The 112,511-nt window shown below is 59.1% G+C and carries 117 protein-coding genes, 1 tRNA gene, 6 pseudogenes and 1 riboswitch (2 of these 125 running past the window's edge); of the genes and pseudogenes, 78 read left to right on the top strand and 46 right to left on the bottom strand.

The features are described from left to right. The 17 genes from murA to tatC form a co-directional block, all read left to right on the top strand. A protein-coding gene (murA, locus tag PCO31110_RS21135; RefSeq protein WP_150691308.1) for a UDP-N-acetylglucosamine 1-carboxyvinyltransferase crosses the window boundary here: on the top strand, positions 1-929 show its 3' portion. 412 nt of this gene lie to the left of the window's left edge; 929 of the gene's 1,341 nt are visible here — the last part of the coding sequence; its start codon lies off the left edge, out of view; it ends in the stop codon at positions 927-929. Further along, positions 926-1,606, top strand: coding sequence for an ATP phosphoribosyltransferase (hisG, locus tag PCO31110_RS21130; RefSeq protein ID WP_010808174.1), 681 nt, complete (start codon positions 926-928; stop codon positions 1,604-1,606). The genes murA and hisG overlap by 4 nt, the downstream gene beginning before the upstream one ends. Further along, on the top strand, positions 1,603-2,925 hold the full coding sequence (gene hisD, locus PCO31110_RS21125) for a histidinol dehydrogenase (RefSeq protein WP_150691307.1): 1,323 nt from the start codon (positions 1,603-1,605) through the stop codon (positions 2,923-2,925). Before hisG ends, hisD begins: the two co-directional genes overlap by 4 nt. Positions 2,926-3,004: 79 nt before the next feature. Continuing rightward, positions 3,005-3,481 carry a hypothetical protein gene (locus tag PCO31110_RS21120; RefSeq protein ID WP_150691306.1) on the top strand — a complete coding sequence of 159 codons (477 nt, stop codon included), beginning with the start codon at positions 3,005-3,007 and terminating at the stop codon, positions 3,479-3,481. Positions 3,482-3,523: 42 nt separating this feature from the next. Next, positions 3,524-4,588, top strand: a complete 1,065-nt coding sequence (gene hisC / locus PCO31110_RS21115) for a histidinol-phosphate transaminase (RefSeq protein ID WP_150691305.1) — start codon at positions 3,524-3,526, stop codon at positions 4,586-4,588. Between the two features lie 27 nt (positions 4,589-4,615). Next, positions 4,616-5,203, top strand: coding sequence for an imidazoleglycerol-phosphate dehydratase HisB (gene hisB / locus PCO31110_RS21110; RefSeq protein ID WP_010808178.1), 588 nt, complete (start codon positions 4,616-4,618; stop codon positions 5,201-5,203). A gap of 110 nt (positions 5,204-5,313) precedes the next feature. Beyond that, positions 5,314-5,940 (top strand): MarC family protein, encoded by a 627-nt coding sequence (locus PCO31110_RS21105; protein WP_010808179.1) that lies wholly within the window; start codon positions 5,314-5,316, stop codon positions 5,938-5,940. Continuing rightward, on the top strand, positions 5,937-6,575 hold the full coding sequence (gene hisH, locus PCO31110_RS21100; RefSeq protein WP_010808180.1) for an imidazole glycerol phosphate synthase subunit HisH: 639 nt from the start codon (positions 5,937-5,939) through the stop codon (positions 6,573-6,575). Before PCO31110_RS21105 ends, hisH begins: the two co-directional genes overlap by 4 nt. A 193-nt stretch (positions 6,576-6,768) precedes the next feature. Continuing rightward, entirely contained in the window at positions 6,769-7,518 is a 750-nt protein-coding gene (gene hisA, locus PCO31110_RS21095; protein ID WP_010808181.1) for a 1-(5-phosphoribosyl)-5-[(5-phosphoribosylamino)methylideneamino]imidazole-4-carboxamide isomerase, read from the top strand. 38 nt (positions 7,519-7,556) lie between these two features. Further along, positions 7,557-8,330: an imidazole glycerol phosphate synthase subunit HisF gene (hisF, locus tag PCO31110_RS21090; protein ID WP_010808182.1), complete on the top strand. Its 774-nt coding sequence runs from the start codon at positions 7,557-7,559 to the stop codon at positions 8,328-8,330. Positions 8,331-8,347: 17 nt separating this feature from the next. After that, positions 8,348-8,746: a phosphoribosyl-AMP cyclohydrolase gene (gene hisI / locus PCO31110_RS21085; RefSeq protein ID WP_010808183.1), complete on the top strand. Its 399-nt coding sequence runs from the start codon at positions 8,348-8,350 to the stop codon at positions 8,744-8,746. A 5-nt stretch (positions 8,747-8,751) separates the two neighbouring features. Then, entirely contained in the window at positions 8,752-9,108 is a 357-nt protein-coding gene (locus PCO31110_RS21080; RefSeq protein WP_010808184.1) for a phosphoribosyl-ATP diphosphatase, read from the top strand. Positions 9,109-9,175: 67 nt separating this feature from the next. Continuing rightward, the gene (locus PCO31110_RS21075) at positions 9,176-9,595 is read left to right on the top strand and encodes a DUF4870 family protein (RefSeq protein WP_246189924.1); all 420 of its coding nucleotides are present in this window, start codon (positions 9,176-9,178) and stop codon (positions 9,593-9,595) included. Between the two features lie 54 nt (positions 9,596-9,649). Continuing rightward, entirely contained in the window at positions 9,650-10,024 is a 375-nt protein-coding gene (locus PCO31110_RS21070; protein WP_010808186.1) for a histidine triad nucleotide-binding protein, read from the top strand. Positions 10,025-10,271: 247 nt separating this feature from the next. Beyond that, positions 10,272-10,520, top strand: a complete 249-nt coding sequence (gene tatA, locus PCO31110_RS21065; protein ID WP_010808187.1) for a Sec-independent protein translocase subunit TatA — start codon at positions 10,272-10,274, stop codon at positions 10,518-10,520. A 12-nt stretch (positions 10,521-10,532) separates the two neighbouring features. After that, positions 10,533-11,075: a Sec-independent protein translocase protein TatB gene (gene tatB / locus PCO31110_RS21060; RefSeq protein WP_010808188.1), complete on the top strand. Its 543-nt coding sequence runs from the start codon at positions 10,533-10,535 to the stop codon at positions 11,073-11,075. 68 nt (positions 11,076-11,143) lie between these two features. Further along, complete coding sequence (gene tatC / locus PCO31110_RS21055; RefSeq protein ID WP_010808189.1) at positions 11,144-11,935, top strand: twin-arginine translocase subunit TatC; 792 nt, start codon at positions 11,144-11,146, stop codon at positions 11,933-11,935. A gap of 211 nt (positions 11,936-12,146) precedes the next feature. On the opposite strand, the gene PCO31110_RS21050 is transcribed toward tatC, so the two are convergent. Then, positions 12,147-13,364, bottom strand: coding sequence for a Do family serine endopeptidase (locus tag PCO31110_RS21050; RefSeq protein ID WP_010808190.1), 1,218 nt, complete (start codon positions 13,362-13,364; stop codon positions 12,147-12,149). Positions 13,365-13,382: 18 nt separating this feature from the next. On the opposite strand from PCO31110_RS21050, the gene PCO31110_RS21045 reads away from it, so the two are divergent. Next, the gene (locus PCO31110_RS21045; RefSeq protein ID WP_010808191.1) at positions 13,383-14,132 is read left to right on the top strand and encodes a Nif3-like dinuclear metal center hexameric protein; all 750 of its coding nucleotides are present in this window, start codon (positions 13,383-13,385) and stop codon (positions 14,130-14,132) included. A 46-nt stretch (positions 14,133-14,178) separates the two neighbouring features. Here the strand turns inward: PCO31110_RS21045 and mscL are convergent, their stop codons facing one another. Further along, complete coding sequence (gene mscL, locus PCO31110_RS21040) at positions 14,179-14,625, bottom strand: large conductance mechanosensitive channel protein MscL (protein ID WP_010808192.1); 447 nt, start codon at positions 14,623-14,625, stop codon at positions 14,179-14,181. 417 nt (positions 14,626-15,042) lie between these two features. Between mscL and petA the strand changes: the two genes are divergently transcribed. From petA to PCO31110_RS21005, 7 genes are all read left to right on the top strand, one after another. Beyond that, positions 15,043-15,657 (top strand): ubiquinol-cytochrome c reductase iron-sulfur subunit, encoded by a 615-nt coding sequence (petA, locus tag PCO31110_RS21035; RefSeq protein WP_150586477.1) that lies wholly within the window; start codon positions 15,043-15,045, stop codon positions 15,655-15,657. Between the two features lie 2 nt (positions 15,658-15,659). After that, entirely contained in the window at positions 15,660-17,045 is a 1,386-nt protein-coding gene (locus PCO31110_RS21030; RefSeq protein ID WP_150691304.1) for a cytochrome b, read from the top strand. 31 nt (positions 17,046-17,076) lie between these two features. Next, positions 17,077-17,796 (top strand): cytochrome c1, encoded by a 720-nt coding sequence (locus PCO31110_RS21025; protein WP_010808195.1) that lies wholly within the window; start codon positions 17,077-17,079, stop codon positions 17,794-17,796. 83 nt (positions 17,797-17,879) lie between these two features. Further along, positions 17,880-18,491 carry a glutathione S-transferase N-terminal domain-containing protein gene (locus PCO31110_RS21020; protein WP_010808196.1) on the top strand — a complete coding sequence of 204 codons (612 nt, stop codon included), beginning with the start codon at positions 17,880-17,882 and terminating at the stop codon, positions 18,489-18,491. Positions 18,492-18,567: 76 nt separating this feature from the next. Beyond that, the gene (locus PCO31110_RS21015; RefSeq protein ID WP_010808197.1) at positions 18,568-19,026 is read left to right on the top strand and encodes a ClpXP protease specificity-enhancing factor; all 459 of its coding nucleotides are present in this window, start codon (positions 18,568-18,570) and stop codon (positions 19,024-19,026) included. A gap of 124 nt (positions 19,027-19,150) precedes the next feature. After that, a tRNA-Thr gene (locus tag PCO31110_RS21010) sits at positions 19,151-19,226 on the top strand. 426 nt (positions 19,227-19,652) lie between these two features. Beyond that, positions 19,653-20,180: a DUF1819 family protein gene (locus PCO31110_RS21005; RefSeq protein WP_082164685.1), complete on the top strand. Its 528-nt coding sequence runs from the start codon at positions 19,653-19,655 to the stop codon at positions 20,178-20,180. On the opposite strand, the gene PCO31110_RS25920 is transcribed toward PCO31110_RS21005, so the two are convergent. Continuing rightward, positions 20,108-20,383: a hypothetical protein gene (locus tag PCO31110_RS25920; protein ID WP_231606077.1), complete on the bottom strand. Its 276-nt coding sequence runs from the start codon at positions 20,381-20,383 to the stop codon at positions 20,108-20,110. The genes PCO31110_RS21005 and PCO31110_RS25920 overlap by 73 nt on opposite strands. On the opposite strand from PCO31110_RS25920, the gene PCO31110_RS26120 reads away from it, so the two are divergent. The 5 genes from PCO31110_RS26120 (at position 20,294) to PCO31110_RS25780 (ending at position 25,411) form a co-directional block, all read left to right on the top strand. After that, the gene (locus PCO31110_RS26120) at positions 20,294-20,779 is read left to right on the top strand and encodes a hypothetical protein (protein ID WP_231606079.1); all 486 of its coding nucleotides are present in this window, start codon (positions 20,294-20,296) and stop codon (positions 20,777-20,779) included. The two genes, PCO31110_RS25920 and PCO31110_RS26120, sit on opposite strands and share 90 nt — an antisense overlap. 414 nt (positions 20,780-21,193) lie before the next feature. Next, positions 21,194-22,126 carry a hypothetical protein gene (locus PCO31110_RS20995; RefSeq protein WP_048628203.1) on the top strand — a complete coding sequence of 311 codons (933 nt, stop codon included), beginning with the start codon at positions 21,194-21,196 and terminating at the stop codon, positions 22,124-22,126. A gap of 74 nt (positions 22,127-22,200) precedes the next feature. Next, a complete protein-coding gene (istA, locus tag PCO31110_RS20985; RefSeq protein ID WP_048628202.1) occupies positions 22,201-23,217 on the top strand; it encodes an IS21 family transposase in 1,017 nt (338 codons plus the stop codon). After that, on the top strand, positions 23,214-23,999 hold the full coding sequence (gene istB, locus PCO31110_RS20980) for an IS21-like element helper ATPase IstB (RefSeq protein WP_048628201.1): 786 nt from the start codon (positions 23,214-23,216) through the stop codon (positions 23,997-23,999). Before istA ends, istB begins: the two co-directional genes overlap by 4 nt. Positions 24,000-24,637: 638 nt before the next feature. Continuing rightward, positions 24,638-25,411, top strand: a complete 774-nt coding sequence (locus PCO31110_RS25780) for a helix-turn-helix transcriptional regulator (RefSeq protein WP_072632746.1) — start codon at positions 24,638-24,640, stop codon at positions 25,409-25,411. A 50-nt stretch (positions 25,412-25,461) separates the two neighbouring features. Here PCO31110_RS25780 and PCO31110_RS20965 read toward each other — a convergent pair whose 3' ends face one another. Continuing rightward, complete coding sequence (locus tag PCO31110_RS20965) at positions 25,462-25,809, bottom strand: H-NS histone family protein (RefSeq protein WP_231606074.1); 348 nt, start codon at positions 25,807-25,809, stop codon at positions 25,462-25,464. A 105-nt stretch (positions 25,810-25,914) separates the two neighbouring features. Continuing rightward, on the bottom strand, positions 25,915-26,856 hold the full coding sequence (locus PCO31110_RS20960) for a hypothetical protein (RefSeq protein WP_058375279.1): 942 nt from the start codon (positions 26,854-26,856) through the stop codon (positions 25,915-25,917). 822 nt (positions 26,857-27,678) lie between these two features. On the opposite strand from PCO31110_RS20960, the gene PCO31110_RS20955 reads away from it, so the two are divergent. After that, the gene (locus PCO31110_RS20955) at positions 27,679-28,842 is read left to right on the top strand and encodes an inovirus-type Gp2 protein (protein WP_082164683.1); all 1,164 of its coding nucleotides are present in this window, start codon (positions 27,679-27,681) and stop codon (positions 28,840-28,842) included. Between the two features lie 304 nt (positions 28,843-29,146). Then, positions 29,147-29,956, top strand: a complete 810-nt coding sequence (locus PCO31110_RS20950; protein WP_048628259.1) for a peptide arginase family protein — start codon at positions 29,147-29,149, stop codon at positions 29,954-29,956. Between the two features lie 245 nt (positions 29,957-30,201). Here the strand turns inward: PCO31110_RS20950 and PCO31110_RS26115 are convergent. Next, positions 30,202-30,387, bottom strand: a pseudogene (locus PCO31110_RS26115) (topoisomerase DNA-binding C4 zinc finger domain-containing protein); the annotation flags it as partial. Positions 30,388-30,541: 154 nt separating this feature from the next. Here PCO31110_RS26115 and PCO31110_RS20940 point away from each other — a divergent pair. From PCO31110_RS20940 to PCO31110_RS20910, 7 genes are all read left to right on the top strand, one after another. Then, on the top strand, positions 30,542-31,294 hold the full coding sequence (locus PCO31110_RS20940) for a hypothetical protein (RefSeq protein WP_048628198.1): 753 nt from the start codon (positions 30,542-30,544) through the stop codon (positions 31,292-31,294). Positions 31,295-31,510: 216 nt separating this feature from the next. Then, the gene (locus PCO31110_RS20935; RefSeq protein WP_048628197.1) at positions 31,511-31,879 is read left to right on the top strand and encodes a hypothetical protein; all 369 of its coding nucleotides are present in this window, start codon (positions 31,511-31,513) and stop codon (positions 31,877-31,879) included. A gap of 262 nt (positions 31,880-32,141) precedes the next feature. After that, the gene (locus tag PCO31110_RS20930; RefSeq protein ID WP_150691303.1) at positions 32,142-33,140 is read left to right on the top strand and encodes a hypothetical protein; all 999 of its coding nucleotides are present in this window, start codon (positions 32,142-32,144) and stop codon (positions 33,138-33,140) included. Between the two features lie 178 nt (positions 33,141-33,318). Further along, a complete protein-coding gene (locus tag PCO31110_RS20925) occupies positions 33,319-34,062 on the top strand; it encodes a hypothetical protein (protein WP_048628195.1) in 744 nt (247 codons plus the stop codon). 99 nt (positions 34,063-34,161) lie between these two features. Continuing rightward, complete coding sequence (locus PCO31110_RS20920) at positions 34,162-34,356, top strand: YqaE/Pmp3 family membrane protein (RefSeq protein WP_048628194.1); 195 nt, start codon at positions 34,162-34,164, stop codon at positions 34,354-34,356. Positions 34,357-34,397: 41 nt separating this feature from the next. Continuing rightward, positions 34,398-34,772 carry a hypothetical protein gene (locus PCO31110_RS20915; RefSeq protein WP_048628193.1) on the top strand — a complete coding sequence of 125 codons (375 nt, stop codon included), beginning with the start codon at positions 34,398-34,400 and terminating at the stop codon, positions 34,770-34,772. A 285-nt stretch (positions 34,773-35,057) separates the two neighbouring features. Beyond that, positions 35,058-35,390: a hypothetical protein gene (locus PCO31110_RS20910; protein ID WP_048628192.1), complete on the top strand. Its 333-nt coding sequence runs from the start codon at positions 35,058-35,060 to the stop codon at positions 35,388-35,390. A 202-nt stretch (positions 35,391-35,592) separates the two neighbouring features. Here the strand turns inward: PCO31110_RS20910 and PCO31110_RS20905 are convergent, their stop codons facing one another. After that, positions 35,593-36,648: a hypothetical protein gene (locus tag PCO31110_RS20905; RefSeq protein ID WP_048628191.1), complete on the bottom strand. Its 1,056-nt coding sequence runs from the start codon at positions 36,646-36,648 to the stop codon at positions 35,593-35,595. Positions 36,649-36,798: 150 nt separating this feature from the next. Between PCO31110_RS20905 and PCO31110_RS20900 the strand changes: the two genes are divergently transcribed. Beyond that, the gene (locus PCO31110_RS20900; protein ID WP_048628190.1) at positions 36,799-37,320 is read left to right on the top strand and encodes a hypothetical protein; all 522 of its coding nucleotides are present in this window, start codon (positions 36,799-36,801) and stop codon (positions 37,318-37,320) included. Positions 37,321-37,503: 183 nt separating this feature from the next. Here PCO31110_RS20900 and PCO31110_RS20895 read toward each other — a convergent pair whose 3' ends face one another. Together PCO31110_RS20895 and PCO31110_RS20890 are read right to left on the bottom strand one after the other, a co-directional pair. Next, positions 37,504-37,860 (bottom strand): hypothetical protein, encoded by a 357-nt coding sequence (locus PCO31110_RS20895; protein WP_048628189.1) that lies wholly within the window; start codon positions 37,858-37,860, stop codon positions 37,504-37,506. Between the two features lie 57 nt (positions 37,861-37,917). After that, a complete protein-coding gene (locus PCO31110_RS20890; protein ID WP_048628188.1) occupies positions 37,918-38,469 on the bottom strand; it encodes a DUF4339 domain-containing protein in 552 nt (183 codons plus the stop codon). A gap of 181 nt (positions 38,470-38,650) precedes the next feature. On the opposite strand from PCO31110_RS20890, the gene PCO31110_RS20885 reads away from it, so the two are divergent. Continuing rightward, positions 38,651-38,995 (top strand): helix-turn-helix transcriptional regulator, encoded by a 345-nt coding sequence (locus PCO31110_RS20885; RefSeq protein ID WP_048628258.1) that lies wholly within the window; start codon positions 38,651-38,653, stop codon positions 38,993-38,995. On the opposite strand, the gene PCO31110_RS20880 is transcribed toward PCO31110_RS20885, so the two are convergent. From PCO31110_RS20880 to PCO31110_RS20820, 13 genes and pseudogenes are all read right to left on the bottom strand, one after another. Beyond that, positions 38,973-39,611 carry a hypothetical protein gene (locus PCO31110_RS20880; protein ID WP_048628187.1) on the bottom strand — a complete coding sequence of 213 codons (639 nt, stop codon included), beginning with the start codon at positions 39,609-39,611 and terminating at the stop codon, positions 38,973-38,975. The two genes, PCO31110_RS20885 and PCO31110_RS20880, sit on opposite strands and share 23 nt — an antisense overlap. Positions 39,612-39,613: 2 nt before the next feature. Beyond that, positions 39,614-39,910: a hypothetical protein gene (locus tag PCO31110_RS20875; RefSeq protein ID WP_048628186.1), complete on the bottom strand. Its 297-nt coding sequence runs from the start codon at positions 39,908-39,910 to the stop codon at positions 39,614-39,616. 118 nt (positions 39,911-40,028) lie between these two features. Beyond that, on the bottom strand, positions 40,029-40,835 hold the full coding sequence (locus PCO31110_RS20870) for a DUF4942 domain-containing protein (RefSeq protein WP_048628185.1): 807 nt from the start codon (positions 40,833-40,835) through the stop codon (positions 40,029-40,031). Positions 40,836-40,901: 66 nt separating this feature from the next. Next, positions 40,902-41,900 carry a hypothetical protein gene (locus tag PCO31110_RS20865; protein ID WP_048628184.1) on the bottom strand — a complete coding sequence of 333 codons (999 nt, stop codon included), beginning with the start codon at positions 41,898-41,900 and terminating at the stop codon, positions 40,902-40,904. After that, a complete protein-coding gene (locus tag PCO31110_RS20860; RefSeq protein ID WP_048628183.1) occupies positions 41,897-42,823 on the bottom strand; it encodes a recombination directionality factor in 927 nt (308 codons plus the stop codon). Before PCO31110_RS20860 ends, PCO31110_RS20865 begins: the two co-directional genes overlap by 4 nt. A gap of 93 nt (positions 42,824-42,916) precedes the next feature. Further along, complete coding sequence (locus PCO31110_RS20855; RefSeq protein WP_048628182.1) at positions 42,917-43,912, bottom strand: YqaJ viral recombinase family nuclease; 996 nt, start codon at positions 43,910-43,912, stop codon at positions 42,917-42,919. Between the two features lie 83 nt (positions 43,913-43,995). Beyond that, positions 43,996-44,964, bottom strand: a complete 969-nt coding sequence (locus tag PCO31110_RS20850; protein ID WP_048628181.1) for a DUF932 domain-containing protein — start codon at positions 44,962-44,964, stop codon at positions 43,996-43,998. A 298-nt stretch (positions 44,965-45,262) separates the two neighbouring features. Next, positions 45,263-45,868: a hypothetical protein gene (locus PCO31110_RS26110; RefSeq protein ID WP_231606073.1), complete on the bottom strand. Its 606-nt coding sequence runs from the start codon at positions 45,866-45,868 to the stop codon at positions 45,263-45,265. 380 nt (positions 45,869-46,248) lie between these two features. After that, entirely contained in the window at positions 46,249-46,440 is a 192-nt protein-coding gene (locus tag PCO31110_RS20840; protein WP_048628180.1) for a hypothetical protein, read from the bottom strand. A gap of 15 nt (positions 46,441-46,455) precedes the next feature. After that, positions 46,456-47,056: pseudogene (gene arsH, locus PCO31110_RS20835) on the bottom strand (arsenical resistance protein ArsH); the annotation flags it as partial. Positions 47,057-47,151: 95 nt separating this feature from the next. Beyond that, complete coding sequence (locus tag PCO31110_RS20830; protein WP_058375280.1) at positions 47,152-48,636, bottom strand: caspase family protein; 1,485 nt, start codon at positions 48,634-48,636, stop codon at positions 47,152-47,154. Positions 48,637-48,670: 34 nt separating this feature from the next. Continuing rightward, the gene (locus PCO31110_RS20825) at positions 48,671-50,467 is read right to left on the bottom strand and encodes a SulP family inorganic anion transporter (protein WP_167370710.1); all 1,797 of its coding nucleotides are present in this window, start codon (positions 50,465-50,467) and stop codon (positions 48,671-48,673) included. Beyond that, positions 50,464-50,838: a hypothetical protein gene (locus tag PCO31110_RS20820; protein ID WP_058375281.1), complete on the bottom strand. Its 375-nt coding sequence runs from the start codon at positions 50,836-50,838 to the stop codon at positions 50,464-50,466. Before PCO31110_RS20820 ends, PCO31110_RS20825 begins: the two co-directional genes overlap by 4 nt. 214 nt (positions 50,839-51,052) lie before the next feature. On the opposite strand from PCO31110_RS20820, the gene PCO31110_RS20815 reads away from it, so the two are divergent. From PCO31110_RS20815 to PCO31110_RS20775, 9 genes are all read left to right on the top strand, one after another. Further along, on the top strand, positions 51,053-51,949 hold the full coding sequence (locus PCO31110_RS20815) for a hypothetical protein (protein WP_048628176.1): 897 nt from the start codon (positions 51,053-51,055) through the stop codon (positions 51,947-51,949). A 2-nt stretch (positions 51,950-51,951) separates the two neighbouring features. After that, entirely contained in the window at positions 51,952-53,520 is a 1,569-nt protein-coding gene (locus PCO31110_RS20810; protein ID WP_048628175.1) for a hypothetical protein, read from the top strand. Further along, on the top strand, positions 53,495-54,427 hold the full coding sequence (locus tag PCO31110_RS20805; protein ID WP_048628174.1) for a glycerophosphodiester phosphodiesterase: 933 nt from the start codon (positions 53,495-53,497) through the stop codon (positions 54,425-54,427). Before PCO31110_RS20810 ends, PCO31110_RS20805 begins: the two co-directional genes overlap by 26 nt. 143 nt (positions 54,428-54,570) lie before the next feature. Next, a complete protein-coding gene (locus tag PCO31110_RS20800) occupies positions 54,571-55,005 on the top strand; it encodes a T3SS (YopN, CesT) and YbjN peptide-binding chaperone 1 (RefSeq protein WP_048628173.1) in 435 nt (144 codons plus the stop codon). 62 nt (positions 55,006-55,067) lie between these two features. Further along, entirely contained in the window at positions 55,068-55,832 is a 765-nt protein-coding gene (locus tag PCO31110_RS20795; RefSeq protein WP_048628172.1) for an RNA polymerase sigma factor, read from the top strand. Then, a complete protein-coding gene (locus PCO31110_RS20790) occupies positions 55,829-56,476 on the top strand; it encodes a hypothetical protein (RefSeq protein WP_048628171.1) in 648 nt (215 codons plus the stop codon). Before PCO31110_RS20795 ends, PCO31110_RS20790 begins: the two co-directional genes overlap by 4 nt. A gap of 274 nt (positions 56,477-56,750) precedes the next feature. Then, on the top strand, positions 56,751-57,527 hold the full coding sequence (locus tag PCO31110_RS20785) for a hypothetical protein (protein WP_048628170.1): 777 nt from the start codon (positions 56,751-56,753) through the stop codon (positions 57,525-57,527). A 90-nt stretch (positions 57,528-57,617) separates the two neighbouring features. After that, positions 57,618-58,406, top strand: coding sequence for a DUF4852 domain-containing protein (locus tag PCO31110_RS20780; protein WP_048628169.1), 789 nt, complete (start codon positions 57,618-57,620; stop codon positions 58,404-58,406). 155 nt (positions 58,407-58,561) lie between these two features. After that, positions 58,562-59,188: a class I SAM-dependent methyltransferase gene (locus tag PCO31110_RS20775; protein ID WP_167370711.1), complete on the top strand. Its 627-nt coding sequence runs from the start codon at positions 58,562-58,564 to the stop codon at positions 59,186-59,188. Positions 59,189-59,217: 29 nt separating this feature from the next. Here PCO31110_RS20775 and PCO31110_RS20770 read toward each other — a convergent pair whose 3' ends face one another. Beyond that, entirely contained in the window at positions 59,218-59,766 is a 549-nt protein-coding gene (locus tag PCO31110_RS20770; RefSeq protein ID WP_150691302.1) for a hypothetical protein, read from the bottom strand. Positions 59,767-59,872: 106 nt separating this feature from the next. Between PCO31110_RS20770 and PCO31110_RS20765 the strand changes: the two genes are divergently transcribed. The 7 genes and pseudogenes from PCO31110_RS20765 to PCO31110_RS25775 all read left to right on the top strand — a co-directional run. Next, positions 59,873-61,006, top strand: a complete 1,134-nt coding sequence (locus PCO31110_RS20765; RefSeq protein ID WP_048628166.1) for a TauD/TfdA family dioxygenase — start codon at positions 59,873-59,875, stop codon at positions 61,004-61,006. A gap of 23 nt (positions 61,007-61,029) precedes the next feature. Continuing rightward, positions 61,030-62,136, top strand: coding sequence for an aminotransferase class I/II-fold pyridoxal phosphate-dependent enzyme (locus tag PCO31110_RS20760; protein ID WP_048628165.1), 1,107 nt, complete (start codon positions 61,030-61,032; stop codon positions 62,134-62,136). Between the two features lie 74 nt (positions 62,137-62,210). After that, a complete protein-coding gene (locus PCO31110_RS20755; RefSeq protein ID WP_072632750.1) occupies positions 62,211-63,395 on the top strand; it encodes a hydroxymethylglutaryl-CoA lyase-like TIM-barrel protein in 1,185 nt (394 codons plus the stop codon). Then, complete coding sequence (locus tag PCO31110_RS20750; protein ID WP_048628163.1) at positions 63,392-64,153, top strand: nucleotidyltransferase family protein; 762 nt, start codon at positions 63,392-63,394, stop codon at positions 64,151-64,153. The genes PCO31110_RS20755 and PCO31110_RS20750 overlap by 4 nt, the downstream gene beginning before the upstream one ends. Then, a complete protein-coding gene (locus tag PCO31110_RS20745) occupies positions 64,150-65,034 on the top strand; it encodes a glycosyltransferase (protein WP_048628162.1) in 885 nt (294 codons plus the stop codon). The genes PCO31110_RS20750 and PCO31110_RS20745 overlap by 4 nt, the downstream gene beginning before the upstream one ends. A 15-nt stretch (positions 65,035-65,049) precedes the next feature. Next, a complete protein-coding gene (locus tag PCO31110_RS20740; RefSeq protein ID WP_053086327.1) occupies positions 65,050-65,838 on the top strand; it encodes a 2OG-Fe(II) oxygenase in 789 nt (262 codons plus the stop codon). A 7-nt stretch (positions 65,839-65,845) separates the two neighbouring features. Beyond that, positions 65,846-66,007, top strand: a pseudogene (locus PCO31110_RS25775) (IS3 family transposase); the annotation flags it as partial. Here the strand turns inward: PCO31110_RS25775 and PCO31110_RS20735 are convergent. Next, positions 66,002-66,645: pseudogene (locus PCO31110_RS20735) on the bottom strand (tyrosine-type recombinase/integrase); the annotation flags it as partial. The pseudogenes PCO31110_RS25775 and PCO31110_RS20735 sit on opposite strands and share 6 nt — an antisense overlap. Before the next feature lie 245 nt (positions 66,646-66,890). Here PCO31110_RS20735 and PCO31110_RS20730 point away from each other — a divergent pair. After that, positions 66,891-67,999, top strand: a protein-coding gene (locus PCO31110_RS20730) for an IS3 family transposase (protein ID WP_150691301.1) whose coding sequence is annotated in 2 segments (ribosomal slippage) — positions 66,891-67,140 and positions 67,140-67,999 — 1,110 coding nt in all. Because the reading frame shifts where the segments join, the coding sequence is not laid out codon by codon here. Positions 68,000-68,351: 352 nt separating this feature from the next. On the opposite strand, the gene PCO31110_RS20725 is transcribed toward PCO31110_RS20730, so the two are convergent. Further along, positions 68,352-69,101 carry an alpha/beta hydrolase gene (locus PCO31110_RS20725; protein ID WP_246189923.1) on the bottom strand — a complete coding sequence of 250 codons (750 nt, stop codon included), beginning with the start codon at positions 69,099-69,101 and terminating at the stop codon, positions 68,352-68,354. A 975-nt stretch (positions 69,102-70,076) separates the two neighbouring features. Here PCO31110_RS20725 and PCO31110_RS20720 point away from each other — a divergent pair. Then, entirely contained in the window at positions 70,077-71,201 is a 1,125-nt protein-coding gene (locus PCO31110_RS20720; RefSeq protein WP_048628159.1) for a porin, read from the top strand. A 178-nt stretch (positions 71,202-71,379) separates the two neighbouring features. Here PCO31110_RS20720 and PCO31110_RS20715 read toward each other — a convergent pair whose 3' ends face one another. Continuing rightward, positions 71,380-72,306, bottom strand: coding sequence for a LysR family transcriptional regulator (locus PCO31110_RS20715; protein ID WP_048628158.1), 927 nt, complete (start codon positions 72,304-72,306; stop codon positions 71,380-71,382). A 114-nt stretch (positions 72,307-72,420) separates the two neighbouring features. Between PCO31110_RS20715 and PCO31110_RS20710 the strand changes: the two genes are divergently transcribed. From PCO31110_RS20710 to PCO31110_RS20690, 5 genes are all read left to right on the top strand, one after another. After that, positions 72,421-73,707, top strand: a complete 1,287-nt coding sequence (locus PCO31110_RS20710) for an aromatic ring-hydroxylating oxygenase subunit alpha (protein WP_048628157.1) — start codon at positions 72,421-72,423, stop codon at positions 73,705-73,707. Continuing rightward, complete coding sequence (locus PCO31110_RS20705) at positions 73,704-74,201, top strand: aromatic-ring-hydroxylating dioxygenase subunit beta (protein WP_048628156.1); 498 nt, start codon at positions 73,704-73,706, stop codon at positions 74,199-74,201. Before PCO31110_RS20710 ends, PCO31110_RS20705 begins: the two co-directional genes overlap by 4 nt. A gap of 83 nt (positions 74,202-74,284) precedes the next feature. Further along, positions 74,285-74,848 carry a nuclear transport factor 2 family protein gene (locus tag PCO31110_RS20700; protein WP_048628155.1) on the top strand — a complete coding sequence of 188 codons (564 nt, stop codon included), beginning with the start codon at positions 74,285-74,287 and terminating at the stop codon, positions 74,846-74,848. 92 nt (positions 74,849-74,940) lie between these two features. Further along, the gene (locus PCO31110_RS20695; RefSeq protein WP_048628154.1) at positions 74,941-75,921 is read left to right on the top strand and encodes a PDR/VanB family oxidoreductase; all 981 of its coding nucleotides are present in this window, start codon (positions 74,941-74,943) and stop codon (positions 75,919-75,921) included. A 63-nt stretch (positions 75,922-75,984) separates the two neighbouring features. Further along, the gene (locus tag PCO31110_RS20690; RefSeq protein WP_048628153.1) at positions 75,985-76,497 is read left to right on the top strand and encodes a nuclear transport factor 2 family protein; all 513 of its coding nucleotides are present in this window, start codon (positions 75,985-75,987) and stop codon (positions 76,495-76,497) included. A 29-nt stretch (positions 76,498-76,526) separates the two neighbouring features. On the opposite strand, the gene PCO31110_RS20685 is transcribed toward PCO31110_RS20690, so the two are convergent. Next, positions 76,527-77,447, bottom strand: a complete 921-nt coding sequence (locus tag PCO31110_RS20685) for a LysR family transcriptional regulator (RefSeq protein ID WP_048628152.1) — start codon at positions 77,445-77,447, stop codon at positions 76,527-76,529. Positions 77,448-77,979: 532 nt separating this feature from the next. On the opposite strand from PCO31110_RS20685, the gene PCO31110_RS20680 reads away from it, so the two are divergent. The 3 genes from PCO31110_RS20680 to PCO31110_RS20670 all read left to right on the top strand — a co-directional run bounded on the left by PCO31110_RS20680 (position 77,980) and on the right by PCO31110_RS20670 (position 81,711). Further along, positions 77,980-79,152 (top strand): amidase, encoded by a 1,173-nt coding sequence (locus tag PCO31110_RS20680; protein ID WP_048628151.1) that lies wholly within the window; start codon positions 77,980-77,982, stop codon positions 79,150-79,152. A 129-nt stretch (positions 79,153-79,281) separates the two neighbouring features. Next, positions 79,282-80,622, top strand: coding sequence for an MFS transporter (locus PCO31110_RS20675; RefSeq protein WP_082164679.1), 1,341 nt, complete (start codon positions 79,282-79,284; stop codon positions 80,620-80,622). Between the two features lie 156 nt (positions 80,623-80,778). After that, entirely contained in the window at positions 80,779-81,711 is a 933-nt protein-coding gene (locus tag PCO31110_RS20670) for a LysR family transcriptional regulator (protein WP_048628150.1), read from the top strand. A gap of 70 nt (positions 81,712-81,781) precedes the next feature. On the opposite strand, the gene PCO31110_RS20665 is transcribed toward PCO31110_RS20670, so the two are convergent. Continuing rightward, on the bottom strand, positions 81,782-82,495 hold the full coding sequence (locus tag PCO31110_RS20665; RefSeq protein WP_048628149.1) for an EthD family reductase: 714 nt from the start codon (positions 82,493-82,495) through the stop codon (positions 81,782-81,784). 44 nt (positions 82,496-82,539) lie between these two features. Further along, a complete protein-coding gene (locus PCO31110_RS20660) occupies positions 82,540-83,049 on the bottom strand; it encodes a flavin reductase (RefSeq protein WP_048628254.1) in 510 nt (169 codons plus the stop codon). Positions 83,050-83,347: 298 nt separating this feature from the next. Here PCO31110_RS20660 and PCO31110_RS20655 point away from each other — a divergent pair, with 298 nt between their 5' ends. From PCO31110_RS20655 to PCO31110_RS26185, 7 genes are all read left to right on the top strand, one after another. Continuing rightward, positions 83,348-84,502 (top strand): acyl-CoA dehydrogenase family protein, encoded by a 1,155-nt coding sequence (locus PCO31110_RS20655; RefSeq protein ID WP_231606076.1) that lies wholly within the window; start codon positions 83,348-83,350, stop codon positions 84,500-84,502. 79 nt (positions 84,503-84,581) lie between these two features. Beyond that, a complete protein-coding gene (locus tag PCO31110_RS20650; protein ID WP_048628253.1) occupies positions 84,582-84,773 on the top strand; it encodes a tautomerase family protein in 192 nt (63 codons plus the stop codon). Positions 84,774-84,813: 40 nt separating this feature from the next. Further along, positions 84,814-85,056 carry a tautomerase family protein gene (locus PCO31110_RS20645; protein ID WP_306439172.1) on the top strand — a complete coding sequence of 81 codons (243 nt, stop codon included), beginning with the start codon at positions 84,814-84,816 and terminating at the stop codon, positions 85,054-85,056. Positions 85,057-85,144: 88 nt separating this feature from the next. Next, on the top strand, positions 85,145-86,071 hold the full coding sequence (locus PCO31110_RS20640) for a catechol 2,3-dioxygenase (protein ID WP_048628147.1): 927 nt from the start codon (positions 85,145-85,147) through the stop codon (positions 86,069-86,071). 585 nt (positions 86,072-86,656) lie between these two features. Then, positions 86,657-90,631: a filamentous hemagglutinin family protein gene (locus tag PCO31110_RS26105; RefSeq protein ID WP_048628146.1), complete on the top strand. Its 3,975-nt coding sequence runs from the start codon at positions 86,657-86,659 to the stop codon at positions 90,629-90,631. 57 nt (positions 90,632-90,688) lie between these two features. Beyond that, complete coding sequence (locus PCO31110_RS20630) at positions 90,689-91,936, top strand: ThiF family adenylyltransferase (RefSeq protein WP_231606071.1); 1,248 nt, start codon at positions 90,689-90,691, stop codon at positions 91,934-91,936. Further along, positions 91,933-92,298: a ubiquitination-like system serine protease family protein gene (locus PCO31110_RS26185; RefSeq protein WP_072632752.1), complete on the top strand. Its 366-nt coding sequence runs from the start codon at positions 91,933-91,935 to the stop codon at positions 92,296-92,298. The genes PCO31110_RS20630 and PCO31110_RS26185 overlap by 4 nt, the downstream gene beginning before the upstream one ends. Here the strand turns inward: PCO31110_RS26185 and PCO31110_RS20620 are convergent. Next, positions 92,290-93,488 (bottom strand): IS3 family transposase gene (locus PCO31110_RS20620; protein WP_167370756.1). Its coding sequence is split into 2 segments (ribosomal slippage): positions 92,290-93,173 and positions 93,173-93,488, totalling 1,200 coding nucleotides; the frame shifts between segments, so codons are not numbered across the junction. The genes PCO31110_RS26185 and PCO31110_RS20620 overlap by 9 nt on opposite strands. A gap of 265 nt (positions 93,489-93,753) precedes the next feature. Here PCO31110_RS20620 and PCO31110_RS20615 point away from each other — a divergent pair. Then, positions 93,754-93,927 (top strand): annotated as a pseudogene (locus tag PCO31110_RS20615) (integrase); the annotation flags it as partial. 147 nt (positions 93,928-94,074) lie between these two features. On the opposite strand, the gene PCO31110_RS20610 reads toward PCO31110_RS20615, so the two are convergent. Beyond that, complete coding sequence (locus PCO31110_RS20610) at positions 94,075-94,302, bottom strand: helix-turn-helix domain-containing protein (RefSeq protein ID WP_231606070.1); 228 nt, start codon at positions 94,300-94,302, stop codon at positions 94,075-94,077. A gap of 24 nt (positions 94,303-94,326) precedes the next feature. Here PCO31110_RS20610 and PCO31110_RS26180 point away from each other — a divergent pair. After that, positions 94,327-94,458: pseudogene (locus tag PCO31110_RS26180) on the top strand (ShlB/FhaC/HecB family hemolysin secretion/activation protein); the annotation flags it as partial. A 333-nt stretch (positions 94,459-94,791) separates the two neighbouring features. On the opposite strand, the gene PCO31110_RS20600 reads toward PCO31110_RS26180, so the two are convergent. The 8 genes from PCO31110_RS20600 to PCO31110_RS20565 form a co-directional block, all read right to left on the bottom strand. After that, positions 94,792-96,165 carry a tyrosine-type recombinase/integrase gene (locus tag PCO31110_RS20600; RefSeq protein WP_048628144.1) on the bottom strand — a complete coding sequence of 458 codons (1,374 nt, stop codon included), beginning with the start codon at positions 96,163-96,165 and terminating at the stop codon, positions 94,792-94,794. A 338-nt stretch (positions 96,166-96,503) separates the two neighbouring features. Then, positions 96,504-96,761: a hypothetical protein gene (locus PCO31110_RS26095; RefSeq protein WP_246189922.1), complete on the bottom strand. Its 258-nt coding sequence runs from the start codon at positions 96,759-96,761 to the stop codon at positions 96,504-96,506. 333 nt (positions 96,762-97,094) lie between these two features. Beyond that, positions 97,095-97,502 carry an excisionase family DNA-binding protein gene (locus tag PCO31110_RS20590; RefSeq protein WP_150691344.1) on the bottom strand — a complete coding sequence of 136 codons (408 nt, stop codon included), beginning with the start codon at positions 97,500-97,502 and terminating at the stop codon, positions 97,095-97,097. Positions 97,503-97,939: 437 nt separating this feature from the next. Further along, on the bottom strand, positions 97,940-98,647 hold the full coding sequence (locus PCO31110_RS20585; RefSeq protein WP_150691300.1) for a phospholipase D family protein: 708 nt from the start codon (positions 98,645-98,647) through the stop codon (positions 97,940-97,942). 351 nt (positions 98,648-98,998) lie between these two features. After that, the gene (locus PCO31110_RS20580; RefSeq protein ID WP_150691299.1) at positions 98,999-99,307 is read right to left on the bottom strand and encodes a hypothetical protein; all 309 of its coding nucleotides are present in this window, start codon (positions 99,305-99,307) and stop codon (positions 98,999-99,001) included. Positions 99,308-99,725: 418 nt separating this feature from the next. Next, positions 99,726-100,175, bottom strand: coding sequence for a tyrosine-type recombinase/integrase (locus PCO31110_RS20575; RefSeq protein ID WP_150691298.1), 450 nt, complete (start codon positions 100,173-100,175; stop codon positions 99,726-99,728). 74 nt (positions 100,176-100,249) lie between these two features. Next, entirely contained in the window at positions 100,250-101,455 is a 1,206-nt protein-coding gene (locus PCO31110_RS20570; protein WP_150691297.1) for a D-amino acid dehydrogenase, read from the bottom strand. Positions 101,456-101,612: 157 nt separating this feature from the next. After that, a riboswitch (glycine riboswitch) is annotated at positions 101,613-101,703 on the bottom strand. Between the two features lie 55 nt (positions 101,704-101,758). Then, on the bottom strand, positions 101,759-102,931 hold the full coding sequence (locus PCO31110_RS20565; protein WP_150691296.1) for a M20 family metallopeptidase: 1,173 nt from the start codon (positions 102,929-102,931) through the stop codon (positions 101,759-101,761). 168 nt (positions 102,932-103,099) lie between these two features. On the opposite strand from PCO31110_RS20565, the gene PCO31110_RS20560 reads away from it, so the two are divergent. Next, positions 103,100-104,455 (top strand): aminotransferase class I/II-fold pyridoxal phosphate-dependent enzyme, encoded by a 1,356-nt coding sequence (locus tag PCO31110_RS20560; protein WP_150691295.1) that lies wholly within the window; start codon positions 103,100-103,102, stop codon positions 104,453-104,455. A gap of 40 nt (positions 104,456-104,495) precedes the next feature. Here PCO31110_RS20560 and PCO31110_RS20555 read toward each other — a convergent pair whose 3' ends face one another. The 4 genes from PCO31110_RS20555 to PCO31110_RS25765 all read right to left on the bottom strand — a co-directional run bounded on the left by PCO31110_RS20555 (position 104,496) and on the right by PCO31110_RS25765 (position 107,885). Beyond that, entirely contained in the window at positions 104,496-106,358 is a 1,863-nt protein-coding gene (locus tag PCO31110_RS20555) for a solute symporter family protein (protein WP_246189921.1), read from the bottom strand. Positions 106,359-106,396: 38 nt separating this feature from the next. Continuing rightward, complete coding sequence (locus tag PCO31110_RS20550; protein WP_174979684.1) at positions 106,397-106,726, bottom strand: DUF485 domain-containing protein; 330 nt, start codon at positions 106,724-106,726, stop codon at positions 106,397-106,399. A 251-nt stretch (positions 106,727-106,977) separates the two neighbouring features. Next, positions 106,978-107,688: a DJ-1/PfpI family protein gene (locus PCO31110_RS20545; protein WP_150691292.1), complete on the bottom strand. Its 711-nt coding sequence runs from the start codon at positions 107,686-107,688 to the stop codon at positions 106,978-106,980. A gap of 53 nt (positions 107,689-107,741) precedes the next feature. Continuing rightward, positions 107,742-107,885: a hypothetical protein gene (locus PCO31110_RS25765; protein ID WP_174979682.1), complete on the bottom strand. Its 144-nt coding sequence runs from the start codon at positions 107,883-107,885 to the stop codon at positions 107,742-107,744. A gap of 71 nt (positions 107,886-107,956) precedes the next feature. Here PCO31110_RS25765 and PCO31110_RS20540 point away from each other — a divergent pair, with 71 nt between their 5' ends. Further along, positions 107,957-108,715, top strand: coding sequence for an SDR family oxidoreductase (locus PCO31110_RS20540; protein ID WP_281350640.1), 759 nt, complete (start codon positions 107,957-107,959; stop codon positions 108,713-108,715). Between the two features lie 36 nt (positions 108,716-108,751). Here the strand turns inward: PCO31110_RS20540 and PCO31110_RS20535 are convergent, their stop codons facing one another. The 3 genes from PCO31110_RS20535 to mhpA form a co-directional block, all read right to left on the bottom strand. Continuing rightward, positions 108,752-109,999, bottom strand: coding sequence for an MFS transporter (locus PCO31110_RS20535; protein WP_150691291.1), 1,248 nt, complete (start codon positions 109,997-109,999; stop codon positions 108,752-108,754). 33 nt (positions 110,000-110,032) lie between these two features. Beyond that, positions 110,033-111,133, bottom strand: a complete 1,101-nt coding sequence (locus PCO31110_RS20530; protein WP_150691290.1) for a porin — start codon at positions 111,131-111,133, stop codon at positions 110,033-110,035. Positions 111,134-111,225: 92 nt separating this feature from the next. Next, positions 111,226-112,511 carry the 3' portion of a bifunctional 3-(3-hydroxy-phenyl)propionate/3-hydroxycinnamic acid hydroxylase MhpA gene (gene mhpA, locus PCO31110_RS20525; protein ID WP_246189920.1) on the bottom strand. 418 nt of this gene lie beyond the right edge of the window, so 1,286 of the gene's 1,704 nt are visible here — the last part of the coding sequence; its start codon lies beyond the right edge, outside the window; its stop codon occupies positions 111,226-111,228.

Below are 112,511 nucleotides of genomic sequence, written 5' to 3'. Positions count from 1 at the left end.
GATGCGCCATCGGGGCGCGACCGGTCGATCAGCACATCAAGGGCCTGCAGAAGATGGGCGCCGAGATCACGCTGACGCACGGCGACATCGTGGCCAAGGCGGCACGCCTGCGTGGCGAGACGCTCGTGACCGACATGATCACCGTGACGGGCACCGAAAACCTGCTCATGGCGGCAACGCTCGCCGACGGCGTGACCGTGCTGGCCAACGCCGCCCGCGAGCCGGAAGTGACCGATCTGGCCCACCTGCTGGTGAAGATGGGGGCGAAGATCGAGGGCATCGGCACCGATCGTCTGGTGGTGACCGGCGTGGCGCGCTTGCATGGTGCAACGCACGATGTCGTACCCGACCGGATCGAAGCCGGCACGTTTCTGTGCGCGGCCGTGGCGACGCGTGGCGATATCACGCTGCGTCGCGTGCTGCCGTCCACGCTCGACGCTGTGATCGGGAAGTTGCGCGAAACCGGCGCCAACGTGAGCGCCGGTGCGGATTGGCTGCGCGCGACGATGGACCGGCGCGCGCGTGCGGTGAGTTTCCGTACGTCGGAATATCCGGCGTTCCCGACCGACATGCAAGCCCAGTTCATGGCGCTGAACTGCATTGCCGAGGGGGGCTCGCAGGTCGTCGAAACGATCTTCGAGAACCGCTTCATGCATGTGCAGGAATTGATGCGTTTGGGCGCGAATATCGGCATCGACGGCAACACGGCGCGGATTTCCGGCGTGGATCGCCTGTCGGGTGCGCATGTCATGGCGACCGATTTGCGCGCTTCCGCCAGCCTGATCGTCGCGGGTCTGACGGCCGACGGCCGCACGCTCGTCGACCGTATTCATCACCTCGATCGAGGCTATTATCGTATCGAGGCAAAGTTGTGCGCCGTGGGCGCCCGAATCCGGCGTGTCGAAGCACGCCAGGGAGAGATTGCATGAGTTCCGCCAAGCCGGCCCAGCCGCTCGCTCAGCCGCTGACGCTGGCGCTTTCCAAAGGCCGTATCTTTACGGAGACGCTGCCGTTGCTGGCCGCTGCCGGTATCGAAGTCACGGAAGACCCGGAGACCTCGCGCAAGCTGATTCTGCCGACGACGGACCCGAACCTGCGCGTGATCATCGTGCGCGCGACCGACGTGCCGACCTATGTGCAATATGGTGCCGCCGACTTCGGCGTGGCCGGCAAGGACGTGCTCATCGAACACGGCGGCGGCGGTCTGTACCAGCCAATCGATTTGAACATTGCGCGCTGCCGCATGTCTGTGGCTGTACCGAAGGGCTTCGATTACGCGAATGCTGTACGTCAGGGTGCGCGCCTGCGGGTGGCGACCAAGTACGTGCAGACCGCGCGCGAGCACTTCGCGGCCAAGGGCGTGCACGTCGACCTGATCAAGCTGTATGGCTCGATGGAATTGGGTCCGCTCGTGGGACTGGCCGACGCGATCGTCGATCTGGTGAGCACCGGCGGTACGCTGCGGGCCAACAATCTGGTGGAGGTGGAAGAGATCATGGACATCTCGTCCCGCCTCGTGATCAACCAGGCTGCGCTCAAGTTGAAACGCGAGTCGTTGCAGCCTATTCTGGATGCCTTCGAGCAGGCGTCCCGGCAAACAGCATGAAACTCGATATTCGCAAACTCGATTCCTCCGCTGAAGGCTTCGCGAAGCAGCTTCGCGACGTTCTGGCGTTCGAGGCGAGCGAAGACGCCGCCATCGACCGCGCGGCCGCCGAAATTCTTGCCGACGTGAAGACGCGCGGCGATGCGGCCGTTATCGAATACACCAACAAGTTCGACCGTCTGAGCGCAGGTGGCATGACGGCGCTCGAACTGCCCGCCGAAGCGCTGGCTGCAGCGCTCGAGAGCCTCGAGCCGAAGCGCCGTGCCGCGCTCGAAGCGGCGGCCGCCCGCGTGCGCGCCTATCACGAGAAGCAACGCATCGAATGCGGCACCCATAGCTGGCAGTACACCGAGTCGGACGGCACGGTGCTGGGCCAGAAGGTCACCCCGCTCGACCGCGTGGGCATCTATGTGCCGGGCGGCAAGGCGGCGTATCCGTCGTCCGTGCTGATGAACGCGATTCCGGCGCGTGTGGCCGGCGTGAAGGACATCATCATGGTGGTGCCCACGCCGGACGGCGTGCAGAACCCGCTGGTGCTCGCTGCCGCGCACATCGCCGGTGTGGACCGTGTGTTCACCATCGGTGGCGCGCAGGCCGTTGCGGCGCTGGCGTATGGCACCGAAACGGTGCCTGCTGTCGACAAGATCGTCGGCCCGGGCAACGCCTTCGTGGCCGCGGCCAAGCGTCGGGTGTTCGGCACTGTCGGCATCGACATGATCGCCGGGCCGTCCGAAATTCTTGTCATCTGCGATGGTTCGACGGACCCCGACTGGGTTGCCATGGACCTGTTCTCGCAGGCCGAGCACGACGAACTCGCACAGTCGATTCTGCTGTGCCCGGATGCCCAGTACCTCGCACGCGTGCACGCCTCGATGGAGCGGCAGATCGACGAGATGCCGCGTCGCGACGTGATCGCCGCGTCGCTGCAAGGCCGTGGCGCGCTGGTCAAGGTGCGCGATATGGCCGAAGCCTGCGACATCGCCAACGTGATCGCGCCGGAGCACCTTGAAATTTCGGCCGAGATGCCGCAACAGTGGGGCGAGAAGATCCGTCACGCCGGTGCGATCTTCCTCGGCAAGTTCACGAGCGAGAGCCTGGGCGATTACTGCGCTGGTCCCAACCACGTGCTGCCGACGTCGCGCACCGCGCGTTTTTCGTCGCCGCTGGGCGTGTACGACTTCATCAAGCGTTCGAGTCTCATCGAAGTGAGCGAGGGGGGGGCCCGCATGCTCGGCGAGATTGCCGCCGAACTGGCGTACGGCGAAGGCCTGCAAGCGCACGCGCGCAGCGCCGAATACCGTTTGCATCGCGAGTCCTGACATGCGCGACGACGCCCTGCGGCCCGCGTACTGTCAAACGACGCCGGCCGCCGCCTGGCGTCGGGCCCGCGCAATTCCTGTGTCTCCGTCGTTTTCGCTGCCAGCCCGCGTTGCGCGGGCTGCGCTGCGGGCTGCCGCCGTGCTGGCTCTCGGTGTCACGGCCAGCGCCGCTGTTCATGCCGCCGGCAATAGCTGTCAGCACGCGACGTTCGACGGCGAGTCCGCCGAGCGTTTGACGGTATGCGTGCGTCGTCAGGCATTCGACAACGACGTCTACATATTGCGGCTCAACGGCAAGACTGCCCTGCGCGGCACGGACGACGAAGTCGCCCATGGGGTGTTCGGGCGCGTTGGCAACCGCCTTGTGGCCATGCGCTGCGAGGCCGAAGCGTCGCCCGCACGCGTGAGCCCGGCCGTGGCGCAGGCGCTGTCCTGGCAGACCGGCATGCGCGTGCAGCGCATTACCGACGCGCTCGGCAGCGTGGAGACCGGCCGCCGGTGCACCGTCAAGATCGACGGTGCCGATGCCGGACGGCTGACCTTCGCGTTCAACTGATTCGCGTTACACGACCTTCATACACGATCCTCATTCTTCGCCATGTCCGTCGACCAAGTGATCCGCCCCGACGTGCTCGCCATGAGCACCTACCCCGTCCCCGATGCCAGCGGCTTCCTCAAGCTCGACGCGATGGAGAACCCGTATGGTCTGCCGGACGCACTGCGCAGCGAACTGGGTCATCGTCTGGCCGACGTGGCGCTCAACCGCTACCCGGCGCCGCGTCCGCAGGCGCTGCTCGACAAGCTCGCACGCGCGATGGGCGTGCCGGCCGGGGCGCGGCTGTTGCTGGGCAACGGGTCGGACGAGATCATCAGCATGATCGCCATGGCCACGGCGCGTCCGGGCGCTGCCGTGATCACCCCGATGCCGGGCTTCGTCATGTACGAGATGTCCTCGCGCTTTGCGGGCATCGAGTTCGTTGGCGTGCCGTTGCGTCCCGACTTCTCGCTCGATATGCCGGCGATGCGCAACGCCATCGCGGCGCATCCAGGCGCGGTGGTCTATCTGGCGTACCCGAACAACCCCACGGGCAACCTGTTCGCCGACGACGACATCGAAGCACTCATACGCGCCGCCGGCCGGGGGCTGGTGGTGATCGACGAGGCGTACCAGCCGTTTGCCCGGAAAACTTGGATGCCGCGCCTGCCGGAGTTTGCGAATCTGCTGGTCATGCGCACCGTCTCCAAGCTCGGTCTGGCGGGTATCCGGTTGGGCTACGTGGCGGGCAGTGCGGACTGGCTGGACCAGCTCGACAAGGTGCGCCCGCCGTACAACGTGAATGTGCTCACCCAGGCGTGTGCCGAATTCATGCTCGATCACCTCGACGTGCTCGACGCGCAGGCGGCCGAATTGCGGGCCGAACGCACGCGGCTGGCTGCGGCGGTGGCGGCGCTGCCAGGTACGACGGTGTTCCCGAGCGACGCGAATTTCCTGCTCGTTCGCGTGCCGGATGTGGACAAAACGCACGCCGGCATGCTCGCACACAAGGTGTTGATCAAAAACGTGGGTAAAATGCACGCATTGCTGGCCAATTGTCTGAGATTGACGGTCGGCACCCCCACGGAGAATGCGGCAATGGTTCAAGCCCTGGCTGCATCGCTCTAACAAGCTATACGACGAGAACTCACCATCATGCGCATTGCGGAAGTCGTTCGCGATACCAGCGAAACGCAAATACGCGTCAAGATCGATCTGGACGGCACCGGCCGGAAGACGCTCGATACCGGCGTGCCGTTTCTGGACCACATGCTCGACCAGATTGCGCGCCACGGCCTTATCGACATGGAAGTCGAAGCTCGCGGCGATACCTTCATCGACGATCACCACACGGTGGAAGACGTCGGTATCACGCTGGGTATGGCCGTCGCCAAGGCCATCGGCGACCGGAAGGGCATCGTGCGCTATGGCCATAGCTATGTGCCGCTCGACGAAGCGCTTTCGCGCGTGGTGATCGACTTCTCGGGCCGTCCCGGTCTCGAATTCCACGTGCCGTTCACGCGCGCGCGTGTCGGTAATTTCGACGTCGACCTGACCATCGAGTTTTTCCGCGGTTTCGTGAATCACGCGGGCGTCACGCTCCATATCGACAACCTGCGCGGTATCAACGCCCACCACCAATGCGAAACGGTGTTCAAGGCGTTCGGCCGCGCGCTGCGCATGGCGGTCGAGATCGATCCGCGTGCGGCGGGTGTCGTGCCGTCTACGAAGGGAAGCCTGTAACGCGAGACCCCGGCGCTGCCTGCCGGATAGGATAGCCCGCCGGTCTGTCAGGCCGGTGGCCCCCGACGACGCATCATCGACCGGCCGGACGCCGGCGCCGTGTGCCCCCTATGACGCTCGACGCCTTCAAGTTCTTCATCTCGCTGCTGGCCCTGATCAACCCGCTCGGGGCGATTCCGCTGTTCATCAGCCTGACGTCCACGCAGACGCGCGAAGAGAAACGCCATACGATCGACATTGCGGCGATTGCCGTGGCGTTGGTGGTCGCAGGTTCGGGACTGTTCGGCGAAGCCATCATTCGCTTCTTCGGCATCTCGATTGCGTCGCTTGAAGTTGGCGGCGGCGTCATCATGTTGCTTATGGCCGTGAACATGATCAACGCGCAGACGGGCAACACGCGGGCGACGGCCGAAGAGCGTCACGAAGCGGAGGAACGGCCGAATATTGCCGTGGTGCCGCTCGCGATCCCGCTGCTCACCGGTCCGGGCACGATCAGTACCGTGATCGTTTACTCGGGCCGTGCGCACGGCTGGGCGCAGATTCTGGCGCTCGTGGCGATCGGGGTGGGCGTAGGCGCGGTGTGCTGGGTGGCGCTGCGCAGCGCCGGGCGCATCGAAGGCTGGCTTGGGCGCACGGGCATCAACATCGGCACGCGTCTGATGGGGTTGATCCTCTCGGCGCTGGCCGTGGAATTCATTATCGATGGTTTGAAAATACTGCTGCCGAGTTTGAGATGAACAAGATTGCGATTGTCGACTATGGAATGGGCAACCTGCGCTCGGTTTATCAGGCGCTGCGTGCGGCCGCGCCGGAGGCCGACGTGAGCATCAGCAGCGACGCCTCCGAAATTCGCGCCGCCGACCGCGTGGTGCTGCCGGGGCAGGGGGCCATGCGTGACTGCATGGGCTGTCTGAACGAGTCGGGCCTGCGCGAAGCCGTTGTCGAAGCCGCTGCCACCAAGCCGATGTTCGGCGTGTGCGTGGGCGAGCAGATGCTGTTCGACGTGTCGGACGAAGGCAACACGCCTGCACTCGGCCTGCTGCCGGGCCGCGTGGTGCGCTTCGACCTCGAAGGCCAGTTGCAGGATGACGGTTCGCGTTTCAAGGTGCCGCAGATGGGCTGGAATCGCGTGCATCAGACGCACGGCCACCCGATCTGGGCCGGTGTGCCCGACGACTGCTATTTCTACTTCGTGCACAGCTACTACGTTGTGCCCGCCAAGCCCGAACTGACGGTCGGCGAAACGGTCTATGGTGTGCCCTTTACCTGTGCAGTGGCCCAAGATAATATCTTCGCCACCCAGTTCCACCCGGAAAAGAGCGCCCAGGCCGGCCTTGCCCTTTATCGCAATTTTGCGCAGTGGAAGCCCTGAGCGTGAACCGAGTGGCACGTGGGCGCCCCGATTCCTCTCGGAGCGCGTGCGCCGTCACGGCTTATACTGTGTGTCATGTTGACGAATCCGATCCCGATGTGCCGGTGCCCGGCAAGGCAGGGATCGGTTTTGTGTTGTCCGCGTAATTTGCGAATTTCTTTTACTTCCCACTAGCGACGTTTCACGATTGCCTATGCTGCTCATTCCGGCCATCGACCTTAAAGACGGTCAATGTGTTCGCCTCAAACAGGGCGACATGGATCAAGCCACCGTATTCTCGGAGGACCCCGCTGCCATGGCTCGACATTGGGTCGAGCAAGGCGCACGCCGCCTCCATCTGGTGGACTTGAATGGTGCATTCGTCGGCAAGCCGCGCAATGAAGCGGCCATCCGCGCCATCATTCAGGAGGTCGGCGCCGATATTCCCGTGCAATTGGGCGGCGGCATTCGTGACCTGAATACCATCGAGCGTTATCTCGACGATGGTCTGTCGTACGTCATCATCGGGACGGCTGCGGTCAAGAACCCTGGCTTCCTGAAGGACGCATGCACCGCATTCGGCGGACATATCATCGTCGGCCTCGATGCCAAGGACGGCAAAGTCGCCACCGACGGCTGGAGCAAGCTCACCGGCCACGAAGTCGTGGATCTGGCGCGCAAGTTCGAGGATTACGGCGTAGAGTCGATCATCTACACCGACATCGGCCGCGACGGCATGCTCCAGGGTATCAATATCGATGCGACGGTACGTCTGGCGCAGGCGGTGACCGTACCGGTGATCGCCAGCGGCGGCCTGTCGAATCTGGGCGATATCGATGCGCTGTGCCAGGTCGAGCACGAGGGTGTCGAAGGCGTTATCTGCGGCCGCGCGATCTACTCGGGCGACCTGAATTTCTCGACGGCGCAAACGCGCGCCGATGAGCTTTCCGGAGGAGCGGCATAAGCGAGCCCACGGCTGCGGCCGCCTCGCCTGCCATCATCATGGCTCTCGCTAAACGCATCATCCCGTGTCTGGACGTGACGGCCGGCCGTGTGGTCAAGGGCGTCAACTTCGTTGAACTTCGCGACGCGGGCGACCCCGTCGAGATCGCCCGCCGCTACGACGAGCAGGGTGCCGACGAACTGACGTTCCTCGACATCACGGCGACCTCCGACGGGCGCGATCTCATCCTGCCGATCATCGAAGCGGTGGCCGCGCAGGTCTTCATTCCGCTGACCGTGGGCGGCGGCGTGCGCGAGGTGGCCGACGTGCGCCGCCTTCTCAACGCCGGTGCGGACAAGGTCAGCATGAACTCGTCGGCGGTGGCCAATCCGCAACTGGTGGCCGACGCGTCTGCCAAGTACGGCTCGCAGTGCATTGTCGTGGCGATCGACGCCAAGCGTGTCTCGGCCGACGGCGAAACGCCGCGCTGGGAGGTTTTCACGCACGGCGGCCGTAAGGGAACCGGGCTGGACGCAGTCGCCTGGGCGAAGCGGGTCGAAGCGCTCGGCGCGGGCGAGATTCTGCTCACCAGCATGGATCGCGACGGCACGAAGAGCGGCTTTGATCTGGCGCTCACGCGCGCCGTGTCGGACGCCGTGAGCATTCCCGTGATCGCCTCGGGAGGCGTGGGATCGCTGGCCGATCTGGCCAACGGCGTGACCGAAGGTCATGCCGATGCCGTGCTCGCCGCAAGCATTTTCCACTATGGCGAGCACACCGTCGGCGAAGCCAAGCACTTCATGGCCGACAAGGGCATTTCGGTGCGGCTCTGAACGGGAATCGACGGATCATGACGCAAGACTGGCTGGACAAGGTAAGTTGGGACGCGCAGGGCCTCGTGCCCGTCATCGCGCAGGAAGTCGGCAGCAACGACGTGCTGATGTTTGCCTGGATGAACCGTGAGGCGCTCGCGCGCACGGTGCAGACAGGTGAAGCCGTCTACTACTCGCGTTCGCGCAAACGCCTGTGGCACAAGGGCGAGGAGTCGGGCCACGTGCAGAAAGTGCATGAGATTCGACTGGATTGCGACGAAGACGTGGTGCTGATCAAGGTCGAGCAGATCGACGGCATTGCCTGCCATACCGGCCGTCATTCCTGCTTTTTCCAGAAGTTCGAGGGCAGTGTCGACGATGGCCGCTGGGCCACGGTCGAGCCGGTGCTCAAAGACCCCCACAAGATCTACAAGTGACCGCCATGAACGATACGCTCGAGCGTGTTGCCGAAGTGATCGCCTCGCGCAAGGGCGGCGATCCCGACAAGTCGTACGTCGCCCGTCTGTTCCACAAGGGCGACGACGCCATCTGCAAGAAGATCGGCGAAGAAGCCACGGAAGTGGTGCTCGCGGCGAAGGACATTCGCATCGGCGGGGCTGACAATCTGCGCCAGAAACTCGTCAACGAGACGGCCGATCTGTGGTTTCACTGCATGGTGCTGCTGGCGCATCACGACCTGAGCCCGAATGAAGTGCTCGCCGAACTGGCGCGCCGCGAAGGATTGTCGGGGCTCGTCGAGAAGGCGCAGCGCAGCACGCGCGGCGAACACGCGGACTGACTTCCCCTTTGGCCGTCATGTCCGGCATGACTCACATGGCGGGCAGGCTCACGCGAGGAGACGCCTCATGAACGATCCGCAGACCGGTACGACCGGCTCACCCGGCAGCACGGACCACCCGTACGTCGTCAACACACCCAGCGCACCGAGCGCCGAGCAGGAGCGGGCGTTGCGCAAGCTCACGCACGTGCTCTACGCACTCTATGCGCTGTTCTGGCTCACGGGTGGTGTGACCGCGATCGTGGCGATCATCATCAACTACATCAAGCGCGACGACGTGGTCGGCACGCTCTACGCCTCGCATTTCACCTGGCAGATTCGCACCTTCTGGTGGTCAGTGGCCTGGGGCGTGCTTGGCGTGGCGCTCGCCGTGGTGATGGTCGGCTTTGCGATTCTCTGGGTGCTTGGCATCTGGACGCTGTACCGAATCGTCAAGGGCTGGCTCTATCTGAACGACAACAAGCCCATGTACGCTGCGCGCGCCTGAACCGCTTCGGGCCGCGCTTTGCTCCATTCGAGAATCCGTGAGGAAGACACACGCATGACGCAAGATAACTGTATCTTCTGCAAGATTATTGCCGGGCAGATCCCGAGCGCGCAGGTCTATGCCGACGACGATGTCGTGGTGTTCAAGGACATCAATCCGGCGGCCGACCTGCACTTGTTGATGGTGCCGCGCAAGCACATTGCCACGCTGCAGGATTGCAAGCCCGAAGATCAGGCGCTGCTGGGCAAGATGATGATGCTTGCGCCGAAGCTCGCTGCCGAACAGGGGTACCGGTTCGACGGCGATGCATCGAACATTGAAGGCAACGGTTTCCGGGTCGTGATGAACACCGGGCCGGGGGGCGGGCAAGAGGTTTATCATCTCCACATGCACATTCTGGCCGGACCGCGGCCGTGGAAGCGCATGTAAGTGGTGGTGGCGGCATTTTGCGACGATTTGCTGCGTTGAATTGTTAATTTGTGCAATGTTCCCGCATCGGGAAAGGTTTCACGAAACATTTATTTCTACCCGGCGCCCGGCCCGGTTACGATGCAGGACGTCACACGCGATGTGCCACAATGGGGCATGTTGCTGCGGGCACCGGGGCAAACACAGAGCACCCCGACAAGACCTCGCCGCGAGGCGGCAGGGGTGGGAAAACGCAAGGAGAGTGGTCATGGGTTCGTTGAGTATTTGGCACTGGCTGATCGTGCTGGTGATCGTAATGATGGTTTTCGGCACCAAGAAGCTGCGTAACATGGGCAGCGATCTGGGCGGTGCGGTAAAGGGCTTCAAGGACGGCATGAAGGAGGGCGAAGGTGGGGCTCCGGCTGCCAAGGACGACCCGGCTGCTGCCAAGGAACTGCGCGATTCGACCACCATCGACGTGCAGGCCAAGGACGCGAGCAACCATAAGCAAGGCTAAGCCGGCGTCGACATGATCGATCTCGGCCTTTCCAAACTGATGTTGATCGGCGTTGTCGCGCTGGTCGTGATCGGTCCCGAGCGCCTGCCGAAAGTGGCTCGCACGGCGGGCGCGCTCTTCGGCCGCGCACAGCGCTATATCAACGATGTGAAGGCAGAAGTGAGCCGCGAGATGGAACTCGATGAGCTGCGCAATATGCGCACGCAGTTCGAGGACGCGGCCCGCAGCGCCCAGAACACTGTTCAGAAGCAACTGCACGAGCAGGAAACGTCGCTCAACGACGCTTGGGCGAGTGCCACGGGGACATCGACCGGCGAAATCGCCGGCGGCGGCACGGATGCAGCGACCGGGTATTCCGACAGCTATCTTGCCGAACCGGTGGTGACATCGGGTATCCGCACGTCGACCAAGCGCCGCAACTGGCGCGTGCGCCGGGCTGCCACGCCGATGTGGTTCAAGCAGGCCAGCACCACGCGTACGCGGGTGCAGTCAGGAGCCGCGCGTGTGGCGCGTCATACGCCGGCCAAGCTGCGTCGGCCCGTCAAGTTCTTCTGAGGCGCTTGCGCACTGAACTTCCCGCCATCTGGCACTGTGCTGCCGGCTTTATTCCTGGATAAGTCGACGTGAGCGACGACAAGCAAATCCCCGACGGGGGTACCGAAGAGACTTTCATCTCGCATCTGATCGAGTTGCGAAATCGCATCATTCGCGCGGGTACGGCGGTGATCGTGGTGTTCCTCTCGCTGGTCTACTGGGCACCGGACATCTTCCGTCTGCTTTCTCGCCCGCTGATGCAATCGCTGCCCGCCGGCGGCAAGATGATCGTCACCGACATCACCGGCTCGTTCTTCGTGCCGATGAAGGTCACGATGATGGTCGCGTTCGTCGTTGCACTACCCGTCGTGCTATATCAGGCGTGGGCGTTCGTGGCGCCGGGGCTGTATCAGCACGAGAAGAAGCTGGTCATGCCGCTGGTGGTCAGCAGCTACACACTGTTTCTGCTCGGCATGGCGTTTGCCTACTTTCTGGTGTTCCCGACCGTATTCCACTTCATGGCGCATTACAACGCGCCATTGGGCGCGGAGATGAACACGGATATCGACAATTACCTGAGTTTTGTCCTCACGATGTTCATGTGCTTCGGGGTGACCTTCGAAGTGCCTGTGGTCGTGGTGGTGCTTGCACGCATGGGCGTGGTGAGCATCGAGAAGCTCAAACAGATCCGTCCGTACGTGGTGGTGGGTGCTTTTGTGCTGGCCGCCGTCGTCACGCCGCCGGACGTCCTTTCGCAACTGATGCTGGCCATTCCGCTCATCATCCTCTACGAACTGGGTCTGATCGCCGCGCGGCTCTTCGTCAAGCAGGGGCGGCCGGAAGGCGAAGGCAGCGAAGGGAACGGGCAGGCGGCGCCCTGACGCCATTGAACTGCCGCGGGGCATCGCCCCCCGCGCACGCACGCAAGTACACGGAAGCACGGGCCTGGCCCGTGCTTTTTTTGTTGGTGATGGGGGGATGACGGCGACAGCGCGATAGCGATTGGGGGGCAAGCCCATGTCCGTCGCACAAATGAAAACGGCCGCGCCGAAGCGCAGCCGTTTCGTCCTTCCAGAGGGGTGCCCGACGGACTCAGTCGGCGCTGTTGTCGTCGCTGCCGTCGTCTTCTTCCTGGGCCGGTCGCTTGGGCGGCGGCGGGCGCATGCCGATGGTCGCCGTGAGATCCAGCTCCTTCTTCTTGCGCGTGACGTGCAGCTTGGCCTGCGTGCCCGGCTTGATCTGGGCGATGACGTTGAGCAGTTCGGTCGTGTCGCGAATCGACTCGCCATTCACCTTGGTCAGGATGTCGCCCGGCTGAATGCCTGCCTTATCGGCCGGTCCGCCCTGCACAACTCCGGCGATGATGACGCCCGAATCCTGCTGCAGGCCAAACGACTCGGCGATATCCGAGGTGATGTCCTGCGGCTCGACCCCAACCCAGCCGCGCGTGACCGCGCCGGTGGTGATGATGCTCTCGAGCACCGAGCGGGCCGTCGACACGGGAATCGCGAAGCCGATGCCCATATTGCCGCCGCTGCGCGAGTAGATCGCCGTGTTGATGCCAAGCAGGTTGCCGTTCGCGTCGACCAGTGCGCCGCCCGAGTTGCCCGGGTTGATGGCGGCATCCGTCTGAATGAAGTTCTCGAACGTGCTGATATCGAGGTGATTGCGGCCCAGCGCGCTGATGATGCCCATCGTGACGGTCTGACCGACACCGAACGGGTTGCCGATGGCGAGCACCACATCGCCCACCCGCACCTGATCCATGCGGCCGAGCGTGATGGCGGGCAGATTGTCGAGTGTGATCTTGAGCACGGCCAGATCGGTCTCGGGGTCGCTGCCGACCAGCTTGGCGCGGGCCTTGCGGCCATCGGCGAGGGCAACCTCGATCTCGTCGGCGCCGTCCACCACATGATGATTCGTGAGAATATAGCCTTCGCTGCTCACAATCACGCCAGAACCGAGGCTCGACACGGGGTCTTGCCGCATCGTGCCGCCCCCGTCGCCGAAGAAATAACGGAACAGCGGATCGTCGAGGCGCGGATCGCGGTTCTGCTTTTGTTCCTTGCTGGAAAAAATGCTGACGACCGCGGGCATGGCCTTTTGTGCACCATCGGCATACGAGCCGGTAGCCGGCTTCTCCGACAGACTGGGCGCAACCTCTTGCAAGGCGATGATCGGATTCGCCAGTTGCTTGCCGAACGAACCCTGGCGTTGCAGCCACTGAGGCTTGAGAGTGGCAATGATGAAGAGCAACGCAAGCAGCACGGTGACCGCTTGCGCGAACAGTAGCCAGAAGCGTCTGAGCATGAAAGAGCGGAACCTTATATGAATCGTGTTGAACTCGAATTGTATCTGAACGATACCCTGCAAATCGCGCAATTTCGCGATTACTGCCCGAATGGCCTACAGGTGGAAGGGCGCAGCGACATCCGGAAAATCGCCAGTGGCGTGACCGCGAGCCTGGCCTTTCTCGAGGCCGCCCGCGACTGGGGCGCCGATGCCGTTCTCGTTCACCACGGATATTTCTGGAAGAACGAAGATGCCCGGATTACCGGGATGAAGCGCCGTCGTCTGGGTGTGTTGATCGACCATGACATCAACCTGTTCGCCTACCACCTGCCGCTCGACGCGCATCCCGAGTTGGGGAATAACGCACAACTGGGAAAATTGTTGGGTTTTACCGACGATGGCGGGCGTTTCGGTCCGGATCAACTCGGTTGGCTCGGCGCCCCGGCGCAGCCGACAACACTGACGGCGCTTGCGGCGCACGTCGAGGCCCGGCTGGGGCGCGTGCCCCTGATGCTGGGCGATCCGAGCCGGGAGGTGCGCCGCGTGGCGTGGTGCACCGGCGGGGCGCAGGGCTTCTTCGAGGCGGCGATCTCGGCCGGGGCCGATGTTTATATCAGCGGCGAAGTGTCGGAGCCGACGCAGCATCTCGCGCTCGAAAGCGGGGTGGGATACCTGGCGGCGGGGCATCATGCGACGGAACGCGGCGGCGCGAAGGCCGTTGGCGAGCACATCGCGGCGCGCTTCGGGCTCGAGCATCGATTCTTCGATATGCCGAATCCGGCCTGACCTGAATAAGCGCCGGTAGGGGCGGCACGTTGCCGCCCGCGCGATATTACCCGTTCTGCTTCTTGAGGCTGTCGCGGATTTCGCGCAGCAGAACGATGTCTTCCGGGGTGGGGGCGGGGGCTGCCGGGGCTTCCGGAGCCGGGCGCTTGAGCCGGTTGATCTGTTTGACCATCAGAAAGATGATGAAGGCCAGAATCAGGAAGTTGAGGGCGACGGTGATGAAGTTGCCGTAACCGAAGACGGCCACACCGGCTTTGGTCAGGTCGGCGTAGGACGTCGGATTGCCCTTGAAGTCCGGTGGAATGCTGCCGAGCAGGATGAACTTGCTCGAGAAGTCGAGACCGCCGAAGATCGCGCCGACAATCGGCATGATCAGGTCTTTGACGATCGAATCGACGATCTTGCCGAAGGCCCCACCGATAATCACACCGACGGCCAGATCGATTACGTTGCCTTTGACGGCAAATTCCTTGAATTCCGACATGAAGCTCATGCCATTCCTCCGCTGTTTTGATGAGTGGCCGGGCGGAACCTCGCTGCGCCAGCCCTCACGAATTGGCATTGATTGACCGGTAATTCCATGCAGGCCGCAAGGCAGCGGCATCGGCAACGTCGAATAAATGTCACGCGATCGCCACAGGCCGCGCACGATGTCACCGGGACGAGACAGGGAAAATGATGACTAAATGTCGTGCACGCGTCAACGAAAGCGGCGATCATAGCGATTCTCGTGCAGCATCCCAGAAGCGAAACCCCGGGTGAGCGTTAGCCACCCGCAGGGTACGTTAATCCTTTGAAAATACGCGAAAACCACTAGGAGACTGGGGCGTTTTGCCGTTGTTTCAGGCATTTACGCTCGCGTATGATTTCAGGTTGACGGAAATACCAATTCAACCGTGTGGGGCTTGTGATGAGTGACAATCAAGAAAAGGCCGTCGACAGTAGCCGCCGGAATCTGTTGATTGCAACGTCCGTAGCTGGAGGCGTGGGCGGCGTTGCAACACTGGTTCCTTTCGTCAGTTCTCTCGAACCCTCGGAGCGCGCCAAGGCAGGTGGGGCGCCGGTCGAGGCCGATATCAGCAATCTCAAGCCCGGTGAGAAGATGACCGTGGCGTGGCGGGGTCTGCCAGTGTGGATCGTGCGCCGCACACCGGAAGAGATGGCTTCGCTGTCCAAAGTGACGGCAGAGCTGGCTGATCCGGACTCCAAGGAAACGTTTTCCTACCCAATGCCCGACTATTGCAAGAACGCGTTCCGCGCGCGTGCCGAGCATAAGGATCTGCTCGTGGTCGTCGGCATCTGTACCCATCTCGGTTGTATCCCTTCCGGTCCCTATCAGGCGGATACCAACGCCGCACTGGGCCACGATCCGGGCTTCCTGTGCCCGTGCCATGGTTCCACCTACGATATGTCGGGCCGTGTCTTCAAGAACAAGCCGGCGCCCAAGAATCTCGACGTTCCTCGTTTCATGTTCGTGAACGACACCAAGCTCGTGATCGGTAAAGACGAAAAAGGAGAAGCGTAATCATGGCCGCCGACAAACAGGTCGACACGACGGGCTTGCTGGGCTGGATCGATCGCCGGTTTCCGCTCAGCCAGCTCTGGAAGGAGCACGCGTCCGAGTATTACGCGCCCAAGAATTTCAACTTCTGGTATTTCTTCGGATCGCTGGCCATGCTGGTGCTGGTGATTCAGATCCTCACCGGTATTTTCCTGGTGATGAATTACAAGCCCGACGCCAACCTCGCGTTCGCGTCGGTCGAGTACATCATGCGCGAAGTGCCGTGGGGCTGGCTCATTCGCTATATGCACTCGACGGGTGCCTCGATGTTCTTCGTCGTGGTGTATCTGCACATGTTCCGCGGGCTTTTGTATGGCTCGTATCGCAAGCCGCGCGAACTGGTATGGGTGTTCGGCTGCCTGATCTTCCTGTGCCTGATGGCCGAAGCGTTCATGGGCTATCTGCTTCCCTGGGGGCAGATGTCGTATTGGGGCGCGCAGGTGATCGTGAATCTGTTCTCGGCGATCCCGTTCATCGGTCCGGATCTGTCGCTGTGGATTCGCGGCGATTACGTCGTGTCGGACGCCACGCTGAACCGCTTCTTCGCGTTCCACGTGATCGCCGTCCCGCTGGTGCTTATCGGTCTGATCGTTGCGCACATCATTGCGCTGCATGAAGTCGGGTCGAACAACCCGGACGGCATCGAGATCAAGGACAAGAAGGACGCTAACGGCCGGCCGCTCGACGGCATTCCGTTCCATCCGTATTACACGGTGCACGACATCATGGGCGTGGGCGTGTTCCTGACGGTGTTCTCGGCGATCGTGTTTTTTGCGCCGACGATGGGGGGTTACTTCCTGGAAGCGAACAACTTCATCCCGTCCGATCCGCTGAAGACGCCTCCGCACATCGCACCGGTGTGGTATTTCACGCCGTTCTACTCGATGTTGCGCGCCACGACCGATGATTTCAAGCACGTGCTCATGGCGCTGGCGGTGATCGTCACAGCCATCTGGTGGGTGAAGGGGAAGGCGGCGGCGACCACGAAGGTTGCGGCATCTGGCGGCGTGGTGCTGCTGCTGTTGGCGATGTATCTGATCGAAGCCAAGTTCTGGGGTGTGGTCGTGATGGGGGGCGCGGTGGTGACGCTGTTCTTCCTGCCGTGGCTGGACCATAGCCCTGTGAAGTCGATTCGGTATCGTCCGGGATTCCACAAAGTGCTGTTGGGTATTCTCGTCGTCGTTTTTGCTGTGTTGGGGTATCTGGGAATCCAGGAACCGACGCCTGTGAAGACCGCGATCTCGCAGGTCGGTGCGCTGTACTACTTCGGGTTCTTCTGGTTGATGCCGCTCTGGAGCAAACGGGGCACGTTCAAACCGGTGCCGGAGCGCGTGACCTTCGCGGCGCACTGAGCGTACGCAAACGACGACTAGGGATATCAAGATGAGAAAACTGTTGCTTATCCTGGCGCTCCTGAGTGGTTTCACGGCGCCGGCTTTTGCTGAAGAGGGTGTGGCGCTCGACACGGCGCCTAACCGGATCGACGATCTCGCCTCGCTGCAGCGCGGCGCGAAGCTGTTCGTGAACTACTGTCTGAACTGCCACTCGGCGGCGTCGATGCGGTATTCGCGCCTGAAAGATCTGGGGTTGTCGGACACGGAGATCAAGAACAATCTGCTCTTCACGACGGACAAGATTGGCGAGACGATGACCGTGGCCATGCGCACGGCCGATGCCAAGGAGTGGTTCGGTTCGGCGCCGCCGGATCTGTCGGTTGAGGCGCGGGCGCGGGGGACGGACTGGCTCTACACCTACTTGCGTACGTTCTATCGAGACGATGCCCGGCCGACGGGGTGGAACAATTTGGCGTTTCCGAATGTGGGCATGCCGAACCCGTTCTGGCAGTTGCAGGGACAGCGCGGCTTGAAGCGTGTAGAGGGCGCGGAGCATGGTCCGGCGCAGTACGTGCAGATCACGCAAGGGACGATGAAACCGGTGGAATTCGATTCTGCCGTGGCTGATCTGGTATCTTATCTGGATTGGATGTCAGAACCGGTGCAACGCACGCGCCGGCAGTTGGGTGTCTGGGTTTTGTTGTTCTTGGGACTCTTTACGGTACTTGCCTGGCGCCTGAATGCGGCCTATTGGAAGGACGTGAAGTAAAATAACGTCTGTACGACGGGGCCAGGGTTTGGGAAGCGTCGATTTCCCGCCCCGGCCCCGTTGGTTTTTAAGGAAGACGCGCTATGATGGTTTTGTACTCGGGCACTACGTGCCCCTTCTCCCAGCGTTGCCGGCTGGTTCTGTTCGAAAAAGGCATGGATTTTGAAATCCGTGACGTCGACCTGTTCAACAAGCCGGAAGACATTGCGGTGATGAACCCGTACGGTCAGGTGCCGATTCTTGTCGAACGTGACCTGATTCTGTACGAATCGAACATCATCAATGAGTACATTGACGAGCGATTCCCGCATCCGCAGTTGATGCCGGCTGATCCGGTGCAGCGTGCGCGTGCGCGCTTGTTCTTGTTCAATTTCGAGAAAGAGCTGTTTGTGCATGTCAGCTCGCTTGAAAACGAAAAGGGCAAAGCGGCTGAGAAGACGCACGAGAAGGCGCGAGGCGCGATTCGCGACCGTTTGACGCAGCTTGCGCCGATTTTCGTGAAGAACAAGTACATGCTGGGTGAGGAGTTCTCGATGCTCGACGTGGCGATCGCGCCGCTGTTGTGGCGTCTGGATCACTACGGCATTGAATTGTCGAAGAATGCTGCGCCGTTGATGAAGTATGCCGAGCGGATTTTCAGCCGTCCGGCGTACATTGAAGCGCTGACGCCGTCTGAAAAGGTCATGCGTCGCTAATGCGTTGAATTGCCTGCTGGCGAAGCTGGCTTACCGAGGGTGGTGAGCGGGTTTCGCGGCGGGGTGAGTTGGTTATATGCCTGAAACGTCTACCAAGCCTTATCTACTGCGCGCGCTGTACGAGTGGTGTACCGACAACGGATACACACCGTATTTGGCCGTGCATGTCGATGCCAAGACGCGAGTTCCGCGCGAGTTTGTGAAAGATGGCGAGATTGTGCTGAACATCAGTTTCGACGCCACGAGCGGATTGCAGATGGGCAACGACTGGATTGAATTCAGCGCTCGCTTCGGGGGTATCTCACAGAAGGTGGAAGTGCAGGTACCGAACGTGCTGGCGATTTATGCCCGTGAGAATGGTCAGGGGATGGCATTCCCGGTCGACAAGCAGGCGTCTGCGGACGAGGGTACGGAGTTGGAAGCCGTGCCATCGGTGCAGGCGCCGGGCGATGACGATCCGGAGCCACCGCGACCGGATGGCAATGCGCCGGCGGGTGGTAACGCCGGCCGCGCTCGCCTGAAGGTGGTGAAGTAATACGCGATAGCGGGGGGAGTGGGGAGGTGCCTCCGAGCATTCCCCCAATTGCCCGCGTCCGCGGACGATTTTTCACCGTCAGGTAGCCGCAGTGACCGATGAATCGGTTACAATACGCGACTTCGCCGGCTTAGCTCATCTGGTAGAGCAGTTGATTTGTAATCATCAGGTGGCGGGTTCGAGTCCTGCAGCCGGCACCAATAAAATCAAGGGGTTACAAGATTTTTCTTGTAACCCCTTGTTCATTTCTGGCGGCCATGTAACCAGCGTGTAACCGGATTCAGTCAATCCCGGTGTACGTTGCTTCGGTTACACGGCATCCCGGAAGGGCGCCGACCACTGCAACTGAGAGGCGCGTGCCGAACGGGCTGCCGCCGACATCGACGCCAGGGTAATCCTCGCTGGTCATCGGCAAGCCGGTTGCCGGATTGATAGGGTATGTCATAGCGCCCTCCATGCTGAGCGGTTGGGAAACGCCTCGCGGTCATCGAAGAGGCGTGTGAAACTCAGTCCTCGTCAGTCATCAGAATCGTGATAACGGGTTTGGCCGAGCTGTACGCGATAATGGCGACTTTGAAGTGATGGGCGCTGCGCGCTCAGCGAATCACGGGCGATGAAGAAAGTTGATGGAACAGCGTGATCAAAATGGGAACTTGCGACCATTTGCGAAGGCTGCGGTCTGGGCACGACAACCCACGTCATCCGGGGGATTGTTGGGGAGATGTGCGGTGGGCCTGTATAACGCCGAAATCTCCGCAGGTTCACTGATGATTCCTGAGAGCCGGCGGATCGCGCCCCTTTTGCTTTCGCGACCCAGCGACGAACTGTGGGAGTCGGCCCTGAACGACGAGAATTTATTGCAGAAGAAGCCAGCCACGGCTAAGCGTCAGGCACGCCTAATCCGTCGTCGCCTCGAAACCTTGGACGAAGAGGGCGTTCGACTTGTGGTCGAAGGCGACGGCGAGCTTTGCCGACAGATTTTGCTGTCGGCGGCGATTCGTCATAGCCGGCTGCTGGGCGACTTTATGCGCGATGTTTACGCGATGGATCTGCGACGCCTGGAAAAGAATCTGAATCATCGTCAATGGGACGGTTTCCTTGCTGAATGTGAGCACCGCGACGACGCCGTTTTCAAGGCGCTAGGCGTCGAGTGAGCAGAATTTAACCCACTATCTCCCGCATCTGTGGTTGTCAGAAGCACCGGCCGAATCAGCGATTCGTGAACGTGGAGACGGCGAATTCGAAGAGGCGGGTCCCGGAAGTCCCCTTGGTGAAGAATGATGATCTTGTCCCGCTGGCGTGTCTGGGCGGTGTACAGCATTTCACGCGTCAAGTTGCGGCAGGGGTTTGGAACCACAACGAAGGTTTTGCCGAACGCACTTCCCTGCGTCTTATGCACGGTCAGCGCATAGGCCAGTTCAAGCGGTGGCGTACTCTCCTGCGAATCGAATTCCCACGGCTTGTACTTGTAGGAAATCTCGGGCTGCGAGGCCAACTCAACTTCGACTTCGTGAGGCGCTCAATTTCTCCCCCTGGTCCTGCGGTGCCCGGTGACAATGCCGATGTCGCCGTTGGCAACACAGGCATCATCCTTTTCCGGATAGGTCTCGCGCCCGCTCTTGTTGATGACGGTGATAGCTTTGTCACCGTAGATGATTCCCTCTGGGCCGGCAGGGCTTGGGATCTTCTTGTCCGGCTTTCGCACGTTCCGTCGGTTGATACCGGCGCTGGGCTTGAGTATCGGACAGGTTAAACCGGGCCAACAGCATCAACAGTCCCCGCCGCTCGGGCAGCAGCCTCTCCCACTTCTTACGGAGGGTGAACTGCGAGGCCGGGGTCGGGAATTACCCTATCGAACGGCATTACATTCGCAACGTGCAAACCGAAAGCATTTCTCAGGTATCTTGTCGATTGCTCGGGCTCTGCAAAAAGGCCAAAATGGCCACCCACGGGCATACGAGATGCCACTCGCAGCAGCCCAAGCGATCTGCCAACGCCACGCCAAGCGACAACACGCTGAGACTACGCTATGCCCGCACGAGCCGCTGAGACTAAGACCGCGAGAGCTAAAACTGCAAGCCCTGCCGCGAAGACCATCAAGCCGTTGAAGCCGAAGAAGGCGATTAAGACGACTCCGACTAAAAAAACCGTCAAGCCGAAGAAGCCCATGAAGACGGCGACCACCGTCAAGAGTAAGAGCGAAAGCCTGTTGGGCAAGCTCGTGCGAACGGGTCTCTCACGCACCAAAGCCGCAGCGCGCGCCGAGGCCGTCGGCCGTGCACCGAAGGAAGATCCGGCGCCCAAGCGCCGCACACTCGGCGATACCGAGGCCGCCAAACTCCGGCACAAAGAGGCCGAGGCGAGTCGCGACGAGCTCCCCTCGCCGACGAAAGCGCAGCTCCTCGACTTCCAGCTCGATTTTCTTATCGACGCGAACCTCCTGCTCTACACTGAAAACCCGGTGACCTTCGCCACCGCGCGATCCACCCGGCCGGACCCCGAGGAGCGTCTCGCGGGTTTTCTTGAACGCACATTCGGCACGCGCAAACCCGACGCGATGATTGCTCGATTCGTGCCGCTGTCCGATTTCGGCGGTAACACCATGATGAAGCGCCTGCATCAGGAGAACGCTGGGCCCGACGTAAACGCGGTGATCGACCGGGCGCGAGCACGCGCCGATGAGCGGGTGGACCAAGCGCGTGAGTCGCTGCGGGCGAAGCATAAGCAACGGTTGGTAAACCAGCGGGCGGAGCAGAAGGCGGAGCAGGCACGGCTCGTGCGAAACCTTTCCGAGTATCCCGCTCGCTGGCTTGGGGACTTGGCGGTCCAGTTCGATGATCTTAATAGCGCCGCCGGTGGGCAGGTCATCAAAGACCCGCGGGTGGTGCAGCGGCTGTTTGACATCGCGCGGCGCGCGGAAGAACAGGGTACCGTAAACGGCGACGACGAGGCGGCTACGCCCGTAGAATTTGTCGTCGGCGAAGTAATTGAAGCTTACAACGCGTTGGCTTTACACGAGCGACGTCAACGTGAGGTGGACAGGAGGCGTATCCAGGAACTCGAAGAGCAACTCGCAAGGCTTCAAGAACCTGGGTGTTAGCGCCGATGTAAAACTGACCCACCCGCCGAAGTGAATCTGACCCACCTGGGAGAGGATGGCGGCTTTTGCCGCCGATGCTGACTCAGGAGCAAGCAGTGGAAATCAAGGTATTGGCAAGGCGCGGAGCGCCGGTGCGGGAGATAGCGAGGCAGATGGGTGTCTCGCGGAACACGGTCCGACGATATCTGCGCGACCAGAAGGCTAGCCGGTATAAGGGGCGAGAGCCTCGGCCAACCAAACTGGACCCGTTCAAGGCGTACCTGCTTGGGCGAATCGAGGCGGCGCGGCCGCACTGGATTCCGGCAACGGTGTTGCTGCGCGAGTTGCGGGAAGAAGGCTACGACGGCGGTATCAGCCAACTCAAGGTGTTCCTCGCGCCATACAGGGACGCGGAGCCGGAACCGGTCGTGCGCTTCGAGACGCCGCCAGGCCGACAGATGCAAGCCGACTTCACCACGATCCGACGCGGCAGGTCGCCGTTGCTGGCGCTGGTCGCCACGCTGGGCTACAGCCGGGCGACGTACGTGCGTTTCACGAGCGGCGAGGATGCCACGACGTTGTGCCAGTGTCTGCGAGAAGCCTTCGTCTACTTCGGCGGCACGCCCGAGCATGTGCTGTTCGATAACGCCAAGTCGGTCATCGTCGAACGCGATGCTTACGGCGACGGTCATCATCGCTGGAACGGCGAGATGTTGGCGCTGGCGGAAACGTATGGATTTACGCCGAAGGTATTCAGGCCGTACCGTGCCAAGACCAAGGGCAAGGTCGAGCGCTTCAACCGGTATCTGAAGCAGAGCTTCGTGGTGCCGCTGGCGGCGACGCTCAAGCAATCTGGCCTGAAGCTGGATGTCGAGGCGGCTAACGGCCATATTGGCCGCTGGCTGGCCGAGGTGGCGAATGTCCGGGTGCATGCCACGACGAAAGAGAAACCGTCGGTTCGACTGCCGTTAGAGCAAGCGGCACTGCTGCCGTTGCCGGTGTCGACCTCGATTACAGCACCGGTACCGACGCGGCTTAAGCGAGTGCTGCCGAGCGAAAGCCTGCAGCATCCGCTGTCGGTCTACGACGCCTTGCTGGAGGTGGCAGCATGAATCTCCAGCATGAACGCATTGCAGGGCTGTGTGACGAACTGAAACTGGACCGCATCGGGAACGACTGGAGCGTGCTGGCCCAGAACGCTGCCAACGCTGATGCCAGTCACGCCGACTTCCTCGAACAGCTACTGCTGACCGAACGGGATGCCCGAGAGGAACGCAAGCGCCAGACGCTGACCAAGATGGCCTCCCTGCCGGGCATCAAGACGCTGGAGCAATACGACTTTGGCTTCGCCAGCGGCGCACCGCGAGCCCAAATCCAGGAGCTGGCCGGGCTGGCGTTTATCGAACGGGCCGAGAATGTCGTGCTGCTCGGGCCATCTGGCGTGGGCAAAACGCACATCGCCTGCGCCCTGGCGTATCGGGCGACACAGGCAGGAATCAAGACGCGCTTCACGACCGCCGCCGACTTGATGATGCAGTTGGCCACAGCCCGGCAGCAGAACCGGCTGCGGGAGTTTTTTAACCGCGCCGTGGTTGGCCCAAAGCTGCTGGTTATCGATGAAATCGGCTACCTGCCGTTTGGACGCGAGGAAGCCAATCTGCTTTTTAACGTGGTGGCCAAGCGATACGAGCGCGGAGCCATCGTGCTGACGAGCAACCTGCCATTTACGCAGTGGGCCACGGCATTTGCCGACGACCAGACGCTGACTGCGGCGATGCTCGACCGGCTGCTGCATCACGCGCACATCGTGCAGATTGCAGGCGAAAGCTATCGGCTGAAGGACAAACGGAAAGCTGGACAAACTACACGCGCAGGCGCGAAAGCCGCCGCGTGACACGGAGCCTGGGTGGGTCAGATTTACTTCGGCGATACGCCGGAAGGTGGGTCAGATTTAAACCGGCGTTGACACCTGGGCGAGCCGCCGGCTGAACTGTGCACGTTCAATATGTCGCACCCTTACGCGACATCGATACCTGATCAGTACGAGGTCGGGTCCGCCCACTGATTGTCGAGCGGCTAGAATCGACCGACGGGATCGTATCAGGAAGATTAAGATGCGTTCCCGCAAACCGATCTTTCCGATGCCGATTCTTGGGCGCCGCCACGTTACAGGCATATGTGTCAATTCGTCCGTCGTAAAAAAGTAACGTCACCTCATAGCAACGCGACCAACCGGAAACTACTGATACAGAAGCGAAATTTGCGTGTTACCCACGGATCAACAAGTTTCCATCTCGGGCATGGCGCCAAAGGCTCTCGAGTGCGCCTACGGTCAGCGTCGCTCCGTGGTCGGCAAGGGTAATGTAGTTCAGGCGGTCGTTGACCAAATGGCTCATAAGCTCTTCGCGATTGCTCAGATGCACTGTCGGCAACGTCCACTTGATCTACTTCGGATGTGGCACGACAAAATCGAGGCTTGTATGCTTGAGCAAGTGGACTTAGTTGTTCGCGAGGACTCCCAAGGAACGAGTCGTGACAAACAAAAAGACGCCGCAGGAACTGATTGAATTCAGCGTGCAACTGCATGCGCAACTCCGCTGCTATCTGGACATGCCGGCGTGGACGCCGGTGATGGGTGCCATGCTTTTGGCTGGGCTCCGACCGGAAGTTGAAGCTGGCTGCACCGAGATCCCGACTGACGGTTGGGTGGGATTGGAAGGGATTGAGCTTGATCGCGGGACGAACGGCCGTTTCATTGAGGCGCGTCGAATTTTGCGGGAATGGAACGATTGGTGCGAGGAGGAGGGGCAAGCACCCGCGATGCTACCTCCAATCGATTTCATTGCTTGGTGTGTCGATTACGAGATCAAGGAACGATTCGCAGTGTTCAGCTCGTTCCCTTGGATCGATGCCTTCAAAGGTGTAGTGGGCTATCCCGGTGAGAACGTTCATGTGCCATTCGAAGTTGCCCTATACGCAGCGAAAACGGCGCAGCCTCTCAATGAGATCCTTAGTCGGTTAGATGCCATGGACCGACGTGCGCTTGACGCGAGCCGATTGCTATCAGCCGCCTCTGCCCCTATTACTGCAGCGATCCCGATTTCTCCCTCCAATCCTCTTCGCCAGTTTCTAACAACAGAAGAGTTTGCCGCTGCGCTTGGCATTGCACCTCAAACCATTCGCAAAGGCTACTCGACTGATGGGCACTATTGCGACGTTAGGCCGACGAAGCTGCCAAATCGAAGACTCGCGTGGCCGACTGATGCGGTGGACCGCATTTTGCAGGCTTCGCGCGGAAATAAATAGCCAGCCAATCGCTCTCGAGCAACTTGGCTGGCTGAAGTCGACTTGATCCGTCAAGCAACGAGAAAATCGTCTTTCGCCGTTCCTTTCTCCTTAAGCCATTTGGGCGCTCTGCCACGCCCACTCCACGTTTCGCCAGTATTGGGATTTCGATATTTTGGCTCTTTTACCGTGGTGGCGGATTTTCCGGAAAAAGTTAGCCGACTGGCGGTAAATCCCAACTCTGCCGGGGTGATGCCATATTTGGCAATTGCCGCCCTCATGCTAGAAATCGCCTCTGCTTTCTCACGATTCCGTATTTGGGCCGCTTGCTGTTGAAGCTGCTCAATCTTGGCTTGAATTTCCTCGTATGTCTCCACTGTTTGCCTCTGTTCAAAGTAAGGGAGGGAAAATCGTTGCAATACGATCCTTATTGCTAGGAAATGTAGACAGCAGCTTGATCTCGAGTTGTGATGTACATTTTCGACCCTATTTTACTATCGAGCACTCAGATGTGACGTATTGAGTTAGCTTGACTCTATGGGATGCTGGAGGGAAATATTCGATGTCATACGGATGTCTGAAATTCCTTGTTTGGTGGCCAGTTCAATCAGTCGCTCTAGTGTCTCAGTACGGGATATGCCAAGCTGCTTGGCGAGCTTGTCGAGGTCTGCCATTGTTGTATCGGAAAGGACGAAGTTTCTTTGGCGAACTTTATTTTTCTCCAATTTCTCTCGATACTTTCGTTGACTCCAAAGCTTCCGGATGTGATCGACGTGGCTCTTTTTTTCGTGGTCAGAGATCCGGAGGGAATCGAAAAAACACTTCAGTCCCACTCCTCCCTTTTGCCTCCATGTGTCTGCGTCGCCCCAGCGAAAAAATGGCATTGCTGGTGCCAGTCGCGACTCTAATGCTTTCCAGGAAAATGCATGTCGCTCCTCGTCGATGTCATCAGAAAACCAATCGAGATAAGAAGTGCTTCGCAGATGCCCTGCCCATAATTGTTGCTGTTGCTTGATGTAGTGCAGCTTGTCCGCGATGGGCTGCATAACAAGATCAACTAGGCAAATGTAGTAATCGCGACTACTAAATCTTGCCCTGGCATCACCGATTTCAAACTTCAATGCCGAGTGGAGGGCGTTGATCAACCAATAGAGCTGACGAGCATTATCCGTGATCCAATCGAAGTCTGCGTCCTGAGTGAAGCAGCGACCCGCACGGAGCATCGGAATTATGACTTTGTTTTTTTTCAATAGCTGCCCGAGTTCAGCTTTTATGTCTCCTGCGGTTATTGTGCTGTCTGGACTCGGGGGCATGCCGACGGAATCTGGCATTGGCCAAAGCGCAGTGGGTGTGAAGTAGGGGAAGTACTTTAGCCGCAGCCACAACCATCTCTCTTCTCTCGCGGATACGTTACTCCCCCAGAGCTTTGAAATGTCTCCATGCGGGTCGGAATATTGAATAACCATAGTTTGTCGGTTCACCGTGATGCGAAGCTATTTTCAAGAAGATACCGTAGAGTACACCAAGAAAGAATCCGGACGCATTCAAGAAGACATCAAGAAGATCTCTAGATGTATCGTAGACTGTATTTCAACCAAACATGCCCTGTACTCAAGGCACTACAGCTTGTGAGGTATCAGAAGCCTGGTTGATTTGCCTGTGGTATGAAGGCCAGGAAAGGGGGCAGTGAAGTAACCAGACGCATGCTTCAGAGCGTTCGATCGCGAGTATTCTCGCGCTGGTGGATAACCAACTCAACTGACGATGATCTGAGCAACATTGCGGTGATGCCCCGAGGTCGGGATAACTCGAGATTGTGTTCGCGGCTAGCCCTTTGGGGTATTGCTTCCCCGGGGATTGAGATGTGGCTCTATCGGGATAATTCCGTAATCCCGATAGAGTTGGAAACCCCAGTGTTTCCTTGGATCATAATCAAAGAATGCCAGATAGCGTTGGGCATTTGTCTCTCTGCGCTTCTCTGCCTCCTATATTAAGATTGTCTTGAGTATTGTCTAGTAGTATTCATCATCAATCTCTCCCCTGTAGACTCACCTCCACTCCTTAGCGAAGGTGCATCGCACTCGCATCCCTATCGGCCATCAGTAGACGGACTGCTCGGTCTACTGTCGTGGTATTAAACTGGCATCTGCCAATGCCATCGGATCATCAGCCTCCACCAGTTGCGCAGCACGTAGTCCCGATACCTACGAAGAGGAGCCGTACTCCTCTTGTCGCTGATAAAAATTTATCTGGTTCATCTATCGAATGTCCTAACACGGAGATCTGAAATGTTCCAGAACACAACGCCCTTCAATCCGCCCGAGTCCAGTCCCTTCACGCAATGGGATGACCGGCAGGTAGCATCACCATCGCGGTACTGGGAGGTCGGTGAGTACGCTAAGGTACTCAATCAGCTTGATAGTTTCCTCGCAGGTGTGTTGCGCACCACCCAAGTGCCCTTTGATATCCGGATTCAATGGGGACGAGAAGTCGCTGTACGTAACCCTGTAGGTGTCTATGGCTACCGGAGCCTGGTTGGATTCCTTCCGTCATGTGCACGGTGGATGGACCTGTACCGGCCTGGCTATCACTACAGCGCCGATCTGCAACTGTTTTTTGATTGTTTCCGACAACACCCATTTGCTGGAGTATTCAGCAATGGTGTTCTCGCTAGCCCATGCGATCAAGTGTACGTTGCGAAGCTCTACAACGACTTCGTGGGTTGCCTACGGATTGAAGCAATTCGGCGTGGTGTCAAGAAGAGGTTGTGTGATTGGCGAGCCAATCTAAAAGACCAGGAGCAGGCTATTCGACGCTATGTCGCAAAACTACAAGCAGCGTATCCTTCTCTTCACCAGATTCGGTGTGACTTACACTACACGGACTACGCGATGAGTGACGCCGATACCCGATTGCGCACTAGCTGGGCGCTCTCGAACGGGAATTGGTTGGAACTTGCCTCGAATGTCCCGTCGGGACACGGACGACCGGAAACTGCCGCTCGCTTCGACCCTGCTATTGCCATGGCAGATCGAGATCGGTTCTTCGATAACCAGCGGGGAGCGGATAACGATCTATTCGAGCCCATGGTCGGTTATATCTGCAAAATGGAGCAAGGCGGGATACACAGGGCGAATCATTTCCACTGCGTATTTTTCTTTGACGCGACTCGTGTGACCCAAGCGCAGGTGGAAGGCTTCAAATGCCGTATTGAGGATCGTTGGCGGAAAGTCACTCGTGGGCATGGCCTGACGTTCGACTGCCACGAGGGATCTCGCCGCGCAGAGCTTGAAGCTCAGGGGCGATGGGTTCTTAATGGGCTCAATAGAGCCAATCCAGCGGAAGCTTCGAAGTTCGTCGAGTATCTGGTCTGTTATTTGACCAAGGACAAAATGCAAATGTTACGTATCAAACCGGCCGAAAAAGCTTGTACGTTGACGATGGGGCATTGAGGTCGCAATCAGGCGAGCGTGAGCGACATAACTAACCCCAAGGATCTTGTGCTGCACCCCGCCCGCTGCATGCTGAGCCGGACGATTCACCGCCCGGTTACCTTCAGCAGGCCATCACGCCTGCCACTGGGCATGTTGAGCACAGCGGTGGATAAGGCTTTGGCGAGCACGGGGCAGGCCTCGATTGCACGGAGGCGCGCGAGGCTCTTGCGCTTGATGTGCCGTCCCCCAACGGGGGTAAGGGCCATGCCATCCCGCGCCTCGTTGTATGCTGGTACCCTCTCGCAACAAGGGCATCACCAGCATGGCTCACCAGAAGCACATCATCGGTGGCAAGGACGTGTACGTCGTCAAGCATCACCACCACGTCCTCGGCGGCTGGGCGGAAGTTCGGCGCCGCCAGGAACAGGCCGGGGTCGGCGCCCCGGCGCTGCTCACGCTCGATCACCACACGGACACGCGATCGCCGTTCGACAACCACTGCTACTGGACGGTGCACCCGGGCCCGGGGATGGTCCAAAATCGGAACACCGTGGCGATCGACGCGATGGCGGGCGGCCTGCTCAGGAACCTCACTTGGACGACCAAGGCCAGCGTGAACCGGGCCATCGTCAACCTCAAGCACGACGAGCACATCCGGACCGCGATCGCGGCGGACATCCTGTCCCGCGCGTTTGTGATTAACACGGACGGCTCGAACCGTGCAGACCCGGTGGGGCACGTCTACGAGACGTACTCGGGGTGTGCCGCGATCGCATGCCCGAAGGCCATCCACGACGACCAGTGCGAGCGCTTGCGCGCCGATCAGGCGCTCGAATCGTGGCACCTGAACCACGAAATCGCCGAACTCGACGCCAAGGCTCGGGCCAACGGGGAGCCCGGCGTTGGCGAGGCGCCCTACGTCCTGGACATCGACTTGGACTATTTCCACACTGAGAAAGCCATCGCCCCGAATGATTCGGCAACCTTTTACCAACTCGTGCAAAACGCGCTTGCGATCACCGTCGCGACCGAACCCGCGTGCGTGCGGAATCTCCGGCTTCCGGGATCGAAGATCACCGCGAAATCACTGCTGGCGAATATGCTGCGACTGATTAAGATCGCACTGACCTGAGCGACAACGTTGTTCCAAGCGCGTAACCATCGGGAAGCGCTGCAGGGACCTCGCCATTCCCTGGCCGCAGTGGTTGTGCGTGACAACGGACCGTCGGGTCGCCGTCCCAACGGAATGCCCACAGCAGGGCATCCGAAGGGGCGCGAAGGGGGCTCAGCGACGCGGCGTTTGGTCTGACTCACCGTTGTCCCGGAAGTATTTGCTGGCGCCAACGCGTTTCCACGCTTCCTGGGGTTGTACCTGCAGACAGGAAAGTTGGAGCAGGAATGAAACTCTCCGTAGGGGCCGGAGCGCAAGACCAGAATCCCTCGTCTGCACGATGGGCATTCTTCTTCCTCAATGACCTGTCCGTCGGCGTCCGTGATCGACACTTCGCCGTTCTGTTCTAGTTCCCGCAAGAAGAAGGAACACTGTCCACGTGTCGTAAACATGGCCACGCTACGGCGAGCCCTGGTGAGGGCCACGTAGAAAAGACGCCGCTCCCCAACATACGAAAATTCCACAGGAGAACCGCAGGGAATAAACTTGACACAGGCCGACGCTCTAGGCATTAATTCTTGCAAACCTAAATATCCGCGACAACAAATGCTAGCAACAGCGAAACAGCACTTCGACGAGGATATGCAGCGCGCTGCGGATCTTCTTATCCACGCAGCGACGTTGCCAGCCAGCCGATTGCGAGACGACATACTACGCGGTGTGTGGATGATGGCGGTGGGCGCTTGCGACGCATACTTCTCCGATGCATACGCCGACCTGATTGCTCGCACGCTTCGAGCGAAGGATCTACAACCCGCGGTGAACCTCCCAGATAGATTGAATAACCTCAAGGTGCCCGCGATAGCGGTGATCAGAGATGCAGGCGGCTGGCGGTGGCGCATGGCCGCCCGCGAGCTAATTGAGGACGAGAACGTATTGTCCCTCAACAAGATCAAGCAACTCTTCAACCACTTTTTCCGTAAAACACACAAGATTCTGACCCAGACAACTATCGAGAGTTGGATTTTGCACACGCAGGCCAAAACTCGCCTGTTCGGAATCACGAAGACGGCGTATCGGGCTCTCAACGCGACAGATAAGGCCAAAGCGCGGGGCGACGCTTTGGATCAGTTCGAGAATTGCTTCGAGGAAATATTCCAGCGTCGCCACGACTGCATTCACAATTGTGACCGTCCCAAGATAGCCCTGCAGCCCATTACAGACAGCGTCGCCGGAAAGCGCGTCCAGGACATCACCTTCCTCGTGGAAAGGTGTCACGACGCCTTTCTTGCAGAGTTCCCCGAATACCTTAGGATGCTTGGCTTCAGCGGCGTGACCCGGAACCGCGTGGGAGCCTAGCTTGGGCGGTTGCGTTGCCGATGCGAAATAAAATTTGACGCGATGGCGAGCGACCTGCACTCACGAATATCTTGCGCAGCCCGAAAAAACAGGCCGCACCACGTAAAGAAGGGAGAAAATGCGACGCGGCGGCGACTGGTGAGCCTGAAGTGATGGAGTGTGAAAGCGTGCTCGTAAAAATCGGTGACTCGTCAAGTCGTCTGGGCGGAGATTGCCATGAACGACGAAAATGAGTTCGCGCATCTTATGGAGATGGAACTCAAACATGGGGAGTCTGGCCAATGCGCGATCCTGCTGCACTTGTCAGATTTTTCCAGGTTTGAAGACCGTCAATTCTCCGAACTTCTCGTGCTCACTGCGGTGCAAAACAGATGGCCGGATCATCACAATAAGTGGCCATCCGTGCAGTACCAGCACCGAGCGAATGCCATGTTCGCCAAGATTAAAATGCATCGCATCCATCATCCCAAGAGAACCGACGATGAGAGGAAAACCGGGGCAAGAAATTCAAAACTAGACCCGATGTTGTGGAGCGCGGTGCTGGTGGATAGGATGGACGAACTGCTTCCGAGCGTATCCGCGTGAACGCGGCTGCATGAGCTGCAGGAGGATGAAAATGTATGCACGTCGTGATCTTCGATCTCTTCGGCACCTTGGTTGAGATCAAGGAGCAGCGCTACCCATATCGCAAATTGCTCCGCTGGATACAGCGAAGCGGCGCGTTATGCAGAAGATCACCCATTTACAAACTCCGGTGGAAATTTCAGTGATTTTTGCATTTACCGGTAGAAATTACACGGGCGCTATACTGCGCTGAAAGTCGGGTATGAACCCACGGGGGCTAGACATGAACGACCTATTTGCTGGACGTCGTGTGAAGTGTCTTTGGGCGATCGTGGCGGGAGCATTGCTAATCACGGGATGTGATAGCCGTTCGGTGTCCGGGGTCTATGTGTCGCATACCGACAATCAAGCTGCGCTACTTCAAATCACCGAGACCCCCGATCACCGCTTCACCGGCACACTCCGCCACACCACGCTCAACAATGACGGGACACTGTCATCTGGAGACGCCAATGTGTCCGGCTCGGTTGATGGGGGCAGCATTACACTTACCGTTTTGGCCGCGATCCTGCCCATCGGCAAGAATTTCAGTGGTGCAGTGACGCGCGATGGGATTGACCTGAACTTTGCTAACGGTAATCAAACCGCCGTCCAGCATTTCGCTAGGGGGCGCCCTTCCGATTTCGAATCGGCAGTTGCCCAGCTTAATCAAATCGGGCAACCGATCGTGGCTGCACGCCGACACGGTCAGCAGGTCGATCAACTAAACCGCCAAGTTGGCGTTCTCGCGAGCGATATCAATAGATTTGTAGCCAGTGCCGATCAGCATATCAAGCGCCTATCCAAGGCCAAGGCCTACTATGAGCGTGCTGTGATAGTGGAACAGGCGAAGCTCACTCAGGCACAGCGTCTCAAGGCATCCGGCAATAGTATTGCGCAAGGTCAGGCTGCGATGATTGTTGCTCAGATGGGCGGTGATAAGTCTCAGCTATCCATGGCCGATGACGGTCTCGATCGTACCCACAACGACGCGATCTCGACGGAGAATTCTCTCAACGCTCGGATCTCAGCGTGGCGCGGGACCTGTTTGGATGGGGGCGCAGTAAAAAGGGGAGACGCTATCCCTGACATGGGGCCGTGCAAGGCGCTATCTCAAGCTGTCGCGTCGTACAACGCCACCGTCCCTGTGCTGCACGATGCGTTTTCGACGGCCCAAAATGCGCGCACGCAATCCAATGCGAGGTTGGCCCTCATCTGGAGATCTGCTGACCAGATGGAGTAGCGGGCTCGATCGCTCTGAAAACTATCAATTCGAGCTCCCGGTAGCATCGTTGATTCGAAGAAAGGCAAATATACGGCGTAGGGGAGCGTGCTATCTAGTGAGAATGTCGCGAACGTTTGTGAGACTAAAACGTGTAGTTCGAATGGCGATCCGTAAACTCTACTTATTATGACTAACTATGCCTGAGTTGAACGGGACTGCATCGGTCGCAGATGCGATTGCATTGACAATGCGGTCTTACTTCTCGATTAATCATCTTGCGACTGCGGCTCACCAAGCTCAGGTCGCAGCCCGCATTGAAGCCGCATACGGCGGCTTCAATGCGGGGGAGGCGGTCGAACACAAGGGGGCCGTTTCGGGTTCGATTTTCATGAGTGTCGCGGGAGTGGAGGCGTCCATTAACGAGTTTTTCTCGGACTGCGCGGACGCTCATATGTATCACCTCGTCGGCCTAGAAGAGCAAGCCGTGGATCGATTGGCGAGAGGCTGGAATGCAACTTCAATTGTTGAAAAGGCGAGCATATTGGAAAAGTTTCAGTTTGCGTGCCTGTTGGCTGATAAGGCACCACTAGATCTCGGCACTCCGGCTGCGCAGGATCTGGCGATTGGTATCGATATTCGTAACGCGTTGATGCACTACAAGCCTCAGTCCGTTGATCTCCCGTTGGACGGAACATCTGTGACGGTGGTGGGGAGCTGGAAATCCATTGAGCGGAAGCTCAAGGGGCGTCCGAAATTGACGCCAAATCCGTTCGCGTCGGAAGCGCAACCGGAATTCCCGTATCGAGTGCTCGGATACGAGTGTGCCAAGAGGACTCTCAGCGGTGCTCTATCATTTCTCGAACTTTTTGCTAGCCATCTTGGCCTGACAAGACCACCATTTCAGAACATCTGTTCGGAGTTGCGGGCAGGTCGGAAGTGACCTTTGTGCGGGGTTCCCGTCCGAATCTGCAGCATTATCATCGGCGCAAAGCGCCTCACACCGACCCGAGGCCGGAACACTAATCGTAAGAGGAATTACATGCGTCTGCTGCTTGCGTTGATTCTGCCGTGGCTTCAATTTTTCACTATCGGGCGCCCCTTTGCCGGGATCGTCTGCCTGCTTCTACAACTTACGATCATCGGCTGGATTCCGGCCGCGATCTGGTCTGTGTATGCGCTGAGCCAGTACAAGACCGACAAGAAAATCGAGCGCGCCTTGGCTAACCGCAGGTAGCGAGAAAACGCTGACCGACACTTCATCTGGAGGGCTTCGGAATGTCTATTCTTAAGAGGATATTCGGTAGTGGGATGGAGAATCCTAGGACTCTGGCTGCGCTGAAGCGCAGAGCAAAGGAGGGGGCAAGAATCACGTTGTTGGCGACCCAACTGAAAGGGAGTGACATGCCACTTCCAGATGAGCTGCAGGGAGTTGAGCGCGTGATTACCCGCGTATTTCCCGATCGAGTGTTGTTCAATCCGAACGGACCGGGTGGCGAGCAAAGGGCGGATTTCCGATGGCCGTCAGAGCCGCGCGACGGCTTTGCCGGCATGATCATAGACCCCAACGGTGTGTTTGTCGGATTTGTGGACGATAGCACGTTCATCGTGGATACGATAATCAGCTACAGCATTTATCGAATCGATGACTGAACTTGGGAAATTAGTTTGACGCGTTAAGAGATTGATTTACCACTTTCAGCGGGTACGTTCGAAATGAGCTGAATTGCATACGCGCCCGTTCCGCTAGGGAGCGGTAGACGGATGAGCATTACACCTCGGGACAAAACAGGATTTTCCGGCCTTGTTTGATACGGAGCCCTAACACACGGAGCGTGGGGCGCCGGATTTTTCTCGGAGTGAAATACGCCCGGCCAATTTTTGCCGGGTACGGGGCGTACCGAGTCTTCCTGCTCAAGAAAACCTAACGGAAGAATTATGACTGGAACCATGGGCGAAAATGATGACGGAATTGAAACTTCGATTCTCTATTCCATCATCGGTGAGATGGAGCGAGTCTGGGGCAGCCTTGGCTTGGACGGAACATCCGAGGAGTACGCGTGGTTGAACGCGACCTACCAAATCACGGAAGAAGAAGACGTTAAATGGCAGATGGTTCTCGAGTATTTTGTGACTCATGACCTTCCCGAGGACGATGAGAAGGATCCGGAGGCTATGGCGTTTCTCAACGACTATGATGCGGTGGATTCATTCTTGACAGAGCTTCTTCGGAAGTATCGAAGCAGCGGTAAGGTCTATCCTCGAGCGTAACGTTCGGTACTGGGACGTATTCGACGCGCCAATCGCATCGATTCCTGCATGTTGGCCCAACTTGGGAGTTCAAAGAGCGTAGGCGATGGTAGCTATACTGCGTATAGACTCGAATGCGAGGGAATTCGGCATTGCCACAAGTCGGGCAATGAAGGCCATTCGAGCGATTGCATTTGCTCAACTTGTGGTCGTGACGGTTCTCCTACGCGGCATCGTTCCACGAGGTGAGAATGCTCTTCTCCAATCGCTCGATCTCTTCCTCAATCTGGGAGTTATCAACCTTCGCCCCCTCGAGCATGCTCGTTAGTACGCGTCTTGATCGCGCCGAATTCCTCCCCTTTAGAAGCTCATTTAGGCGCTCACGCTTGTCAGCGTAAAACGGGAAATCGTAGTCTACGGCAGAGGCAGACAAGAAAGGTTGGCCGGAATCCAGAATCAATGCGCGAGGAACGCATAGTTTTGCAATATATGCGGCCGCCGCATCATCAGTGACGAAGATCGGGTGCTGCGATACCCCGTCCACGGGTAGCGTCGGAAGATAGTTTTGGACCATCCAGCAATGCCAGATATCCCATGCCGCTCCCCACGCTGCATCAAGCGGGGTTTTTCCCTTGCGAAGACTCAGAAGTTTGTTTGCGTCACTGGCTCCACCAAAGAGTGCGAGTGCGGCCTGTGAAATCAGTGCGATGTGGCAGTTCATCGATTCGCACCAGTCGAAGAACGCAATGAAGTTCTTGACCGCCCTATCCTTCAGAAAACCGTGCGATCGAATTTCGAATATCTTTAGAAAGCAGCAGTATGCATAGCGCAGTAAGGGTCGTACCTCCGATATGGATGTGTCGTCCAACGTCAACGTGTCGAGAATTTTGGTTTGTGCGCTGCGCCCCATCGCCAACGACTCTTCAGTTTGCGCGAGCGCGCGTGCGACGTTTGAGGTGATGCTCAATAATTTGTCCGTGTCGAGCAGATCGCTTTCGCGTGATGATGCCAGTTCCAAGCATCCAAAATACGGAACAACATCCACATTGACTAGCTCGACTGCCAGGAGAAACTGACGGAATGTCGACTCCTTGTCAGGGTCCTTCTGGCCTCGCGAATAATTTGACAAATTGAGGCAAATGTTCGCGTCTAAGACTAGCGCTGTGACGACACCCTGCCGGGCGTTAGCGCGAATGAGGTCTGGGGACGGGAAGTTACATTCACCAGCGCGGTCAAAATAGGACAATGGTCTTGCTATGAACGGGGCCATGTTTGCCATATTTCTATGCAATTTGGTATGACGCAATCAGGATGCGTCGACTATGTGTACGACAGCTCGCACGGTAGATAGCGGGTACCCTAGGCGTAGTCGAGTATATATATCAGGATAGTATATGTTGGTTTCCAAACGAATTGATCAGATGCAGCAATGACGATACAGAAGACATCCAAACGAGGCGAGTTCAACGCGAATTGGCCAGTGCCTGATGATTATCTGATGGAGCTCGGCCGCATGGTGAGCGTCTGGGGGTCTCTAGAATCAACAATCGCAATGGCAATCGCCAAGTTGGCCGGCTATGACTCCCCTCTGGATTTGCGTGCATTGACGATGGTGGCACATAGCAATTTTCAGCAGCGTGTGGACATTGTGAGCGCTTTGTGTGTGCAGCTCGTAAACGATTTTTCTCACTTGCGTACGTATGAGGGGGTCGTCAAAAAGATCAGGGCAGCGCAGTCGGCGCGCAACAAGTATGCCCACAATGCGTTAACGGTGAATGACGACGGTCAGGTGACCATCTCGTACATGTCGGCACGCGGCGTGCTTAAGACATCGGTGGAGCTCGTACGTCTCGCGGACATTAAGGAGGCCACTGCCAAGGTCCATGAGGCGAGTGTTGCTCTATACGCCTTAGTCACAAACTCGGATCTCAAGCCGATGTGGGAGCGTTGACGCTCTTCGGACTGAATCAGTCGTCGCTGGGCGGATTCTTGCTTGCGGGGGGGGGGGGATTTGACGGGGACTGCCACAGTACATTTGCGCTGCGTGATGCTCGGGCAGCATCCCCGAGTTAAAGAAAAAACAGATATGTTGCATAGAGGGGGCGTGCCAATTGGCACGCCCCCTCTATGTATGTCAATTACAGTTGCGTTGATCCTGGAAATCAAAGTCGCTCAACTTAGCCCACCCGACAATACGCCCGGCGTTCTGATTCGGATTCGGCTTATCGTAGTCCGGCACCGTCACAAGTTGGACGTAACCACCAGGCGCCTGCGCCTTGATGGTGAACGCTTCCAGCGAAGTGAGCGCGCGTTTGTTTGCGCTGGTGTTCGGTGCGTCGGCGAGACTGATTTGCGATTTCATGACAAGCCGGCCTCCCGCGCCGGCCTTTGTCTTGGGAAACACGCACTGTCCGATGTGATTCGCTGCAAATACAGTCGCCGAGCAGGCAAGGCCGATGGCGATAGCCATAATTGCGGTGATCTTCTTCATGGTTTTCCTTGGGATGATGGGGCAAGAAATGTACCGATTCGTCTTTTATTGAGGCGGTTAGATAAGTCCAACGAGCATGAACGTTGCGATCCAAACCCAGAAGTACGCTTTAGGCTGGCGCAGAGAGGCGGCCCGTTTCCACAAGTACACGGGCACGATGAAAGCAAACTTGCCGAAAGCCGACGTATTGACGCCTGCCCGCTTGAGTTGCCGGTCGTCCAGTAAGCTCAAACCGATGTTGACCAACAGCGTGATGTACCAGTACTGGTTTGACCGCAACGCTGCGGTAGCCGCTGCACTGGCCATGTAGTCGGGGACAATAGCAGCGGCGAAGATCGCCTCAAGAAGTACCCCGATGATTGGAGCGAAGGCGAGAATCCACACAATTGTGTGGCCAATGCGCGTCGCGGGAAGCACTGGTGGTGCGCTCGCTTGGCGCAAATGCACAGCGAGATCAGTCTCCGCGAGTGGTGTCCAGTCTGCCAGGCCTTGCGACCAGACAAGCGTATTCCCGTCGATAGTGCGGTTCTGAATCAACTCCCCGACCTCGGCGGCGCTGATGGCGCCGATGCGCCGGCCATCCTTTTCGTAATGCCATGAATCCGTCATGAAGCCATTTTCTCCCTAAGTGATTGTCGTGTTTACTCTGCAAAGATGGGCGTACATCAACTCGTCAAATGCCAATCGCGTCATGGCGGGTTGACGCACCAAAGGATCAGAATATATTTGTAGTATATAGTCATCATTAATTGATGTGTTTACAGCGTCGTTAATCAGTCATCAGACGGGCATCCTGCCGTTCATGACTGCCAAACGCCAAGAAGCCACTGCCGCTCGCCAACCGGCCCCTATTTCGCTTGCTTTGGGCAAACGGATCAAGCAATGTCGGCACGAAGCGGAGAAATCTCAGGAAACCCTGGCGTTCGAGGCGCACGTAGATCGCACGTATATCTCTGCGATCGAACGTGGCGTGGCAAACCCGTCGATTGAGACGATCGCCAACATTTGCCATGTGTTGGGTGTGACGCTTGCCGAGCTATTCGAGCCGCTTGCCAAGGTGTCTTTGGCACCGACGGGGACACGCCGGGCGAATGCGGCCACCCCGCCAGAAATCAAGCGTCAACGTTTGCGCTGACGACATTGCGGATCGACACGCCGCAAAGCAATTTGACGCCTCTCGAGGTCGACGGTGACTGATACCGAAATTGCGTGTCGTTGTGTCGGGCCAGACGTGCATTGAACCCGGCAAGTCCGGGTTCATTTCCCGCCGGATCAATCAGCAGCAGTGCTTGCGTATCGAAAACCCGACTGCTCTGGCGTCCTTCGATGCCGACCACCAGCGCGGCGCGCCATTTCACTAGGTGCCGTTGCTGCCAACCAATGATGACTGGCCAGCCCGCATCGAGCTCGCGTTGCACAAAGCGAAGCAGGTCTTGTCCCGAGGCCGTGCACGTCGAAGGTCGTACCCCGAGATTCAACTCCGCAATAAAGCTAGCGAGTTCGGGCAAAGTCATCCCGTTCAGGTAGTGCGGCCACGCGTCATCCCAAAAGTTCTGTTCTGGCCCACAGCCGTGATACGGTAGATAGACTGGATCGGTCAGCTTGCCAAGGAGTGCCAATGCCATGGCAACGCAGTGCAGCGTACTGCCGCCGTCCCAGTGCCCCTGACGGCTGAACAGCGGGTTACCTGTTGTGGAGACGACCGGCTGCTGTCCGAGGCGGAGTGCTGGATGGAATTTCCGAATCAGCATGGTCAATATTCTTCGGGCAGCAGGATCGTAGTCGTCGACCGATCAGCGTCGGTGACGATCCATACCTTCAGCTCGCCGCCCAGTGGATAGCAGGACAGCACACGTCGTCCTGAGACGACGGATAGGTCGTTTTGCTCCCGATCGGCTTCCGGTAGATCCCCCCAATCACCGCAAGCATGCCGGTTGACCAAAGCGTAGATCGAGGCTCCGGCCGATTGGATAGCATCGACGGCAGCGGGCGTTGCCAACAAGCGACCGAGCGGCAGGCGAGCTCGCCGAATGGGCAAAGTGGAATTCATCAAAGTTCTCCTAGATAGAGACGAATTGGGACGTGCCGTGGCCTCCGAGCGAATCGGGTGCACAGTTGAATGGCATCGATGGGAAATGGCAGACGCAGGACGCGTCCGTAGACGACGATTAGCGCGCTTCGGAGGCGAGCGCGTTGGGGTAATGCTTGGCGAGAATCTTGTTCATCGCGTCGGCTAGGTCGGGGCGGGAAAACGTCAGGTGCCCGTTACCGTTCTTGAACCAGCGTAAGTGGAAGTAGGCGTGCACGGTCTCGCTCTCACGCTTTTGCTGGGCGCCCGAGACGAGCCCGTATATGCCATGTCGATGATCTGGTTCGGGCTGGCCGTCCAGCACGCAGAATGCCCGAATCAGGTCGTCGAGTTCGTCGGTGACGCGGTGATTCAGACTACCTTGGGACAGCAGGTGCTTGACGATGATCCGCTTGCCGAACCGGAACGGTTGATTAGCGCGGTAGTCCCACGATAGTCTGCGAAAGCACTGAATTACGCCACGCTCGAACATGTCACCCCGTGCACCATAGAGTTGGGTGAATGTGGCCTCAATGTTGGCGGCGGTAAGCTCTGGCACGTCACCCTCTGCGATCTGCCGGCTCCACTGCTCGCGCGCTTTTGCGTCCATGAACGTGCGCATGCCAGACTCTGACAGCAAGTAATTCCAGCCGTGAGCGTCGATGAGACGAACCATGGCGGTTTGGGCTTCGTCGCGCTTGGCATAGTCCCCCGTCACGCTGGGCCGACCTCGGCATCCGTAACTTTCGTCGAGGACAAGTCGGGGAAATCGGAGATGCGCTGAGCTGGCTAGCTGTTGAGCTTCGCAGAGCAGGTCGAGTGCGGCGTGGATGCGCTCGACGATGGCGGTGCGCTGGTTGGTGAGGTTGGCGATGCTGATGCTTTTGACGAGGTCGGTGGTGTCCATGTTTCATGGTGAGGGATGGGAACTAGAGTGAAAAGAGGGCATAGTCGCCGGGGAAAGCCCCGGCAGCTATGCCGTAGTGTTACGGACAGCCGCCGAGCGCATTTGAACTATTTGGCGACGCAAGGCGATAGCCCGTGCCTGCGAGCAACCGAGGTGACGGCGAATGTCAGCGACGGTGGGGCGTAACCGTCCGGCAGCAATGTCCTGAGCGAGTTGCGCGGCGTCGTGATCGATGGCCTCAGGCGTCTGTGACGCTATCGAGAACGGCGTGACGGACTGGTTTGGCATGGCGTGGCCGTCACAGTCACCGTCGGCGTCATCGTGACTCTCCCTGACTTCATGAGCGACTGTGGGCGCGACCGCCTCGACATAGGGTTTGCACCTCGGGTGAAGTGCGACGCTCCAGAGCAGGCACGCGACGCCTTCTAGGACTGAGGCAAATGCCAGTCCGGTCAGCAGGTCGACGCGGGCTCCCGCCGTGCCGAGTAACGTCGCGAGTCGCGCAGTCACGGGATCAGCCATCCTTGCGTCGTGCCGGGTCATCGCTCGGTCGTCCAAGTCCTGCGCACGACGGATGTCACTGACCTCCGCGTTCAACGCCTCGAGCCTGGCGGTCAGCGTGACGCGACGGGCCTCTAGCGTCGGGCACTTGCCAGAACACGACTGAGCATTGGCCGTCGCCAGTCGTGCCGAGACTTCGGCCCGCTCTCGCATGACGACGGTAAGGCTGCGGCCGGTGATTTCAGCCAGGACGACGGGCGCAGCTTCGGCACGTCGCTGTGCGGCATGCTGCGCAGCGAACAGGAAGAAATAGGCGTGACTGTTGATTGCGGTGAGCATGCATGCGCCCCACAGCAGATAGCCGGCTAGCCGGACTCGCCTGGGAACCCCTCGCACGAGTGCGGGTAGTAAGTGAGCGCTGAGTACCAGGACGACACCGAGCGTGACCCATACGACCCGCTCGGCGCGCGTGCCGCCACGTTGCTCGCTGGCGATCACCGAGATACCGATGGCAGTGGACGTTGCCGCGACGGCGAGCCACAAGGCGGGACGATCCCGGGTCATGCTGCCATGTCTCCCTGTTTGGTATCCAGCAATGCCGCCTGTCGATCCAGCCGATCCTTGAGACGAGAGGGCCCGGTGGGGTTTAGCGCTCCGCTATTGCCATTCGGTACATCGTCGCGGGACTGCGCCGGGTAGAACTCCTCGGTCACGGCGGCACTGTCCTCGATGGACTCTTCGAAGGCACCGTTGCGGAATCCGGTATGCGCCGCGGCGTCGAGTGCCGTCTGATCGAACCCAACCGCCTTTCGCCGAGTATCCAGCTCGGTTGCTGTGGTGATGGCTTGCTCCAGCGTACTGCCACTGCGCACGCCGATGTCCACGTAATAGATTGCCGATCCGTAGCTTTGTGTGGTCGACTTGCCCCGTAGCTTCAATTCCAGCGGCAGACACGCGAGCCGATTGCCTGATACGGCGCTGAAGTAATACAGGCGTGCGGCAAGCGTGCGAATCGAGTTGTACGAGGTGGTCCGAAAAATGAACGAGCCCATCTCGTCCTCGTCACCAATGAGCACATTGAGTCGCCCATACGGCTTGCAGGCACCGCCCTGGCTAAAAGAGCATCCGTCGGGAGACGGACACGGTAACTCCGTAACACCTGCTTCGCCGGCGCGGCGGCATGTCTCGCCATTGCCGACGCACGTGGGGCGGCCCGACTCGCGGTCGAAGCACGCATACTCGGCACGAAGATTCAGGTCCGGATCATTGAACAGGAACTGGACAGGAATTGCCCGCAGCTTGCCGGTATTGGCTTTGCGTAGGGATTCGTTAAGCGGGTGCAGCATCCAGCCGTCGCGCTGCTGAATCTGGGTGGTCAGAGTAAATTGATCGTCCTTCTCGGGAAGGCGCTTGCCGTTCTTTTCGACGACACGACCGATGGAGATCCGCCCGATGACGGGCGGCGTAATCGCAAGACCTTTGAGCATCAGGAACTCCTGGTGGAGATTTGAGAAATGAAAACGGGATGGGGAATACGATGGGTGCGCCGCACAGGAATACAGACGGAGAAAATCTGAGACCTAGACTTGGACAAGAAACCGGCGAGAACCGGGTTTCGTGATGGCGTACCGTGCAGCGAGTTCTGGCTGATCGGCTAGCAATCGTTTGAGGTCGATGCCAGTGCCGTCTTTGCTGCGTTTGTAGGAAACAGAACCGGTCTCGAACTGTGCCCGGTCGGCTTCCCCCATGGCCTGAGTGAGCGTCTGTTTCAACTGCGCTTCGACCGCCTCGCGGGATTCGATCTGGGCACGTACCGAAACGAGATCGGCGAACGTCGAGGACAATGCGCGGTCGTCGGTGAAGTCCACGGTGCCGCCAGTGCCCGGATAAAGACAGCGCAACGCCCGGTCGGCCGACTCGGAGCCGTCGGCTGGCGGGGGCGTGTCAGTCTGGATGTAGCGCCAGAACGCCGCTTCGAGTTCGATCAGTCGGGCAATCAGCGCGTCATCGCGAACAATTCGGTGGACTTCGAGCTTCTGCCCGCACAGCAGTACCGCCACATCGGCTGCCGGTTTGCCAGTGACGGCGAGCTGATGCTGGACCTGGATCTGTACGTATTCCGGTACACCCTCGCGCCAGAGGCGCGCACCGAACTCGCCCGCCGTTTTGCATTCCAAAATCGAGACTTCCGGCGCACCGATGACCTCACGGTCGATATTGGCGAGCATCCAGGGAATGGTGGGATGGCGCAGCACCGCGTTGATCCGCCTCACGCGCCGCCCGGTCTGCTTCGTATAGGACGCCGCGACAACCGGCTCGAGCAGTGTTCCCCAATACACCGGATCGGTGGTGTCATCGGGATCAGGCTTGGGCAGATCAGCATCTCGGCCCCTCTTGATCATCCACAGTTCCAGCGGACTCATGTAGGGACTCAGGCCCACGGCGGCCGCGGCATCCGATCCGCCGATACCTGTTTTTCTCACCGACAGCCAATCCTCACGGGACAGGGATACAGTGTCGACCAGCCGCAGGGCGGCATGGTGCCGTTCACGTATGACCGGTTCGGGGTGTGGCATGGCAACCTCCTAATATAAGAAAGCCCGGCGGGCAAGATCCCGGCCGGGCGCTATGACGACATGACGGTGTGGTGAACAGCGATTCACGCCACCAGTTTCATGGCTTCGTCCCAGGCCTTCTGCTTGAGCGCCGCACCTGCACCGAACCAGGCGGCATCGCGTCGGTGGTCATCGCTGCGCGCACGTCGGTGGTGGTCAACGTGTTCCGTGATGGCATTGACCAGGCCCCATGCGGTGCCGGCCGACGAGGCCAGCGTCGCCCCCTTGCCGCGACCGGCATACAGCTGCTCAACTGCCTTGACGGCGCGCTCGTTGACCGCAATGGCATCGCGTTCGGTTGCAGTACTCGCCGAATAGGTCAGCACACGTCGGAAGAAGGCTTCTGCAGTGGTCTCGGTGACTTTGCGTTCCGCCAATGCCTTGGTACGGACCATGAACGCATCCCACGAGGAGACGGCAATGCCGAGTTGGCGCTTGACGGCTTGCGCGTCGAATTGCGAGCGGTGTGGGACCTTGACGGCACTGACGTTGTTATCCAGCGCGATCGCCAGCGTGTTGTTGCACACGACGCGAACCGAGGTGAATTGCGCCGTCGTGGCGAGCGTGCCGTCGCAGGCGGTGGCGAGCAGTAGATAGCCTTTGATCTCGTCTCGGCCCTTGAGCATGCCACTCTGACCTGTGCGGGCTAGCGCCCACAGCTTGCGGCCTTCTTTGAGGACGCCTGCCGTTTCGAGCTCGAAGCCGCCGACTTCGGTCAGATCCTTGTAAAAGTCCAGGATTTCAGCGGGTTGAACGACTTGGTACCGAGAGGACACCACGGACAGCGGGGCCTTGGTGTCGGAGCGGTAGAGGACCTTCTGGTCGGGAAATGCGTGGATGGAGCCGAGATCGCCGTTGCTGGAGGCGACAAATCGCACGTCGGCTTCTTCGATACGCCAGTCCATACCGGCGGCTTTGGCCCAAACGTCGAGCGGTTGTTTCGGGGCGAGGCGACTGCCCAGACCGTGCCACGGCGTGGCGCCGACGTAGGCCATGGATTGAACGAGATGCATGGATTTCTCCTGTTAGAGATAGACAAAGGCAGATAACGGCATATGACCCGGCGCAAGCCGGGTGTTATGACGGATATGGAAAGGGAATGCGGGAGACGAGCACCGAAGCGGGCTCAACAGGCAGGAACTGAGGTCGGAACAGCAATGGCAGTATTAGCTCGCCGGACAGACCCTCTCAATGCTGGTGGTACGTCGTGGGAGGTGACTGAGAAGCGCGGACCAGAGTGCTCCGGCAAGGAAGGCGATGGCGAACGCCATCAGATATTCGAACGGGGACGGTTGGATCATTGATGCTCTGTCAAACCGAAGCGCTGAATGTGTGCCCGCAGGCCACACAGCGATGGTTGTCGAGAACGTTCTCGTCAATGACTTCCCCCATGGCGGCACCCGCAGCGCAGCCCGCCGCACTGGCAGCGAGTCCGGCGAGAATTGCTCCAGCTAAGCCTCCGAACACGGAGCCGATGGGGCCCGCGATGAGTCCCACCGTTGCGCCGACTTCTGCGCCCGATAGTGTCATGGCGACACCACTCGTGGCCCCAGCGACAGCGCCAATGGTGCTGCCCGCCTTACGCGCCTGATTGCGCTTTTCAACGTGGTCGGATCCGCACCGAGGGCATAACGGATGGTTGTGGGGCGAAGGGGGATCGGGGGCTTCCTGAAACGTAGAGGCTTCGGCATCACTGCCGCTGTCACTCCGCTCCTTGTGAATTGCCGAGTACGTGTAATAGCCCGGGTCGCCACCCAGGATTTTTTCGTCTATAACCTCGGCGTCGAGTGTTTGCGCCGTGAGTTCGAGTCGAAGGGGGTGGTAGTGTCTGCGCACTTGCGCAGAGATAAACCAGGTGGCGAGGCACATCATGACGACGCAGAAAAACAGTGCCGGGTAGAGAAAATTCGCGATCACATATCCTCCAAAGGCTGCCTTCGGGCGGGATTGCGCGAAGGGAGCGACCGCACAATCACGGGCTCAAGTGGGTGATATGTGATTCAAAAAATATGGAATCGTGAATGGGACCGCGACTTCAATTATTTCGACGTTCTTTCGGCAAAAGCAGTCGGTCACCATAACCAAAGTACGCGGCCAAAACTGCGTGCCAAACGCACGGGTACGCGGTTTTTGTTCGGTGAACCCGAGTAGAAAAAGTACCTCGCCAGCGTGTTACAGTTTCAGTCATCCGGCCGGCCCATCATCCTAGGATGTGTGAGCGTGAGAATCGAATATCTGCCTCTATGGGCGTCCGGGGGATATCGCTGCGCTGACTCGATCGGTCTTACCTTGACGCCTTAGGCGGCCAATCCGAACACCAGCAGGCCGAGTGGCAGTGCCGCATTTGTCGAGGCACGGCCCCAGCCTTGGGATTGCTCCATCGGGGCGACGAAAAGCGAAAACGCGCAGTAGACGGCGCCCCAGGCAACGAGCTGGGCCATGGCGAGCGCCCAGGTGAATGCGTTCCCGTCAGGCACGCGATCAGACATGGGACGTGACATCGGTCAGATGCTGCCCTGATTCACGCGCTTCATCAGGGCCTCGGTACTTTCCTGGCGCTCGCTGTAGCGGTCGACGAGATAGGGTCTGATATCGCGCGTGATCAATGTGAACTTCACCAGCTCTTCCAGCACGTCCACCACTCGATCGAAATAGGCCGACCGCCTTATGCGGCCGGCCTCGTCGGACTCCTGGAATGCCTTGGTCACCGACGACTGATTCGGGATGGTCAGCATCCGCACCCAGCGCCTTAGCACAGGCATCTCATTGACGGCATTGAACGACTGTGAGCCGTCGCTGACCTGCATGACGACGAGTGTCTTGCCCTGCGTCGGCCGACAACGGAATCCAGTCGATCTGCGATTTCATGATGCCGGTCATCGCGCCGTGACGCTCCGGCGAGCACCAGACCATGTCCTCCGACCACTGCACCAACTCGCGCAGCTCGGCCGCCTACGGGGGGGCGTCATCGGGCAGCGGCAGGCCGCTGGGGTTGAACGTGCGCACCTCGGCGCCCATCGCGGTGAGCAGCCGGGTGGCTTCTTCGCTCATCAGGCGGCTCAACGAGCGCTCGCGCGACGAGCCGTAGAACATAAGGATGCGTGGCGGGTTTCAACGGCAAGCGAGCACCCCTACACCCAGCGCTAACACGCTGAACATAGAAACGGATGGCATTTGTAATTCGTTTTTAATGGGACGCTTCAATGGCCGTATTGCCGCTGCGTCTGTTGCTGTTGGCGGCGAAGCGAGTCGATCATGATCGATGCAGCATCGGCCCAGTTTTGCATGCCGTTTGCGCCGCCCTGACCGCGTGTTGCACGCACTTGCGCCAGATCGAGGCGCGCGCGCGTGTAGTCTTGCGACGCCGCACGCGCCAGCCACTTCTCGCTCTCGGCATAGTCACGTTGTGCGAGCTTGCCTTCGAAGTAGATCTCGCCGAGCAGCGTCTGCGCAATCGGATAGCCGGTGCTCGCCGCGCGCTTGTAGAAGTTGATGGCGGAGTTGCCGTCGCGCGGTATGCCGTGGCCGTTCTCGTAGATCATGCCGAGCGTGGTGAGCGCTGCCGCGTCATTGCCGCGCTTCAGCAGCGCGGCAATGTCGTTGCGGTCGGCGCGCTGCGCGGCCTGCGTGATACGTAATTCGGCGTCGTCCCAGGCGTTGGCGCGCTGTGTCTGCGGTGTCTCCTGAGTTTGCTGCGGTGGTGCCGCCGGTTGCGCATTCGCGTTCTCGCGAACCTTCGCCAACTGATCGACCAGATACGGTGGCACGTGGGCGACGGAGCCCATGCTGCCCGGCGGGGCGACGGGAGCGACGGGGGCGGTGCCGCGTGTTGCACCGCCGCGTGTCGCATCGGCGGACTTGCCCGCAGGCACGTTGGACGCGACAAGGTACTGTGCGCCAAGCGGCACGTCGCCGATCAGGCCGCTCGAAATCCACGGGCGCTGCTGTCCGCCCGTGAGCTCCGCCACCTGCTGCTGCACGAGGTCAAGCGTGTGCTTGATCGTGGCGCCGGGCGTCTTCATGTTCATCGCCAGGTAGTAGGCGAATGGACTGTTGTCGGCAGCGCTGCCGAAGTTGCGCATGGAATCGTAAGCGCGTGCCTGATCTGCCGTAGAGAAGGCAATCAATTCGCCTTGTCCCACTTTTTCGGGCTTGAGTCCCGGACCGGCATTGCCGCGCGAGGGAACGCGGCAGGCGTCGATCACCGCGATGAACGACGTGGGAGCCGACGGCATGACCTTGCTGCGCACATAGCCCAGCCGAAGAGCGCGTTCGAGCAGAATGGGGCGAGTCATCGCGCGAATGGGTACCCCGGCATGCACAGGCACGAGGAAGTTGTCGCCCCCCGACTCGAAGCCGTGACCCGCGAAGTAGAAGAGTGACACCTGCGCCCCCTTGGACGCCTGCGCCAGCCAGGCCACTGCGGTCTTGAATTCTTCCTGCGATACATCGATCGTCACGCGCGTTTCGAAGCCGAGCTGGCGCAGCGTATCGCCAATGAGCTTGACGTCGTTCGCCGGGGCGACGAGGCGGTCGGCACCGTCGTAGCTGCTGTTGCCCACGACGAGCGCAACCTTGCGCGCGGGCTGAGGTGCCGGGGCGGCCTGGCTCAGGGGCGGCGCGAAGCAAGACGCGGCCAGCAGGACAAGGGTCAGGCCGCGCCGCAGCAAGGAGGTCATGGACATGGTGACTGGAATGCGTTCGATTGGGATAACGCCGTCAGGGCGTGAGCGGCTGCGGGGCGGCAAGCCCATCGGCCACCGCGGGCGCCCCGGGCCGCGGCACGACGATCAGACGCGAGGGGCCTACGAAGTGCGGTAGTGCCTGCGTCATCGGATGCGCCGGCGCAAATGGAAGCGAGGGACGCGATATTGCGTCGCGCTCCGCCGGGATCCGGAATCGCACATCCGCATGACGTGCAGTGCAGAACTGGGCGAACTGGGCGAGTGCTCGGCATGCCGTGAGGTCCGTGCGGACGACGTCCGTGAGGTCGAGTACAACGGGCAGCGGCGGCAGCGCGCTCAGCGCCACCCCCGGGTGATCGCGCTCGCGTGCCGCGTTGGCCTTGTCCACCTGCGCGAGCAGGGGTTCGACGACGGCGCTGTCGACGTTGTAGGCGAGCAGGGCGCCGCCGAGCTTGGCGACGAGGCCGTTGTCATGTTCGTCGCTCGTGGCCACCGTAATGGTCAGGCGACGCGGCGCGGGCCAGGCGACGAGAGTACCGAAAACGGCGCCCACGCCAAAGCCGACCAGCGGCTGGCCCGACGCGAGCGTGGCGACAAGTTCGAGCGTGAACAGCCACATCGCGGCGCCGAACAACCGGCGTGGCCGCGCGTCGGAGAAGGCGTGACGCGTGATGGTGCGCGCGCCCTCGTCGATCATGTCGAGCGACATCACGATCACGACCACGGCGACCGCGAGCTTCGGCAGCATGGCCACGAGTCCGACACCGGCCGTGAGCGCGACACAGACGAGTACCGCGTGCATGACGGCGGTCCAACGCGTTTGCGCGCCGCTGGTAATCGCCATGTTTGAGCGCGTGACCGAACCGACGTTGGGCAGCAGGGCGAGCGTGCCGAGCAACGTGTTTACCGCACCGAACGCGAGCAGGTCGCGGTCGACGGTCCCGCGTCGCAGCGTGAGCGACTCGATGGACGAGACCGCAATCACGGTGTCGAGGGACGACACGAAGCCGATCACGAGGCCGTAACCGATCGTCAGGGCCAGCGCATGCGGGCTCACGCCGTGCAGCAGGTCGAGCCACACGTCGGTGTCGACGGGGCGCCATGCCGCGAAATCGAGCCCGGCCACGCCGATCAGACGACAGGCAGGCGAGGGCGCCGGCAGCACGCGCAGCGCCAGATAGTACGTGCCGGCCGCGACCAGCATGGCGATGAACAACGACAGACCTGCGGGCAGCGTGAGCCTGCGTCCTGTGCGTGCCATACGCTGCGCGAACGCACGCCACGCGAAATGGCTAGCAATGCCGAGTCCGGCAATCGCCAGCGTGACGACGCCCCAGTCGAGCGTACAGCGCACGAGGAAGTTGACCTGATCGGCCACGGCCAGCCCGGCCACGCCGAAGATCAGACCGGAGAGCACCGGCGCGGGCACCTTGCGCACATACGACCCGCCGTGACGCAGGCCGATGATCATCTGCATCAGCCCGGAGATCAGCACCGCCACCCCGGCCAGCGCGAGGATCGGTCGCATGCCCTGGGCTGCCATCGCCGGATCGGCTACCAGTGCACCTACCAAATTCGATAGGAAGAGTGTCGACGCGACGCGCGGACCCGATACCATCGGTCGCGTGCCGGCACCCAGCGCGGCAAGGGCGATGCCGATCACGGCCGTCAGGATACCGAGCAAAATGCCGAACGCGGCCGCTTGAGGACCGGGCAACGGTGACGTGGCCTGAGCGCCGAGGGCGATGTATTCGGTGGTGCAGCCGAGCGTGACGACCAGCGCGGCAAGTGCCTCCAGACCCCAACGCACCCGGGGTCGCGGCGCGCTCATGCGCGGCATTGCGGGTTGGCAGCCACACGGGCAACGCCGTTGGCGCGCGAGGTGGCTTGCAGAGCGTCGTCGAGCGGCAGCGCAGGGAAGTGCAACTGCCACGCGCCGTTTTCGTTGGGCCCGTAGGTGACCACGGCGCCGTATTGCGTCAGGAACTCGTTGAGGTTGGCGAGCGAAGCCTGCGGGCCGAACCAGGCCTGGACTTCACCGCAGATGCCGTCGCTGGCACCGCGCCGGGCGGCTTCGCTGTGGCTGCCACTCAATGTCGCGACCGCGTGACCGAGACCGAGGGTGAGGCCGGCGAGTGCCAGCAGCAGGGCAAGCACGAAAGCGGTCTTGCTGTTGATCCAGTCGGCAATCGTATCGAACACGTTCACTCTCCCCAAGCAGCGCGGCAGTGGCGCGCATGGCGTGAGAGCACGGTTGGCGCCTTGTTTTGAGTGCGCCGAGCATAGCAGAGAATGCGAGGCCGAAAAATACCGTTGCGTGCACAACACGGGCGGAGCGCCCAGTCCGTCTCGTCATCGTTTTGGTAGTTTCGATGTGAGAGAATCAGGCGCCAGATTCAGACATCAAACAACAAGAATGACACGAATTGAACACGGGAAGCGCGGTGCGGGCTGGGGTGCCCGCACGGCAATGCGGCGCGCAGGACTGCTGAGCGCCATGGTCATGACTTTCGCGCTCGGCGGTTGTGCCGTGACGAAGAACAGTCAGGGCAACACGGTCTACGGCATCGATCAGGCGAGCCTTTTCGGCACGGTGGTCGACACGTTCAAGCTGGCCGACGGCTCGGAAGGCAATCTGCGCCGCAGCAACGGTCAGTACTCACTCAAGCTCGAACGCTATATGCGCGTACTGCCGTTGCAAAACGCGATCACCGCACGCGTGGTGCGCAGCGAAGTGGTCGGCGACCGCTCCGTTGTGGTGGTTGAAACGCAGGAGCGCAACTGCCCGTTCAAGTATGTGCTGTATGCCATTCAGGACAGCGATGTACTTGGGTGGACGTTCGGCAACTGCGCGGACCGTCCGCGTGCCGACCTGATCGACAAGGGACGCGCGCTCGTGTTCGACTTCCCGGGCAACGGCCGCCTCGTGCGCCACACCTATACCGATAGCCGTTTGCTGCAATCGGCCATCCCGGTGCCGCCGGGTGTCGACGTTCGTCGCAAGCCGTTCGCCGATGCGTCGCTCAAGGCCGTCGACGACCCGGCAGACGCCAACCGCTTCGTTCCTGCGCCACCGCAGACGGCGGGAGCGGCGGCGAACAGCAATCCACAACCCGGGCGTCATGCGCCCGCACGCCGTCAGGCGCGCAACACCGGGACGGCCGCACCGACCAATAATGCGCCGGCACCGAATACGCCCACGACCGTGGCGTCGTTCGGGCGGACCGTGCCGGGGTTGCCGAGTGCCCCCGGCGCGGGGCTGACGTTTGGCGCTGAAGAAGTCAAACCCGTTCGAGTCGACCTCCGGAACTGATCGTGCGCAATACCCTGCTGAAACAGACGGCGTTTCTGATCGCCCTCACGCTGGTCTACCTGACTTTCGAACTCGGCTTCAACGGGCGCCTGCTCGACGTGGTGGGCGGCACCGCAACCATCGACGATGTGCATCACATCGAAGTCTACGGGCGCACGCTCTCGGGCATTGCGGCGGCGCTGTTCGTGCTGCAATGGCTCATGGGCAAGCGTACGAAGAGCGGCAAGGACGGCGGCAAGAAGTCGCCCGGCTTGCGCACCATCGGCATTGCGTGCCTCGTGACCATCGTCGTGGTGTATTTCGCCATCAAGACCTTCGTCGACGTGCTGGTGACCACGCGCGACGCCGAGTTCCGTCGCATTGCAGCCAACACGATTCTGTTACAACGCTCGCTTGTCGAGGGACGTCTGCAACTGGACGGGCTGACGGGCAGCGACATGGTGTTCGCCAAACCGCAGGGCAAGGCGTTTCTGGCGCTGTTCCCGGTGTTGGCCGTATCGGTCGACCGGCTCGACGAGAAGACCCGCGCGGTCAAGGCGACGCTGGTGCGAGAAGCGGTGCGCCGCGAGATCGGCGGCGCGAAGGGCTACTACGACAACTATCGCGACGCGATGAAGCGGCTGCACGACGACTGGAGCAAGTACGCTGCGATCATCCCCGACAGCGATTCAGGTTTGCTCGCCGAGCAACAGCGCGCGTGGAACGACTATCGCGCCCGCTTGTCGCGCCGTGGCTGGCAGCCGGAGACGGTGCCGTTCTATGCACGCGGCAAGGTGAGCGCGAGCGTTCGCCGAGATCTGCCTGCGCTCCCCGGCAACTGGCATCCCAGCGACATCGTGTCGTTCTATCGTGCGGTTGCGGTGAAGTACCGTCAGGCGGCTGCGCGCAAGGTTCATAGCGTGGAGGTCGGCGGCGAGACGATTCCGCCGGGGCTCTCGTACGAAGCGTTCGTGGCCCGTGCGGGCGTGCAGAAGGAACTGCGCAAATCGCTAGGTCTGCCCGCGAGCGCCACGGTGCAGCCGTCGTACGCCAGCACCGAAGCATTCGGCCAGTTGTTCGACGCCTTCTCCGACGAGCAGGCGCGCTTGCAGATGAGCAAATACGATGCGAAGCCGGCCGACTTCGAGGATGGCGGCAAGTACGCGCAGGAAGGCATCGACGCCACGCGGGCGGCCATCGTGCCCGCCGTCGCGCTGTTCTTCTCGCTGCTGGGCGCCATCGCACACTTCTCCAAGCTGTTGTTCCTGAGCGCCAAGTGCCTGATGCTCATGCGCACCGGCCCGGACGGCGAGTTGAGCCGCCGAGCCTCGCGCACGGCGCTTGCCGTGCTCTTCTGCGCGATGATCGGGGTGTGGACGATCCTGTCGATGGCGTCGAACGACATTACCCGCAGCGACTTGTTCGGCCAGATGATGTCGTGGGCGCGCACGGGGGCCTCGGGCGGTCGTGCGCTGACCAACATCGCGCATGTCGTCGTGGTGGGACAGGGCTACGGCTATCCGCTCAACGAAGCGATTCGCAAGGATGTTCTGCAAGGGCTGAACTATGGCTATCACCCGGCTGCGCACTAGCACCGCCGCGCTTGCGCTGACGGTGCTGGCGGCGATGACCTCGCCGTCGTATGCCGCCTGTCTCGGCATGCAGATTCACGCGCATCGCGGCTCAGCCGCCGACCCCGAGAATTCCGGCAGTGCGCTGCGCAGCGGCTACGCCGGAAAATGGGACGGTGTGGAGACCGACATGCAGCAGTTGTCCGACGGCACCTGGGTGCTGCATCACGACTTGCGCACGGGCCGCTCGGTGCTCGCGGGCGCACCGCGTCCGGTGGCGCAGCTCACGAGTGCCGAGTGGCGCGCCGCACGCATGACGCTCAACGGCAGGCCGACTGCCGAGGCGCCGCCGTTTCTGTCCGATGCCCTTGCCATCGCAAGCGGCTATCCGGGCAAGACGCTCAACGCGGAAATCAAGGAAGTCGTCGACAACTGCGCACCGATTCAGGGGCTGGTGGCGCAGATGCGCCAGGGCATACCGCATGGCAACTGGTTCCTGACGTCCGGGCTGTTGCAGAACCTTCGCTGCGCGCGCACGGCCGATGCCCAGGGGTACATGGGGCTGATCGTGTTCGATGGCCGCAACGCCGAAGCGGCGGCGTCGAACCGTTGGACGAAGATGATTGCGAAGCACGCCAAGGCCCCTGTGCTCGACCGGAACTGGATGAACCGGCTGGTCGCCGAGCTGGGCCTGCCAGCCGGCATTCACGTCGACGCGCGTACCATGGACGCCAACCCGGATCTGCTGGCGGACGCCACGGCCTCACGGCTGGCTGTCTTCGCCTATGCGGTGCAGGGCGACGCCGCGCTAGCGGACGCCATCGGCCGGGCGCACGCGCGCACCGGGAAACTGCCGAGCGGTGCGGTGATCGATGGCGACGCCGACGCTTTTTGCCGTCGCGTTGCGAGCACCACCGGCCTGCACTGAGTCGTCGTGACGTAATACCTTTCCGGTTTCCCGCTTCTGCTGCGAATAGGGGATGTCGGCGCCTTGCCGCCAGCCCGCCGGTCACCCCCGGCGGGTCCATCCCGATCGCATTCGGATCCCTTGCGGATCCTCAGGAGCCAGCCATGCACCAAGCCATTCCGACCCTGCTCGATTACTTCAAGCGCGAGGGCTATGTCGCCCATGTGGACGACGACGGCGACATCGTCTTCAAGCGCGAAGGCATGAATTACGCCTTGTGTTTTGATCGCGAGGACCCGGAATTCTCCAAATTGCTGCTGCCCAACGTGTGGTGTGTCGATACGCCGGAGGAGCGGGCGTTCGTGTTGCACGCCATGAACGAGATCAATCGCCGCTACAAGGCGATCAAGATCCACACAGTGGACGACCAGGTGTGGCTTGCCGTGGAGATGTGGCTTGTCGATCAGGCCGATTGGGCGGTGCACCTGCCGCGTGCGGTACGGGCGTTGTCGCATGCGCTGTTCCGGTTTGCGGAGCAGATGCGGATCTCGGTTGAGGAGGCCCGTGGGGCCAATGAGACACTACGGTTGAATCACTGATTCCGGCGGGGACGGTACGGCGCGGATCACGTAGAATTCGCGCTGGACTACGCCCTGCCCGCATGAAAAGCGACGACATCGATAACGAAGAACTGACGCGCCTGCTACGCAAGTTCGGCAAAGCCGGAGACCGCAGCCGCGAGGCGCTTGCGGCGCACCGCAAGTTCTACGACCATATTGCCCGCGTGCTAGACCGGCAGGCATTGCAGGCGACCAATTACAACGAAGATCTGGCCGTCGCCGCAGTGCAAGACGCCTGGCTGCGCATTCTGCGCAAGGCCGAGACCTACGATCCGGCGCGCGCTACGGTCAAGACATGGGTCAAAGACATCACGTACAAATGTGCGATCGATGTATTGCGCAAGCATTACAAGCACAATCGCAATACCTCCCTGTCAAATGAGGATGCCGCGTCGGCTGACGCCGACGGCGACGCTACCGCGGGCCGCACCAGTGCGAGCCACTGGCTCGAGCCTGTTTCCGATCCCGACGAGACCGCCTGCGACCTGCCGTCACCTGAAGACCGTGCCTACGGTTCGCAACTCGAGCGCGTGATGCGAGACTGTCTCAACATGTTGCCGACCGGTGACGGGCCGAACTACCGGCTGGCGATGGAGCTCACGCTGGAGGACGAACTGAGCTACGCAGACATGACCGTGCGTTTGCAGGAACAGACTCCGCCCGGGGTTCTCATCAATGCCGAGCAGGTGCGCGGCTGGGTCCGGGCGGCCACGCAGCGTATGCGTCGGTGTGTGTCTGCAAAACTCGGCTGGGCGCGTCCGAAGCGAGGCGGCATGGCCACGGATCAAAAGGAGACGCGCGCATGACGAACGACGATCAGGAACGCTTCCGTGCGTTGGCTCTGCTGTATGTCTGCGGCAAGCTCGACGACACCGAGTCGGCATGGATGAAGCAGAAATTGACTGCGCATCCCGAATGGCAGGCGACGCTCGACGAGGAGCAGCGCTTCGCCGACACGACCCGCGAGGCTATCAATTCGAGCTACGCCGAGCGTCGTCCGCTGGTGGCATTCGACGAGTTGCCTACGCTGGCGCCGGAACGCGGCGCGCTGTCGTTGGCGGAGCGCTTGCGTGCGTGGTGGACGCGTCCGATACCGCGCGGCTGGGCGTTCGCCTCCCTTGCCGCGCTGGTGCTGGTGGCCGGTACACAGACGATGCGTCTGGCCGAAATGACATCGACGTCTGAAGACAATGGCGCAAGCGCGATGCGTGGCGCACCGGTGTCTCCGGCGCCGGGTGTGCCAATGCTTCAGGTGATCTTCGCAGACGGCACGACCGTCGCGCAACTGCGCAAGGCGATCGGCGATCTGCAACTGGATATCGTGCGCGGTCCCGACGAGGACGGCATGATCTGGCTCGCAGTGCCCGCGGGGAACGCTGTGAAGGCGCTCACGGATCTCAAGGCGACGGGGCTGCTGTCATACGGCGAAGTGGTGGACGACCTGCACTGACCGGGGGGCGCTGCCGCGCATCGACACGCAGGATCAAGGGGGCTTCGGCCCCCTTTGTTTTTGTCCGCGCGCCTGTCGCGTCGCGCGGGGATTTCGCCCGCGAAAATATTTCTCAGATTCTTTTCCGGTTTTGCCGGGGCGCTCCGAATAGGGGGTATCCGCCGCGATGCTCGATGAGCCCGGCGGGCAACGGCGCGGGCCCGTGAGACGGCCGTGCGCTCGACCCAACCCCTCAGCGTGCCGCAGATGCGACACCAAGCACTGGAGAGAAACGATGAACCAACGTGGCAAGATTTTGCGCGACACGAGCACCGGCCCCGGCCTTGTCAGCATTGGCGGTCACCAATATCCGTTCACCCTGGAAGGTGTGTGGCAATCGGAGCAGGCCCCCGCTGTGAACATGACGGTCGATGCGCTGATCGACGAAGCAGGCCAGTTGGCGCAACTGCGTGCGGTCTCCGATAGCCAGCTCGCCCGCGAGGCGACTGACGAGGCACTCTCCGCAGTCAAGCAGCGCGGTAATGCGCTCGTGGCCCGCTTCGGGGCGCGCACGCTTGGCGCGATGGGCTTGCTGGCCGTGTCCTGGTTCTTCCTGAACACCATCACGGTGCAGGTGTCGTCGAACTACAAGGTCGGCATTTCGCTGTGGAAGTTGCTGGGCCTGATCAATGCGCCGGGCGGCATGATCAACGCGCTGGGCGGCAACGGCGGCAGCGCAGGTGTGTACGGTGTAGTGGCCGCAGTCGCACTGTTCGCGCCGCTGGCCCCTTACTTCGTGCGCGATCCGCGCGCGCATCTCGCGAACCTGTTGCCGCTCCTCTTCATGGGGGTGCTGATGGCCGGCATCTACATGAACATCAGCGACGGCATTTCGCAAGCTCAGGGCGCGGCAACGATGTTCGGCGGCAAGCAGGCGGCAGACTTCGCCAGCGAACTCGTTCGTGAAGCGCTCAAGGCCGTGTCGATCGGGCTGGGGGGATATCTCGCCGTGCTGGTGAGCCTGTATCTCGCGGCAACCGGCGTGCTCGGCTGGACGGCGGCCAAGCGCTGATTCGCACCGTCGACCGACATCGACTTCACGCGTTATTCCCACCTATGAACGCACTCGAATCCCGAGTATTCCTCAATAAGGATGCCCATCATGCATACGCACACGCTCGCTCTGCAACGTAGTTTCAAACATCTTGTGCTGACGGTGGCGTTCGCCGCAGCGTCGGTCGGATTGTCGGCCTGTGGCGACAAGGCGCCGCAGGGCAAGCCCGCCGCCGACGCCGCCCCCGCAACGCCGAATCTGGCAGACGCGACTTCGCTGCGGGCCGTGGCACAGGCGCAGCAGCAGGCCGCGCAGGCGGCGCTGCCCAACGGAGATCCGGCTACGCCTGCATCGAGCTATGTCGAATACAACAGCGGCAATCAGTTGATGTTCGCGTACCTCGCGCTGGCCGACATGCCGGTCGACTACGATCAGATCGCCAATCGCATGTCGCGTGACTATGCGGGCGCGAACGACGAGTTCCGCAAGCGCGATCTGCTTGCAGCCCTCAAGCCACGAATCGATCAGGCGGTTGCGCAGGCCAAGGCACAGCGCTACTTCCGCATTACCGTGAGCAATCCTGTTCAGAAGTACGACTTCGAGAGGAAGAGCTTCCCGCTCGACAGTTCGTTGTGGGAGAGCGGCTCGTTCCGTTATTTCTACGATAACGGCGAGTACCGTCTGAGTTTCAGCAATGGAGATGGCTTCCGTTATCTGGCGGTTGCCAATGAAGACGCAGCCCGAAACATCGAGTCGATGCGCGCGCGTGGCGCGGCGCCGACGCTGGTGGTCTATGGCTACACGCAATCCGCCGACATGTCGAACAAGTCTGTCAAGGCACAAATCGTCAAGGTGGCGCTGGTCGATCGTCAGGGCAACGTGTTGGCCGAGCAATAATCCGGCCTGAGTGTGGGAGGCGCGTAATTAGGCTCGGAATCCATCTGGGAATGCCTCAAGATATGCTGTAACGTACTGCACTTAAGTGTTCCTGCCCATTGGGACTGTTGCACAACGAGCGCTCCTCCCGCGCTCGCAAAAAAATGCATTCGATTATGTCAATTCGAGCCGGCTACGATACGTGGTCCACCACGTACGACAACGACGAAAACATCACACGTGACCTCGACTCCTGGGTGACAGAGAAGCAGTTTGCGAATCAGGCTTTTCAAGCGGTCATTGACTGCGGCTGTGGCACGGGAAAGAACATTCCATTTTTTGCGGCGCGTGCGGAAAGCGTTCTGGGAATGGATTTTTCTGCGGGAATGATCGGTATCGCACGTCAAAAAGCGGTGCGGCCAAACGTCGCATTCCTGGAGTGGGATATCAGCCAGCCGTGGCCGGTGGACAGTGCTTCACATGATCTGATCAGTTGCAACCTGGTGTTGCAGCACGTGGAACGACTCGACGCGGTGTTTGCTCAGGTGCGGCGCTGCCTGAAGCCGGGAGGTCGTTTTTTCATCAGTGAGCTCCATCCCATAAAGAAGTATCAGGGCAGCATGGCGCGCTATGTCCGCAATAGCGAGGACCTGACGGTGCCTGCGTTTGACCATCAGATCAGCCACTTTCTCCAGGCGGCGCGGCAACATCAGCTTCGCCTGGTGGATATGGATGAGGCCTGGCATGACCGCGATGCTGGGCGTCCGCCCAGGCTGGTCACATTCCTCTTTGAGAAAATCTGACATAGCAAGCCCATGGACGGCACCCCGATCTATCGGATGACCCAGACCTCCTTGTCAATTTCCTGCCAGAGTGTCTCCAGAACGCCAAGGCGGGGTGCAGACTGCATTGCGACTGCCAGAGGACTGACCATGCGCACGACGTTCCCGGCCACGCCGGGTTGGCGTGGCGACAGGAAGTCCAGGTATTCCCGCGACAAGGATGAGGCGTCGATCCAGGCAGTCAGTTGTCGACATTGTTCGATCCAACTCTGTAGTGCAGCGGCAGGCATGCCTTCCTCCACGCGGCATCGATCGAGGAACTCGCGCATGGCTGCTACCGTTTTTGAGATGTCGCGGGCGATCTCGGCAACATCCGGTTCCTTTCTGACCGAACGCCGGCGATGTTGCGCCTGTGCCAGCCGTACCAACGCATCTGCGCTGACGGACGTTGCCGACAGGCCATCGAACCCGTTTAGTCTTGGGATATCGTCGGAATGCAATTTCCCACAGAAATCCAAAATGAAATAAAAGCGTGTCTGGGGAAAGCGTATGTTCGATCTGACGTACGATTTTAAGAATTTTTTATCCAGATCATCCATGGTCTGAATAGGCGATTCCAGCGTGTGCGTAGCATTCATTGCCAAGGGCGACGACTGCAAATTTGGATGAATTCGTATTTTATTTCAGATTTCGATATCGGTAGAAATGCATAAGATCAACGACATTGTCACGGTTGAAGTGGGTTCGCGTTTTATGGACGTGGCTTGGCGCGACGGGAGTGTCAGCCGTTACAGCAAGTTTTGGCTGCGTGACAATTGCGCGTGCGAGATTTGCGGCGATCATGAAAGCGGCAGCCGTTTTCAGTCGTGGCTGAAGATTCCGCAGGACGTGACGTTGCGCCACGTAGCATGGGACGGCGCTTGCCTCGATGTCGTCTGGGATGATGGTGACCATCGATCCCGGTACGCCCTTGCATGGCTGCGGAGCAACTGCCACGTGCAAGCCACGTCGCATACGCAGAAGACTCTCTGGGACATGACCTTGCCCGAGATTCCCACGGCCGACTATCGGCTGGCGTTGCACGACGATCGCGAGCGATACCGGTTACTCGATCATGTGGTTCGCTATGGCTTCGTGGTGGTGAAGAATGTCGGGACCGATCCCGCAGAAACCGCCGCGTTGACCCGGATGCTTGGCTATACGCGTGACACGCATTTTGGCGCCATCACCGATCTGCAACTGCGCGAACAAGGCAGCCATTTGTCCGATTTCCCGGTCGAGATCCTGCCGCATACCGATGAAACGTACCGACCTGTGCCCACCGGCATCAATGTTTTTCATTGCATAACGCCCAGCCGCGATGGCGGTGGCGTGTCTTCGATGACGGACAGTCACGCCTGCGCGAAACAGTTGCAAACTCTCGACGCTGCGGCGTACGAAGTGCTGTGCAAGACCCCTATTCGTCATGCGCGACGCGCCGGCAACGAAATCATTGTCTCGAATCATCCCGCCTTTATGAGGGACTCGGCGGGCGAGTTGACGGAGGTGCGTCTTAACGAGCGCACCATGTCTGCCCTGCGCATCGACCCGGAGCAGATGGATGCCGTCTATGCAGCATTGCGCAAGGCATTGGAGATTGCCTATTCCGGTGCCTATACCGTCTGGTATCCCATGGAAGCGGGTGACGCCATGGTTTTTGACAATCTGCGCGTTCTGCATGGTCGCACCGCGTTCCGAACGGAGCGACTGATTCGACAGACCAATGTGATGCGCGATGAATTCCATGCCCGCCATGCCTTCCTCGCGGAGCAACTGCATTCCATCGGAAGCAAACGCTGATTTTTAATAGTTATCTGACTGCTGTGCACAATCTTACAGAAGAACAAATATCGGCTCTGTCCAATCAATTGAATCTGGCGGACGGTCATGCCTATCGTGAATTGAGTGCGGAGGAAAGTGCAATTATTCAGAATCTCCCTCGCATCTTCATGCAAGTCGATCGCATGCAACAGAGGGAAATTGAGCTGGCCTATGTGCAAACCTTTCTCGGGGCGGCGCGCCAGACCTGTGACCACGATGCCTGGTCGTACTTCATGTGCTTCACCGCGTCGATCGGCCTGGAAGTCGTGGCGAACTACCTTCGCCTGGAAAAGCGCACCGCGGCGTTGATCGAGCCCTGCTTCGACAATCTGCATGACATCCTGCGTCGCCATGACGTTCCGTTGCAGGTATTCCCTGAGGCTTGGATGCAAAGCCGGCCTGATGAATTGCCAATGCATCTGGAGCGCCTTGAAGCGGATGTGCTGTTTCTGGTTGCGCCTAACAATCCGAGCGGAATGGAGCTGCCGCAGGAAAACCTTCAGGTCGTGATTGATTTCTGCGAAAAGAAAAAATGCCTGCTGGTGTTGGATGCGACCTTCCGCTTCTTTCAGCGGCCCGGGGCAGTCTATGACCAATACGCCATGCTCGCGCGCTCCGGGATCGATTGCATCCTGATCGAAGATACGGGCAAAACTTGGCCAACCAAGGAAATCAAGGCGCCCTTTTTTAGCGTTTCCATGGGGCTGGCGCCGCGCATCGCGCATATCTACTCCGACTTTATCCTGCACGTATCGCCGGTGGCCATCGAGTTGTTGCGGAATTTTGTCGCGTTGGGTACCGAGCAGGTGCACGCCGTCATTGCTGCCAATCGTCTGGCCTTGCAGGAGGCGCTGGAAGGAACCTGTCTCTGTCTGCAAGAGGGGGGGCGCATGAGCGTCGCGTGGTTGCAGGTCACAGGGCCGCGCACGGCCACGCAGTGGCAGGCATTGATGGCGGAACACGGCCTGTCCGTACTCACTGGCGTGCAATTTTACTGGGCCCATCCTCACGCAGGTGAGAAATACCTGCGCGTGGCGCTCCAGCGCAATCCTGCGATGTTCCAGTTGGCCTGTACCCGCTTGCGTGCTCTGCTGACGGCTGAGGGTTGAAGCATATGTCCGAGGTATGCAATCTGTTGGCGTCCTGGAACCCTGCTCCGGCGCATCATCTGCGACATGTCCGATTGGAAGAGGATATCCGCGACGCCTTGCAAAGCGTACGTTTGCGGCAGCCTGCGCTTGCGGAAAGAATCCGTCTGCTCGAATTAAGCGCCGCGGTTGGCGTGCAACATGCCTTTCTGGGATTTCCGGCGGCATCACCACAAGAGTACGCCCGCTGCACAGCGCTGGCCCGGCATGTCCATGACCGGAAGTTGCCGATAGAACCTGTGTTCATGGCCCGCGCCGTGGAGGCCGATGTTCAGGCGATTCTGGCGATCCGCGACGCGACGCAGGCCCCCATGGCTGCGGACATTTTTATCGGCATCAGCGATTTACGGCTGCGGGTCGAACACTGGACGTTCGAACAAGCACTGCAAAAGCTCGAGAAAGCGTGTGCTTTGGCCGCACGGGAAAACTTGCCGTTCCGGGTGTCGTACGAAGATGCTTCCCGCGCAGGGCCGGAAGCGCTGACCCGGGGGCTGCAAGCGGCGACCGGCTGGGGTGCCCTCATCGTCGTGATTTGCGACACCGTGGGTGACTGTGTTCCCGAAGGGGCTCGGCGCCTGACCGAATTCGTGATGAATGTGCTCGCACGGATCCATTCCTCCGTGGAAATGGGCTGGCATGGCCACAATGACAAAGGCTTGAGTCTGGCCAACGCGTGGGCGGCCGCCACGAGCGGTGCGTCAATGATAAGCGGCACTTTTCTGGGCGTCGGAGAGCGCACCGGCAATACGCCGCTGGAGCAGTTCATCTGGTTGTTGCGGGAAGCCGGCAATAGCCACTTCGCTCTGGAGCCCATGGCTAGCTTATGTGCCCTTTTGGCCGAATCCGCGGGCATCGGCATTGCCCCGCAGGCGCCGCTGGTCGGCGCCGATGCTTTCAGTACTTCCACGGGCACCCATGTCGCCGCAATTCTCAAGAGCCGCGACTTCGGTGAGGCATATGAGGACCTGGTCTACTCGGCCGTGCCGGCGCGCGCGCTCGGTCGCGAGCAGGCTTTGTTGCTGGGGCCGGGCAGCGGTCGCGCCGCGGTGGAGTATGCGTTGCATGTCTGTGGTGTGGACGTGCAGCCGGAACGGGTCGCGCGTCTTTGGGCGTATTGCCGTAGCCGCCAGGGCTGTCTGACGGGCGTGGATGAGATCCGCTTCGTCGTCGAGCAATTGCTTCGGGACGAGGCGTCATCCCCGGCGGGAGCGTCGTCATGAGCTCCCGGCCGGTTGCGGTCGGGCCGGTGCTTGGGCCCGCGCTGGCGGACGCACTGCATCAGTATTTTGTCCACGCCGATGTGCAGCAATTGCTGGCGCAACTCCGGGTCTTGATGCCCATCCCCTTTTCGGGGGTGGTGCTGTATGGCAGCCTGGCGCGGCGTCCGTTGCCGGCGGAATTCGGCGACTCGGATGTCGACTTGCTGCTGCTGACCGATGAGCCTGCCCACGGCGGTATTTTCGGTTTTGCACAGGAGGTTCAGGTGGATCTTCATGTGCAAACGCGCGCTGCGACACTGGCTGACCTCGCGTCAAACTGGGTTTACGCAGATGCGCGAATTCTCTGGGACGCAAGGCCACCCGAACTGCTGCAATGGCAAAGCACGCTGCGAGCCTGGAAGAGCGCTCACCGGCCCGAGTGGAACGAGGTGGATCGTTTGCGCAATCAGGTTTGGGCTGAGCGACTGATCCGTCGGCTGGAGAAGCTGGCTCCCGTGGATGAAGGGAAAGCCTGGCTGCTGTCGTCACGGCTGATTGCCGCCATACCGCAGTTCCATGCGCACGTGCGTGGCATGCATACCACGTCGTTTAGCCAATGGTGGGGTGCGTTGGCGGTCAGCGACCCGCTGTTGCATGACCGGCTGGACCAATACCTTTGCGCCAGACAACTCCGCCCGCAAACACTGAGAGAGATTTTTGCTCTGATTTTCGAGGCTCCCGTGCCCTGCGATCCCGGTCAATCGGTGCCTATGCCATGACACGCCCCCGTATTTCGGTGCTGCTCGCCGTTTTCAACGGAGAAGCGTTCCTGTCGCAGCAGTTGGAAAGCCTTGCTGCGCAGTCGATGTTGCCCGATGAGCTGGTTGTGTGCGATGACGCATCCACGGATGCCAGTTGGCACATACTGGAACGCTATGCAGCGTGCGCTCCCTTTGCCGTACGGATGCAGCGGAATGAAAAAAATCTGGGCTATTCCCGGAATTTCGGTTGCTGTCTGGAAATGGCGCAAGGAGAGATTCTGTTTTTCTGTGACCAGGACGATGTCTGGTTTCCGGAGAAAATTGCATCTGTGGTGCAAAAAATGGAGTCCCGGGACGATGTTCTGCTGGTGATCCATGACGGGAAACTGGTGGACGAGAATCTGATATGGCAAGGCGCATGCAAGCTTGGACAGGTAAAGGCCTTGTATGCGCCGGAGAGATTCGTTACCGGATCGCTGACGGTGATCAGGAGGCCTTTGGCCACGCTGGCCCAGCCGCTGCCCGACCAGATCAGTCATGACGTGTGGATCCATGCGCTGGCCCTGGCGTTGGATGCACGTCAGATCGACCCGCAGCCTTTGCAACTTATCCGACGGCATGGGCGGAATGCCTCCCTCGGGCGTAGCAGCACACTTAGGCCATTCACACGCTGGCAGGCGATGCTATTACGCTGCCGATGGCGCGATCATCAGTATTGGGAGGAGGAGGCGTATGTGGACCGGGAGGTCGTCCGACGTTTACGGTTCCGAGCTCAGACGGTTGGCCCGTTCATCCGTAGCGACTTGCCTGTACGCCTTGCCCGGCTTCTGCGCAGAGCCAAGCGTATTGAGCGTTGGCGAAGCTGGCCGGGAAGCCGCTTTCTATTCAAATTCTTGTAACACGTGAGGCCCTTGATGTATTTGCCCGTGACATATCTTGATGGGTTCCGTCTGGACATCCAGGGAGCGCGTGACTATGGCACGCCGTTGGCGGATGCCTATCAGCTCGCCACACCTTATCCGCATGTTGTGGTGGACGATCTTTTCCCGCCGGACATCGTAGCGCGCTTGTGCCGGGAATTTCCCTCCGCCGAGGTAGATCATTATCTTTATGACATTGGTTACCGTGGCAGTTTGAAAAGACAGTACTCGCCAGAAAATTGCAGTTCTTTTTGCCGGCAGTTTTTTCAGTTATTGAATTCGGCGCCATTTCTGGAGTTTCTCGGCGCCGTGTCGGGTATTTCGGGTGTCCTTGGAGATCCGTACTTCGAAGGGGGTGGTTTCCATGAAATATTGCCCGGCGGGAAACTGGGAATTCACCGCGATTTCCGCATCCATAAGCGCCTTTCTTTGCTCCGAAGGTTGAATGTCATCCTGTATCTGAACGAAGGCTGGGAGTCCGGGTTTGGTGGGGACCTGGAGTTGTGGAGCCGCGACATGCAGCGCTGTGTGCAGAAGGTCGCACCCGTGATGAACCGATGCGTTATTTTTGCGACGGACGACTGTTCGTTTCATGGTCACCCTGATCCGCTGAGCTGCCCGTCGAACCGCTCCCGGCGCTCCCTTGCGACGTACTACTACACTGCCTCCGAAAATATCTTCGACGAGATTCCGTCGAGGCGCACTCATTTCGTCGCTCGGCCGGGTGAGGCTGAGGACATTAGGATTGCATTGCGCGAGGCCCAGGTTAACTCGGTAAGTTGAGTCTGGTTTGATGAAGCAGGAGCGATTGGCGGTTGCCGCGCCGAAACGACGCCGATGCGGCTCTTATGTGCGCGAGATCGGGCTGGCACCAGAGAACATCGTCAATCGTGACTTCGGCGCAGCGACACCGAACGAGAAATGGCTCGCCGACCTGCTTCAGTTGTTAGTAAGCACGAGGTGATGCGATTTGATTCGAGATGGTTTGCTGTGCAGTGCTAAAGTGGGCTTCCTCGGTCGCTGTTGTTGCTTGGGGAGGCTCAATTCCCGCTTGCGCCAGCATCCAAAACTCAATCTTGTCATGCCACATTCGTAACATGTCGAGCGGCCTGCGTCTATAGTGCTTTTCAGCCAGCGCTGACGGCTTGTGCCCCTGAATCTGTGCCACGACGCCTACGGGAACCTAGCACCATTCGGATAGTGTGCCGAAGGATCGGCGCGGGCCGTGTAGCGTTACATGAGGCAGACCGGCGGATTCGATAGCCTGGTTGTGCGCGTAGCGCGGTTCGGCAATCCGTCCCTTCCCCGAATTGAGGCTGTGAAACACCCAGGGGATGGCTCCCATTTCTGTCCGCGTTCTTCCAGGCTGCGCAGGCGGCGTTTGCTCGGTGGCGTTTCATTGAGTTGCTTCAGATTGAGCAATAGGGAGGCCAGAAAGGGCGTGAGGGGAATTACACGCCCGGTTTCGATCTTGTCTGCGATCTGAAGACTTCGCCACTGGAAGTCGACATTTTCCCAGCGCAGGGCAGCGAGTTCCTCCCGGCGCGCGCCGGTGATAAGCAAGACCTGCAAATACGCGGACTGCACTGGACGCGCAGCGCGATGCGCTCGATCACGTCCGCACTTACGCCTACGAGCATCACCTGCTCACCCGTTACACGGACTTCAACGGCTACGCGGTCCACCTGGAATGGACGTGGCGAGGGCAACCCCTTGGCGCGGTGGCACCGACAAACCCTGCCGACGCGCGTTGCTCGCGCACCTGACCTGTCCGTGAAATTTCGTACCAAAGAAATCTAGAGATAATGGCTCCTCAGCTCAGATGAGGAGTTGGTATGAAGAAAAGCCGGTACAGCGACGAACAGATTGTGCGGATACTGCGCGAGGCAGATCGAGACACAGTGCCTGAGGTGGCCAAGCGCCACGGCGTGAGCGAGGCGTCGATTTACGCTTGGCGAAAGCGCTTCGGTGAGATGGTCAGCGATGACATCAAGCGCCTCATGGCACTCGAAGCGGAGAACGTCCGACTGAAGAAGCTGGTCGCCGACCAGGCGCTCGATATCCAAGTCCTGAAGGAGATCGGCGCAAAAAAGTGGTGAGCGTGCAGGCTCGCTGTGAGCAAGCCCGGTTTGCGATGGCAAGGGGCTTGAGCCAACGGCGAGCGTGCACGCTGATGCAGGTCAGCCGTTCGAGCTTGGGTTACGAGCTCAAGATGCCGAGCAAGAACGCGCCAGTGATCGATGCGATGCGAGCATTGTCGGGGCAATTCCCGCGCTTCGGTTCGCGTCGCATTCGAGTATTGCTCGGGCGTGAAGGCATCGTGGTCGGTCGAGACCGTTGTGCTTCGCTCTGGGCGCAGGCCGGCCTGCAAGTACCAATGAAACGTCGTAGACGCCGCGTGGCAGGCAGTCGTCCAAGACCCCATGCGCCAGCAACCCGCAACTCGGTCTGGTGCTATGACTTCGTATTCGATGCCTGTGCGAACGGCCAGCAAGTTAAATGCCTGACGGTGGTCGATGAATATACGCGGGAGTGCCTGGCGATTGATGTGGCGGGATCGATTCGCTCGCGTCGAGTCATTGAAGTGCTGAGCCGGTTAATTAGCGTGCACGGCGCGCCACGTTATCTGCGCTCAGACAACGGGCCGGAGTTTGTCAGCACAGCGCTGTTGAAATGGGCAGTCCAGGAGCAGATTGAGACGGCACTGATTGACCCCGGCAAACCATGGCAGAACGGCACCAACGAGAGTTTCAACGGAAAATTTCGTGATGAATGTTTGGCGATGGAGTGGTTTCGCAATCGGATCGAGGCGAAGATCGTGATCGAGGACTGGCGCACTCACTACAACGAAGTGCGCCCGCATTCGAGTTTGCAGTACCTGACCCCGGCTGAATTCCGTCGGGTTAGCGAATGTAGTTCAACCACCGGGGCTGTGATTCTCTAGACACCCGTGGTACGAAAATATCCGTCAGGTCACCGCGCGCTATGCGTTTGAGGCACGGCTCCGGGCATCCGCTTCAGGCCGATGGCGGCCGTAGTCCTTCGGCCGCTTACGGCCCGAAGCGGACGTCTGGCCTCACGTTGTATGTGTCCGTTTTCAGTAGGAAGCGTCCAACGGAGGGCGGACTGCAACCAACCGGCAGCAGACCTACCTTGTTCGCGCTCAAGCGCCCGCCAAGTGTCTCAGGGCAAACAGTCAGGCCAATCGATTGAAAAACACTTCGAATATGCGGGTTGATTGCGTCATTCATCGAAAGATAGATGGCGAACGAACCACTCCATAGCACACTGGCTCGTCACCTCGAAGTGTTTCGCATAGAGCGTAAAGTGCCTCGTGAAATCATCGCAAGTTGTTTGGGTGGTAGCGCATCCTCATACGCACGCAGGCACAGATCGGTGGCCGTCAACGTGCCTGCGTCGGCCTCGATCATCAACAGCGGCGTCGGGGAGATGCGTGTGATGTACTCCGCAGGTTCGTTTTCGCGCGATCGCTCTGCGCTGCGCAACGTCACCTCGTTTCGCCACTGCGGCGCGAACGCTGCTGTGCCTGCATAAAATGCGTGGCTGTCGGCTCCCGCCATCGCGCGTGGCTCTGCAGGATCGACACTCGTCGCAGGCAAGATGTCTGGGGTGCCCCCCGACGAAGCATTGCGCGCGGTCCGCCTCGAACGCCCTAACAACGCGGTAACGTGATCTGCGCGTGTCCGACGCAATGCCGATTGATACAGATTGATCTGCGGCAGCTGCGAAACCACACATTTCACTCGGCGATCGACCGCCGCAACCTCAAGCACATTGCCACCGCTGAAACTTGAACCCCAGATCCCTATGCGTGTGCCGTCCACGTCTGCCCGAGTCGAGACGTAGGTAATCGCGTCGCGATAGCACCGTTTCTGCAACGCCGGATCAACTTCCTGGCGCGGTATCCCTTCGCCGTCACCGAAATTGCGATGGCCGTAGACGAGCACAGCAAAACGTGCGCCAGCGAACGCCTCAGCATAACGATCGAGATATTGCCCCTTTACCGCCGAGAACCCGTGCGCCATCACGATGGCCGGGTGTTCACCCGCACGCCGCGATTGAATGGGCAGATAGAATCAGCCGCGCAGAAGCGCGCCCTCTGAAAGAAACGCCACGTTTTGACGTCCCATTGCGTATCCCTCTTGAATCAGGTGCGCCCGAGTTTTGGCGCTCAGGTCTCACGTTACGCAAGTAAGGCGCGTGTTGCGCTGCAAGTCAGGACATGCCCTACGCCAATTCGGACAATCTGAAATACGAGCTCGGCGTGGTTCCCGTTACGAGACGAAACATCGCCGCAAAGGCGCCCGGTGCCTCGCCGCCGCGGTCGAGTCTCGCCGCGACTCGCTTTCCTATCTTGATGTAGAGCCTGACGGCGCGGATGTGCTCTTCGTATGTGTACATGAACTACCTCCAAGTAGTCCAAGATTTTGTCCGCATCCCCGATGCAGTTGAACATTGTTCCCTCGGACACAACGTCCCTAGCTACCTCGGATCCACTTTGCGTGAAATTCCGCACTCGTCGAGCACCGAGCAAGAAGACGCGAAATAAATTCATGTCGATGCCGATGATATTCATTTGACTTATGGTATCGGCATTTACGACGCATTTGACGGATATTCCCCCCATTTCTAGACTCCATCGAAATGATTCGCCGACATGGCGAGAGTAGCCACATTGCGACCATGGCCGAGCCGACATGTCGGGTGTCAAGGGCCTAAGCCGACCTGGAGTTGCTTTTTATTGATCGCGGAGTAGGCGCGGCAGCGTGACTCAGCATTCGCTCGAGGCCGGGATTGTCGCCTTTTTGCGAGGCAAATTCCTGTTCAATCAGCCCATCGATTTCCCGTGGGTAGATGCCGAATTCTTGCCGAATTTGTTGCACACTCTCAATTGCTCACGGTCGAAATAATAAGCAAATAATTAGTACTGCATATCATATAAAAGGCCACAAATGAAGGCCATTCGCATTTTTTTTCTAACCACAAAATAGGTGTTGGATATGCGCTTCAAGTATGGATTTGTTGCATTGCTGATGGGGGTTTCATTTTCCGCGCTCGCACAGAGCTCAGTCACGATTTACGGGGTGATTTCAGATGGGATTGGATACTTCAATAACGAGGGTGGGCATTCCAACGTCCGGCTTGTCAGTGGCGCGAATCAGAACAACCGTCTCGGTTTTCGTGTGAATGAGGACCTGGGTGGCGGCATATCCACGATCGCAACGCTGGAGAACGGATTTGACATCAACCAGGGGTCGCTGGGTCAAGGCGGAAGAATGTTCGGCCGGCAAGCTTTCGTCGGGCTGTCAAGTCGAGAATACGGCACGATCACGATCGGACGCCAGTATGACGTGCTGTGGGACTATCTCGACCGAATCGAACCTCATGCAATGGGGCCAGGGCTTGCCACTAGCATAGGCAGCAACGACAACATTGAGGGCAATTTCCGCTACAGCAATTCGGTAAAGTACAAGAGCCCTGAGTGGAAGGGGCTGGAGTTTGAAGCGCTCTACGCTTTCAGCAACAAAGCTGGCGACTTCACACAGAATCGCGCATACAGCGCCGGTATCAATTACGCCTGGGGCTCGCAACGCTACGCATTGACCTACCTGAACATTGATCAGCCGGGCACGACCAACTCGTCAGGTGCGGTCAGTAACGACTACTCAGGCGGCGCATTCCAGTTGTTTCATACCAGCCCGCTGTCGCCCAATGTCGGCGTACAGCGGCAACGCGTATTCGCTGGCGGTGCGGAGAATGCGTTTGGGCGGGTGCGTCTTGGTGGCATCATCTCTGATGTTCGATATTCCTATCTGGACGGCACCAGCCTGCATCTCGATAACTTCGATCTTACCGCCGTCTACAACATTTCTCCGGCACTCGATATCTCGGCGGCCTACGTCTACTCGATGGGACACTATGGCGGGATCGATGCGTCGTCTCACTGGAATCAAGTGCAATTAGGCGCGGACTATTATTTGTCGAAGCGCACAGACGTTTATGCCTACGTCAATTATGTGAGGGCATCGGGCTCCCGAGCGACCGCTGTACTCTTCCTTGCCGCGGCGGCCTCCAGCACGAACACGCAGACCGCGCTGCTCGCAGGCATCCGACACAAGTTTTAAGCGTCAGACGCTGGTCGCAATTTCGCCAGCGTGATCCTTGAGGTGCTGGGGGGCTCTCATCGATTCACATTGGCATGTTGCGACCAGCGACCGATATCGATCTCGTGATTTTTCACCCGCAGCGCCGGAAATTCGTTCAGATTTTCCACACTTCCAAGACTACTTGGCGCGAAGTGTGTCAGGACCAACTTCTATCGAACCCCTGAATGACATCGGTCAGCAATCGCCTCATCCAAACGTTCGCTTCGTCTGATTCGAAACCTTCGTGCCAGTGCAGGGTGACAGCTGCGTGGGGTAGTTCAACGGGGAACTCGTAAATGCGCAGTGCGCTGTCTTGCGCGAATACTGCCGCGAGATGGTGAGGAACCGTGGCATACAAATCTGTGGCCGCCAAAACGTCCGGTAAAGCCACGAAATGCGGCACCTCCAATACGACATTGCGCTTCACTCCTTGCTGCACGAATGCGGCGTCTATAGCGTGGTGACTGTGCTCCGCAGACGACACTTGTACGTGCCTGGCCTCCATTAGAGTGTGAAGGCGTATCGTTCTTCCGCCCGGCAAACCTTTCCGCTTTCGCGTGATGCAAACATAAGTTTCGTCGAAAAGCGGCAAGCTGCGGGTGCGAGATTTCAGTGCGGGCAGATTACCTACAGCGAAATCGATATTGCTGCAGCGCAATGCCTCCTCGATCTCATCGGCCGGCAGCGGGAAAACGCCAAGACGCACATTCGGCGCAGTCTGGCGCAACAACTCACATATAGCCGGTAGGTACGCGAGCTCACCGGCATCGGAGATCGAAAGCCGAAACGTGCGGCTGCTGACCAACGGCTCGAATCGTTCGGCATACCGCAGTGCAACTTGAACGGATTCCATTGCTTTCGAAACGATGGTCGCGATTTCCAATGCCGCAGCTGTCGGCCGCATCCCGGTTCGAGTGCGAACAAATAGTGGGTCGTCGAAGAGTGTGCGAAGCCTGCCGAGACAGTGGCTGACTGCCGGTTGCGAAAGCGAAAGGCGCTCCCCTGCTCGCGTAAGGCTTCGCTCTTCCACAATCGCTTTGAATACGCGCAACAGATTGAGGTCTATACCGTCGATCGAGTTCATGATATTCGGCTGGCTTATGTTGGTGGAATTTTAGATCAATTTGACGCATGTATTCAAGTCACTGAAACTTGAATCCGCATCGACAAATCATCACCCCCAACTCCTCAGACAAAAATGAGCGAACCTACATATCAAACCATCGACGTGAGCGACCTGAAGCGTCGCGTGAAGGCGGACCGTTTTTTGCCTTCGCTTTACTACGATCCGTCACTCTTCGAGGCCGAGCTTGAGCGAATCTTCTACAAGACCTGGATTTGGGTCGCGCATGAAAGCGAGCTAGTTAACCCGGGTGATTTTCGTACCACTTTGATTGGCCGCCAACCGGTGATCGTGGTGCGCGACAAAAACGGAAGCGTCAACGTTTTTGAGAACCGTTGCCGACACCGCGGCGCTACTGTTTGTGAGCAACACAAGGGGAACGCGAAGTCTTTCACCTGCCCCTATCACAGCTGGTCGTACGGATTGGACGGCGCACTGCGAGGTTTGCCGTACAGCGACGGTTATGAGGGAGTCATTGAGAAGTCAGAGTTGCCACTCAAGGCGCTACGCGTTGGCATCTATCAGGGATTGATTTTCGCGAGTTTCAATCACGAGATTGAGCCTCTCGAGGATTTTCTTGGCAACGCGAAGCCGTGGATCGACCTCTTCATGAAGCAGGGTGCCGGGTATCCGATCAAGACGAACGGTGAACACAAGTTCAAGTTCAAAGGAAACTGGAAGATTCAGCTCGAGAACACCACTGATCTTTATCACTTCCCTGTGGTGCACAAGTCGTGGATGGATTCGATCGATGAGGAGACGGCCACCGCAGTGACCAGCTTTATTTCGAGCGATAAGGCCTTCTGTCGTTCGTTGGGCAATGGGCACAGCATTGCGGTGCAAGTGCCAGAGCTCATGAACATCGAGACTGACGACGGGGCGCCCCTGCCTGAGCGGTTCGAGCCGCTAGCGAAGTCGCTGCGTGAGAACCATTCGGAAGAAGAGGTTCGCCGCATCGTTCGGTCGCTGATGGGCGTCGGCTTCAACGTTAACCTCTTTCCTAATCTTGCGCTCTCGATGGCGTTCTTCCGAGTGCTTCGGCCTATTTCCGCCGACGAAACGGAAATTCGGCACATCGCGTTGGCCATGGACGGAGGGCCGGAAGAGGCAAATCGCGAGCGACTGCGCATTCACGAGAACTTCCAAGGCCCCTTCGGCTTTGGCAGCCCTGATGATGCGGAAGCGTGGGAGCGTGTCCAGCGAGGATCTTACGCCGGCCCGGACGTCCCCATTCTTCTTAACCGAGGCATCAATCGTGAAGTGACGCTGCCGAATGGCGACATTAACGGTCACTCTACCGACGAAACTGGTATGCGCGCTGGCTACGCAAAGTGGCTGGAGTTGATGGAGAAAGGACAATGAGTCTAGAAAATACGTCACTTGCCGTGCCGACCGTGGCCCGCGCTATCGAGCTGGTTTGGAAAGAAGCAGAGCTGCTGGATCGAAAAGAATACGCGGAATGGCTGCGTCTGTGGAATGCAGAAGGGATTTACGTCATTCCGATCGACCCCGCGACCAGTGATTTCTACGCGACGCTCAACTATGCGCTGGACGACCATGAGATGCGGAAGAAGCGGGTCGAACGTTTGATGTCGACATCCTCGCCGTCAGTCTCGAATGCGGCGAAGACAATCCGGACGGTGTCACGGTTCAACGTTGTTCGCGACTCGGATGGAATCGTCGACCTCCGTTCTGCGCAGATCGTCGTTGCTTACCGCCAAGGAAATGCTTCGCTGTTCGCTGCAGAGGTGGAACATCGGATCGACGTGTCAACCCAAGATGCACGCTTAGTGCAGAAGATCGTTCGGCTGGTCGATTCTTTGGACTCGTTGGCTGCCATCAGCTTCCTGCTCTGATTGAAAAATGTTCCGCCTTCGGCGCACGAAATCGCTCCGGCGGCGGAACCCTCATTAACTAGCAATCTTATCGATGCTTGAAAATGAACGATCAAAATCTTATTGAGGAAGTCCGCGCCTTGCGGAACACAGTAAACGAGCTTGCCGCTGAGGCGGACATCCGACGCATCGTCGCACGGTACATGTTTCTGTGCGATATCCCCTTGCCTGCCACGGGTGTTGCGCTTGAGGATCGCGTGAAGGAAATCGTAAGCCTCTATAGCGAAGATGCGATTTGGGAGGGAGTGGGCGCGCATTACAACGCGCAATTCGGACGCTTCGTCGGGCGCGAGCAGATTTACGCACATCTATCAAAGTTCTTCGAGCCTCGCGATCCGAAGATGATTCTCAACTGCCACTACCTTACGTCGGAGCAAATTCATGTCCGGGGCGAAACGGCGGAGGGTCAGTGGGTACATTTTCAGCCGTGGATCTTCGAGGATGGTTCGTCTGTCCTTCGGTCCAGTCGTATTAATAACGCGTTCAAGAAGGTGGACGGTGTTTGGAAGATGTCGCGCTATCGCACAGAGAACGTTTATATCGCGCCGCTTCCGAACAATTGGGCGACCAACGTCGCCAGCACGTCGATTCTGATGGAGACAGCGTAAGCCATTGGTCCCCTGGCAGGGGCCGCGATGTGTCCGTTGACGCCCGCGGTCCTCTACCACGTTACTGCCAAGCTTAAACGCGAAATTTGATTATGCAATCGACAGGCAAGACAACCTATACGGTGCGAGTCAACGAGATCAATGAAGAGGCGGTGGGGATACGATCCTTCCGTGTTTCTCGAGTAGACGGATTGCCGTTGGAACCCTATGAGCCAGGTGCTCATGTGGACGTTACCAGCCCTAGTGGCATAACACGCCAGTACTCGTTATGCGGTGATCCCGACGTTCGCGACGAATATCTCTTCGCCGTAAAGCGTGAAGAAAAATCGCGAGGGGGCTCGATATCCCTTCACGATGATGTGATGGTCGGTACGCAGTTGCTGATCGGTCGCCCCAGGAATCTCTTCGCGCTTGAGTCTCTGGCCAGCCACACTGTTCTGTTTGCCGCTGGAATTGGCATTACCCCGCTGCTCAACATGGCGTATCGGCTAGTGCGATTGCAACGCAAGTTCGTATTGCATTACTTCGTTCGCAGCAAGGCACACGCAGCGTTCTCAGAGATATTGCTTGCCCCTCCGTTCGCGCAACATGTTCACATGCACGTCAATGAGCCGCGGGACGGGATCGAACGCACGATGCATGAGGCGTTAGACCAAGCTGGTGGAAGTGCACATGTCTACACCTGTGGTCCATCGCCGTTCATGGAGTTGGTGGAAAAGATCGCGGAAAACTATGTTGCCGCGGACTCCGTTCATCTTGAGCGTTTCGAGGTGGCACCTGATCCTATATCTGAGGATAACGAGCTTGAGACCTTCAATGTGAAGGTCGCCAGTACCGGACAGATAGTGCGCGTGGAGAAAGGTGTGTCTATCGTTGAAGCATTGGCGACGATCGGGGTAGACGTGGACACTTCGTGTGCCGAAGGAGTCTGCGGGACCTGCGTTGTCGATGTCGTGGAGGGTGATCCATCGCATCGAGACCAATGCTTGAGCAAGAAAGAACGAGCATCCGGGAAAGTAATTTGCAGTTGCGTTTCCCGCTCTCGCTCACCGCTTTTGATCCTAGACCTTTAGAGGGTGCGAAGGAATTGACGCGGCAGCCTCCCTTCCAAAAACGATGAATACCGGAGAAAACACATGGACGCAATGATGAAACGACTTGCCGTACTCGAGGCCGAACACGCTGTACGCAGGACGATGGCCCGATATATGGCGCTCTGTGATGTCCCTAACGGCGGAGTAGAAGGAGAAACTCTAAAGGACCTGTTTGCGAGCGATGCCATTTGGCAAGGGATTGGCCCCCACTATGCGAACAAGTTTGGATACTTGCAAGGGCACGAGCAAATCATCGGGATGCTAAATCGATATCATCCTCCCGTGCCGCACTTCACGCTGAACGTGCACTTTCTGACGACCGAAACGATTGAGGTGAACCCTGATGCAGAGTTTGCCAAGGGTCGATGGATTATGCTGCAGACATCAGCGTACGTCGCAGGAAATTCCGAATTGATTGGTGCCAAGTTGGAAATCGATTTCAAGCCATCGGTAGACGGTACCTGGTTGATTCAGCACTTCCGTACGCAGCGCCTCTTCGATGCCCCTGCACAGCTCAATCCGGCAGTGCAGCTGGATCATGCTGCGCAACAATGAAGCAATAAGTGCATCCGCAAGCCCAATGTCTACTGACACGACTTGCGGATCACCTCAGATAAAAGATTGCGAAGCCAAACGTTTCCGCCATCGGCGTGGAAGTTCTCATGCCAGTGCAATGAGACCTCGGCCTTAGGAAGGGAAACGGGCGGCTCGTAGATCCTGAGCTGGCCATTTCTAGCCGCCAAGGTACTGGCAAGCCTTCGAGGCACGGTCGCAAAAATGTCCGTCACTGCCAGAATCTTCGGCAATGCCGAGAAATGTGGCACTTCAAGAGCTATCTTTCGATTCACCCCTTGCAATCGGTAGGCGGAATCGACCGACTGGCGATAGTGTTCCTGCGATGGGACGTGGACGTGGAATCCCGCTAAAAAATAGTCGATGTCAACGATGTGCCCCGGGGGCAATTCGGCGCGTGATCGCGTCACGCAAACATACGACTCTTCAAACAGTACTTCCGCCCGAGTCTTCAATCGCAGGCCAGGTAGATTCCCGATCGCAAAATCGATGCGATTCGATCGCAGACCATCCTCTACCAAATCGTAAGGCAGCGGGTCGACCGTGATCTTGACGTTCGGGGCGAGGCTATTGAGCGCGCTACAGATCGGGGGAAGGTAAACCAATTCGCCTGCGTCGGACAGCGAGAGTCTGAATGCGCGTTCGCTTCGCATCGGGTCGAACGACTCCCCATAGCGCAACGCATCCCTCAATGTCAGAAGCGTACGCGAAATCGGGGACTCGAGCTCTAACGCTAAAGGCGTGGGCTGCATCCCAGTACGGGTCCGCACGAAAAGCGTGTCGCCAAACAAAAGCCGCAAACGGCTTAGCGAGTAACTAATTGCCGGTTGCGACAACGCGAGTCGCTCCCCCGCCCGCGTCAAACTACGCTCCTTCGCAATCGCATCAAAAACGCGCAGCAGATTCAAATCGATACTGTCAACCGTCGTCATGGCAGTGCTGTGCTTTTAGCTGTGGGATGTCGTTGGGTACACATAGCTTGCGGAGTCGATTCTCAAGCAGAACCTTTTGCGAGGCAACGACCTTGGGATTTTCCCCTAGCCCGTCGGATTTTTCGCGACCGGAATGGGCAGCGTCTGAACTGATTTTGCCTCGATCGCCTCTCCGACGCCATTGTGCTGCGCTCCCTAAATAGCCGCGTACGGCGGGCTATGTGACATCGCTGACGGTCCGTCAAAAGGCCGATGTCCGATCGCAGCCCTCTCATTGTCGAATGAGACATTCGTCCCGCTGATGATGGTGCGATTTTAGATGAATTTGTTGAATTAGCGGGTGGGCGCGAAAATTTGCTCATCGATACCTGACACGTGAATCGCCGGATTTCGATGACTATCCAGTGTGCAACTGAATCCACGGGAAGGCGCATCAGGGGGCTGCTATCGGAGGCTCCAGGCACCTTGCGTTGGGAGCGGATACGCGGCGTTTCCTTGGCGCTGGAAACTAAGTTTATGGGGAAGACTCGTTGTGAATGAATTGCTCTCTGAATTTTCGTTGGGCTCGGGTGATCGCACGATCGTGATCAAAGACTCGATCGATATCAAGGGATTGAGGACCTCCATGGGGAGTCGAGCTTTTGCGTCCGATAGTCCGGCCGCCTCTCACGCTGAAATCGTCGATCTTTTGATCGATGCCAACTGGAGAATCGTGGGCAAAGCGAACATGCACGAACTGGCGTTCGGCATGACTGGCATCAACGACTACGCTGGCACACCGACCAACCCCCAAGGTGAGGAACTTATCCCTGGAGGATCGTCAAGCGGGTCCGCTGCTGCGGTAGGTCGGGGGCTCGCTCAGGCTGCAATCGGCACCGATACTGGTGGCTCCATTCGCGGTCCGGCGTCGTGCTGTGGCGTTATAGGTTTAAAGCCGACGTTTGGTCGAGTGAGCCGTATCGGTGTGCTTCCGATGGAATCATCTCTGGACTGCGTTGGCCCCTTTGCCCGATCGATGTCTGTAATTACCGATGTCATGTCGGCAATCGCTCCGAATTTCGATAGCAACGCAGCCGACTTCAAGCGAGTGAACGCTGCTGGGGTTCGCGTGGGCATGGTGCGGGCTCAAGCGGATTCGGCGATCACAAGCGCTATCAAGACGACGATTTATGAAAGTGGCTTGGCTCACGCCGAGCTCGATCTCCTAAAAATCTCAGACGCGTTCAATGCTGGCCTCACCGTAATCAACGCGGAGACGTGGCTTGCGTTTGGACACCTTTGCGGGAAAGCCCTGCTAGGGCCGGACATCGAGGCTCGCCTGCTGTCCGCTTCCCGTGAGTCGCCTTCATCGATTGCTGCGGCGGAGGTTGTGCGAAAGGTTTTTACGGCAGAGGTCGACAACGCTCTCGACCAGTTCGATGTTCTTGTTCTGCCCACGATGCCGGCGCCGCCGATAACGCTAAACGCCGCTCGGGGCGGGGCATCCGTAATCGGCTTGTCCTCCCTCATTCGTCCGTTCAATTTGAGTGGCCATCCAGCAATCAGCATTCCCGTTCCCGTGTTTGGCCACGTCGTTCTGGCGGGACTGCAGGTTGTTGGTAGACGCGGTGCCGACGAGAGGATTTGTGCAATTGCTCAGTTGCTGGAGGCATCGATGAGTTCGCGGCTCAGGATGCATAGGCAACTGCAACATCAACACAGCTAATCATCTCGATTCTGACCCATTGGTCGGTGCGCAGGGGTTTGTTGGTCGGCGTTTCGGGAAACATGAAATCCCGAATTTTCATCAAGAGAAATCATAGGATGGCAGTTCATTTTTATAAGGCTTGAGGCTATGAGCATTGCGGCGGAAATTTCAGACAACGCGCAGGTCAGTACGACGGATAGCGATAAGAAGCGCATCCGTCGAGCCGTTTTGACCTCGGTGATCGGACAGATACTGGAGTGGTATGACTTCTTCTTGTATGGAACAGCGGCAGCGTCGGTTTTTGGGACGATATTTTTCCCAATCGGAGTCGATCCACTAACAGGCACAATCGCCGCATTCGGCGGCTTGGCGGCCGGATTCATCGCGCGGCCGATTGGCGGGATCTTGTGCGGGCACTTTGGAGATAGATACGGTCGCCGCGCGGTGATGATGCTCACCCTTGGTGCAATGGGGAGCAGCACATTTCTCATGGGGCTCATTCCGTCCTACGCACAAATTGGTATTGCCGCGCCGGTACTTCTTGTCGCGCTCAGGCTGGTGCAGGGTCTGGCGGCAGGCGGAGAGTGGAGCGGCAGCATTTTGCTGATCAGCGAGAATGCACCTCAGCGAAAACGCGCCCGTCTGTCGGCCTGGAGCCCCTCCGGAGCGGTGATCGGATTTGCACTGTCTACCGGTGCGTTCATGCTGGCGCAACGCTGGTCGGGAGAAAGCTTTCTCACTTGGGGCTGGCGCGTTCCCTTTCTGCTTAGCGTGATCATGATCGGTATCGGCATCTACCTCCGGTCCCACATCGCAGAGAGCGAGGATTTCGCGAAACTCAGCAAGGAAGGAAAGGTTGCACATGCGCCGCTGTTGGAAGTTCTGCGGACGTGCCCGGGCCGGGTGTTGATGGTGTTCGGGCTGCGTTTGGGTGAGGGGACTGCATCGTGGATCTTCTTTGCTTTCTCGATCGCTTTCGGAAAATTCTGTGGAATTTCTGATCAGCTGGTCTACAGCGGGCTGATCGTTTCGATGTTGCTGTCGATCCCCGTGTGTTTGTTTTCTGGATATGTCAGCGACATCATTGGCCGCAAGCCTGTGTATTTGATTGGCGCGGTCGGTATCGTTGCACTTTCATATCCGTTCTTTGCGATCTTCCAAAAAGGTACGACCGTTGCTGTGATGACGGCACTTCTCCTCGCGAATAGTCTGGTTCTAGGCATTCTGCAAGGTTCACAGCCGGCATTCATCAGTGAATTGCTCCCGCCGAGACTCCGCTATTCTGGTCTTGGGATTGGACGAGAACTGTCTTCGGTATTAGGCGCCGGGTTCGCGCCGGTTATCGCGACAGCACTGCTCGCGCATTATCGAACCATAGGCCCGATTGCTCTTTATCTTGCCGCGCTTGGCATGGTGACAGTGATAGCGGCGTTGATCGCACCGGAAACCTACCCCAGAGAGGCACGGACTCGGGATCAATCGACCTAAGGACGTTGCCGCTACGTGGTTAGCCGCGGGACGGATGCCCTGTCCCATCAGTTCGGTCACGGTGATAGTTTGTCGTCGAACTGATGGGTCAGGGCATCTGTCCCTATTCTTAGATGCGTGGCCGTAAATGAACGTTCGAACGGTAGGGTAGGCACAATGAAGCAAGTCAACATGACGACCGTTGATCTAAACCTGCTCAGGACATTTCTTGCAATATGGGAGGGGCGTAGCTTGACTGTCGCCGCGGACAAGCTTCACGTCAGCCAACCCGCAATTAGCCACGCATTGCGCCGCCTGCGGGAGGTTTTCGACGATCCGCTGTTTGTTCGAAGCTCATTGTCGATGGAGCCGACCCCCGCAGCAACCCGATTACATTTGCCCATTCAGGAAGCGTTCACCATCATTCATGGTGCTCTTGTGAGGCACGCTGGTTTCGAGCCTGCGACCGCGTCACGAACGTTTCGATTGGCAATGTCGGACATGGCTCAACTGCACGTGTTACCAGCGCTGATGCAAGTGCTGGCAACACGTGCCCCCAATGTAGAAGTGCAGGTCCAGCAACTGCCTGTGGATCTGATAACCACGGCCTTACGCAAAGGCGACATTGATCTTGCCCTAGGGTACCTTGCTGAGCCAGGTCACGAATGTCGTTTTGACAAGCTTCGTGAGGACGAGTTTGTGTGCATGCTGCGGGCTGAACATCCGTTCCGTGCCAGCGAGTTGACGATCGAGGATGTGAATCGCTTGCGGTTTGTGCATTCGTGCACGAATACCACCGGCCACAACTCGGTAATGGAGGTCGCGTTTCGCCAAGCAGGAATTCAACAGAGTATTGCGTTACAGGTTCCGCAATTTACTATTGCGCCGCAGGTTGTTGCGATGACCGACCTTGCCTTTATTCTTCCGCACCCGATCGCAGAGCAGGTAAATCGCGATGGCATTTACCGATTACTACGCCTTCCGCTTACGCTGCCGACGATAACAGTGGGCCTTTACAGCCACGACCAATTTTCCGAGGACGACGGTATCGCTTGGCTGCGCTCGGTGCTCATCGAGCTATTTTCATCAAATTCCGAGAGCCCTTGGTAAGGGGCTCTCGGACTTCTCGCGCACATCCTGGATCGGCGATCAACCAGCCGGGAAAACAATGCCGGCAAGTCTAAGAAATGCTGTATTCCAGCGTTTGCATTGGGTAGTGGGGGCTTCTGCCAGAAAACGTGGGCAAAGACAGAAAGTCGTCGCGGAGTCGCTGTCGAATGGGAGAGGCGAGCGCTTGCCTCAGTGCGTGGTGGGAGTCGAAGACAGTTTTGTTACGTTGCATGTGGTTCGCACGCTCAACAGGCAAGCTGCTGAGATAGTCGATCCGGGTATAGATCTCAATTTCACGCACGCCAGGCAGCTGTGCCATCAGAGGGGGATGATTCCGGATGTAGTGATCGTGCCAAGCGTTCTCGTTCTCCGCCGGACCTTCATAGGAAACCAAGTAGGTACATTTCTCAATGCCATAAGAACACGTCTGACTCGGTTCATCAACCGGAAAGCGGCGCGTTAACATTGCTTGAAGTGCCCAGTCGCAATTCGCAAATGATGGAAATGAATGAGGATCGAGTAACGAATGCAACGCGCCGCCTTTCGTGAGAGCGGATTCAAGCGTATCGATGCCACCAAAATGCAACTGCAACGAGCACGCTGGCGCATCCTCCGCCGGGATGAAGGGGTCGTCCGCTTTTGCCGTGACAGGGAGATGAATCGCGAGCTTCTGCAGGCCGGGAACTAGATCTAGCAGGTCGTGAATCGACGCGGCACTGGCGGTGTTGTCGTGTTCGGCGCCACCATTCCTGGTGGTCGCAGTAAGAAATACGCAGAGTGACATTGTGAGCCTCTTTTTAAGGCGTTCGTAATTTTATCTGTTAGGCGTTATGCCGTGACGTGATGACTCAGGCGGTGAAAGGCTCTGCCGAAATAGGTCAAACAGTCGTCACTATCGCCAATCCTAATTTGGGCGATCTCAATGAAAATCACCGTGTGTGAGCCGACGATTTTCGTATAGGCAATGACACCCTGGAGGCTAGCGAGCGCGTCGCGCAAGACGGGCACACCGAACTCCCCCTCCTCCCACGCGTCCGCAGAAAATCGTTCCAAATGGGGAACGTTTGCCATGCCGGCAAATTGCATTGCAAGTGCTTCGTGGTGACCAGGAAGAATGTTAATGCAGACCCTTCCGTTGCTTAGCAACGCGTCGTGAGCTGCTCCTTTTCGGTTCAGGCAAACAAGCACGGTCGGCGGGGAGTCGGTAACCGAGCAAACTGCGCTAGCTGTGACGCCGTATCGACCACTTGGCCCGTTGGTACTCACAACATTCACGGCCGCGGACAGTCGCGACATCGCCTGTCGGAAGTCTTGCGTCATAAATTCGTTGATCTGCATGTCCGTGATACCTGTGTCAATGAATACGGGAATCATAGTTTGCTCTGTTCGCTGCAAGCAAATTCAAATAAATAATTGATGCTATTAGTGGTGATTATTTTTATCTTCGATCTTTCGCATTCTGTGTGGAATAACTATCAATTATTCGCGGAATTCGAATTGATAATTTGACGATTTATTAGACTAGCGAGATCCTTTGTTTGATTTCTTTACGGCGGGCTGCGACTTTGGAGGCTGCTCGACGAATGAGTCTGACTTGGAGATGCTAATGAAAATCGAACCCAGCGAAGCACTACTCATGCCTAGCGAACGCCAACCGGTCACGGCGACCGCGCTCGACGAATTGCTGGTCGAGGTGAAAAATCGGCGAGAGGAATTCAATCGCCTGTCGCATGTCCCTCGCGACATGGTGGAAAAGATGAAGGCCGTCGGCATCTTCCGTGCGAGCACGCCGAAGCGTTTTGGTGGCGATGCACTTCCGCCTGCACAGTTCTTGCGCGTCGTGGAACGCATTTCGGAGGTCGACGGGTCCACGGGATGGGTCGCAGCCTTCGGTTCCGGTAACGTCTACCTCGCCGCGCTGCCGGTTGAGACCCAGGCAGTGATCTATTCGACCGGTCCCGATCAGGTTTTTGGCGGCGGCTTGTACCCCTTGCAGCCGGCAGTCGAAGTTGAAGGCGGCTGGGAAGTGACTGGGCAATGGCGTTTTGCGAGTGGTTGCAAAGGCGCTTCGTGGCTTGGTGTGGGTATCGGCGGTACCGCTGCAAACGGCGGTGGTGCCGCAGCCGGAAAACCGCTGACAGCTGTGTTTCCGGCGTCCGAAGTGGAAATCGTCGAAAACTGGGACGTGGTGGGGATGCAAGGCACGGGCAGCCATGATTTGCGTCTGCATAAAAAGCGTGTAGACACGGCATGGACATTCACTCGTGGCACCGCGCCTACGATTGACGAGCCTCTGTATCGCTATCCTTCGATTTCGTATCAAGCACAGGTTCATGCCGCCGTGAATTTGGGCCTCGCTCGAGCGGCCCTTGACATGGTCACCGAGATGGCTGGAGGAACGAAAACGGTGACTGGCGCTCCGCGTCTTGGTGACCGCGCCTATTATCGAATTGAGCTCGGTAAGGCAGAAGCCATGTTGCGCAGCGCCCGGGCGTTTTTCTACGAGGCTCCCGAGGCCGTGTGGGACGGGATTCTGTCTGGCAAACCGGTTACTCCGGAGCAGGCGAATCTGTTGCGCCTGAGCGCGACGTATGCCGCGCAAATCAGTGCCGACGTGGTGCAGATGGCTTACCGGTTGGCCGGGACTGCGGCCATTTACAAGCCGAATCGGCTGCAGTGGATCATGCGAGATTCGCTCGTCGTGACACAGCACGCATTTTTGGGCGAGGCTACCTACGATAGCGCAGGCGCCTTGTTTGCCGGTGTCCCGCCGGTGACCCCGTATCCGTAAGCCGGCACATTCTTGACCGTAAGGCGCCGCAGAGGAGCCTTACGGTCCAGTGCGTCAGTTATTCACACGGGTGGCATACATGCCAAATATCGAAATATTTATCGTGGAAGGATACAGCGATCGGCAAAAGGCGGACTTAATCGCGACCGCTACGGCAGCGACCGCTAGTGCTATCTCGTCTCCACTCGATTCAATCCGCATCTGGTTGACGGAGATCCCCGCCAATAACTTTGGCGTGGCCGGAAGAACCGTGGAAAGCGAAGCGATGTGACGCTGGTGCGGCATGAGAGGTTGGTTTATCAACACCGTTCATGCTGTGTGCGACGTCATTTATGCGAAGGGAGGTTCAGGTGCCGATCGTTCAAGTTGTGCTTATCGCTGGCCGTACCGACGAGCAGAAGACTCGTCTGATCGCTGGGCTGACGGACTCAGTGGTGACAGTCCTCGGCGTGGGGGCTGAGTCGGTACGAGTTTTCATCAAAGATATACCCAATACCGAGTTCGGGATTGGGGGCGCGACGGCCGCCTCGCTGGGGAGGGGAATCGGTCGTTGAGGTCGCAGTTCAGTGCAGAGATTTTCAGAAGCCCACCTTCGTAAAGTGCGAAAGTGCGCCTCACCACTTAAAATAATAGGAGACAAGCATGGCACTCACAGGCGTACTGAGGCCCGGGCACGCTCAGATCCGTGTGACCGATCTTGAGGACTGCGTCCACTTTTACACAAATGTTCTCGGGCTGAAAGAAACCGGTCGCGATCGTAGCGGCCGAGTGTACTTGAAGGCTTGGGATGAACGAGATCACCATAGCCTAGTATTACGGTGCGCGACTGAGCCAGGCCTTGATTTCTTTGGCTTCAAGGTGCTCGACCGCGCCACTTTGATGCGCCTAGACTCGGATTTGCGGGCGTGGGGCGTGCACACTGAAGCCGTTCCGGCTGGCGACATGCTTGAGACGGGGGACCGAATCCGGTTCGAGGTACCCAGCGGCCACGTCATCGAGCTTTATGCGGAAAAAACGGAGGTGGGAACGGCAATGTCCGTGACAAACCCCGCGCCTTGGTGTGCCGACGCAGAGCGGGGAATTGCGCCCATGCGCATGGATCATGCGCAATTGAACGGCACCGACATCGATGGTGCTCGGGAGATTTTTACTGACGTCCTCGGCTTCTACGTTACCGAACGCCTCTTGATGGAAGATGGACGAGATCAGGGCGTGTGGCTGTCATGTTCCAACAAGGCGCATGATGTCGCCCTAGTTCGCCATGACACGCCGGGCAGACTGCACCACGTTTCCTTTTTGCTCGAAAGCTGGGAACGAATCTTGCGAGCAGCCGATTTGATGTCGATGCACGGCGCCAAAAAAGACATTGGTCCGACACGCCACGGCATCACCAGAGGGGCGACCATCTATGCATTCGACCCCTCGGGTAATCGATTTGAGACATTCTGCGGAACCGCTGTTGGTTATCCAGACCAAACGCCGCTTGTGTGGACCCACGAAGAAACGGGGACAGCTATCTTTTATCACGACCGAGAAATGCATGAACCATTTCTGACTGTCATGACTTGACCCTATTGGCGGCGCCGATAACGTGCCGCCCGACGAATCGCACGTGCGACGAGGGGGCTTGATTGTCAATAGTCGCCGTACATTTGCCGTACGAGCCAAGTGCATCGAGTTGACGTGGCCAAGTAAGTTGCTCGACTGTTGATATGAAAGCAGGAGTTCAGGTCGGCCACTTACTTGACGGCGAACTCGGGCGGCAAATCGAGCACCAACGCGAAGCCAGTTTGCTTAACGTCACGCAAAGGTATTTGTCGGAGTACTCCGCGTGTGAGCTTTCCCGTGGAAGGCGGAAACGCGCCACTCGGATCGTTGTGGAGTCGCTCGACTCTTGAGTTCTCTGAACGTTTGGCTCTGAACTGTGTTGCCGGACCGATTTTTTTAAGCAAGCGGACATCTAGAACACGGTGGTCATTTTCCGCTTTGGGTCGTTAACGGCCAAATTTAGTGGTGAAATCCATGGCGTTCGGGACGGCGAGCCAATTCAACCGAGGGCTCGTTTGCGCGCACCACGTAGGCGCATTCGCTGTATTTATGGGGCCGCCGAAGCGGGATCCCGTAACGGAGTTAATTGTTCCGTAACGGAGTTAATTGTTTTACATCAGCATCGCGCTCAACGGTTTCTGGACCTACAATCTGCCGGGCGGCAGCACCATCACCCAGGGGACACTGGACGGCTACGACGTCGCGAGCACTGCGTTCATCAGCGCCGCGCTGGCAAACAGCGCCCTGCAAGGCAGGCTCGCGGGCCTGACCGCTTACGGCAACGCCTATCATCTGCGCCCGGGCGTGCAGATTACCTCGAGCGGCGATCTGTTGACCTCGGGGGATATTGATCTGGCCGGCTATCGCTATGGTCTCGGGGCCAATCGCGACCCGAACTCTCCAGCGTACGGTGCCGGCGAGCCGATGGCCCTCGTAGTGCGTGCCGGTGGCAATCTCTCAATAAAGGGGAGCATCTCGGATGGGTTCAAAGCGTCAGCGGGAATACCGGCCACTGTCGCAGCTATCGATGTCACGAACAGTTCGTTCTTTGCTCAGAAAAAAACTGAGGTTGGTGCTGACAGTTATACATACTGGTTCGATCAGAAAGAAGACGTGATCGTTCTGAATGATTGGACCATTCCAGACAATGCCTTCTATAATTGGTGGACATTTAATTGGTGGGGCAACCTAGTCGACAGCAAAAACAATTACTATAACCCGGGCGACACGATCAGGGCGGGCACGATCATCAGTGCCAGTAACAGTTATGGCTTCGCATTCGAGCCTAGCAACATGCCGAATGTCGCAGTTGTGGTGAGCCCCGCAATTCCCGGCGCGGCGCCTACAGCGCCGATGGCGTCAATGCTCTCGGCTGGCTTGCTCTCAGCGTCTATCCGATTGGTCTCTGGCGGCGATCTCGCCGCTGCAGACCAGCGCGAGCTGCAAGCGATGCGGGCTCTCAACGGAGGCGGCAACCTTACGCTAAGCGCCACGAGCTACAACGCTTCGCGCAATGGCACGTACTTTAGCGTGCTGCGAACCGGTATCGGGAATCTCGAATTACTCGCGGGTGGCAGCTTCAGCGAAGCGACCCCGTATGGCGTCTACACGGCCGGCACGCAGGCCGCGCCGATTCTGGCCGCGGACGGCAATCCTTACGACCTGATCGGCGTGGATGGCACCACCCATGCCTGGTATCCGGAGCATGGCGGTGATCTGCTGCTCATGGCGCAGCAGGACGTTTCCGCCAAGGTGCAATTGTTTGACAACGTCACCCGCTATGTGGATTCGGATAGCACGGCGAACTGGTTGTGGCGCCAAGGTGGGGGCGGTGTTACCCCCGATCCGACAGCGTGGTGGATCAATTTCGGCAGTATCGCCAAGACCAGCAGCTGGACCAATGACAGCTCACTCGTCGGATTCCAGGGAATCGGCACGCTGGGCGGTGGCAACCTGACGCTCATCGCCGGGCGTAATGCTGGCGTAGCGAACGCTAGCTCGACCGCTCTGGATCTGGCTGTGGCATCAACGGGCCGGGTGGCAGCAGATGGAACATTGGTGCAGACTGGTGGTGGTGACCTGATCATGAAGATCGGCGGCATGCTCAATCCAATGCCTGCCAGCCAAGCTTCGAACCGCGCCTCTGACTACTTTGGCGCAGTGACCAATCTGCGCGGTAATATCACTGTGAACGCTGGCGCCGTCGGCGCGGTGGCTCAGTTCTTCGGGAGCGCCTCATGGACGTCGTACGATCCGCGCGCCGTCGATCCAAACGTCTTTTCGCATTCGCAGAAGACCCCCGGCCCGATCTTCACGCCGGGCGATGGCACCGTCAGAATTACGGCGCGCGGCGATCTGGTGTTTGGTGGCGCTGGCGATGCTACGATGGCGACGCCCGTGGATCGGCGAGGCGGGGTCTACACGGTGACGGACGCCAGTGGTAAGGCTTACGGGACTGCCCGGGGGGCACTGTCCAGCTTCACGTTGTGGACGCCAGCGACGGCCATCAATCTATATGCAGCAGGCGGCGATGTGGCCCCATTGACTGGAAATACTGCCGATGGCAACTACAGCACCAACTTTTATCCTGGTACCCTGATTGCCACGGCAGCCAACGGCGACGTCCGCTTCTCGGAGCCGGGTAGCGCAGCGTCGTTTGGGGTACTCGAACTGGTGCCCTCACCCTTGGGTCAATTCGAATTGCTCGCTGCGGGTTCGATCTACGGGACGAGCCAGGTGGTGGCGATGTCGGGTTCCAACATGAGCGCGCTAGCTACGCCGGTTCATCCCGTGTTCCAGTCGATAGCCGGTGCGAATGCGAGTCCGACGGCGCCATACTTGCTGTTCGATAACGATCCGATCGCGTTCGGTGAGGATACGCCATCTGGCTTCCTGCATGCACAGGACAGGAAGCCCGCGATGGTCTATGCGGGTGTCGACATCCAGGATCTGACTATTGGGCGTGTCTCCTCGCAAAATCAGAGCGTCGCGCTGGGATTCCACCCAACCCACGCGATGTGGTACGCCGCCGCGAAGCCGTTCGAGGTGATTGCGGGTCGGGACATCGTGGGGACGGGCACGACGCCAAGCGTGTTTCTGAATACGAACGCCAACGACATCACGCTGATACAGGCCGGGCGCGACATCTTCTACCAGTCGATTGATATTGTCGGCCCCGGCCTGCTTCAGGTGCAGGCCGGCCGCAACCTCTACCAAGGCTATTACGGGTCGCTGACGAGCGTGGGCGATGTGGCCAACCCGTCGAACCGCTCGGGCGGTGCGGGCATCACGGTGCTGGCCGGTGTCGGCGCGAATGGCCCCGACTACACGGCTTTCGCCAAACTGTACTTCGATACGGCGAACCAGTTGAGCACTGGCATTCCGCTGGCGGGCAGCGGCAAGGTTGCGCGTACGTACGACGAGGAGCTATTCGCCTGGCTGCAACAGCGCTTTGGCTACAGCGGCACGTCGGCCGATGCGCTGGCGTACTTCCTGGCGCTGCCCAGCGAACAGCAGGGTGTATTCGTGCGCCAGGTCTACTTCAAGGAGTTGCTGGCGGGCGGGCGTGAATACAACGACCCGACGAGCTCGCGCTACGGCAGCTACCTGCGCGGTCGCGAGGCCGTCGCTACACTCTTCCCGTCGACGGATGCCCAAGGCAATGCGATGAGCTATCAGGGCGACATCACGATGTTCAGCGGTATTACGGGTTCGAAGACGGTGAATGGCCAGACGGTGCCCGTCGTCACCGACGCTGGTATTCACACCAACTTCGGTGGCGACATCCAGATGCTCAACCCGGGCGGCAAGACGATCGTCGGCGTGGAGGGCGTGCCAGCGGGCGCGGGTGCAGGCTTGATCACGCAGGGGACGGGCAACATCGACCTGTATTCGAAGGGTTCGATCCTGCTGGGTCTGTCGCGCATCATGACAACGTTTGGGGGCAGCATCCAGGGCTGGTCGGCCGAAGGGGACATCAATGCGGGCCGAGGTTCCAAGACGACGGTGGTATACACCCCACCCAAGCGGGTCTATGACGAGATGAGCAACGTGACCATATCGCCGACTGTGCCGTCCTCTGGTGCGGGTATTGCAACGCTCAGTCCGATTCCGGAGGTGCCGGCAGGAGACGTTGACCTGGTGGCGCCGCTGGGGACGATTGATGCAGGCGAGGCAGGGATTCGGGTCTCGGGCAACGTGAACTTCGCGGCGCTGGCGGTGGTGAACGCGGCCAACGTGCAGGTGCAGGGCAAGTCGACGGGGCTGCCGGTGATGGCAAGCGTGAACGTGGGGGCGCTGACCAACGCGAGTGCGGTGGCGAGCACTGCGGCGACGGCCGCGCAGGATGCGATGTCGCGTGAGCGCGCTTCAGCACGCCAAGCCATGTCGTCGATCTTTTCGATACGCATGCTCGGCACCGGCGGTGAGGCGGCCCCGGACAACAGGCAGGCAGACCCCCAGGCGGAGAAGCCGACCAGCTATCGGTCGAGTAGCGCGGTTCAGGTCTTGGGCGGCGCGCATCTCGGAGACTTCGCTCGCAGTCAACTGACGGAGGCTGAACGACGATCACTCGGGCTTTAAACAAGATGTCGTTTTGTCTTCTGAAACGGCCCCTGGTCGGGAGTGCCTCGCACCAGGTTGATCTCGCACGAAGTCATCCCCGTCGCTGCCGATGAAATGGTCTCCGCATCGCCTGTCCGCGTCACATGGTCCACCCGCGGCTTCATGCGCACTCTCGGCATCGCGAAGGAACGGGGCCTAGTTGCGGGTCTGGTACACACGCATCCGAACGCGGCAGCGTTCTTCTCCGACCAGGATGACCGAAACGAGGCGGAGCTGGCTCGGACGACGTTCAATAGGGGCGTTTCCGGCCTGGCCAGCATGGTGTTCGGCCGCGATGACGCCATCGCGGGCAGGCTCTGGACCGCACCCGGCAAGACGGTCATGGCATCCTCGATCTCGCTGGTAGGAAGCCAGATCAAGATCGCGCGCACGGTGGCTTCGGCTGACGAAGATCAATTCCTGGCGCGGCAGGCCGCGCTCTTCGGCCAAGGGTTCAATCCAGTCGTGCGCGGGCTGCGGGTCGGTGTCGTAGGGGGCGGCGGCACGGGCAGTGCTGTCGCGATGCTATTGGCGCGGCTGGGCGTCGGCTTTCTGGGGCTGATGGACAAAGACATCATTGATGTCACCAATCTCAACCGCGTGCATGGCTCGCGCACCACAGATGTGGCCGCCGGCTTGGCCAAGGTAGACATCCTCGCGCGCGAGATTCGCGCCGCGGGTCTCGGCACCCAGGTCGTCACCAAAGAGGAGTGGGTCGGCCATCCTGATCTGCGCGATCTACTGCGCTCCTGCGATGTGCTGTTCGGCTGTACCGACGACCATCAGGGGCGGCTGACGCTCAACCGCCTGGCGCACTACTACGGCATCCCGTTGATCGATATCGGCCTGCGGATGCGCCCGGCACGCAGCGGCGCGGACTACGACATGACAGGCCGCGTGTCGACGATTCGCCCTGGCAACCCTTGTCTCATGTGTTTGGGAGTGGCTGATCCGCGCCGCGCTGCGAACGAAGGACTCCGGCGCAGCGACCCGGCCGAGTTCGAGCGGCGTAAGGCGGAAGCCTATGTGGATGGTAGCGGCGACCCTGCGCCCGCCGTGGTTACGTTCACCACGGCCATCGCCTGCGCAGCCGTCGATGAGCTTATTCAGGGCCTGACCAGCTTTCGCGGCTCGGGGGGCATGACACACAACAGGATTCGCCGGTTCGACCGCGTAGAAGATCGCGCGATGACCTGTCGACCCGTGGCTTCTTGCCCGGTTTGTGCCAGCCAGGCGAGCTGGGGGCGAGGCGATGTCAACCCATTCCTTGGCGTTATCGGATGACCGTCAAGCGAATTATCGTGCGAGCGCTGCGCCGGCTCGGGTGGCTGCGCTACGATCTGCTCGTTTATCCGGTTGCGCAGCATCCGGGCAAAAACGCCCTGCCGCCCGGAGAGCTGTGGGTGGTCATCGACACCGGCGTCAAGAAGTGGGCTTGTATGAGCTGCCCCGGCGGTTGTGGCGTACAGATATCGCTTTCCCTTAACCCGGATCGACGCCCCCGGTGGTCTGTCGAAACAGACTTCTGGGGGCGACCAACCATGTCGCCCTCTATCCACCAGCATCGAGCATGTTCATGTCACTTCTGGGTAAAGAAGGGTGGAGTTGCCCCTGTAACTCAGGACACGTGGACACCGTTAGGTTGATGACGCCGCTGCTCGCCTGAACTCGCGAGGCGAGCGGTATTTCAGGGCTTTGTGCGGGTGGCGCTCATTGTAATGTTCAAACGCAATGGCCAGACGCGAGAGCGCCGTTGGCGCGTCGGGCTTGTCCATATAGGCGACGTAATTGTGCTTCATGGTCTTCACGAACGACTCAGCCATGCCATTGCTCTGCGGCGAACGTACGGGCGTGGTCAGCGGCTCCAGGCCCAGCTCGCGCGCGAAGCTGCGCGTGCGATGGTCGATGTAGGCCGAGCCGTTGTCCGTCAGCCATTCGATGGCCTGCGCCGTCTGCGTGGTGCCGAAGCGCTGCTCGACGGCCGCCAGCATCACGTCGCGCACCACGTCGCCGCTATGCCCGCCGGTCGTAGCAGCCCAGCTAATCGCTTCCCGGTCACAGCAATCCAGCGCGAACGTCACGCGCAGCGGCGTGCCATCGTCGCACCGGAACTCGAAGCCGTCCGAGCACCAGCGGGTATTGCTCCTATCCACGGCCACGCGACCGTCGTGCCGCCGCTTGTCTCGCCGCACGCCGGGACGACGCAGCAACAAATGGTGCTCACGCATGACCCGATACACGCGCTTGTGGTTGATGCACGGTGCGCCGACCATCTCGCGACTGCGGCGCAGCAGCGCCCAGATGCGCCGGTAGCCGTAGGTTGGCAGATGCGCCACGTGGCCATGGATTTCCTCGACCAGTTCCGTGTCGTCGGTGGGCTTGGCACGGCGACCGTCTTGCCAGTCAGACGAACGAGCCTGCTTCACTGCCACAACAGAGCGCGCCACGCCGAGAACTTCGCAGACCGTTTTCAATGGTCGTCCCCCGGCAGCAAGGGCGAGCGCGCAATCAGGTTTTTTGAACGGCCCCATTCCACGGCTTCCTTCAGGATTTCGACTTCCATTGTCTTTTTCCCGAGCAGCCGTTGCAGCTCCTTGATTTCCTTGATGGCTGCAGCCAACTCCGATGCGGCCACTACGGTTTCTCCCGCTTTCACCGCCGCCAGACTGCCTTCCTGGTATTGCTTGCGCCAGCCGAACACTTGGTTCGGGTTCACGCCGTGCCGCCGGGCCACGGCTGACACCGATGCTCCCGGTGCCAGCGTCTCCTGCACGATGGCGATTTTTTCCTGCGCCGTGCGCCGCCGACGGCGCTCCGGCTCGGTCAGAATTTCGATGGGTTCCACGTAATGACTAGGCTTACTGATAGGCACAAGACTATCCGTTATTTTAAGAGAGTCCTTGTGTCCTCAGATACGTGGGGCCGCTCCAAAGGGTTTGATAGAGTGGTGCCGGTAGAGACCCACCCGGCACCATGTCTAGCCGATACGCAATCGACGCTGCCGTAGGCTAAGGTGCAGCCTTTGCCAAGCTCTAGGAGAAATCCACCATCCGCTGGTCGACTGCTGTTTAGGATCAGATTCCGAATATTCGTCCTTGAGGTTACCGTCGCCGAACTATCCGACTCGGCACATGACCCACGGTGAGCACTACGGCGGCTGGACGCGCGTGCTCAAGGCCGCAGGTGTGTCGCACGTTGGCAGCCACGGTATCCGTCACCGGGCGAAGACCGACATTGCCAACTCGGGCTTGCCGACCAAGGTGGGTATGGAGCTCGCGGCGTGAAAGTTTGCGGTACTCGAACTGCGCTACCACAGGTTTTTGTTGGTATTTCTGTTGGTGCCGGAACAGTTTGGGGGCATTTCTGGGGGCATGAGGGAACAGGCATGCCGCCTGACACTGGCGGCACAGTTGCTCTCGAGCTTAAAGAACTGCTTCGAGTCCTTTCCTATCAATCAGGTTCAGCAGCTTTTGCGAAGGTCCGCTCGGTCGTTTGTCGCCGATTTCCCACTTGCACACCGTCGAGGGACTGGTATTGAGCGCGGCTGCAAGCACTGCCTGGCTTAAATGAAACCGGGCTCGCAATGCGGAAATTTTCGCGGCATCGTATTCCGGCACGGGTTCGAGGCAGAGTGCCTCGTACTTCTGCATCTTTCGCTTGTCGATAAAACCGAGGCGATGCAGATCGTGCCGACAGAAGCGCCCGGAGAAAGCGATGTCGTCATCGACGTCAAGCGAACAAAGCGATGGAGCGTCGTCGCCTCAGTCGACAACTCAGGGTCTCGCGATACGGGGAATTACAGGGGAGCCTCGCAACAGCGGCGATTATTGACATCATCACGCAAAAAATCGCCGCTGTCAGATGGATTTACGTGCATTGAGGCCGACCGGAAATGCCTACGTCACGCCTACACGTAGTCATGCGTTGCGTGTAGGGCTTCCACAGAATTCACGCAAGCATGTGATTTGATTGGCGCGCCCGACTGGAATCGAGTCTGTGGCCCTCGGCTTCGGAGGCCAAAGTGTCAGGTCGCCCTTGATAATCATGCGTATTGATTGGTGGGCTGCTTAGCTGTGCAGGCAACCTCAAATAGTGAGAGGCCTCTGCACTTCACGTGGAAGGCTTACTCGAAACCCTATTTACTCCGTTGCTTTCGGCGCTTGCTCAAGCACAATGCCGGCCTGATCGAGCATCCAATGCTCGATCTTGTCGTGCCACATTCGCAACATGTCCAGTGGGCGGCGCCGATAGTGCTTCTCCGCTAGCGCCGATGGTTTGTGCCCTTGAATCTGGGCGACGACGCCAACGGGGACCTCGCACCACTCGGACAATGTGCCGAACGACCTGCGTAGCCCGTGCAGCGTCACATGAGGCAGACCGGCTGCTTTGATCGCCTGGTTGTGCGCGTAGCGCGGTTCGGCGATTCGCCCCTTTTCGGCGTTGAGGCTGTGAAACACCCAGGGCGAAGGCTCCCATTTGAGTCCACAGGCTTCCAAGTTGCGCAAGCGGCGCCTGCTGGGCGGTATTTCATTGCGATGCTTCAGCTCGAGCAACAGGGCGGCTAGATAGGGGGTGAGGGGAATCTCACGCCCGTCTTCAATCTTATCCGCGATATGGAGGCTACGCCACTGGAAATCGACATCATCCCAACGCAGTGCAGCGAGTTCTTCCCTGCGCGCCCCGGTGATGAGCAAGCCTTGCAGATACGCGGATTGCACTGGATTGTGCAAGGCGCGGACGGCGGAAAACCATGCGGCGAGCTGCTCCCTCTGCAGGCTGTCTCCTTCCTTGGTGCTGGTGCCCGGCAATGCCCCGGTGACCTTGGGAGATGTGAAGCAATCCGACGGAATAATGCCAGCGAACTTGTCCTCACCTTCGCACCATTTTGCGAACGCCTTGAGCATGCGGAAGCCATAGGCGGCACTAGTCGGTCGAACAGGTACCTCGGCCTCTAGCCATGCACCAACCGTTTTGGCGGTGAGGTTGGAAAGCTTTAGTGCCATCAGCGAGTAAAGCGGTCCGCGCTCCGTTTTCTTACCGCCACGTTTAGCTCGACTCCCGCCAGGAGCGGTCAACTTTATATGGTCGTTGATGTAGCCCGCAGATCTCGGCTTCTTGGTCTTCGGCGAAATCTTTGTGCGAAGGTCGTTAAGATAGTCGGCCCAAGCGTCCGCGACGGTCACGCTTTCCCGGATCACCGCTACTCGCCTGGCCTCATGACTGGCGCGTTGCTCTGCTTTCACTTCTCGCGGGTCGTGACCGGCGTCAACGAGCGTCTGCAGCCGGCGTGCTTCTTCCTGGGCCTTGCTGATAGTCCAGCTTCGCGGGTCTCCAATGGTCAGACGGACCGTCTGTCCGTGAATCTTGCCTTGAAAAATGTAGGACTTGGCTCCGCCTGCCGTGGCGCGTAGTCCCAGACCGGGCGAAGCAGAGTCCCACAGGAATGCTTGTGTTCTACCTTCGGGGCATCGATGTGAATCTATTCGCGCGGCAGTGAAGTTGACCTTGGCCATGTTCAATCAGGGGAGGGCTGTGCTCTGGTTACATTGCTCCATGTAACCGTCATGTAACCAGATTGTGTGGTATTTGATCTATCTCGGTCAACGAAAGTATCATCGGAAATCGACGGAAAGTGCTTTATTTCATGGGTTTTCTGAGCTTCGTGTATCTCAATCAACTTCAATGAATGAAGTGTTTTGGTGATTTGTAATCATCAGGTGGCGGGTTCGAGTCCTGCAGCCGGCACCAAACACCGAAGCGGGTCCCAGAAATGGGACCCGCTTTTTTTTGTTCTACAAATGCGCCGCAGTTCTACAAATCCGCCGACAAGCCCGTTTATTTTGTCACATGATCACGCGGGGTCAGAGCAAGTCCGCGGCGTCACGAATGCGTTGAGCGGTTGACGGAAGACCGCTGCGCTCCAGAGCTTGGGCGAAATCTTCCACGTTGGATTGTGGCTTTCGACGTCTGGCACGCATTTGCTTAACGCCGTCATTGCCCCAACCGAATCCAGATCCCATTGGTTGATGATGAACCTGTCTGGATCGACTATCTCAAGACCGTATTCCGATGCGATTGCATCGGGGAAGTCGCGACGATTCGATGCCACGATGCAATCTGCGTGACCGGCGATGGCGGCGGCGAGGACATGCCTATCGTCAGGGTCTGGTCAAAGTAAAGCTCCCGATGAGAGGCGTCCATGCAGCCTCCGGTACCTCCCAGTCCGGAATTGCGTCACGCATGCAATCTCTGCAGAATTGAAGCTTGCCTTTGAGTTCCGGGCGCTGTTCTTCAAGCGACGCGATCCATTCAGTCTCAATCATTTGGGTCCACTTCGCAGCAAAGAAGCCAGCAGTCGCCAAACTCATCAGCGCGTCAGTCGTTGCAAGCGGAAACAGAACACATGCGTCAAGAAGAGCCGTATAGCGTGCGTATCCTGCCATCAGTAGTCGAGTCCCAACTCACGCGCGTTATCAGCCATCCGTTCTAAGGCAGTTGTCTGTTTGCTTCGCATATCGTCTCTGTAAGCCATGAGGTCTTCAAACGCGATTCGACGGTGAGTCCCGACCGTTCGATGTCGCAACCTCCCGGCCTCGATTTCCTTTATGAGAAATGGACGCGAAACGTTAAGAAGATTTGCCGCCTCAACTGTCGTGAACTCACGGTTAGCCGGGCTAAGGAGAATCGAACGCCCTTCGCTCATCGCTCCTAGTAACTGGCCGATCAGCTTCAGCGCTGCCGGAGGCACTTCAACAGTGGGATGCTCCCCCTTATCCGTCGTAAGCGTAATGGCGGCCGCGCGAGAGTGATCCAACGCTTCCATAATGCATCGCTGCGCCACTCGCGCCATCTCGACTTCAATCTCCGTCGTCGGCGGAGGCGTCACTTCGCGGAATCGATCTACGGGTTCGCATAATTTTTCTTCCCGAAAAAACAATCTGATGCCTCAGCTAAGCTGGCTTCTTGTGAGCCGGCTTAGCTGAGGATTCTTTCAAATGCAATAAGTGCAATATCTGCAATAAATGGCCATCACATGGGCGCATAGTTCCATAATTGCACCATATTGGTGCTTTTGGTTGGGCGCCGCGTGGTGTGAAGCCGATGAGCGGCATGAAGTGAAACGGCAGTCGTCCGGACAAGTTTTCCGAAATAGGAAATCTAAACGCCTGCCGAATCTACTTGGTTGGCGTAACTTTGACGCCTCGCCTTCGAACGTAATGCTCAGTCATGGTGGAGGGAAGACGACGAGACGCAGGTAAAACCTCGTCGTCATTTGCTGTCCGGTTGTCAGAGTGAGATGTTCTCGGGCCACAGATAATAAGCGCCATGCCGGGACTTCGCGACAAACTCGATGCCCGCACTTGCCCCTTGAGTCGAGAGGACATATTCGCCGTGTTGTAACGCTAAATACCCGGCAGCGACAGCACGTTCCAGAAGTTCGTTCGTGCGCATGCCAAGACGTCTACCAAGCTTTGACGACGTGAGCTTTTCAATTGTCAGGCTAGCAGCGCGATCCTCCTTCGCCACCACTTCTGCGCAACTTTCGACAGGACGTTCCAACGAAATGCGGACTTCTTCGCTGATACGAATAATGCGTTGGGCTTCTTCGTAGACATCTCGATACAACTCCGCATCCTCAGATCTTCGAACGAGCATCCCCATCTCGTTGTTATTAACCTGACTAAACTCATAAAGATTCAGGCTTGTAACCACGCACAACTCCTCGCTCATATAACACTTGGCGTGCAAGTTCTTGCAGTAGCTGGTACGAACGTAGGTCAGACCTCGAAGCCATTCGATTTCCTGCGGTTGCAACTCACTCTTTCCGTATATCAGCCTGACGTCAATTTTCAGACGATTCTTGTCCGATAGAAGCTCCTTGATACGGTCATTCAGCTTCAGGAATGGGCTTATCAAAATGAGGCGGTCAACCGCTCCTTTGATCAACTCTTCGAGAAAGTAGTTCGTCGCGCTGGTATTTAAGAATTTTGCCACGTTGTGCCCTCCTTGCTGTAGGTAACCGGGGGGCCTCCTCTGAGGCAAAGAGTACGCGTTAGGGAGACGCGTAAAGCCCTTGAAAGCAGAGTTAAACTTTTCCGTGATAGGCGACGCCGACGCCAGCTACGTCCGAACAGGCATTGCGCGACGAGAAAAATGCGGTGATGAAGGCCAACAGCGTGCGTCTCATCCGTTTTGACGCCAATCGCTGTCTATCCGAATTTGAAGTACAAGCAACCGCCGAAAACGAACATAAGAGATATTAGCCGGTAGTGGCTTGACGAAATGCGGGGTGGGGCCGGAGGTAGCGGATAACGGCCCACCGCATCGGATGGGCCGCAACAACGGTTACCGCACCAATCGCGGTTTCTCGCCTTGCTTCGACGCGTGAAGAATGACGTGAGGCCCCATCAACCTATCCGTCGCTACCATCGCCTCCGCGAACGTATCGAAGTAAATCGCGTGCTCAGGGTCGGACACATGCGCTCGCCTGATTTCTCCCGCGGTCTCGTCCCAAGCGTAACCGAGGTACTTCCTGTATTCGTGGAACCAGACAACATGCCCTTCACGCGTCAACGACTTGGGGAGGTCGAAGCCGCCATCGCCTTGACCACCGTTTCCTTCGTCCTTCCCGTCGCTCCTGTTTGAATCACTCATCAGAGTCTCCTGAGATGTTGATGGATTTAGCCGCGCTAACGACTGAATCCATCATCGCAGGAGTGCTGAGCCTTGCGTTTCAGCAACTTCCGAATATCCCAGCCTATGCGTCGACACTCGAAACGTTTCGACGCGCGGCGAAAACGTTTGTGACGTATGGTGGGCAATAACGAACAAAGCTCGGCGCAGGTGCCCGTTCTACAAACGACTTTTGACGCACCAGCCGGCTTGGTTTCCGGGAAAGCATCGTCCGGAGAGTTGTAGATAAAATTCTCATGCATGACCTTGATGCATCACGAAATTTCTAGGGCTTTGTCATCATCAGGTGGCGGGTTCGAGTCCTGCAGCCGCACCAATATTGAAGCGGGTCCCAGAGATGGGACCCGTTTTCTTTTTGTTCTACGTTTAGATCAATCTTCTACAAACGGCATACGTTCGGTTTGACGGCTTTACCCCTCCTTCTAACGTAGTGCTCGGTCGTGCCGACACTGGTATGGCCGAGGCGTGATTGCGCTTCGCGCAAATCTGATTTCGATTCCCTGTCCGTCCCCGCTTTTGCCCTGAGGTCGCGAAACTGAAATTCGTCCCTTGCGATCCCTGCTGCTTCCCGGGCGCGGTCGAACCTGAAGCGGAGCGCCGCATGCCCCAAAGGCCGGCCGCGTTCGTCTACGATCAATCGAGTGGATCTCGGGTTGTGTTCAATCTTCCTATTTGCCAGTCGCACGGGTAGCCTCGCAAGGTCTCGCCTGATATCGACGTCGCAGAACGCAGCGGCGCGTTGGTCGAATCCCGCAGACGCGCGGAAACGGTTGGCTGGCCGATTATCGGAGGGAGCGCGCCAGACCACATGGCGATGAGTCCAGGCCATGTGGTCCGGCGTTTGTCGAAGCGAGCAGTCACGAATGTGGGCCGAATGTGTCCACAGAACTCATTGCCCGAGGATTAGCGGTTATCTATCAAGGACGACACGGCCTCCGCCGTTGCGGCAGAGAGCGTCCAACCAAGATGTCCGTGCCCCGTGTTATAGAAAATCCCCGGGCGTTTGCCACGCCCAATGCGCGGCAGCATGCTCGGGAGCATGGGGCGCAGGCCGGTCCATGGAACTACCCGTTCGGTCGAAGCGCCCGGAAAGTATCGGCGCGTCCATTGGACCAGAGGCTCCACCCGATCCGCACGAATATCGCGGTTCACGCCATTGAATTCCGCAGTGCCCGCGACGCGGAAGCGGTCGACGCCAAGCCGGCTCGTTACGATTTTCGCGTGATCGTCGAGCAGGCTGACCCACGGCGCGCTTCGACGGCTCGCCTCATCGTCGAGATGCACGGTTATCGAATATCCCTTCACAGGATAGACATTCACGTGGTCGCCAACCATCGCCGCGAGCGACCGGCTTCCTACGCCTGCGCAGATCACTACGCCATCGAACGTATCGCGACCTGCGGTGCGGGTAATCGCGATACGGCCGCCGCCGAGCGAATCGATCGCTTGCACGTCCGTGTCGTAATGGAACTTTGTGCCAAGCCGTTCGCATGCGGCCGAAAGGCCACGCGTGAACTTGTGGATGTCACCGGTCGAATCGGACTCCGTAAAGAATCCGCCGAAGAAACTACCATTCAGGGCTGGCTCGATGGTTTTGATCTCCTCCGGCGTAACGGATCGCCGGTCGAGTCCCCCGGCACGCAGCAGTTCGTTGACGCGCGCCGCTGCCTCGTGCTCCTTGCGCGTGGCGTAAAAATGCAGGATGCCGCGCCGCTCATGATCGAACTGAATACCCTCGCGTTCCGCGATGTCAAACAGGCGCTCGCGCGCCGCAATCGCGAGACGTACGGTTTCGATCGTGTTATTGCGGTAGTTCGGAATCTGGCGCAGAAATTCGCCGATCCAGCTGTACTTGTGCCAACTCGGCCGGGGATTGAGCAGCAGCGGTGCATTGCGCGTGAACATCCAGCGCAGCCCCTTGAATACGGTCGCGCGGCTGTTCCAGACTTCCGCATTGCTCGCGGACAATTGCCCACCGTTCGCGAACGATGTCTCCATCGCGGCATAGCGATGCCGCTCGAAAACGGTGACCTGATAACCGCGCTGCATGAGCGCATACGCAGTGGTGACGCCGGTAATGCCGGCGCCGATGATGGCGATTCGTGGCATGACATGATCCAGATGAGTTGAGCATCGCCGGCCGTGGTGGATTCAAACCGGCGCCGATGCCCCATCTGTCCATGTACCTGAGAGTTTCGCCCGCATGGTGGCCTCGCGGCTGGGGGCTCCCCTTCGGTGGGCGCACGAAGCGCCGCTCTCCAGATGTTCCGGCAGCACGGTCCTTTTGCCTGAGAGTTTCCGGGGCGGTTGCTCCGTCGGCGTCGTTCTCGAGGAACGATCTCTCCCGTACTGCATGTGTAGAACAACGAAACGCTACATGATAGATGCCACTTTTTCAATACGAAAATTCAGTCATGACGTCGTCGCGGCGTGCATTTGCGAACTTGCGCCGGCGGACGCCTGCCAGCCGGAGATCAGTTGCAGATAGATCCCGGTGCATTGAAGAATGCGCTGCACGCTGCACCATTCGTCGGTTTGATGGGCCTGGGAGGCTTCGCCGGGTCCAAGAATCACGGTCGGTACTTCGCCGAGCCAGTCTCTCAGCACTGGGCCATCGCTGAAGTAGGCGACGGTTGTTTGTCCCGCTCGAACGCCGGTTGCGGCCTCGGTGGTTTCAATCGCGTAGCTGAGCCACGGATTCTCCAGTTCGTTGGTCAGCGCGGGAACATCGACGGCGGCGGACAGCCGTACCTTCTGCCCGAGATACGCGCCGAGGCGATCGACCAGCGCGTCGTGCGAAGTGCCACCGACTGTACGGACGTCGATCGAAAACGTGGCGGCGTCGGGAACTGAATTGACGTTCGTTCCGCCCGCGATCGTTCCGACATTCAGCGACGGGCGGCCGAGCAGCGGATCGTCGGGAGTCTCGAAGTCAAAGATCCGCAGCCGCTGGATCGCGTCCGACGCGTGATAGATCGCGTTGTCGCCCAGTTCCGGCATTGCGCCGTGCGCTGCGCATCCGGACGTTTGGGCATGCAGCCAGAGCGCGCCTTTATGGCCGATCGCGCATTGATTCGAGGTCGGCTCGCCGACGATCATCGCACCAACGTTCAGGTCGGGCACGCACAGTTCGATCAGGCGCTTCGCCCCCTCGCAGCCGGTCTCTTCGCCCGCGGTCAGGATCACCAGTACGCAGGGTAGCGCTCCTTGACGGTCCTTATAACGCTTGAGCGCCGACACGAAGGCCGCAATACCGCCTTTCATGTCGGACGAGCCGCGTCCGTACAATCGGTCGCCGTCGATGTGCCCGCTCAGCGGCGAAGCCCTCCAACTGGCGACGCCGAACGGAACGGTGTCGAGGTGCCCGGTGAAGCACAGGCGGGGGCTGGTCGAGCCGAGACTCCATGCGATCAGGTTTGCGCGGCCGGGCGCGATTTCCTGAACGAGGGTGTGAAGTCCCAATTCGCTCAGCAGGTCCTTAAGTTTCACGGCCAGCAGCAGCTCGTCGCCGGGCGGGTTGACGGTCTGGGTTTGTACCATGCGCTGTGTGAGGAGAACCGGGTCAAAAAGTGTGTCATCCATCATGGGTCTGTCCGCTCGGGTGGGTTACGTATTGGTGATGAACTGGAGTTCGTACCATGGAAATACTGACTTCTCCTGCTTTTCCAAGGAAAGCGCGGAATCCGTCTGGAACAAGTCAATGGCCTTGTCCCATTGTCAGATAAGATATGTCTTATCAAGCATGGGGAATTCATGGAAACGCTCGTCATCGATCTGGACAACGGCAGTCCATCCGAGGGAAAAGCCGACGCAATCAGGCGCGCTATCGAGTGCGCGATACTCGAAGATCGTCTGAAACCCGGCGATACGCTGCCAACGGTTCGCGCGCTCGCGGAGAGCCTCGGCATCAACAAGAACACGGTGGCGGTCGCCTATCGGCAGCTTCGCGACGGAGGTCTGATCTCGGGGGAGGGGCGGCAAGGGTCGACCGTGCGCCGTCACGCGTCGGCGGCCAGCGCGCGCAACGCGGCCGGCCGCGCTGCACAGACCCGCTTCGTGAGAGATGGAAATCCCGATGTGTCTCTTCTTCCTGACGAGACCGAAATCCATGAGGCGATGGCGCGCATGAGCGTCGAACCCCGGCTTTATGGTGAGCATCGGAACGACGACGCTTTTGTCGACTGGGCGCGAATGCAGTTCGTCGACGATCATATCGAGGTTTCTGGCGGAATATTCGTGTCCGCCGGCGCACTCGACCTCATTGAGCGGGCGCTCATTGCTTCTGGCATCCGGGCGGGAGACAGGGTCGCAGTCGAAAACCCCGGTTATATCAGCGTGCATGCTCTCGTTCGTTCGATGGGCATCGACGCCGTGCCGCTTGCGCTCGACCATGCAGGCATTGTGCCGACCAGCCTTCGCAAGGCGCTGAAGGCTGGGGTCAAAGCTGTTATTTCCACGAGCCGTGCCCATAATCCGACTGGCGTGGTGACGTCGCGAACGCGGGCGTCCGAGCTGAGAAAAGCAGTCGGCGACAATAGCGACGTGCTGTTCATTGACGACGACCATACGAACTTGCTGAACCTTGCGCCCTACCATTCGTGGCACACCGGCGCGCGGCGCTGGCTGACGGTGCGATCGCTGTCGAAGGGGCTCGGGCCGGACTATCGGATCGCGTTTTCTACCGGCGACGCGCAGACCGTTCAGCGTCTGGAGGGGCGCCAGAGCGTCGGGATGGGCTGGGTGAGCACGTTGGTGCAGCGCCTCGTGCTCGGACTCGTGATGACGGGCTCGGTGCAGAAGAAGATCGCGGCGGCGGGCGTCGCGTACCGCGAGCGTCACCAATTGCTGACGGCCGCACTGAAAAAGCGCGGGTTCGACGTGCTGCCCGGCGCCGGCCTCAATGTTTGGGTCCCTCTGCAGAATGAACTCGAAGTGGCGCAGCGGTTGTTCGCCGCGGGCTGGCTTGTCCGGGCTGGGCACGAGTTCTGTCTTGATGGGCGGCAAGGTATCCGTGTGACAGCTGCTCGAATGACGCCGGCCGAAACGCTCGACTTCGTCGAAGCACTCGTCAAGGTATGCCAGACGACATCGTCCACGCTTTCGGCCTGAACCGGCGCCGCCGGGCCACGAAGGACCCGGCGAGCGCGTATTAATGATCGACGGCATGGGCGACACCGACTCCGCTGTCCCGCCGGTGAACAAGCGCTTTCCACCTCGTCTCCGATCCGCGTCGGCGGCCCAGCAGCGAGCCGATCACCACGAACAGGAAGCCGAGCGGTACCGATACGATACCCGGATTGCGCAGCGATACGAGCGGCTCCCGAAGGCCAACAAGGCTGGTCGTGCGCGAGCCGAGCGCATCGAGCGTGGATTTTGCCGCATCGCGGCTCGCGCGCGCGGCATCGCGTGCAGTGGAGAAATCGCCCGGCCCCGCAAACCGGTTCGCGCCTCCGGCGTCGAGCGCGGCCAACCGCGCGTTGGATGCCTCGAGCGCGCGCGTGGCCTCGGCGCGAACGGCGAGCGGATACTGCATGTTCGGCGACACCAACACGAGGGCGATCGCGACGAGCGCTCCGCCGACCACACCGGCTATCACGCCGACAGTGTTGCAGCGTTTCCAGTAGAGCGTCGCCAGCAACGCCGGGAGATTGGCGGACGCCGCGACTGCGTAGGCGAGTCCGACGAGATGTGCGACGTTCTGGCCCTTGGCGAACAAACCTGCGCCTGTAGCTATGAACGCTACGATGACCGATGCTACCTTGCCAGCTCGAACCTGTTCGTGTTCCGACGCATTGCCACCCTTCATAACGCCGACATAAACGTCGTGCGCAAGCGACGACGCGGCGGCCAGCGTGAGGCCAGCGACGACCGCCACGATTGTGGCGAACGCGATCGCGGCCACGGCGCCAAGCAGTATGTTGCCGCCAGTCGTCGATGCGCCGCCGCCAAGGTGTTGCGCGAGCAGCAGCGCGGCCAGATTGCCTCCCTTTTCGGCCGACGAAATGCCGGCCGCGCCGACGTAGTAAGCAGCGGAAAATCCGATCACGATGATCAGCAGGTGACAACCGCCGATCCACAGCATGGCCCACAGTACGGACTGGCGGGCAGTCTGCGCGTTCTTCACGGAAAACAAGCGCATCAGGATATGCGGCATCGCGGCCGTGCCGAGCGTTAGCGCGAGACCCAGCGATAAGAGCTCGACCGGATCCTTGAGGTATAGGCCGGGTTCGAAAAATGTCCGCGTGATGAGCGTATTGTCGCTGGCTGTCAAGTGGTGCAAGGCGAGCAGCCAGTCGCGCAACGCGGGCTGGTGCGAGAGCGTTTCGAGCAGCGTCGATACGTTGAAGCCAAACGGCGCAACGGACAATATCGCCAGTAGGCCGCACATGCTGAGCAGCAGTGCCGCCTTGATGATCTGCACCCACGTGGTGGCGCGCATGCCGCCGAACGTGACGTATAACAGCATCAGGACGCCGACGGCCAGCACGGATACTTCGTAGGGAACGCCGAGCAGCGCGTAGAGCAGCACGGCGCCGCCGACGATCTGCGGGATCATGTAGAAGATCGCGATAATCACGCTCGAAAAAGCGGCCAGCATCTTGGAGGTTCTGAAGCTGTGGCGGTAGGCGAGAACGTCGCCGAACGTATAACGCCCGAGATTGCGGCACGGTTCCGCGACCAGTAGCAGCACCGGAATGAGCGCGGCGAAGAAGCCGACCAGATACAGCATGCCGTCGTAGCCGTACAGAGCGATCAGGCCGGACACACCGAGGAACGCGGCGGCGGACAGATAGTCGCCGGCAATAGCCAGTCCGTTTTTCCGGCCCGAAATGCCGCCTCCGGCGGTGTAGAACTCGCTGACGCCTTTGCCTCGTCTCGCGCTGAACCAGGTGACGATCAGCGTGAGTGCGATCACCGCGGCGAAAACGGAAAAGGCGTGTAGCCGGTAGGCGTGCGGCACCACTTCGGCCGCAGGCGCGAGCGCCGGGAAAAGAAGAGTGGCCGTGCACATGGCAGTCCTCGGCAAAAGGCGTAAGCATGCGTCCCGTTTCATCGTTGCACTCCTTCTGTACCGCCCGCCGTTGCTGAAGTGATTTGTGCGTCGATGGTGCGCATGCGACGCGCGTAGAAAATCGCGAGCCCGGCGCCGAAAAGGTACTGCGATAGCGCGAACACCATACCGACGTTCACCACGCCGGCAATGGGCGTAGCGAGTTGCGAACGAAACCATCCATCACCAATCAGTAGAGCGAAGTACCAGATAAAAAATGCGGCGGTGAGGCGCATGATCAGACGATTTTTCGACTTGACGCAGGCCTCGAACGTGCCGGGCTGGAACGCCGCCGTTGACGGCGGGGCGATGGGTTCTGACAGTCTCATGTGCGCGTCCATTCCATTCTTTCTCCAGATCGACAGGGATCAAATCATTTTTATGTACCGGTACATAAAAATATACGTACCACTCAATGTAGATGGGCCGGATCGATCGGTCAATTGGAAAAAAATCGGGGTAAACCTGTGTGGAAACGATGGTTTGAGCGTGGGGTGCGGCGGGAAGGGGGGGCGAATCCGGACATCGGTTTTCGGGCGGGGGCGTGCGAGCGGGGCTGTGCTCGCACGCCGGAGGCGGGTCAGGCGTTTGCGCCTGCCTGAGCGGCCTGGTACGCCTGTGCGGTCGCCAGGCGCTTTTCGGTGATGGCCCGGGCCCGTTCGGTCACGGCGGCGAGTACAGCTGCGGGGGCCGTGGTCGGAGAGCCGGCCTGGAACGGCGGCTTTGGATCGTAGGACATATACAACTGAAGTTCCTGCGCGGCAGTTTCTCCGCGTAGTAGTGACGCCACGATCAGCGAGCCGTCGATGCCGGACGTGACGCCGCCAGCGCTGATGAACTTGCCGTCGATGACCACGCGGTCATCGCAGGGCGTCGCGCCGAATAGCGGTAGCACGTCCATCGCGGTCCAGTGCGTGGTGGCTTGGCGTCCGTGAAGCAAGCCAGCGGCACCGCAAAGGAGTGCGCCGGTGCATACCGAATAGACGTAACGGGCGCCGTCGGCCTGTTTGCGGATAAAGCCGAGAACGGTTTCGTCGTTCATTAGCGCTTCCTGGCCGTAGCCGCCCGGGACGAGCAGTACGTCGAGTTGGGGCGCTTCGTCGAAAGTGGTGTCGGCTAGAAGCAGCATGCCCGCGAGGTCGCGGACCGGGTTCTTGTCTTTCCAGAGCGTGAAGAAAGTGGAATTGGGGACTCGGGCGAGGGCCTCGAATGGGCCGGTGAAGTCGCATTGGTCCATGCCGGGAAAGATGATGCCGCCGATCTTGAGGTGAACATTCGATGGGATAGTCATAAATTCCTCATTTGTACTGGTACGAAAACAAAATAAACAGGTACAAATATATCTCAACCCGACGAGGTGTCAACCCATTCGTTACGGATCCGGATCGCTTCGCGAAGCCGGGCGTCGGCCGTCATGCCTAAATGCAGACTTCCGGGCGGCGCCAGTGCGATTTCGTTGAGGCGCTGCGTAACCAGGCGCGAATCCATCCCCCTCCAGATAGCGCATCGGGAGGCTGGCGGATTGGGTCACCTGTTCGTGCAGCAGCGGCGCTGCGGAAATGAGGCTTGAGAACAAATCGGCGTTGATCACGAGTGGCAGGAGTGTCATTGGCCTTGCCACTGGCAAGCGCTTCATTGGAGAGGGTGCCAGAGTGGTGGTAACCGGTCGCGATGAGGCCGTGTTTGATCGCGTAAAGGCTGAGCTTGGCGAGAACTCGCTCGTCCTCAAGGGCGATGTACGTTCGCTCAAGGACATGCGGACGATTTCCGCCCAGGTGAAAGAGAAATTCGATGGTCTGGATGTCGTATTCGCCAACGCGGGGTGGGCGTTCCCGTCTGCCGTCAACGACATTGATGAAGCGCTGTATGCCGAGATCATGGACGTCAACGTCAAAGGCGTTGTGTTCACGCTTCAATATATGTTGCCGGTGTTACGAGATGGTGCCTCGGTCATCCTCAATACGTCGTTCGTCGACCAGACCGGAAAGCATGGCATTTCTCTGACTGCCGCGGCGAAGGCTGCGGTGCGCTCTCTTGCCCGTAGCTGGTCCTACGAGTTCCTCGACCGCAAGACCCGCTTTAATGTGATCGCTCCCGGCGCGATAGAGACACCCCTGAAAGGCAGTTATCCGATAGATCGGCCGGCCGGCCACGGCAAAAACTTTCCCAACAAAACGCTAGGCCGTACGTTGTACGTCACACCAGCTATCCCTGGCATGACCGCGCACCACTTCGCATTTCCCCAGCGAACTCTCCGCCTCGGGACAGGGTCAGGAGGGGGCTCACACCAAAACGTCAAACCTTCCACTGTGGTGTAAGCCGCGCCACCCACTCAAATTTCCACAGACCAGACATCACGTCGCAATAGCTGCCCGCTTCTCTACGAGAGACGGTGCCGTTTCTTTCAGACTGATCGCCACGAAGAAGCCGACCGCCAGGGCAATGAAGCCGAGCACGAGGATGTACTGGATTCCATAGTGTTTAGCCACATATCCGGCAATCGCCGGTGCCACACCGCCACCAAAGATTTCACCCACGCCGACGACGAGGCCTGATGCCGTCGTCATCAGCGTGGCCGGAACGGATTCCGCACTCAGCGGGCCGACCGTCAGTGTGATCATGCTGAATACGAACAACAGCGTCATCATGAGGTAGATGAACAACTGGGTAGGCTTCGCGCCGGTTCGCGAAAGAAGCGTCAGAAAGATCGCGCAGCCGATCACCGAGAGAACCATGACCGGTTTGCGCCCCAGACGATCCGACAGTGCCGGCATTGTCACCGTGCCCAACATCCCGCCGAAACCGATGGCCGACAGCACGTAGCCCATCTGCTGCATGTCCAGATGCAGATAGTCCACGAGATAGTTTGGGAACAGTGCCGTCAGCACGACCAGGCAAGTCAGCCAGCAGAGCATGCCGACCAGATTGAGACGGATGTTCCGGTAGCGAAATACATCGCTCCATTTATGCGCCGTGGCGTCATGCGTCAGCGTGTGCACCGCCGCACTCGATGCTTTCGTATCACGCAGTACCTTCCACAGTAGGAACGCAACGACGAGACCGGGAATCGACACGATCGCGAAAATCGAATGCCACTGCATGATCTTGAGCAGTTGAGTGACGAGAATCGGTGCGAGCCCCAGACCGAATAGCGGCAGCGCCATCTGCTGAATGCCCACGTTACGGCCATGACGGCTCGGATGCGAGGCATCGAGCGTTGCCGTGATGCTAGTCGGCGTGCATGCGCCTTCGGCTAGCCCCATCAAGGCGCGGATAAGGACCAGCGAACCCAGACCAGTCGCCACGCCGCTCAGCCCGGCCAGCAGAGAAAACACCACGATCGCAGGGATGATCACGCGACGATGACCCACGTGATCGGAAAGATTGCCCATAAAAATCGAGGACACCCCCCAGGCGACCGACAGCGCGCCCGTGATGTATCCGAGATCCTGATAGTCGAGCTGAAGGTCTTTCATCATGATCGGGAAGAGCGGCATGATCATGAAGCGATCGATACCCACCAGCCCGAAACCGAGTGAAAGCAACAGTACCGCTTTCCATTCATATGAGGTGTCCCAGCGGGCACCGATGTTCGTGTTCATGTCCATGTCTCCGGATGGTTTTCTATTTGCACGTCAGAAGAACGTTTGCATGCCAACTCGACCGATGAGCTGACGGGTGCTGCTCGACTGCGCTTCGCCGTTGACCCAGGCGTTGTGCTGTCCTGCGACATCGCCGCCCGTCCACTGATAGACGCCCTCCACGTACAGTGTCGTGCGCTTGGACAGCGAGTACTGCAAAGCGGACGTGATCTGCTGAGCCTGGTTGTGCTCGAGCTTGGCGTTACCCTTCATGTACTGATAGTTCAGGCCCAGCCGCCAGAACGAATTGAAGGAATACAGACCGCCGACCTGGCCGACCTGCACCATGCCGCCTGTCAGCGTGTTTCTCGTATTGGTGTACAACACATTGAGATACAGGGAGTCGAACGCCTGGCCGACACCCACGCCGAAGTTCCGGATGCCGTCGCGACCATCGCTCATCGAGGCATAGCGTGTTTCGTTATACGCAGCGCCGATGCCAAAGCTCCCTATCGCGTAATTCACGCCGAAGCCAACCGTGTTGTTCGACGAAAACGAACCGGCCGTGTTGCCGAAGCCGTACAACACGCCGAATCGCAAGCCGCCGAAACTCTCGCTCGTGAGCTTGACGGAATTTGAAACCTGAGACGTACCGGCCGTTTGGTCGAAGTCGAACGAACCCGTCGGGTTCTGCGGGATACCCAGTGCGGAGAACGGCCCTTGCCGCATGTTGTATAGGCCGCCGTACATAAAGGTTCCGTCGAGCTTGGCAGGAGGAAAGAACAGAAAATCGGCCATCAGGTTGTACTGTCGGCCGAACGTAACTTGCCCGATTCCGTTCTTCTCGATCCCGACGAGTGCCTGCCGCGAAAACAGATTGCCTGAGCCGGCAACCAGGCTCCCGTTGTTGACCGAGAACTGCGAAGCCAAATGGAAAACGGCTTTGTAGCCACCCCCCAGATCTTCTGAACCGCGGATGCCCCACAGGCTCGGCGTCCAGATCGAATCCTCAGCATTGAATGAATGTCCAGCGCCCGCGTTCGATACGTAGCTCAGGCCGACATCCATCATTCCGTACAGAGTGACACTGCTCTGCGCATGTGCGGCCGACGCAAAAACAAACGGCGCAGCAAGGTACAAACAAACTTTCCTCATCAAGATCTCCTTTCCATGACGTTATTTTTTTAGTGACTGCCAACACCGCCTGTGCTGATCGGGAGCGATGCGTCTCTTCATCGCTCCTCGTTTCACAACGCCGCTACCGCATCACAAGCATCCCGTTTCGTGCCCCTCTGCGATGCCAGTTCCAGTCCCGAAGCAAGCAGGCTAATCAGTGCCGGCAACTCGGTCAGTGACTCGACTGCACCAAACACGTAGTAATCAGGCCGAACGATCATTGCCTTCGCGCCGTGCCTCGCCAGGAAATCGCTGTACTTGCCGCTGACGTCGAACAGCACTCGACCGGCAACCACCTTGCTCTCGTCTCGAGTTATCCCAACGGTCTGCGCCCCGATGCTCGCAATCGTCGCAAGCGAATCGGCGTCGATCAGCATCTCCGGATCGGCATCGAGTGCGATGACGTGGAAACCGTTCTGCATCGCTTCGTCATAGCGCATCGTTTCGTTATCGTTTCGGATCTGGCCGTGCACACTCAACTGACCGGCAATGCCACCCGTTGCTGAGCTTTGATCCGCGCGGATCAGGCCGTCGGTCAGACCGGGGAACGGCGGAAGCGGCGGGACACGGCCGGACAGGTACGCCTCGTCGCGCTTTGCCGCTTCTGCCGGGTCGGAGATGCACACGAGACGTCCCATCGCAATGGACGCGTCGATGATCGCGCGCACCTGCGGGCGTCTTTCCGGGGTGTAGCCGTCAAAGAGATCGGGCGAAGCGATGCCCTTGAGAACCAGATCGAAACGCCAGGCGAGATTCCAAACGTCGCGCATGCCCGAACACAGACCCTGGCCCATGAATGGCGGCATTTGGTGCGCGGCGTCGCCGGCAAGCAAGACACGCCCTTTGCGCCAGTTTTTGGCAATCAACGAGCGGAACGTATAGACGGCATGTCGAACCAGGGTTGCCTGATCCGGCCTGACCCACGGCGAAAGCAGTTCCCACACTCTCTCCGTCTTCTGCATTTCGTCCAACGTTTCGTGCGGCAGGCGCATGAATTCCCAGCGCCGGTATCCGGGGCCACCGGGAACCATCGTCGTAGGACGAGCCGGATTGCACCATTGGCCGATGTCAGGCACGTCGAGCGTTACGCCCTCGTTCGGTTTCAGGTCGATGACGAGCCAATCTTCCTGGAACCCCAAATCCTCGAATTCGATGTCGCTGGCTTTGCGCACAAAGCTGTTGGCTCCGTCCGCACCGACCACATAACGTGCCCGGACAATCCGCTTTTCATCCGTTGCTGCGAGTTTTCCGTTCTCCATGCCAATGCGCTGAAGAACCACTTCGCAGTATTCGGGAAGCTGACGCAGTTCCACGGCCTCCCACCCTTGATTGACGGAGATGGCGGGAATCGACTTCG

The organism is Pandoraea communis (genome assembly GCF_902459745.1).
GTDB classification, from domain to species: Bacteria; Pseudomonadota; Gammaproteobacteria; order Burkholderiales; family Burkholderiaceae; genus Pandoraea; species Pandoraea communis.
This window is presented reverse-complemented; position numbering and strand designations above follow the sequence as displayed.

Coding starts and splice junctions, on each gene's coding strand:
- PCO31110_RS20955 (WP_082164683.1), top strand. CDS start 27,679: ATGTTCCAGAACACAACGCCCTTCAATCCGCCCGAGTCCAGTCCCTTC.
- PCO31110_RS20645 (WP_306439172.1), top strand. CDS start 84,814: ATGCTGTGTGCGACGTCATTTATGCGAAGGGAGGTTCAGGTGCCGATC.
- PCO31110_RS20825 (WP_167370710.1), bottom strand. CDS start 50,467: ATGAGCGCGCCGCGACCCCGGGTGCGTTGGGGTCTGGAGGCACTTGCC.
- PCO31110_RS20880 (WP_048628187.1), bottom strand. CDS start 39,611: ATGCTGATTCGGAAATTCCATCCAGCACTCCGCCTCGGACAGCAGCCG.
- PCO31110_RS20610 (WP_231606070.1), bottom strand. CDS start 94,302: ATGCAGAAGTACGAGGCACTCTGCCTCGAACCCGTGCCGGAATACGAT.
- PCO31110_RS20995 (WP_048628203.1), top strand. CDS start 21,194: ATGAAGACGGCGACCACCGTCAAGAGTAAGAGCGAAAGCCTGTTGGGC.
- PCO31110_RS20855 (WP_048628182.1), bottom strand. CDS start 43,912: ATGCCACACCCCGAACCGGTCATACGTGAACGGCACCATGCCGCCCTG.
- PCO31110_RS21005 (WP_082164685.1), top strand. CDS start 19,653: ATGGAACAGCGTGATCAAAATGGGAACTTGCGACCATTTGCGAAGGCT.
- PCO31110_RS20895 (WP_048628189.1), bottom strand. CDS start 37,860: ATGAAGAAGATCACCGCAATTATGGCTATCGCCATCGGCCTTGCCTGC.
- petA (WP_150586477.1), top strand. CDS start 15,043: ATGAGTGACAATCAAGAAAAGGCCGTCGACAGTAGCCGCCGGAATCTG.
- hisG (WP_010808174.1), top strand. CDS start 926: ATGAGTTCCGCCAAGCCGGCCCAGCCGCTCGCTCAGCCGCTGACGCTG.
- PCO31110_RS21020 (WP_010808196.1), top strand. CDS start 17,880: ATGATGGTTTTGTACTCGGGCACTACGTGCCCCTTCTCCCAGCGTTGC.
- PCO31110_RS20935 (WP_048628197.1), top strand. CDS start 31,511: ATGAACGACGAAAATGAGTTCGCGCATCTTATGGAGATGGAACTCAAA.
- PCO31110_RS20530 (WP_150691290.1), bottom strand. CDS start 111,133: ATGAGGAAAGTTTGTTTGTACCTTGCTGCGCCGTTTGTTTTTGCGTCG.
- PCO31110_RS21050 (WP_010808190.1), bottom strand. CDS start 13,364: ATGCTCAGACGCTTCTGGCTACTGTTCGCGCAAGCGGTCACCGTGCTG.
- PCO31110_RS20915 (WP_048628193.1), top strand. CDS start 34,398: ATGTCTATTCTTAAGAGGATATTCGGTAGTGGGATGGAGAATCCTAGG.
- PCO31110_RS20775 (WP_167370711.1), top strand. CDS start 58,562: ATGTCAATTCGAGCCGGCTACGATACGTGGTCCACCACGTACGACAAC.
- PCO31110_RS20925 (WP_048628195.1), top strand. CDS start 33,319: ATGCCTGAGTTGAACGGGACTGCATCGGTCGCAGATGCGATTGCATTG.
- PCO31110_RS20805 (WP_048628174.1), top strand. CDS start 53,495: ATGGCTATCACCCGGCTGCGCACTAGCACCGCCGCGCTTGCGCTGACG.
- PCO31110_RS20700 (WP_048628155.1), top strand. CDS start 74,285: ATGAACGATCAAAATCTTATTGAGGAAGTCCGCGCCTTGCGGAACACA.
- PCO31110_RS20770 (WP_150691302.1), bottom strand. CDS start 59,766: ATGGATGATCTGGATAAAAAATTCTTAAAATCGTACGTCAGATCGAAC.
- PCO31110_RS20570 (WP_150691297.1), bottom strand. CDS start 101,455: ATGCCACGAATCGCCATCATCGGCGCCGGCATTACCGGCGTCACCACT.
- PCO31110_RS20555 (WP_246189921.1), bottom strand. CDS start 106,358: ATGTGCACGGCCACTCTTCTTTTCCCGGCGCTCGCGCCTGCGGCCGAA.
- PCO31110_RS20950 (WP_048628259.1), top strand. CDS start 29,147: ATGGCTCACCAGAAGCACATCATCGGTGGCAAGGACGTGTACGTCGTC.
- PCO31110_RS20720 (WP_048628159.1), top strand. CDS start 70,077: ATGCGCTTCAAGTATGGATTTGTTGCATTGCTGATGGGGGTTTCATTT.
- PCO31110_RS20850 (WP_048628181.1), bottom strand. CDS start 44,964: ATGCATCTCGTTCAATCCATGGCCTACGTCGGCGCCACGCCGTGGCAC.
- PCO31110_RS20535 (WP_150691291.1), bottom strand. CDS start 109,999: ATGAACACGAACATCGGTGCCCGCTGGGACACCTCATATGAATGGAAA.
- PCO31110_RS21080 (WP_010808184.1), top strand. CDS start 8,752: ATGAACGATACGCTCGAGCGTGTTGCCGAAGTGATCGCCTCGCGCAAG.
- hisH (WP_010808180.1), top strand. CDS start 5,937: ATGAACAAGATTGCGATTGTCGACTATGGAATGGGCAACCTGCGCTCG.
- mscL (WP_010808192.1), bottom strand. CDS start 14,625: ATGAGCTTCATGTCGGAATTCAAGGAATTTGCCGTCAAAGGCAACGTA.
- PCO31110_RS20685 (WP_048628152.1), bottom strand. CDS start 77,447: ATGACGACGGTTGACAGTATCGATTTGAATCTGCTGCGCGTTTTTGAT.
- PCO31110_RS21030 (WP_150691304.1), top strand. CDS start 15,660: ATGGCCGCCGACAAACAGGTCGACACGACGGGCTTGCTGGGCTGGATC.
- PCO31110_RS20655 (WP_231606076.1), top strand. CDS start 83,348: ATGCCTAGCGAACGCCAACCGGTCACGGCGACCGCGCTCGACGAATTG.
- PCO31110_RS20750 (WP_048628163.1), top strand. CDS start 63,392: ATGAGCTCCCGGCCGGTTGCGGTCGGGCCGGTGCTTGGGCCCGCGCTG.
- PCO31110_RS21070 (WP_010808186.1), top strand. CDS start 9,650: ATGACGCAAGATAACTGTATCTTCTGCAAGATTATTGCCGGGCAGATC.
- PCO31110_RS21075 (WP_246189924.1), top strand. CDS start 9,176: ATGAACGATCCGCAGACCGGTACGACCGGCTCACCCGGCAGCACGGAC.
- PCO31110_RS20870 (WP_048628185.1), bottom strand. CDS start 40,835: ATGGACACCACCGACCTCGTCAAAAGCATCAGCATCGCCAACCTCACC.
- hisB (WP_010808178.1), top strand. CDS start 4,616: ATGCGCATTGCGGAAGTCGTTCGCGATACCAGCGAAACGCAAATACGC.
- PCO31110_RS20780 (WP_048628169.1), top strand. CDS start 57,618: ATGCATACGCACACGCTCGCTCTGCAACGTAGTTTCAAACATCTTGTG.
- PCO31110_RS20675 (WP_082164679.1), top strand. CDS start 79,282: ATGAGCATTGCGGCGGAAATTTCAGACAACGCGCAGGTCAGTACGACG.
- PCO31110_RS20840 (WP_048628180.1), bottom strand. CDS start 46,440: ATGTCTGATCGCGTGCCTGACGGGAACGCATTCACCTGGGCGCTCGCC.
- hisD (WP_150691307.1), top strand. CDS start 1,603: ATGAAACTCGATATTCGCAAACTCGATTCCTCCGCTGAAGGCTTCGCG.
- istA (WP_048628202.1), top strand. CDS start 22,201: ATGCTGACTCAGGAGCAAGCAGTGGAAATCAAGGTATTGGCAAGGCGC.
- PCO31110_RS20560 (WP_150691295.1), top strand. CDS start 103,100: ATGGAAACGCTCGTCATCGATCTGGACAACGGCAGTCCATCCGAGGGA.
- PCO31110_RS20830 (WP_058375280.1), bottom strand. CDS start 48,636: ATGTCCATGACCTCCTTGCTGCGGCGCGGCCTGACCCTTGTCCTGCTG.
- PCO31110_RS20725 (WP_246189923.1), bottom strand. CDS start 69,101: ATGGCGCACGGGTTCTCGGCGGTAAAGGGGCAATATCTCGATCGTTAT.
- PCO31110_RS20690 (WP_048628153.1), top strand. CDS start 75,985: ATGGACGCAATGATGAAACGACTTGCCGTACTCGAGGCCGAACACGCT.
- PCO31110_RS20865 (WP_048628184.1), bottom strand. CDS start 41,900: ATGACCCGGGATCGTCCCGCCTTGTGGCTCGCCGTCGCGGCAACGTCC.
- hisC (WP_150691305.1), top strand. CDS start 3,524: ATGTCCGTCGACCAAGTGATCCGCCCCGACGTGCTCGCCATGAGCACC.
- PCO31110_RS21025 (WP_010808195.1), top strand. CDS start 17,077: ATGAGAAAACTGTTGCTTATCCTGGCGCTCCTGAGTGGTTTCACGGCG.
- PCO31110_RS20860 (WP_048628183.1), bottom strand. CDS start 42,823: ATGCTCAAAGGTCTTGCGATTACGCCGCCCGTCATCGGGCGGATCTCC.
- PCO31110_RS20550 (WP_174979684.1), bottom strand. CDS start 106,726: ATGAGACTGTCAGAACCCATCGCCCCGCCGTCAACGGCGGCGTTCCAG.
- tatB (WP_010808188.1), top strand. CDS start 10,533: ATGATCGATCTCGGCCTTTCCAAACTGATGTTGATCGGCGTTGTCGCG.
- hisI (WP_010808183.1), top strand. CDS start 8,348: ATGACGCAAGACTGGCTGGACAAGGTAAGTTGGGACGCGCAGGGCCTC.
- PCO31110_RS20960 (WP_058375279.1), bottom strand. CDS start 26,856: ATGGTTATTCAATATTCCGACCCGCATGGAGACATTTCAAAGCTCTGG.
- PCO31110_RS20740 (WP_053086327.1), top strand. CDS start 65,050: ATGTATTTGCCCGTGACATATCTTGATGGGTTCCGTCTGGACATCCAG.
- PCO31110_RS20710 (WP_048628157.1), top strand. CDS start 72,421: ATGAGCGAACCTACATATCAAACCATCGACGTGAGCGACCTGAAGCGT.
- hisA (WP_010808181.1), top strand. CDS start 6,769: ATGCTGCTCATTCCGGCCATCGACCTTAAAGACGGTCAATGTGTTCGC.
- PCO31110_RS20905 (WP_048628191.1), bottom strand. CDS start 36,648: ATGGCAAACATGGCCCCGTTCATAGCAAGACCATTGTCCTATTTTGAC.
- PCO31110_RS20765 (WP_048628166.1), top strand. CDS start 59,873: ATGCATAAGATCAACGACATTGTCACGGTTGAAGTGGGTTCGCGTTTT.
- PCO31110_RS20665 (WP_048628149.1), bottom strand. CDS start 82,495: ATGTCACTCTGCGTATTTCTTACTGCGACCACCAGGAATGGTGGCGCC.
- PCO31110_RS20910 (WP_048628192.1), top strand. CDS start 35,058: ATGACTGGAACCATGGGCGAAAATGATGACGGAATTGAAACTTCGATT.
- PCO31110_RS20745 (WP_048628162.1), top strand. CDS start 64,150: ATGACACGCCCCCGTATTTCGGTGCTGCTCGCCGTTTTCAACGGAGAA.
- PCO31110_RS21105 (WP_010808179.1), top strand. CDS start 5,314: ATGACGCTCGACGCCTTCAAGTTCTTCATCTCGCTGCTGGCCCTGATC.
- PCO31110_RS20815 (WP_048628176.1), top strand. CDS start 51,053: ATGACACGAATTGAACACGGGAAGCGCGGTGCGGGCTGGGGTGCCCGC.
- PCO31110_RS25765 (WP_174979682.1), bottom strand. CDS start 107,885: ATGGATTCGCGCCTGGTTACGCAGCGCCTCAACGAAATCGCACTGGCG.
- PCO31110_RS26185 (WP_072632752.1), top strand. CDS start 91,933: ATGACCGTCAAGCGAATTATCGTGCGAGCGCTGCGCCGGCTCGGGTGG.
- PCO31110_RS20545 (WP_150691292.1), bottom strand. CDS start 107,688: ATGACTATCCCATCGAATGTTCACCTCAAGATCGGCGGCATCATCTTT.
- PCO31110_RS20650 (WP_048628253.1), top strand. CDS start 84,582: ATGCCAAATATCGAAATATTTATCGTGGAAGGATACAGCGATCGGCAA.
- PCO31110_RS20930 (WP_150691303.1), top strand. CDS start 32,142: ATGAACGACCTATTTGCTGGACGTCGTGTGAAGTGTCTTTGGGCGATC.
- PCO31110_RS20715 (WP_048628158.1), bottom strand. CDS start 72,306: ATGAACTCGATCGACGGTATAGACCTCAATCTGTTGCGCGTATTCAAA.
- PCO31110_RS21015 (WP_010808197.1), top strand. CDS start 18,568: ATGCCTGAAACGTCTACCAAGCCTTATCTACTGCGCGCGCTGTACGAG.
- PCO31110_RS21045 (WP_010808191.1), top strand. CDS start 13,383: ATGAATCGTGTTGAACTCGAATTGTATCTGAACGATACCCTGCAAATC.
- PCO31110_RS20580 (WP_150691299.1), bottom strand. CDS start 99,307: ATGAGTGATTCAAACAGGAGCGACGGGAAGGACGAAGGAAACGGTGGT.
- PCO31110_RS20695 (WP_048628154.1), top strand. CDS start 74,941: ATGCAATCGACAGGCAAGACAACCTATACGGTGCGAGTCAACGAGATC.
- PCO31110_RS20785 (WP_048628170.1), top strand. CDS start 56,751: ATGAACCAACGTGGCAAGATTTTGCGCGACACGAGCACCGGCCCCGGC.
- PCO31110_RS20790 (WP_048628171.1), top strand. CDS start 55,829: ATGACGAACGACGATCAGGAACGCTTCCGTGCGTTGGCTCTGCTGTAT.
- PCO31110_RS20590 (WP_150691344.1), bottom strand. CDS start 97,502: ATGGCGCGAGTGGCGCAGCGATGCATTATGGAAGCGTTGGATCACTCT.
- PCO31110_RS20670 (WP_048628150.1), top strand. CDS start 80,779: ATGAAGCAAGTCAACATGACGACCGTTGATCTAAACCTGCTCAGGACA.
- PCO31110_RS20875 (WP_048628186.1), bottom strand. CDS start 39,910: ATGAATTCCACTTTGCCCATTCGGCGAGCTCGCCTGCCGCTCGGTCGC.
- PCO31110_RS20800 (WP_048628173.1), top strand. CDS start 54,571: ATGCACCAAGCCATTCCGACCCTGCTCGATTACTTCAAGCGCGAGGGC.
- PCO31110_RS20900 (WP_048628190.1), top strand. CDS start 36,799: ATGACGATACAGAAGACATCCAAACGAGGCGAGTTCAACGCGAATTGG.
- PCO31110_RS20640 (WP_048628147.1), top strand. CDS start 85,145: ATGGCACTCACAGGCGTACTGAGGCCCGGGCACGCTCAGATCCGTGTG.
- PCO31110_RS20540 (WP_281350640.1), top strand. CDS start 107,957: ATGAGGCTTGAGAACAAATCGGCGTTGATCACGAGTGGCAGGAGTGTC.
- hisF (WP_010808182.1), top strand. CDS start 7,557: ATGGCTCTCGCTAAACGCATCATCCCGTGTCTGGACGTGACGGCCGGC.
- istB (WP_048628201.1), top strand. CDS start 23,214: ATGAATCTCCAGCATGAACGCATTGCAGGGCTGTGTGACGAACTGAAA.
- PCO31110_RS20600 (WP_048628144.1), bottom strand. CDS start 96,165: ATGGCCAAGGTCAACTTCACTGCCGCGCGAATAGATTCACATCGATGC.
- PCO31110_RS20795 (WP_048628172.1), top strand. CDS start 55,068: ATGAAAAGCGACGACATCGATAACGAAGAACTGACGCGCCTGCTACGC.
- PCO31110_RS20660 (WP_048628254.1), bottom strand. CDS start 83,049: ATGCAGATCAACGAATTTATGACGCAAGACTTCCGACAGGCGATGTCG.
- tatA (WP_010808187.1), top strand. CDS start 10,272: ATGGGTTCGTTGAGTATTTGGCACTGGCTGATCGTGCTGGTGATCGTA.
- PCO31110_RS20575 (WP_150691298.1), bottom strand. CDS start 100,175: ATGGCCTGGACTCATCGCCATGTGGTCTGGCGCGCTCCCTCCGATAAT.
- PCO31110_RS20920 (WP_048628194.1), top strand. CDS start 34,162: ATGCGTCTGCTGCTTGCGTTGATTCTGCCGTGGCTTCAATTTTTCACT.
- PCO31110_RS20565 (WP_150691296.1), bottom strand. CDS start 102,931: ATGATGGATGACACACTTTTTGACCCGGTTCTCCTCACACAGCGCATG.
- PCO31110_RS20940 (WP_048628198.1), top strand. CDS start 30,542: ATGCTAGCAACAGCGAAACAGCACTTCGACGAGGATATGCAGCGCGCT.
- PCO31110_RS20890 (WP_048628188.1), bottom strand. CDS start 38,469: ATGACGGATTCATGGCATTACGAAAAGGATGGCCGGCGCATCGGCGCC.
- PCO31110_RS20705 (WP_048628156.1), top strand. CDS start 73,704: ATGAGTCTAGAAAATACGTCACTTGCCGTGCCGACCGTGGCCCGCGCT.